This is a genomic window from Methylomonas fluvii, from assembly GCF_014850975.1.
Classification (GTDB): Bacteria; Pseudomonadota; Gammaproteobacteria; order Methylococcales; family Methylomonadaceae; genus Methylomonas; species Methylomonas fluvii.
In genome coordinates, this window is record NZ_JACXST010000001.1 from 1,785,091 (window position 1) to 1,900,433 (window position 115,343).

General features: G+C 53.5%; 84 protein-coding genes and 3 pseudogenes (2 of these 87 only partly in view). 52 read left to right on the forward strand and 35 right to left on the reverse strand.

The features are described 5' to 3' along the window. Nucleotides 1–22, forward strand: the 3' portion of a protein-coding gene (locus tag EBB_RS08505) for a cation:proton antiporter (protein ID WP_229427550.1). Its footprint begins 1,208 nt before the window's first position; only the last 22 of its 1,230 coding nucleotides appear in the window; its start codon lies off the left edge, out of view; it ends in the stop codon at nucleotides 20–22. A gap of 42 nt (nucleotides 23–64) precedes the next feature. On the opposite strand, the gene EBB_RS08510 is transcribed toward EBB_RS08505, so the two are convergent. The 10 genes from EBB_RS08510 to EBB_RS08555 all read right to left on the reverse strand — a co-directional run bounded on the left by EBB_RS08510 (nucleotide 65) and on the right by EBB_RS08555 (nucleotide 17,410). Then, nucleotides 65–1,408, reverse strand: coding sequence for a glycoside hydrolase family 5 protein (locus tag EBB_RS08510; RefSeq protein WP_192393305.1), 1,344 nt, complete (start codon nucleotides 1,406–1,408; stop codon nucleotides 65–67). 166 nt (nucleotides 1,409–1,574) lie between these two features. After that, nucleotides 1,575–3,530 (reverse strand): alpha-amylase family glycosyl hydrolase, encoded by a 1,956-nt coding sequence (locus tag EBB_RS08515; protein WP_192393306.1) that lies wholly within the window; start codon nucleotides 3,528–3,530, stop codon nucleotides 1,575–1,577. A gap of 198 nt (nucleotides 3,531–3,728) precedes the next feature. After that, entirely contained in the window at nucleotides 3,729–4,583 is an 855-nt protein-coding gene (locus EBB_RS08520; RefSeq protein ID WP_192393307.1) for an HAD-IIB family hydrolase, read from the reverse strand. Between the two features lie 15 nt (nucleotides 4,584–4,598). Continuing rightward, nucleotides 4,599–6,737, reverse strand: coding sequence for an HAD family hydrolase (locus tag EBB_RS08525; RefSeq protein ID WP_192393308.1), 2,139 nt, complete (start codon nucleotides 6,735–6,737; stop codon nucleotides 4,599–4,601). Nucleotides 6,738–6,810: 73 nt separating this feature from the next. Further along, nucleotides 6,811–8,013: a cation:proton antiporter gene (locus EBB_RS08530; protein ID WP_192393309.1), complete on the reverse strand. Its 1,203-nt coding sequence runs from the start codon at nucleotides 8,011–8,013 to the stop codon at nucleotides 6,811–6,813. A 14-nt stretch (nucleotides 8,014–8,027) separates the two neighbouring features. After that, nucleotides 8,028–9,443 carry an OpgC family protein gene (locus EBB_RS08535; RefSeq protein ID WP_371741542.1) on the reverse strand — a complete coding sequence of 472 codons (1,416 nt, stop codon included), beginning with the start codon at nucleotides 9,441–9,443 and terminating at the stop codon, nucleotides 8,028–8,030. Nucleotides 9,444–9,684: 241 nt separating this feature from the next. Further along, nucleotides 9,685–10,683: an HD domain-containing phosphohydrolase gene (locus tag EBB_RS08540; protein ID WP_192393310.1), complete on the reverse strand. Its 999-nt coding sequence runs from the start codon at nucleotides 10,681–10,683 to the stop codon at nucleotides 9,685–9,687. A gap of 7 nt (nucleotides 10,684–10,690) precedes the next feature. After that, complete coding sequence (locus EBB_RS08545) at nucleotides 10,691–14,428, reverse strand: response regulator (protein WP_192393311.1); 3,738 nt, start codon at nucleotides 14,426–14,428, stop codon at nucleotides 10,691–10,693. 563 nt (nucleotides 14,429–14,991) lie between these two features. Continuing rightward, nucleotides 14,992–16,209 (reverse strand): MFS transporter, encoded by a 1,218-nt coding sequence (locus tag EBB_RS08550; protein WP_192393312.1) that lies wholly within the window; start codon nucleotides 16,207–16,209, stop codon nucleotides 14,992–14,994. Nucleotides 16,210–16,297: 88 nt separating this feature from the next. Further along, complete coding sequence (locus tag EBB_RS08555) at nucleotides 16,298–17,410, reverse strand: NADH:flavin oxidoreductase/NADH oxidase (protein ID WP_192393313.1); 1,113 nt, start codon at nucleotides 17,408–17,410, stop codon at nucleotides 16,298–16,300. A 226-nt stretch (nucleotides 17,411–17,636) separates the two neighbouring features. Between EBB_RS08555 and EBB_RS08560 the strand changes: the two genes are divergently transcribed. From EBB_RS08560 to EBB_RS08580, 5 genes are all read left to right on the forward strand, one after another. Further along, a complete protein-coding gene (locus EBB_RS08560) occupies nucleotides 17,637–18,875 on the forward strand; it encodes a glutamate-5-semialdehyde dehydrogenase (protein WP_225587364.1) in 1,239 nt (412 codons plus the stop codon). Continuing rightward, nucleotides 18,875–19,516: a nicotinate-nucleotide adenylyltransferase gene (gene nadD, locus EBB_RS08565; protein WP_192393315.1), complete on the forward strand. Its 642-nt coding sequence runs from the start codon at nucleotides 18,875–18,877 to the stop codon at nucleotides 19,514–19,516. The genes EBB_RS08560 and nadD overlap by 1 nt, the downstream gene beginning before the upstream one ends. Beyond that, on the forward strand, nucleotides 19,517–19,858 hold the full coding sequence (gene rsfS, locus EBB_RS08570; protein WP_192373648.1) for a ribosome silencing factor: 342 nt from the start codon (nucleotides 19,517–19,519) through the stop codon (nucleotides 19,856–19,858). A gap of 114 nt (nucleotides 19,859–19,972) precedes the next feature. After that, on the forward strand, nucleotides 19,973–20,665 hold the full coding sequence (locus EBB_RS08575) for a hypothetical protein (RefSeq protein WP_192393316.1): 693 nt from the start codon (nucleotides 19,973–19,975) through the stop codon (nucleotides 20,663–20,665). Further along, entirely contained in the window at nucleotides 20,655–21,836 is a 1,182-nt protein-coding gene (locus EBB_RS08580) for a flagella assembly protein FlgT middle domain-containing protein (protein WP_192393317.1), read from the forward strand. The genes EBB_RS08575 and EBB_RS08580 overlap by 11 nt, the downstream gene beginning before the upstream one ends. Here the strand turns inward: EBB_RS08580 and EBB_RS08585 are convergent. The 3 genes from EBB_RS08585 to EBB_RS08595 form a co-directional block, all read right to left on the reverse strand. After that, nucleotides 21,826–22,332, reverse strand: coding sequence for a glutathione peroxidase (locus EBB_RS08585; protein WP_192393318.1), 507 nt, complete (start codon nucleotides 22,330–22,332; stop codon nucleotides 21,826–21,828). The genes EBB_RS08580 and EBB_RS08585 overlap by 11 nt on opposite strands. A 23-nt stretch (nucleotides 22,333–22,355) precedes the next feature. Next, complete coding sequence (locus tag EBB_RS08590) at nucleotides 22,356–22,520, reverse strand: hypothetical protein (RefSeq protein WP_192393319.1); 165 nt, start codon at nucleotides 22,518–22,520, stop codon at nucleotides 22,356–22,358. Between the two features lie 127 nt (nucleotides 22,521–22,647). Then, nucleotides 22,648–23,343, reverse strand: a complete 696-nt coding sequence (locus tag EBB_RS08595) for a hypothetical protein (protein ID WP_192393320.1) — start codon at nucleotides 23,341–23,343, stop codon at nucleotides 22,648–22,650. Between the two features lie 766 nt (nucleotides 23,344–24,109). Between EBB_RS08595 and EBB_RS08600 the strand changes: the two genes are divergently transcribed. The 3 genes from EBB_RS08600 to EBB_RS08610 all read left to right on the forward strand — a co-directional run bounded on the left by EBB_RS08600 (nucleotide 24,110) and on the right by EBB_RS08610 (nucleotide 28,147). Next, complete coding sequence (locus tag EBB_RS08600; RefSeq protein WP_192393321.1) at nucleotides 24,110–24,817, forward strand: PEP-CTERM sorting domain-containing protein; 708 nt, start codon at nucleotides 24,110–24,112, stop codon at nucleotides 24,815–24,817. A 284-nt stretch (nucleotides 24,818–25,101) separates the two neighbouring features. Continuing rightward, nucleotides 25,102–26,919, forward strand: coding sequence for a S8 family serine peptidase (locus EBB_RS08605; RefSeq protein ID WP_225587283.1), 1,818 nt, complete (start codon nucleotides 25,102–25,104; stop codon nucleotides 26,917–26,919). 460 nt (nucleotides 26,920–27,379) lie between these two features. After that, the gene (locus EBB_RS08610) at nucleotides 27,380–28,147 is read left to right on the forward strand and encodes an HAD family hydrolase (protein WP_192393322.1); all 768 of its coding nucleotides are present in this window, start codon (nucleotides 27,380–27,382) and stop codon (nucleotides 28,145–28,147) included. A 10-nt stretch (nucleotides 28,148–28,157) separates the two neighbouring features. Here EBB_RS08610 and EBB_RS08615 read toward each other — a convergent pair whose 3' ends face one another. The 7 genes from EBB_RS08615 to EBB_RS08645 all read right to left on the reverse strand — a co-directional run bounded on the left by EBB_RS08615 (nucleotide 28,158) and on the right by EBB_RS08645 (nucleotide 43,677). Then, nucleotides 28,158–29,339 carry a molybdenum ABC transporter ATP-binding protein gene (locus EBB_RS08615; protein WP_192393323.1) on the reverse strand — a complete coding sequence of 394 codons (1,182 nt, stop codon included), beginning with the start codon at nucleotides 29,337–29,339 and terminating at the stop codon, nucleotides 28,158–28,160. A 55-nt stretch (nucleotides 29,340–29,394) separates the two neighbouring features. Beyond that, nucleotides 29,395–29,823, reverse strand: coding sequence for a TOBE domain-containing protein (locus EBB_RS08620; protein ID WP_192393324.1), 429 nt, complete (start codon nucleotides 29,821–29,823; stop codon nucleotides 29,395–29,397). 56 nt (nucleotides 29,824–29,879) lie between these two features. Continuing rightward, nucleotides 29,880–30,650 (reverse strand): molybdate ABC transporter substrate-binding protein, encoded by a 771-nt coding sequence (gene modA / locus EBB_RS08625; protein WP_192393325.1) that lies wholly within the window; start codon nucleotides 30,648–30,650, stop codon nucleotides 29,880–29,882. A gap of 26 nt (nucleotides 30,651–30,676) precedes the next feature. Further along, nucleotides 30,677–32,212, reverse strand: a complete 1,536-nt coding sequence (locus EBB_RS08630; protein ID WP_306789994.1) for an alginate export family protein — start codon at nucleotides 32,210–32,212, stop codon at nucleotides 30,677–30,679. Nucleotides 32,213–32,504: 292 nt separating this feature from the next. After that, the gene (locus EBB_RS08635) at nucleotides 32,505–33,299 is read right to left on the reverse strand and encodes a sulfite exporter TauE/SafE family protein (protein WP_225587284.1); all 795 of its coding nucleotides are present in this window, start codon (nucleotides 33,297–33,299) and stop codon (nucleotides 32,505–32,507) included. Between the two features lie 26 nt (nucleotides 33,300–33,325). Further along, nucleotides 33,326–41,164 carry a filamentous hemagglutinin family protein gene (locus EBB_RS08640; protein ID WP_192393327.1) on the reverse strand — a complete coding sequence of 2,613 codons (7,839 nt, stop codon included), beginning with the start codon at nucleotides 41,162–41,164 and terminating at the stop codon, nucleotides 33,326–33,328. Next, entirely contained in the window at nucleotides 41,158–43,677 is a 2,520-nt protein-coding gene (locus tag EBB_RS08645) for a two-partner secretion domain-containing protein (protein WP_192393328.1), read from the reverse strand. Before EBB_RS08645 ends, EBB_RS08640 begins: the two co-directional genes overlap by 7 nt. A gap of 361 nt (nucleotides 43,678–44,038) precedes the next feature. Here EBB_RS08645 and EBB_RS08650 point away from each other — a divergent pair, with 361 nt between their 5' ends. The 15 genes from EBB_RS08650 (at nucleotide 44,039) to EBB_RS08720 (ending at nucleotide 59,083) form a co-directional block, all read left to right on the forward strand. Then, nucleotides 44,039–44,893 (forward strand): hypothetical protein, encoded by an 855-nt coding sequence (locus EBB_RS08650; RefSeq protein WP_192393329.1) that lies wholly within the window; start codon nucleotides 44,039–44,041, stop codon nucleotides 44,891–44,893. A 32-nt stretch (nucleotides 44,894–44,925) separates the two neighbouring features. Then, nucleotides 44,926–46,554: a hypothetical protein gene (locus tag EBB_RS08655; RefSeq protein WP_192393330.1), complete on the forward strand. Its 1,629-nt coding sequence runs from the start codon at nucleotides 44,926–44,928 to the stop codon at nucleotides 46,552–46,554. Nucleotides 46,555–46,793: 239 nt separating this feature from the next. Then, complete coding sequence (locus EBB_RS08660) at nucleotides 46,794–47,846, forward strand: molybdopterin-binding protein (protein ID WP_192393331.1); 1,053 nt, start codon at nucleotides 46,794–46,796, stop codon at nucleotides 47,844–47,846. 21 nt (nucleotides 47,847–47,867) lie between these two features. Further along, the gene (locus EBB_RS08665) at nucleotides 47,868–48,392 is read left to right on the forward strand and encodes an aspartate carbamoyltransferase (protein ID WP_192393332.1); all 525 of its coding nucleotides are present in this window, start codon (nucleotides 47,868–47,870) and stop codon (nucleotides 48,390–48,392) included. A gap of 39 nt (nucleotides 48,393–48,431) precedes the next feature. After that, nucleotides 48,432–50,321 carry a DUF2341 domain-containing protein gene (locus EBB_RS08670; RefSeq protein WP_192393333.1) on the forward strand — a complete coding sequence of 630 codons (1,890 nt, stop codon included), beginning with the start codon at nucleotides 48,432–48,434 and terminating at the stop codon, nucleotides 50,319–50,321. A 3-nt stretch (nucleotides 50,322–50,324) separates the two neighbouring features. Beyond that, nucleotides 50,325–50,729: an ExbD/TolR family protein gene (locus tag EBB_RS08675; protein WP_192393334.1), complete on the forward strand. Its 405-nt coding sequence runs from the start codon at nucleotides 50,325–50,327 to the stop codon at nucleotides 50,727–50,729. A gap of 60 nt (nucleotides 50,730–50,789) precedes the next feature. Next, nucleotides 50,790–51,464, forward strand: a complete 675-nt coding sequence (locus tag EBB_RS08680; RefSeq protein ID WP_192393335.1) for a TonB C-terminal domain-containing protein — start codon at nucleotides 50,790–50,792, stop codon at nucleotides 51,462–51,464. 108 nt (nucleotides 51,465–51,572) lie between these two features. After that, nucleotides 51,573–53,435 (forward strand): putative porin, encoded by a 1,863-nt coding sequence (locus EBB_RS08685; RefSeq protein WP_192393336.1) that lies wholly within the window; start codon nucleotides 51,573–51,575, stop codon nucleotides 53,433–53,435. Between the two features lie 9 nt (nucleotides 53,436–53,444). Next, nucleotides 53,445–54,194 carry a hypothetical protein gene (locus EBB_RS08690; protein ID WP_192393337.1) on the forward strand — a complete coding sequence of 250 codons (750 nt, stop codon included), beginning with the start codon at nucleotides 53,445–53,447 and terminating at the stop codon, nucleotides 54,192–54,194. After that, nucleotides 54,191–55,843: a ShlB/FhaC/HecB family hemolysin secretion/activation protein gene (locus EBB_RS08695; protein WP_192393338.1), complete on the forward strand. Its 1,653-nt coding sequence runs from the start codon at nucleotides 54,191–54,193 to the stop codon at nucleotides 55,841–55,843. Before EBB_RS08690 ends, EBB_RS08695 begins: the two co-directional genes overlap by 4 nt. A 135-nt stretch (nucleotides 55,844–55,978) precedes the next feature. Further along, the gene (locus EBB_RS08700; protein ID WP_225587285.1) at nucleotides 55,979–56,383 is read left to right on the forward strand and encodes a winged helix-turn-helix domain-containing protein; all 405 of its coding nucleotides are present in this window, start codon (nucleotides 55,979–55,981) and stop codon (nucleotides 56,381–56,383) included. Beyond that, complete coding sequence (locus tag EBB_RS08705; RefSeq protein ID WP_192393339.1) at nucleotides 56,376–57,191, forward strand: TOBE domain-containing protein; 816 nt, start codon at nucleotides 56,376–56,378, stop codon at nucleotides 57,189–57,191. Before EBB_RS08700 ends, EBB_RS08705 begins: the two co-directional genes overlap by 8 nt. Before the next feature lie 253 nt (nucleotides 57,192–57,444). After that, nucleotides 57,445–58,020 (forward strand): hypothetical protein, encoded by a 576-nt coding sequence (locus EBB_RS08710; protein ID WP_192393611.1) that lies wholly within the window; start codon nucleotides 57,445–57,447, stop codon nucleotides 58,018–58,020. Nucleotides 58,021–58,056: 36 nt separating this feature from the next. Continuing rightward, nucleotides 58,057–58,365 carry a rhodanese-like domain-containing protein gene (locus EBB_RS08715; protein WP_192393340.1) on the forward strand — a complete coding sequence of 103 codons (309 nt, stop codon included), beginning with the start codon at nucleotides 58,057–58,059 and terminating at the stop codon, nucleotides 58,363–58,365. A gap of 10 nt (nucleotides 58,366–58,375) precedes the next feature. Next, complete coding sequence (locus EBB_RS08720) at nucleotides 58,376–59,083, forward strand: dinitrogenase iron-molybdenum cofactor biosynthesis protein (RefSeq protein WP_192393341.1); 708 nt, start codon at nucleotides 58,376–58,378, stop codon at nucleotides 59,081–59,083. A 102-nt stretch (nucleotides 59,084–59,185) separates the two neighbouring features. On the opposite strand, the gene EBB_RS08725 is transcribed toward EBB_RS08720, so the two are convergent. After that, nucleotides 59,186–59,833, reverse strand: coding sequence for a DUF2959 domain-containing protein (locus EBB_RS08725; RefSeq protein WP_192393342.1), 648 nt, complete (start codon nucleotides 59,831–59,833; stop codon nucleotides 59,186–59,188). A 380-nt stretch (nucleotides 59,834–60,213) separates the two neighbouring features. On the opposite strand from EBB_RS08725, the gene EBB_RS08730 reads away from it, so the two are divergent. Continuing rightward, on the forward strand, nucleotides 60,214–60,375 hold the full coding sequence (locus EBB_RS08730; RefSeq protein ID WP_192393343.1) for a hypothetical protein: 162 nt from the start codon (nucleotides 60,214–60,216) through the stop codon (nucleotides 60,373–60,375). A gap of 228 nt (nucleotides 60,376–60,603) precedes the next feature. Here EBB_RS08730 and EBB_RS08735 read toward each other — a convergent pair whose 3' ends face one another. Next, nucleotides 60,604–61,914 carry a replication-associated recombination protein A gene (locus tag EBB_RS08735; protein WP_192393344.1) on the reverse strand — a complete coding sequence of 437 codons (1,311 nt, stop codon included), beginning with the start codon at nucleotides 61,912–61,914 and terminating at the stop codon, nucleotides 60,604–60,606. Nucleotides 61,915–62,002: 88 nt separating this feature from the next. Between EBB_RS08735 and accA the strand changes: the two genes are divergently transcribed. The 12 genes from accA (at nucleotide 62,003) to EBB_RS08795 (ending at nucleotide 73,043) form a co-directional block, all read left to right on the forward strand. Beyond that, nucleotides 62,003–62,977 carry an acetyl-CoA carboxylase carboxyl transferase subunit alpha gene (gene accA, locus EBB_RS08740; RefSeq protein WP_192393345.1) on the forward strand — a complete coding sequence of 325 codons (975 nt, stop codon included), beginning with the start codon at nucleotides 62,003–62,005 and terminating at the stop codon, nucleotides 62,975–62,977. Nucleotides 62,978–63,043: 66 nt separating this feature from the next. Then, nucleotides 63,044–64,372, forward strand: coding sequence for a tRNA lysidine(34) synthetase TilS (tilS, locus tag EBB_RS08745; RefSeq protein ID WP_192393346.1), 1,329 nt, complete (start codon nucleotides 63,044–63,046; stop codon nucleotides 64,370–64,372). Between the two features lie 31 nt (nucleotides 64,373–64,403). Beyond that, nucleotides 64,404–64,598, forward strand: a complete 195-nt coding sequence (locus EBB_RS08750; protein ID WP_192393347.1) for a hypothetical protein — start codon at nucleotides 64,404–64,406, stop codon at nucleotides 64,596–64,598. A gap of 2 nt (nucleotides 64,599–64,600) precedes the next feature. Beyond that, nucleotides 64,601–64,798 carry a hypothetical protein gene (locus EBB_RS08755; protein ID WP_192393348.1) on the forward strand — a complete coding sequence of 66 codons (198 nt, stop codon included), beginning with the start codon at nucleotides 64,601–64,603 and terminating at the stop codon, nucleotides 64,796–64,798. Between the two features lie 13 nt (nucleotides 64,799–64,811). Continuing rightward, a complete protein-coding gene (locus EBB_RS08760; protein ID WP_192393349.1) occupies nucleotides 64,812–66,284 on the forward strand; it encodes a diguanylate cyclase domain-containing protein in 1,473 nt (490 codons plus the stop codon). A 243-nt stretch (nucleotides 66,285–66,527) separates the two neighbouring features. Next, entirely contained in the window at nucleotides 66,528–68,165 is a 1,638-nt protein-coding gene (pyrG, locus tag EBB_RS08765; protein ID WP_192393350.1) for a CTP synthase, read from the forward strand. 12 nt (nucleotides 68,166–68,177) lie between these two features. Then, entirely contained in the window at nucleotides 68,178–69,011 is an 834-nt protein-coding gene (kdsA, locus tag EBB_RS08770; protein ID WP_192393351.1) for a 3-deoxy-8-phosphooctulonate synthase, read from the forward strand. Nucleotides 69,012–69,020: 9 nt separating this feature from the next. Beyond that, nucleotides 69,021–70,304 carry a phosphopyruvate hydratase gene (gene eno / locus EBB_RS08775; RefSeq protein ID WP_192393352.1) on the forward strand — a complete coding sequence of 428 codons (1,284 nt, stop codon included), beginning with the start codon at nucleotides 69,021–69,023 and terminating at the stop codon, nucleotides 70,302–70,304. A 104-nt stretch (nucleotides 70,305–70,408) separates the two neighbouring features. Continuing rightward, nucleotides 70,409–70,645: a septum formation initiator family protein gene (locus EBB_RS08780; protein ID WP_306789996.1), complete on the forward strand. Its 237-nt coding sequence runs from the start codon at nucleotides 70,409–70,411 to the stop codon at nucleotides 70,643–70,645. Between the two features lie 3 nt (nucleotides 70,646–70,648). Then, nucleotides 70,649–71,344 (forward strand): 2-C-methyl-D-erythritol 4-phosphate cytidylyltransferase, encoded by a 696-nt coding sequence (gene ispD / locus EBB_RS08785; RefSeq protein ID WP_192393353.1) that lies wholly within the window; start codon nucleotides 70,649–70,651, stop codon nucleotides 71,342–71,344. Then, a complete protein-coding gene (ispF, locus tag EBB_RS08790) occupies nucleotides 71,341–71,814 on the forward strand; it encodes a 2-C-methyl-D-erythritol 2,4-cyclodiphosphate synthase (protein WP_192393354.1) in 474 nt (157 codons plus the stop codon). The genes ispD and ispF overlap by 4 nt, the downstream gene beginning before the upstream one ends. A gap of 186 nt (nucleotides 71,815–72,000) precedes the next feature. Next, a protein-coding gene (locus EBB_RS08795) for an IS3 family transposase (RefSeq protein ID WP_192393355.1) occupies nucleotides 72,001–73,043 on the forward strand; the annotation gives its coding sequence in 2 pieces (ribosomal slippage) (nucleotides 72,001–72,262 and nucleotides 72,262–73,043; 1,044 coding nt in all). 27 nt (nucleotides 73,044–73,070) lie between these two features. Here EBB_RS08795 and EBB_RS08800 read toward each other — a convergent pair. Next, a pseudogene (locus tag EBB_RS08800) lies at nucleotides 73,071–74,342 on the reverse strand (IS256 family transposase). Nucleotides 74,343–74,569: 227 nt separating this feature from the next. On the opposite strand from EBB_RS08800, the pseudogene EBB_RS26845 reads away from it, so the two are divergent. After that, nucleotides 74,570–74,800 (forward strand): annotated as a pseudogene (locus tag EBB_RS26845) (phage integrase); the annotation flags it as partial. 161 nt (nucleotides 74,801–74,961) lie between these two features. Further along, a pseudogene (locus tag EBB_RS08805) lies at nucleotides 74,962–75,444 on the forward strand (ATP-binding protein); the annotation flags it as partial. A gap of 123 nt (nucleotides 75,445–75,567) precedes the next feature. Here EBB_RS08805 and EBB_RS08810 read toward each other — a convergent pair. From EBB_RS08810 to EBB_RS08820, 3 genes are all read right to left on the reverse strand, one after another. After that, nucleotides 75,568–78,585, reverse strand: a complete 3,018-nt coding sequence (locus EBB_RS08810; protein ID WP_192393356.1) for an EAL domain-containing protein — start codon at nucleotides 78,583–78,585, stop codon at nucleotides 75,568–75,570. A 61-nt stretch (nucleotides 78,586–78,646) separates the two neighbouring features. After that, complete coding sequence (locus EBB_RS26435; protein ID WP_192393357.1) at nucleotides 78,647–85,576, reverse strand: cadherin-like domain-containing protein; 6,930 nt, start codon at nucleotides 85,574–85,576, stop codon at nucleotides 78,647–78,649. A gap of 87 nt (nucleotides 85,577–85,663) precedes the next feature. After that, nucleotides 85,664–91,489, reverse strand: coding sequence for a DUF4347 domain-containing protein (locus EBB_RS08820; RefSeq protein WP_192393358.1), 5,826 nt, complete (start codon nucleotides 91,487–91,489; stop codon nucleotides 85,664–85,666). 370 nt (nucleotides 91,490–91,859) lie between these two features. On the opposite strand from EBB_RS08820, the gene EBB_RS08825 reads away from it, so the two are divergent. The 7 genes from EBB_RS08825 (at nucleotide 91,860) to EBB_RS08855 (ending at nucleotide 101,026) form a co-directional block, all read left to right on the forward strand. Continuing rightward, nucleotides 91,860–92,726 carry an HDOD domain-containing protein gene (locus EBB_RS08825; RefSeq protein WP_192393359.1) on the forward strand — a complete coding sequence of 289 codons (867 nt, stop codon included), beginning with the start codon at nucleotides 91,860–91,862 and terminating at the stop codon, nucleotides 92,724–92,726. A 6-nt stretch (nucleotides 92,727–92,732) separates the two neighbouring features. Next, a complete protein-coding gene (locus EBB_RS08830; protein WP_192393360.1) occupies nucleotides 92,733–93,623 on the forward strand; it encodes an HDOD domain-containing protein in 891 nt (296 codons plus the stop codon). After that, nucleotides 93,613–95,361 (forward strand): GAF domain-containing protein, encoded by a 1,749-nt coding sequence (locus tag EBB_RS08835; protein ID WP_192393361.1) that lies wholly within the window; start codon nucleotides 93,613–93,615, stop codon nucleotides 95,359–95,361. Before EBB_RS08830 ends, EBB_RS08835 begins: the two co-directional genes overlap by 11 nt. A gap of 21 nt (nucleotides 95,362–95,382) precedes the next feature. Then, the gene (locus EBB_RS08840) at nucleotides 95,383–97,527 is read left to right on the forward strand and encodes a biotin/lipoyl-binding protein (RefSeq protein ID WP_192393362.1); all 2,145 of its coding nucleotides are present in this window, start codon (nucleotides 95,383–95,385) and stop codon (nucleotides 97,525–97,527) included. Beyond that, a complete protein-coding gene (locus EBB_RS08845; RefSeq protein ID WP_192393363.1) occupies nucleotides 97,520–99,517 on the forward strand; it encodes a preprotein translocase subunit SecA in 1,998 nt (665 codons plus the stop codon). Before EBB_RS08840 ends, EBB_RS08845 begins: the two co-directional genes overlap by 8 nt. A gap of 86 nt (nucleotides 99,518–99,603) precedes the next feature. Further along, a complete protein-coding gene (locus EBB_RS08850; RefSeq protein WP_192393364.1) occupies nucleotides 99,604–100,491 on the forward strand; it encodes an efflux RND transporter periplasmic adaptor subunit in 888 nt (295 codons plus the stop codon). A 343-nt stretch (nucleotides 100,492–100,834) separates the two neighbouring features. Continuing rightward, on the forward strand, nucleotides 100,835–101,026 hold the full coding sequence (locus EBB_RS08855) for a hypothetical protein (protein ID WP_192393365.1): 192 nt from the start codon (nucleotides 100,835–100,837) through the stop codon (nucleotides 101,024–101,026). Between the two features lie 124 nt (nucleotides 101,027–101,150). Here the strand turns inward: EBB_RS08855 and EBB_RS08860 are convergent, their stop codons facing one another. The 8 genes from EBB_RS08860 to EBB_RS08895 all read right to left on the reverse strand — a co-directional run bounded on the left by EBB_RS08860 (nucleotide 101,151) and on the right by EBB_RS08895 (nucleotide 108,374). Further along, nucleotides 101,151–103,061, reverse strand: coding sequence for a hypothetical protein (locus EBB_RS08860; RefSeq protein WP_192393366.1), 1,911 nt, complete (start codon nucleotides 103,059–103,061; stop codon nucleotides 101,151–101,153). 41 nt (nucleotides 103,062–103,102) lie between these two features. Continuing rightward, complete coding sequence (locus tag EBB_RS08865) at nucleotides 103,103–103,567, reverse strand: putative lipoprotein (protein ID WP_192393367.1); 465 nt, start codon at nucleotides 103,565–103,567, stop codon at nucleotides 103,103–103,105. A gap of 97 nt (nucleotides 103,568–103,664) precedes the next feature. Continuing rightward, nucleotides 103,665–104,624 carry a lipoyl synthase gene (lipA, locus tag EBB_RS08870; protein WP_192393368.1) on the reverse strand — a complete coding sequence of 320 codons (960 nt, stop codon included), beginning with the start codon at nucleotides 104,622–104,624 and terminating at the stop codon, nucleotides 103,665–103,667. Between the two features lie 81 nt (nucleotides 104,625–104,705). After that, on the reverse strand, nucleotides 104,706–105,326 hold the full coding sequence (lipB, locus tag EBB_RS08875; RefSeq protein WP_192393369.1) for a lipoyl(octanoyl) transferase LipB: 621 nt from the start codon (nucleotides 105,324–105,326) through the stop codon (nucleotides 104,706–104,708). A gap of 9 nt (nucleotides 105,327–105,335) precedes the next feature. Further along, entirely contained in the window at nucleotides 105,336–105,602 is a 267-nt protein-coding gene (locus EBB_RS08880; RefSeq protein WP_192393370.1) for a YbeD family protein, read from the reverse strand. Then, nucleotides 105,599–106,438 (reverse strand): D-amino acid aminotransferase, encoded by an 840-nt coding sequence (locus tag EBB_RS08885; protein WP_192393371.1) that lies wholly within the window; start codon nucleotides 106,436–106,438, stop codon nucleotides 105,599–105,601. Before EBB_RS08885 ends, EBB_RS08880 begins: the two co-directional genes overlap by 4 nt. After that, nucleotides 106,435–107,598 (reverse strand): D-alanyl-D-alanine carboxypeptidase family protein, encoded by a 1,164-nt coding sequence (locus tag EBB_RS08890; protein WP_192393372.1) that lies wholly within the window; start codon nucleotides 107,596–107,598, stop codon nucleotides 106,435–106,437. The genes EBB_RS08885 and EBB_RS08890 overlap by 4 nt, the downstream gene beginning before the upstream one ends. 143 nt (nucleotides 107,599–107,741) lie before the next feature. After that, on the reverse strand, nucleotides 107,742–108,374 hold the full coding sequence (locus EBB_RS08895; RefSeq protein ID WP_192393373.1) for a helix-turn-helix transcriptional regulator: 633 nt from the start codon (nucleotides 108,372–108,374) through the stop codon (nucleotides 107,742–107,744). Between the two features lie 197 nt (nucleotides 108,375–108,571). Between EBB_RS08895 and EBB_RS08900 the strand changes: the two genes are divergently transcribed. Further along, nucleotides 108,572–108,952 (forward strand): group I truncated hemoglobin, encoded by a 381-nt coding sequence (locus tag EBB_RS08900; protein WP_101054714.1) that lies wholly within the window; start codon nucleotides 108,572–108,574, stop codon nucleotides 108,950–108,952. Between the two features lie 16 nt (nucleotides 108,953–108,968). Continuing rightward, nucleotides 108,969–109,955 (forward strand): 2Fe-2S iron-sulfur cluster-binding protein, encoded by a 987-nt coding sequence (locus EBB_RS08905; protein ID WP_192393374.1) that lies wholly within the window; start codon nucleotides 108,969–108,971, stop codon nucleotides 109,953–109,955. On the opposite strand, the gene EBB_RS08910 is transcribed toward EBB_RS08905, so the two are convergent. Further along, on the reverse strand, nucleotides 109,928–110,824 hold the full coding sequence (locus EBB_RS08910; protein ID WP_192393375.1) for a LysR family transcriptional regulator: 897 nt from the start codon (nucleotides 110,822–110,824) through the stop codon (nucleotides 109,928–109,930). The genes EBB_RS08905 and EBB_RS08910 overlap by 28 nt on opposite strands. Nucleotides 110,825–110,951: 127 nt before the next feature. On the opposite strand from EBB_RS08910, the gene EBB_RS08915 reads away from it, so the two are divergent. The 4 genes in view from EBB_RS08915 to EBB_RS08930 are tightly spaced (at most 19 nt apart) and all read left to right on the forward strand, a layout consistent with a single transcriptional unit that may run on beyond the window. Then, complete coding sequence (locus EBB_RS08915; protein ID WP_192393376.1) at nucleotides 110,952–111,812, forward strand: hypothetical protein; 861 nt, start codon at nucleotides 110,952–110,954, stop codon at nucleotides 111,810–111,812. A 19-nt stretch (nucleotides 111,813–111,831) separates the two neighbouring features. Next, nucleotides 111,832–113,412 carry a DHA2 family efflux MFS transporter permease subunit gene (locus tag EBB_RS08920; protein ID WP_192393377.1) on the forward strand — a complete coding sequence of 527 codons (1,581 nt, stop codon included), beginning with the start codon at nucleotides 111,832–111,834 and terminating at the stop codon, nucleotides 113,410–113,412. Further along, on the forward strand, nucleotides 113,412–114,857 hold the full coding sequence (locus EBB_RS08925; RefSeq protein ID WP_192393378.1) for an efflux transporter outer membrane subunit: 1,446 nt from the start codon (nucleotides 113,412–113,414) through the stop codon (nucleotides 114,855–114,857). Before EBB_RS08920 ends, EBB_RS08925 begins: the two co-directional genes overlap by 1 nt. 8 nt (nucleotides 114,858–114,865) lie before the next feature. Continuing rightward, on the forward strand, nucleotides 114,866–115,343 hold the start of the coding sequence (locus EBB_RS08930) for an HlyD family secretion protein (protein ID WP_225587286.1). Its footprint extends 683 nt past the window's final position; the window shows 478 of its 1,161 coding nt (coding positions 1–478); the start codon lies at nucleotides 114,866–114,868; its stop codon lies off the right edge, out of view.

Consider the following 115,343-nt stretch of genomic DNA (forward strand, 5'->3'; position numbering starts at 1 on the left):
AAGAATCAGAGTGCATTCGTAAGGTTATATGCAGACACCATCGATAACCTGAACCGTTTCAAACTCAATCCGTTACCGCTATATTTAAATTAACACCGGAAATAACCTCTTGTTCCGCCTGATTTTCTGATTTAGCGGCAACGGTTTGCGTGGGCCGCTTAACGTTTCGGCCTAAGGTTGCTTTTTGCATGGCGTTGATGACTGTTGGATTGGGTGAAAAATATTCCGGCGTGTTCCACTGACTCCATTTGTACTTGATCGTGTTGAAATCATCCGTAGCAATATTGGCAACATTGCTATTCTGCTCTGCCGTGTTGTACATGCCCCAGTTATTGCGGCCCAACACCTTATAAGACCAGGTTGTCCAATGGCTGCCGGATTCCGTGAATTGCTGAAGCCCGTAATTCCAGGATTCGGCATTGCCGAACAATGTGAACTCCCCTATAAAATGCGGTACGTTATATTCAGCACCCCATTTTTTTGCGTCCTGTATCCACCCGTCCACGGCATTCTTCATCACCATGAAGTCTTCATTGTTTTGCCATTGGTAATAGTGCAGAGAATAGACGACGTTTTCCCAGTTTTTTTCTTGAGGATTCGGCAGGGTATTCCACCACCAGATGGCTTCCATAATGATGATATGGTCCGGATCAATCGCCCGGATAGCGTGATACAGGCGATCATATAGATTGACCACCTCAGCCCCCATCCCGCCGGGAAAGGTTTCCGAGGGTTCATTTAGCAGGTCATAACCGGCTACACCCGCATTGTCTTTAAAACGCATGGCAAGGGTTTCCCAAAATTCTAGCAGTTGATTCTGATAGAGTGGAGTGGAATAAAGCAGCGTGCCGTTTTGCCGGCCAGAATGATGGGCTCCGTTTTGTGAACCCGGCGCGCCATGCAGATCCAGGATGGTGTAAAGCCCGTATTCCCGAGCTTTGTTGACGGTCCATTCAATCCTGGATAAATCAATGGCGCCTGTATCGTCCAGTCGCCAGTTGCCCCCGTCATCCATATGGTTAAGCGCGTATATGGGTAAGCGGATACAGTTGAGACCGGCGGCGGCGATGTTCTTGAAATCGGTTTCGGTGATCCATGAATCCCAGTAAGCGTGGTAGAGCTCCCAGACGGCATCCTTACCAAAACGCTTGTTAAGAATATTCCGCGCATCCCATTCATTTGACGCACCGGCTAATGGCGACATCCACGGTTCATGCCCCCGCCAGCCGCCCAGATTGGTGCCGTAAAGATGAACCTCCTTACCCCTACCATCATTGTCTTTGATAGTCGCGCCATCCACTTTCAGAAAATCTGCAGCGGAACGACCTACAGGCGACCATAGCAGCAGCGTGCAGAGTAAGACAGAAATTTTCGGTAAGAGTGGGAGAAAAACAAGGTTCAGTTTCATAATCATCACTATAGCTTGGTGGGCTCCGTCCCTTGGATTTCAGCATCGAACAAGCGTCCGTTTTTTCTCGAGCTATCGGTAAAAGCGTGGGCAACATAATCCGCAGCATTCGCGATGCCACGCCAGATTTTACAGGCTATTCAGTCAATGCCGGGTGATCTAATGATTATATTTCCGTCAACCAATAGAACTGATAACCTTGCAGCACGATCCGCCTATCATATTGCGCCGGCTTACTGCCGCTGTACACATCGATAAATTGACCAAAAGGATCGATGCCCCGACTCCTGAGCAGATATAAATCGAGGTATTGCGGGTTGGCGTCGAAATTGGCGACGACCAAAACGCGTTCCGATGGCCGGTCGTGATTGAAACGAATGAAACACAGCAAATGAGGGTTATCGACCTCGACCACTTCCCGGTTATTGAAGTCGGCGAACGCCGAGGTTTCCTTGCGGATTGCTATCATTTTTTTCATGGCATTAAACAAGCTATATTCAGTGGTGCTCTGTTTTTTTCGCAGTTCCGCTCTGTCCCAATTGATCTTGGGGCGATGTATCCAACGGTTGTCGTCGCTTTTGCCAGGGTCGTCGCGGTAGCCATAATCGTTGACGACGCCGAGCGCATCGCCGTTGTAAAGTAAGGGAATACCGCCAAAGGACAATATCAGGCTATGCAATAACAGAATCGTTTTGATCGCGGCATCGATCAAGCCCTGGTCATTCATTTCCTGACCCGCCTCCAGTCCCGCCAGGGACGCCAGCGAGCCACTGATACGGGCATCTCCGGTCGTTTCGTTACGCATGAACACCATGCCTCTGGCCGGAGACCCCTCGAACTGGCCGCTGAAATAATTGACCAGAAACTGCCGGTGCGCATAAGGCTCATATCCTGCGGCCCGGATGTCGTTATCGTCAAAGCCAAAACCGATATCGTCGTGGCAGCGCACGTAATTCAGCCAAGTAGCACGTTCCAGCTTCGCCGGCAGATTTTTTACGCCTTGATAGAGTAGTTTGGTATTTTGCGTGGCGATGGCATCCCATAGTAAGGCCATCAAGGTAGCGTTGTAGGCTATTTCGCATTCCTTGGCGATGATTGCGTCCTCGCCGAAATATTTGATGACTTCGAGCGGCGTGACGATGGCTTCGGCGATGAACAGCACGCCCGGCGCGGTGACTTGGCAGCAATCCTTCATCAGTTGCAGGATCAGATGGGCATTGCGTTCGTTCTGACAGGAAGAACCGATTTTCTTCCACAAGAAGGCGACGGCGTCGAGACGCAGGATGTCCACCCCTTGATTCGCCCAGAACAGGATGATATCCAGCATTTCGATGAACACTTCGGGATTGCTGTAATTCAAATCCCACTGGTAATGCTGGAACACCGTCATCACCCATTTTTGCATCCGGGCATTCCAGGTAAAGTTGCCTGGGGCCGATTCCGGGAAGATTTGCGGCATGGTCTGCTCGAACATATCGGGAATTTCCCGATTGTCGAAAACAAAATAGTAATCTTGGTAACGCTTATCGCCCTCGACCGCCTGGGTGGCCCATTCGTGTTCGTCGGAGGTATGATTCATGACGATGTCCAACACCAGCAGGATATCGCGTTTCCTGAATTCCTCGGCCACCCGCCGCAGATCATTCAGATCGCCTAACCTGTCGTCGATTTGCCGAAAATCGCTGACCGCATAGCCACCGTCACTCTTGCCGGTCGGACACATCAGAATCGGCATGATATGCACCAAATTGACGCCAAGTTCCTGAAAGTAGGCGGTCTTGGTGGCCAGATCAGCCAGATTGTCCGCGAAACCATTGGTATACAGCGCCATACCCACCCATTTCTGCGACAGAAACCAGTTGTGATCTTGTTCGCGCGCGATGTCGACACGTTCCAACTCGGCGGATCGATCGATATAGCCCTTGGCCATGGTTTCCACCAGTCGCAGCATTTGCGGCTTGAAGTCCTCGCGGTGACCGTATAAGTTGAAAAACAGCGAATAAATCGCATAAAAATTGGCACCCAGCCGGGTGTAGAAGTGCCGGAGATCCTGGCGCCGAATCTCAGGTTTCAGATCATCCAATATGGCGTTCAACAGCGAGTGAGAAACCTGTTCATACATAAGGTTACCTATGCGTTTGGGTGGACTCGGCAATATCCAGTGATCTTACCGTGAAGGTCATCGTGAGCGCGAAGCCCGTGTCTCGACGAAAGCCTCGCACCCACGATTATGGCTTTCATTTTCCAGGGCGATGCATCGACTTCATGACTGTTAGGACAGAGATCAATCGCCGCTTTGCCGGAAACCAGGGATTGGCGGTCAGTGTTCATAATCTTCTTCCATCCAGCGCCCGGTTTCCGGAAGATAATGAGCGATGCCTTCGAGTATACCCGCACTGTAGTTGCCGTTCATGCCCAAAAAGCCGCCTCGCGCCAGATAAAAAGCCGCTTGGTTGCCCTCTAGCCCAATCAGGGCTTGCGCCTGTTCGACCACGGCACGGTCGGCATTGGCGACCAGCACCGACGGTATCCGGCTGACGATCACCGGCAGATCGTTGCCGCTGTCGCCGGCAAATACCGTATTGCCAATATCGAAGCCCTGATGCCGCATCAAAAACTCCACGGCATGCAATTTGGTGGCCCTGGCCGGCAACACATCCAGCAGACCGGTCTCCGCCGCTTCGTCTACACTGTAAATCAGGCTGGCCGCCAGGTTTTGCGCATCCAGCCGGCTAGCCATTTCCCGGCGCAATGCCTCAGTATCACACTGCATCGACAGATAATAACTAAGTTTGAAACGGTTTTGTTTGGCCTGTTCCTGCAAGCGCAAATCCGGCAAATCGTCAAACAAGGGCCGCAAGTCCTTGGCCATCAGGCCACGCCAGTCGCTGGCGATATTGTCTTCCCAGGCGGTCCAATGCTGCCATTCTGTGGAGCCCGCTCTATAGATCGTGGTGCCGACGTCGCCGATCACCCAATCCGGCGTCGGCAAGTCGTACTCGCGTATGGCTTCCGCGACCAGTTCGCGGTGTCTGCCGCTGACATAGGCCAACGTCACCTCGGGACGCGAAACCAAACGCCGGAAAATATCGCGCGCACCCGGCGATTCCTGCTGGCTGCCGTTGGGTAGCAGAGTGCGGTCCAGGTCGGTGCAAATCAGGATACGCGTCTGCATGACATTGGCGCTTTGTCAGAGATTGAAGAAATCATAATGTTCGATGGCCTCCAGTATGCCCCAGGCATTTGACCGCTCGGCGAAATAGACTTGCTCCACGTCGGCTAAATTCGCCAGTTCCTCGCGATGGCGGTTGGCGACCACCACGCCCAGCGTGTTGCCTGCCACCATGTCGCAATCGCCGCCGGAGCCGCCCGTCGCCAGGATGCGTTCTAGTGGAATATTCCATTGCCGGGCAACATATCGTAATGCCTGCCCTTTGGAGGCTCGCGCCGGAACGATGTCCAGAAACTGCCCAAATGACAGAGTGGGATTCACCGACAATTCCTTTTGGCGCAATAAGGTCAGAATCTCGTCCATCGGCGGCGCACGCTCACTATCGTAATAATAGGAAATCTTGAAGCGGCTTTGTTCTCGCTTGGGTTGCGGTGTCAAACCGGGCAGACCACTGAGAACACGGCGCAGCACCTGTGGCGTCCACAGATGATCGATATGATAGCTCCAGGCTATATCGGCAATCAGTTGTGACGTGAAATAGATTTCGGTACCCAAGCTGGTGATCAAAATATCCGGCTTGGGAATCCGCTTTTGCTTCAAAATCGCCAAAACTGCATCCAATCGGCGTCCGGTGGCGATACCGAACAGACACTTTCGTCGCTTCTCCCTGATCAAGTTGACGAATTGTGCCAATCCCTCGTCATCCCCCAACAGCGTGTTGTCCATCGCCGTAAAAATCGCCTGCCGCCGCAGCCGGCCCACTTTTCCCGCTGGTGGCGTTTTTGGCAGGCGTTCGAAATGCTGCAACAGCGGTTGCAGTTTTTGTAGATAGGCTTGAGTATGAGCCTCCCAGGAATAATAGCGGGCGACATTCCGTAGTCCGTTGGCGGACAGTGTCCGCCAACGCTCGGGATTGTCTAGTATGCTCAGCAAGGCCTCGGCAATCGCGGTTTTGTCCAGCGGGTCCACTAACAACCCGTTATGGCAGTTGCCGATGATGTCGACCGGGCCACCGTTTTCGGTGGCCACCAGCGGCAGTCCACTGGCGGCCGCTTCCAGCAGCGTCAGTCCAAACGGTTCGGTCAGGGCTGGATTGATGAAAATCCCCTTGGCTGCCGCCGCCAGACGATAAATCTCCGCCACCTCGTCCGCGCTGTGGTGCTTGGGTAGCGCAACCCGGCCGTACAGATCATAACAATCCATCACCAGCAACAATTCGATCAACACGCCTTGCGCTCCGTCGTTCATTTCCCGGATGTCGTCACGGTTGCCGGCGACGATCACCAGGTTAGCCATCGCCTGTAAACGCGGCGATTCGCCGTAGGCTTCCAACAAGGTGACAATGTTTTTGCGTTCGTCGGGTCTGGACAAGGCCAAAATCATCGGCTTATCCGCTTCGTACAAGAATTTATTGAGTGATGCGGCAAACGCCGAATCCGCGGTTTTGGCGCTGGGCGGGTGAAATTGCTGGAGGTCCGTACCGGGCGGAATGACCGCCATCTTCTCCGGGGTGTAGTAATCGTAAAGTTCGTATTGGTCTTCGATTTCGTTGCGGGTACTGGTGATGATCAACTCGGCATTGCTCCGCGTATCTTCTTCCGCATCAATGCGCCGGGAAATGTGGTAACGCTGTTCGATCTCCTCCATTGCCAGGCCCAGCGCCAACAACCTACGGCACTTGTCCCGCCCCAAGGAATGGCCGGTATGAATCAACGGCAAACCTGTCAAATGCGCCAGTCGCACGCCAACATAGCCGGCGTCGGCATAATGGCTGTGCAACACATCCGGCCAGCGTGGCTGACGATGCAGCAAACTCAAAAGATTATCCGCGAAGCTGTCCAGATGATCCCAAAGCTCTTCCTTGCGGATATAGCCTTCCGGACCGGCATCGATACGCTGGATCTGCGCGTTTTCCGCCAATGCTTCGACGGCTTCAGCGTAATCGTCGCTGACGTCGCTGTCGACGATGCGCCGGGTAATCAAGTCCACCCGCTCGACCTGTGGCTGTGTTGCCAAGGCTTTGGCTAATTCCACGACATATTTGGTCTGCCCACCGGTATCGGCGTCGCGGCCCAATTCCAAATCATGCCCACGTATCAGGCCGTGGATGCTGATCAAGACGATATGCAGGCGTCCGGTATCTCCGTGTTCTAGCATGGTTCGCTCCGTGGACGACGTTGGTTTGCCCCGTCGACCTAGGTTAATACCGCTAAGAAATAGAGCAATCGACTTATTTCACGTAGCGGTAAAAACCTTTTAATAACATGGGCGCAAACAGGGTGGTCATGGCTATGACAATAATCAGCGCCGCGTAAACTTCGTTGACCATAATACCTGATGTGCGGCCGAGCTCGGCAAAAATCAGGCCGACTTCGCCGCGTGGAACCATGGCAATACCGATAGCTAGGCGCTCAGTCCAAGGTCCGCGCAGCACTAAGGCACCCAGCATTTTACCGAGTATAGCCACAGCCAACAGGCTGGCGGAAAACCACCAAATGAACGGCGAGGCCCAATCGATTTCACGCAGATTCAACGAAAGCCCGACCATCACGAAAAATATCGGCACGAATAATTGGATGATAGGCCGCATCTGAGCTTCGATACGCCCGGTAAAATCCAGATCTTCATGCAACGCCATAGCAAACGGCAGAAAAAAGCGCCGTGAAAGCGCTAGTCCCGCGGCAAACCCGCCCAACAATTCCGGGGCGCCCATTTCGTGGGCTAACCAGGCGAAAAACAGCACAAGAGAGACAATCAGCGTGGGGATGAGTCCGTCGGTCTGGCTGATTTTGGCAAATTGCCGGATCAGCAAGGAAATAGCTTTAGCAAACAACGGCGCCAAAACAAAGAACATGGCGATAAAGCCGATGACTTGCAGGGCATTGGCTGTGTTGATTTGTCCGACCTGCGAAAAATCGTACAGTACGGCCAGCAGCACGACGCCGAGTATGTCGTCAATCACCGCCGCGCCCAATACCACCTGTGCCTCCCAGCTGTGCTGACGTTTTAAATCGGTAAGCACGCGGACAGTAATACCGATACTGGTGGCGGTCAGGGTGCCGCCGATAAATAGCGATTCCAGCAAGTTACGATCAAACAGCCAATGGCTGAGACTGAAACCGAACACGAAGGGCCACAGAAAGCCGCTGACCGCGACGAACAAAGCCTGCCAACCGGATTTTGCTAGTTGGCGTATGTCGGTATCCAGCCCGACTTCAAACAACAGCAAAATGATGCCGATTTCCGCCAATAATTTGATGACCTGACTTGGTTCCATCCAACCTAGCAAACTGGGGCCAAGAAGAACACCGGCCAACAGTTCGCCTACGACTGGTGGGCTTTTAAGCCGCGCGAACGATTCGCCAAACAGCCGAGCGGTCAGCAGAATAACCATTAACTGCAAGAAAAACTGATGAACGGCTTGGGCTTCCATGAGCTTAAAATCGTTTAAAGCTGTTGCCGGCTGTCGATCACTTTATCGGCTTCGGTTTCTGGTGACAGCGTTTCCACTGGTTGTAAAGCCTCCTTATCAGGCTCCCGTAACTGCATGGCAAGGTCTGGCGTGGCCACAATGCCGGACGGTTGTGACTGGGTCAACATCGCTGGCAGCGCCGCTAAACCGATCAAGCAGGGCAGTGCTAAAGCTTGGTTAACCCGGCGATACCGGGGCATAAATGGCTCGAAATAGAAGCTGTTATCGCTTTGGGCCAATCTTTCCGGCTGAGAAATTTTCCAGGGCTTAGTATCCAGCCAGGACATTATTTGGCCGGCCAGCAACATCAGTCCCAAGCCGCTGAGATTGACCAAGGCCGCAGCGGACCATTCGTCGCGCCCAAGGTGGTCCAGCCAGATGCCCCCCGCATACGAGAGCACCATGGAACACAGGTAAATCGGTAAAGATTGTTGACCCATAATGACAAGGGCGCGCGGCACCGGACTGTGTAGCCACTGTGATCGCCAATGGCACAAGCGATACATCAGATAAGCCAGCGCGAGTAAATGCAACCAACGCAACACCCCCAAATGACTTTTGTCCAGCCAGGGCGTCAAGTTAGCGCGAAGCTCGCCCCAGAATTTAATCCGGGTATACGTGGCCTCATGCTCCAAAGGAATTGAAACCAGGACTAGCCCGAGGCAAACCGCTAACAGCCAGCCGTGTTTTACACTGACCTTGGCCCAGCCGGCGCCGAAGGCGTAACCGGTAAAAAACATCAGTTGCCAGTTATAGGGATTGAAATACCATTTTCGTCCACTCACTGGGTCGGCACTCAGTTCCCATCCGTAGTAATAACTGGCCCAATACAGGGTGACCGAACACGCTAAAGCCATACCGACATGCAAACGGGATACTAGCCAGAATATAGGCAGCCAAACGATCACTAGTAGATACAGCGGTAGGATGTCGAAATAATTGGGTACATATGCCAAGGTGAACAAGTCATACAGCGCTTGTTGGGTGGCGTCGAAAAAATAGGCAATGTTCAGGCGTTGAATATCATCCATTTCCGGCACCCAGCGATTACCAACTACGCAAACCAAAGCCAGCAGCACAAAAGAAGCCAGATGTGCGCTGTAAATTTGCACGCATCGGTGCAGGACGCGAACCAGTCCCAGCCAGAGTCCGGCGCGTTCAAAGCAGCGGCCGTAGGCCCGCGCGGAGGCAAAGCCGGATGAAAACACGAACACTTCTGCTGCGTCGCTGAGGCCAAATCGAGAAGGGGTATACCAAAACCAGGGATTATCGGGCATGTGATTGATAAAAATCACTATTAGTGCCAAACCTCTAAAAAAATCCAACGGCAAATTCCTGCTTTGCAGTGAAGGGTCCGGCAATGCCATATAGGTCCTTTTATCCAATAACATCGGTTGTGTGAATGACGCATTTCAGCTAAATCTTCCTGATTATAAGAATATTTCAAGTATGCCGTCATTCCAGAGAATGCTGGAGTCCCAAACCGGGAAGTCAATCCAGACTATTGGGATGTGCCTGACACTGGATTTTTTGAGGCTTTCGGATCTGGACAACCCTTGGCGAGGTGATAATTTTTGCATTTCAATGACAATACCTGCTTGGTCAGTTCGCAGATCGATAAATGCGCAGTTATCACGCCCTGGACGCCGCCTCGCATTCGGACCATTTGGCTTGAATCGCTAAGATCTCGGGTAGAACGGCAATAAAGGCCTCTATCATCGCTGGTTGAAAATGGCTGCCGCTTTCCGCTCGTATGGTGGCTATTGCTTGCTCGTTAGGCCAAGCTTCTTTGTAAGGACGTTTCATCGTCAGCGCGTCGAACACATCGACTAAGGCTGCTATACGCGCCGATTCGGGAATTAACTCGCCAGCCAGTCCATCGGGATAACCACTGCCATCCCAATGCTCATGATGGTGTAAGGCAATCTCCGCTGCCATCTTAAAGACCGGTGCATCGCTTTTGCTAAGGATGTCGTAGCCAATTCTGGGGTGGGTTTTCATGATTACCCAGTCCGCCGTATCCAAGGCGCCGGATTTCTTCAGAATCGCATTCGGGATGCCTATCTTGCCGGTGTCGTGCATCGGGGCCGCCAATTCGATGAGCCGGCATTGTTCTTCTCCCCAGCCTAGGGCATGTGCCAAGGCGCCCGCATAATCCGCCATGCGCCAGATATGCACCCCGGTATCGTTGTCATTGTAATGGCCGGCTTCACCGAGCATGTAGATGGCGTCTCGATGACTTTTTTCCAGATGGATCGCGCGTACCAAGGACAGGTGGGTTTGTACGCGCGCCCTTACTGTCGGTGATGAAACCGGTTTAACGATGTAGTCCACCGCGCCGGCCTCAAAACCAGTGACTTCATCATCGGCATCCGCCAAACTCGTGATAAAGATCACCGGAATACTTTCGGTAAGCGGATCAGCTTTTAACTGCCGACACACCGTATAACCGTCCATGTCCGGCAATTGAATATCCAATAAAATCAGGGCGGGTCGAAATTTACGGGTAGCCGCCAGTGCTTCTTGGCCATTGCGAGCAAACACCAACTTGTATTTGCCAGATAAGATTTGCTCCAGCACCCGCAAATTTTGCGGCTCGTCGTCAACAATTAAGATAGGACCGTTAGGCATGGCATGCTCACAGAGTAATAGAATGTTCAGCTGCAAGTGTCCTGACTTCAGCTTCCGCAGTTCGAAAATCGTAGTTCTCGATGGCCCGATTTAACGGTTCAAGGCTAGTGGGTCCTACCGTCTTATCAAGTTCAAGTAACAGCGGTCTAAATTCCACCATGTCATCGTTTGCCAATATAGTGAGCATCTGCGCAAGGAGTGCTTTCAGTTGTTGCCGGTCTATCGTTTTTGCTTGGGTGTTGTCTACAACGTGGTTGTCGGGGGCATATTCAGCAATCGAATCCAGTGTTTTGTCTAAAGCAGACTTTAAAATTCGCAAGGGTCCAGTCATTTCCGCGCCCCTAACTAGCTGCTGTTCGACTTCTGCCGCTTGTTTGCCAAGTTCTAGTAGGGCCAGGGTGGCCGCAACACCCTTAAGCTTATGTAGAAACGCCAGTGCTTCATCGGTGTCAGCGGATTTGATAATTTTTACGCTGTCGGCGTAATCGCGGGCAAACTTGCGTAGATATTGCCGGTAGGTGCTTGCATCCGCAAAAAGTTTTAGGCCACGTTCTACGTCCAAACTCGGTAGCTGAAGGTCTGAAGTATTGGGTTGTATGGCAAGATGGGGTTTATCCGCTGGGGCAAATTGATGGGTTCCGCCAGTCAATTTGATAATCAAGGCGATGGCGGCATCCACATCAAACGGTTTGGCAATAAAGCTGGTCATGCCGGCGGCTTGCGCCAACTCTTGTTGTTCCATAAACGCGCCGGCGGTCAGCGCCACGACGGGGAGATCGGCTAAGGCCGGTATTCGGCGGATGCGCTGGGTGGCTTCGTAGCCGTTCATAATCGGCATCTGTACATCCATCAGCACAATATCTATGCTGTTCTGATGCGCTTCCAGCCATTCAAGGGCCTGGCGACCGTGATGGGCCAATTCGACATGCGCGCCTTCGCCTTCCAGAATACGTTGTGCCACCTCGCGATTGATGTCGCTGTCATCCACCACCAAGATGCGCAAGGCGGCAAGGCGTTGCTGGACATGTTTAGGTCTGAGCGGCTCGCCGCCTTGGCGCACCCGTAATGCTCGCGCCACCGTGTTATACAGTGCCGAAGCGGTGACCGGCTTGGTCAGTAAAGCATCGACGTGGCGCATGTCAGTGTGGGTTTGCAAGGCGTTACTGGCATGAGCGGTCACCATGATGATAATCGGGTCGTGGTGGTCCTTGAGTTCGTTCCGGATTTTATTCGCGACCGTGAAGCCGTCCATGCCTGGGGTTTTGTAGTCCAGCAGCAGAACTTGATTGGGCTCTCGCGCCAGCAAACGGCTTTGGATATGCTTAAGGGCGGCCGATCCGGATCCAACTACAGTTGCGTTCCAGCCCAGCCCGGCCACAATATCTGCCAACACTTCGCGGGCAATCGGGTTGCCATGTGCGACCAATACCGGGAGATTCGCCATGTCCGGTGCGGCCAGCCAAACATCTTGGCCACGTTCAAACGTCAAGTTAAACCAAAACTCGCTGCCGCTGCCCGGGATGCTGGTGACCTGCAATTCGCCGCCCATTGCCGCGATCAGACGCCGGCAGATACTCAAGCCCAAGCCGGTGCCGCCAAATCGGCGGCTCGTCGAACTGTCGGCTTGAGAAAAAGGCGAAAAAATGTCCTGCTGTATGTCCGCCGGAATGCCGATGCCGGTGTCGCGCACTGCAAATCGCAAGGTTATCTGCTGGTCGTCTTCGGCAATTACTGCGATAGCCAGTTCTACGTGGCCTTGCTCGGTGAATTTAATCGCATTGCTGGTCAGGTTAATCAACACTTGTTCCAACCGCAGTGCGTCACCGTAAAGTTGCTTGATTTTGCTGGGGGGCTGGGCGATGATCAGCTCCAGTTCTTTTTCGCCGGCGTTCGTGGACATAATGGTCGACAAATTATCCAGAACATCCCCCAGGCGAAACGGTGCGTGTTCGATTTCCAGTTTGTCCGATTCAATTTTGGAAAAGTCCAGAATATCGTTGATGATGCCCAACAGCGAACGTCCGGCCATGCGAATCTTGCTGACCAAATGGTTTGCATCGCCCGGCAATTCGCTTTTTTCCAGCAGATATGCCAAGCCCAGTATGGCGTTCATCGGGGTGCGAATCTCGTGGCTCATGTTGGCCAGGAATGCACTTTTGGCGCGGGTGGCGGCCTCGGCCGCGCCGCGAGCGGTTTCCAGTGATTGTTCGGCTAACCGGTGCGGGGTGATATCCGTGTAAGTCAGTAAGGTCCAGCCATTACTGATGGGTTGGCCGCAAATCTCCAGATAAATGCCATTGGCTTGCTGGCGTTCAAAACACACTGTTTCGCGCGCTGCCATCATATCGATGAAGCGGTTTAGGACGTCATCAAAAGTTCGATTCGGATAGTCGCCCCGGTCAAAATTGAAGCGAATGGCATCGGCAAAATACAGAGGTTCTTTTTTGCACAGCTCGGAGGGATAACTTAAAAGTTTGCCAAACAAGCTGTTACGGAAAACGGCTTTATACGACTCGTCGTAGACCACCACACCGAAGGGCAGCACTTCTAATACTTCGTTGAGAAACTTGTTCAGGTCCTGGAGCTTTTGTTCGCGGGCTTTACGTTCGCGGTCATCCACCAAGGTGCTGCTGGAGTATAGTCCGTTACCTTCAGCGTCACAGATTAGGGTAGCGCTCACTAGAAAGGGGCGGATGCTGCCGTCCTTACATATAAAGTCCATCTGAAGATCGCGCAGACTCCCGGAATGGATGAACTCGGTAAAGAATTGCTCAAACCTGTCAATACAGTCGGGGGCCAAGAATTCTTTGATATGGTGTCCGACGAACTCCTCCTTGGCATAACCGAGCAGTGTCAGTTCGGTCTGATTGACGCGCAGGATCGTGCCGTCCATGGCCAGCGAATGGTAGCCGCAAGGTGCTTGGTTGTAGAGATCGAAAAATTCTTTGGTCCTTGCTTCGACTTTATCTTCGAGTTCTTGCGTGAGTTGCTGTAGTGCGTGTTCAGTTTGTTTGCGGTCAGTGATGTCGATCACCACGCCGCGATAAAGCAGGAGTTCGCCGCGCTCGTCCTGCAGCGGTTGACCGCGCGACAGCAAATAGTGGGTGTGGCCGTCCAATTTGGATTGCACTCGCCACTCTAACAGGACGTCGGCTTTTTGCATAAGTGCCTGGTACATAGCGTCGTGTGTTGCCGCTCTATCCTCGACGGCGATGGTACTTAGCCAGTTGTCGTAGGAGGCCTGGCAACTGTTTTGTTTAAGACCGTAGAGTCGCCATAAGCTCTCGCTCCAAAACACTTCGCCGCTGGGGACGTGCCATTCCCAGATACCGGCGTCGGCAACACTGAGCGCTTGATTCAGGCGCTGTGAATAGCTATTGACTTCAAATTTTGACAAGCGTCTGACTTCTTGCAGGGAACGATGCAGTTGCTCGAAGACAATACTGAACAGCATGCCCATCGAGAAAAATATACACATCGAGTAGATGCTGCGAGTTTCTGCGATATAAAAGGTAAAGCTGGGAGCGATAAATAGAAAATCGGCTAATGCGAGTGCGACCAGTGTTGCCAGTGCGCCGCCGACCAGACCACCCACTGCGGCGCTTAAAAATACAGAAGGGTACAGAAAAATCCAGATGGTCGGTTTTAGGATGTCCCACAGATGATATTGGAAGACTGCACCGCAAATCGGAATGGCCATCGACAGCAGAATTCTGAGTGTGCGATGTTGGACGAACGGCGGCATGGGATAGCTCCTTATGCTAATGCAAAAGGGGCATCAGCGGTTTGGCTACGTTTATTGTTATTCCCATTTTAACCAGGCGATTCGAATAATTTCTATACGCAGGATATGGGAAGGGCGGGTGTCCTTTTGGTCGGTCGCAGCTTATGCAGCCGGACTAAATTTTAGTGCATCACTGGAATTTTTGCGCCGGCGCTTAAATACCATTTGTCCTGAGCCCGCCGAGCAAGGTTGCCTTAATTTACGGGGCAGGCCAATAGTGTCAACGGGAGGCTTGGTAGCCAGTCGTGCTAATAAAATTAGACAAGGTTGAATTGCAAGGTAAATTCCTTAGCTTGAGTCAGCTTGTCCGCCTGAGAGCTGGTAATTAAGCAAAAATAGGGGGAGGAATTATGGGTCCGTATTACAGAGGCACGTCGCAAAGCACCGGTGCATTTTTTGACATGTTTTATCAGCATCCGATCTTGATGTTGGTTTTAGTGGTAGCCACGATTGGAGCAGGTTTTTTACTGATGCGCGGAAAAAAGTCTGAATAAAACCGCTGTTTTTGGCAATTGACACGAAGATTACTGGAGCTGATCAAGCTCCAGCCTGCGTAGTTTAGGCGCGCATTTAGCCGTAATCGCTACTACTAACAACGTCATGCCGCCGCCAAACACCACTGACGGCACTAAGCCAAGTAGACGCGCGGCAACCCCGGATTCAAACGCGCCAAGCTCGTTAGACGAGCCGATGAATATGCCATTAATCGCCGCCACTCTGCCGCGCATGGCGTCCGGTGTGGCTAATTGCATGATGGTGGTGCGCATCACCACCGATACCCCGTCGCAAATTCCGGATAACAGCAAGGCCAAGCCTGCTACCCAAAAGTTCGTCGATAGCGCAAAGCCGATCATACACAAGCCAAAGCCAGCCACGGCTATCAGTAACCAGCGTCCGGCGTGCTTGTTAAGTGGATATCTGGCCAGAAACAAGCCGGTCATCACCGCGCCAACGGCCGGTGCAGCGCGTAAAATCCCCAGGCCTTCCGGGCCGTAATGAAATATGTCGTGGATGAACGCCGGCAGCATGGCGACCGCACCGCCAAACAACACCGCAAACATGTCCAGCGACTGCGCGCCGAGGATGATCTGGTTATTGAATACAAAGCGTAAACCTTCGGCGATGCTGGTAAAAATCGGTGCGCTTTCCGCTGCCGGCGGTTCCTTGATGCGTAAGGACAGCAAAGCCAGTGCGGCCAGTACGCATAAACCACCGGAAATGCTGTAAGCCACAGTTTTGCCGGCCCAGCCGACCAGAATCCCTCCCAATGCCGGGCCGGCGACTAAAGCAAACTGAAACACCGAGCTTCCGAGGCCGGCAGCGCGCGCATACTGTTCGCGTTGCAAAACCAGGGCGAACAGTGCGCTATAAGACGGGCCGATAAAGGCCCGCGCCACGCCGGTGACGGCTATGGAGCCGTACATCAATACCAGCGGATTATCGGGAATCCATTGTGCCGCGATGGCGGTCAAAGTCAGGGCGTTTAGGCATAACAGCAAACACGCTGAAATTGCGAACCAGCGCCGTGAGTAATGATCGACGGCGTAACCAGCGAACAGCGCGCTGCAAAAATACGGGATGACTTCGGCCAGGCCTATCAGGCCTAAGGCCAGCGGGTCGTGCGTCAGTTCGTAGATATGCCAACCCACCACAATTGCCACGATTTGATAGGCCAGCACGATCAGTACGCGGAACGTCAACAGTTTTAGAAAAGCGGGGTTTGAAGTGCCTAAAAAACGCATGAATCTCCAATGTTGAAATACAGCCGGCTACAGCTGCACGGTCGAATTTATTTTGTGACTTATTGACTTGGTTAAGCCAGTCAAAGTCTTAGCGCTGCCGAAAGCGAATGTCGCCAAATAAAGCCTTTTGCTCGCGGGGCTGGCAGCGCCAGTATTGCGGCGGCGCTGCGACTTGGGCCCCCAGTTTGGCGGCGGCATGCCAGGGCCAGCGCGGATCGTAGAGTATGCCGCGCGCCAAGCCCACCATATCGGCCTGGCCGTCGGCGACGATGGCTTCTGCGTCTTCCGCTTCCGTGATCAGGCCGACGGCGATGGTAGGCAGGCCGGTTGCTGCGCGGATGCTCGCCGCCAGCGGCACTTGGTAATGGGGGCCGACCGGGATTTTTTGCAAAGGCGACAGGCCGCCGCTGGAGACGTGGACAAATGCGCAGCCGCGTGCTTGCAAGGCTTTAGCAAAGATCACACTTTGCGCTAAGTCCCAGCCGCCGTCCACCCAATCGGTTGCGGAAATCCTTACGCCGATGGGCATTTGCATAGGCACGGCAGCCCGCATCGCGTCGAATACCGCCAACGGGAAACGCATCCGGTTTTCCAGCGAGCCGCCGTATTCGTCGTCACGCTGATTGGATAGAGGCGAGAGGAATTCGTGCAGCAAATAGCCGTGGGCGGCGTGTATCTCGATGGCGTCCAGCCCCACTTTATGCGCGCGCTTGGCCGCCGATACAAACGCCTGCAAGATGCGTTGCAATTCGCTGGCATCGAGCGCGCTTGGCGCGGGGTCGTCCGGCATGAAAGCCAGTGCCGACGGTGCCACGGTGTGCCAGCCGCCCTGTTCGATATTGACCAGGCCGCCGCCGTCCCAGGGCGCGGCGGTGGAAGCCTTGCGGCCGGCGTGCGCCAACTGAATCGCTATCGGGATGTGCGAATATTTTCGCACCGCGCTTAAAACTCGGGCCAAAGCGGCTTCGGTCGCGTCCGACCAGAGGCCGAGATCGGCCGGCGAGATGCGGCCTTCCGGCTCCACGGCCGTGGCTTCGATAATCAACAAGCCGGCGCCGGACATCGCCAAATTGCCCAGGTGCATTAAATGCCAATCGCTGGCCTCGCCGTTGACCGCCGAGTACTGACACATCGGCGCGATGACGATACGGTTGCGCAGCGTAAGCGAGCCGAGGGAATACGGCGAAAAAAGCTGACTCATAACAGGGTACCTTTGAATAAAGTGGGTGTTAATCCAGGTTTGCAGTCTACGAGCTCGGTTCCGGCTTGGCAATGGGAAGGGCTAGCATTTAAGCCTGTCGCACAGGGTCGAATTTATGACAGGAATGGGTGCTGAATTTGCCGCATTCGTTGTAACTTGGCCTGGCTTGCTATAATGCCGGCTTTTCCAATTCATCGGGTCGATAATTGTGGACGTTAAACAGTACATGCAGCAATTGGGGCAACAGGCCAGAGCGGCCGGCCGCGAGATCAGCAAGGCCGAGAGCGGGCGGAAAAATAGCGCTTTATTGAAAATTGCCGAGGCTATCGCCGCCGGTAGTGCCGAGATAGCCAGCGAAAACCGCAAAGACTTGGCCGCCGGCAAGCAGAACGGTATGGATCCGGCGTCGTTGGACCGTCTGGAACTGACGCCAGCCCGCATTCAAGCGATGATAGAAGGTCTGAAGCAGGTTGCCGCGTTGCCCGATCCGGTTGGAGAAATCACCAACCTTAACTATCAGCCCAGCGGGATTCAGGTTGGACAGATGCGGGTGCCCTTGGGCGTAATCGGCATTATTTACGAATCGCGGCCTAACGTCACTGTCGATGCGGCGGCCTTGTGCTTGAAGTCTGGTAATGCTTGTATTTTACGCGGCGGTTCTGAGTCGATTCATTCCAATCGCGCGATTGCGGTGTGCATAGCCAGCGGTTTGGCCGCTGCCGGTTTGCCGCAACAGGCGGTGCAAGTGGTGGAAACCACCGATAGGGCCGCAGTCGGCGAATTGATTACGATGAAAGATTATGTTGACGTGATTGTGCCGCGGGGTGGCAAAAGCCTGATCGAACGCATCAGCGGCGAAGCGACCATCCCAGTCATCAAGCATCTGGACGGCATTTGCCATGTCTATATCGACGGTAAAGCCGACGTGGACAAAGCGGTGGCGATCGCGATGAACGCGAAAACCCATCGTTACGGTGTTTGTAATGCGATGGAAACTTTGTTGGTGGCGGAAGGCATCGCTGCGACGGTGTTGCCGATTTTGGCCGAACAATATGCGGCAAAAAACGTGGAACTGCGCGGTTGCTTGAAAACCTGTTCTCTGATCAAAAACGCCGTACGCGCTACCGAAGAAGACTGGCATACCGAGTACTTGGCGCCGATTTTGTCCATCAAGATCGTCGTCGACATCGACGAGGCTATAGCCCATATCAATACTTACAGCTCCGCTCATACTGAGGCCATTGTCACCGAAGATTACACCTTGGCGCGGCGCTTTTTGCGCGAGGTGGATTCCAGCTCCGTGATGGTCAATGCCTCGACTCGGTTTGCCGACGGTTTTGAGTACGGTTTAGGCGCGGAGATTGGCATCAGTACCGACAAGCTGCACGCGCGCGGTCCGGTTGGCTTGCATGGTTTGACCTCGTTGAAATTTATCGTACTGGGCGACGGGCATATCCGCCAATAATGATCGGGGTTTACGGCGGCACGTTCAATCCGGTCCATTACGGCCATTTACGCACCGCGCTGGAAGTGAAAGAGCTGTTCGAATTGGAGCAGCTGCGTTTAATTCCTTGCCGGGTGCCTGCGCACCGAGATGAACCCGACGTGCCGGCGCACTTGCGTTTGCAAATGCTGGAAGCCGCCGTCGCCGATACTCACGGCTTTAGCGTTGATCGGCGCGAGCTGGATAGGGCGGGGCCGTCGTATATGGTCGATACGCTGCATTCCTTACGCAACGAAATTGGCGATACGCCCTTGCTGTTGTTTATCGGTGCGGATGCCTTTGCCGGTTTGGAGCGCTGGCATCAATGGCAACGCTTATTCGATTATGCGCACATCGTGGTGATGACCCGCCCCGGCTATGCCGGATCGACATTATCGGCGTTTTTGCAGCAGCGAATCGCCGAAGACCGAGCCCAATTAAGCCGGCAAATTGCAGGACTGTTAACCTTCCAGGAAGTCACCGCACTGGCGATTTCCGCTACCGCTATTCGCGAACTGGTGGTAGCTGGACGCGATCCACAATTTTTACTGCCTGACCGGGTTATCGAATTGATTCGGCGGCATCATCTATATCAACCCCTCATTCATCACACAGGAAATTGAATGCAAACAGAAGCATTACTTAAGCTGGTCGAAACCGAGCTCGACGACCGCAAAGGCCTTAACATCAAGACAATTGATGTGCGCGGCAAAACCAGTATTACCGATTATATGGTCATCGCCACCGGCACCTCGTCTCGGCACGCCAAATCGCTGTGCGATTATGTGATGGAAAAGGTCAAGGAGCAGGGGCAGCAGCCGTTGGGTATGGAAGGCGATCAAAGTTCCGATTGGATTTTGTTAGACTTGGGTGATGTGATCGTTCATGTGATGACCGGTCAAGCCCGCGAACTGTATCAGCTAGAAAAACTCTGGTCAGTGGCTGGCGACAAGACCCACAGTTAGTTTCTACCGCGATTTGCTGAAAGCAATTTTAAACGGTTCAAGGGCATAATTTGTCATCCGCCCTCAAGAAAAAGCCCAAGTAGTCGATGACTTAGGCGAGTAGGAGGAGGGATTATGAAAGCGTTTAAGACAATCTGTTTGCTGTTGATAATGTCAGTCGCGACGGGGTGCGCGTCCGTGGGTGGTAAAAGTGCCGAGGCGCCGTCGCCGTCAGCCGGAAAAACCCTGCGCGCTACCGGTTATAGCCGTTTCGACGATAGTGGCAAACTGGCGGTTAATCAACGCTGGTTACAAGCGCAACAAGCGGCCAAACTGGATGCCTATCGCGGCTTGGCGGATTTGCTGTATCAAGAAAAATTAGGCAATCAAACTACCGTCGGCGCCCAGGTGATGCGCGACGAGGTCTACCGGGTTTATCTGGATAGTTACTTACGCGATGCCCGCGCCGCGGACTATCGGACCGTCCGGGATAGTTTAAAAACGACTCTTGAATTACGTCTTAGCCCGCGTTTTTACCAATGTATGTCCGGCGATACCTATGTCGTCGGACAGTGTCTGCAGGAAGATAATAAACTGGCGTTTACCCGGCTGGGTTATAAAGCGGCAACGGTGACTTCGGCCAACCTGGCCTGCGGCGCACGCGATTGTAGCGATCAATATTATGTGTCTGGCTTTTCCAAAAAGCCCAATGTCGTGGACGATACTTTGCTGGAAGCCGGTCTTTACGATGTGGAATGGATAGCCAACACCGGCTTGCGGACGATATTTCAGTATTTGTTGATCAACGGATTTTATAGTGCCTTATAAAAACTTGCTAACAGTGTTGCTGATCGCTTTGCTGGCTGCATGCAGCAGCGGTAATAGTAAGCGTGGCGGCGATGAGAATGGCGTTGCCGGCTCCGGCCAACAGGTTAGTGTGCAAGGCAGTGCGCCAATCGTCGGCGGCGGTATCGAAGCAGCCCGGCGCGCTGCTATCGACGACGCGGTGCGCAACGCGTCCTTGCAATTAAAACGTAATAATAATTCGGCTCTGTTGGTCAGCGACATTAAGGTGGTCGACGAATGGCAGGATGCCGATCTTTATCATGTGCAAGTGCTGGCCGTGTTGTCTGATAAGCAGCGCTGCGGCTCGCCGTATCGGAAAAAAATCGTTGCCACCGGCTTTCCGGTTATGAATGCAGATCAAATCAGCGGCACCGAAAGCCAGGATTTATACAGCGGCATTCCCAGGGAAATTAATAATCAGTTGATGGAAACCGGTGATTTTATCGGCCGCAATCTGACCAATACCTCTTTGTACAGCCGACCCGATATGGCGCCGGAAATTCGCTTTGCCGAGGGCACAGCCGAATCGGTTATCCTGAATATCGCCAAGCAGCACAATGCGCAGTTTGTGTTGTCCGGCGTGATTCGCGATTTTCGGGTGGAGTCCACGGAATATGTGCGCGGCAGCGGCGCGTTGGCGGATTTAAAATCGATGGTCAGGGATTTTGTCGCCCGCCGCAGCGTCGGGATTGACGTATATGTTTATGATGGCTTTAGCGGCGCCTTACTGTTTCAACATCGTTACACCGATTCCATCCTGGGTGACGTCTCGCTGCCGAGCGGCTACACGGTGGGTAGCGACCGCTTCAACTCGACATCGGCTGGTCACGCTATCAGCGAGATCATTCAACAGGCCAGCGAAGATATTCACAAATTATTCGGCTGCTATCCCTTTACCACCCGTGTAATCCAGGCTGGCAATAATCGCATAGTGATTGCCGCCGGCGCCCAGGATAAAATCAGAGTCGGTGATAAGCTGATGATTTATTCGGCGTCTGCTGGCGGTGTAACCGGGGCGGGCTTGGGGGAATCGCAGGGTATTTTGACGATAACCGACATTAGTGCGACGACTGCGGCGGGTACACTTGATTCTACGGCGGTTGCCGGTGCGGTAAGGCCGGGCGACTGGGTGAAAAGTTTTGCTACGCCTTAACGGGGGCGTCGCTCAAACTCAGTAAGCGCTCTATGTCCTTGCTGATGCCTGCCGGCGTGTCTATCGGCGCATAGCGTTTAAAAACCTTACCATCTCGGCTCACCAGAAATTTGCTGAAATTCCACTTAATGGCGTTCAAACCCAGGATACCCGGGGTGGCGGTTTTCAAATACTCGAACAGCGAATGCGCATTTTTGCCGTTAACGTCGATTTTTTCGAACATGGGGAAACTGACGCCATAGTTCAGTTCGCAAAAGCTGGCAATTTCTTGGCTGTTTCCTGGCTCCTGCTGGCCGAATTGATTGCACGGAAACCCTAGTACCACCAAGCCCCGGCTTTTATAGGTCTGGTATAGAGCTTCTAATCCACGGAGTTGCGGCGTAAAACCGCATTGACTGGCGGTGTTGACGATTAGCAGCACTTTTCCGCGGTAATCTTCCAAAGCGACAGTTTCGCCGTTAATGTTAGTGGCCGAGAATTGGTATATGTCATTCATGCTAATGCGGGTCCGTTATGGAATTACTTGCGCTTGCCGTTCATTTTTTTGCCCAATGCCTTGGAATCACTAAAACCAATATTGGGCCATGTATCCCGACCAGGATACATACACAAATAGCCACAGAGGATGCCGGTGTTCATCGGATTGTCAAAAATCCATAGAGTGACGATACCCTTATTCTGCATAAATGGTTATCCGGGGATTCAATATCATTTGGATATGGGGTCTCGGTCCCGCTTTCGCGGGACGACCGGGCCCATAGCTACCTGACTGCATGGGTAGCTGTTGGAACCTTTGGCGATTTCCCAGTGCTTATTCTGCGGATAGCCGTTGTTGAAGTTTGGTTTGCAGTAAGCTGTCATAGTGGCGTTTCAACACCGAATCGGTAGGCGGTGTTGGCAATTCGGCTGCAATTTCGCGGCGTAATTGATCAAGGTCGTGCGTCTGCACTGACGAATCTTCAGGCAGAACCGCTTCTGCATCGCTGGCTGGCTGGGTCGCAGCTTCCGGCTGGGAGGCTTCCGATTCGTCTACCAGTTGTGAATGCTGAGGCGATGCGATTTTGTGCAGCGTTTCGTAGTGACGGCGCAGCACGGAGTCGGTGGGATAGGGATTGCTGAGGGCCTCTTTCTCCGCTTGCAATGCTGCCAGATAATGGCGTTTTAATACGGAATCTTCGGGTATTGTGATTACCGGCGCTGCTTTCGTCAGTGTTCTCGGCTCTTCGGTAACTGCTGTTACGATTGGCGCCTGTGGCGCGGGTTCGGCAATCGGTTCCGGCGCTTGGATGGGAGGCTCTACCGGCGTCTCGATTTCTTGCGTTATTGGAGTGGTTGGCGAGGCGGTATTAGGTTGCGAAGGAGCACTCGCTGCACGGGAAGTTGCTGGTTGAGGTGGTGTTGCCTGTTTGTTTTCCGGTGTCTTGCCGATGGGTTTGAGTTTTAGTTTGCCTTTCCAGACCAGCCAACCGACTACTGCCAGGCCTACGATTATCAGAAGTTCTATCATGATTTGTCCCCCTCAATATTGTTATTAATCCAAAACTAACTAACACCTACAGCGTTACCGATTGGCTTTCTAGGCATAGCTTCCGCCGCTTGTATTCCAAAGCCTGATGGAAGCTCTACGATTAAATCGCAGCGCTTTATACCATAGATAGTTGAAATAGTTGATTTGTCGAGTCGCAAGGCGGGCGCTTGGGCAGCAATAGCCAAGGCGCATTGTCCCTGTTAGCTTTTCTGTATTGAAAAAACAAAGTTTCAATTTTTCGATTGGGTCAATCGATCACGACTTGCAAAACATTCAACAGTGCAAGTGTTGTGTCAGTTTTTTTTACAGACAAAAATGTCGAATTTCCAAATGGAAATTTTGGTTCGGGGTATTGTTAAATTTTTATGACAATGCGTCGGGATTTTTTCCTGAAATTGCTTTGCAAAAGCGCTCTGACATTGGATTCGTAAAAAGCAATCTTATGAGAACAGCTGGAAAAAACTGATTAAGTTGATACCACGACGCAGTTTTTCTTAGTTGATGCTCAGGTAGGTTTGAACTGTAATGCACGTAATGTAAGCAAATGCTGACGTAAAAATTTACAGTTGGTGGTGGTTGAAATTGTTTCGAGATGATGATTTTTATTTAAGAAATTGTTTTATAAATTTAAATTATTTTTTGGCTCGTTATTTGCATGGCATCTATATGATTTCGTGGTATGGCTAACGGAAACTTAACCATACAAAGCATTTATAGATTGTACAGATTTATACTAGGGGGAATTATGGAAACCAAAACGATTAAAAACATACTGTTGGCGGGACTTTTATCGTCAACCGCAATTTTCGGAGGAGGTGCTCAAGCGGCCTCATTTAGCGTAGCGGGTAGCCTAACAGGCGATCCTAGAACCAATAATCCGGATAACCTGTTCATCAACGTCGGCATAAATGTCCTTGACACAGTCGCTACTTGGACCGTGGATATCGCCTCGCCTTTGCATCCAAATGCCAAGCTTGACGAGTTTTATTTCAATCTGGGATCTTCGGTTAATGCTGCAAATGTTCTTTTTGGTGGGTTTTCGCCAGCGGGTTGGGTTATCAACAGTCCAGCATCGACAGTAGGTGGAGGGAACTTCAATCCCACGTTTCTTTTTGAAGCTGTTGATCCGTCAGGTAACGGAAACAACGTCACTAATGCCGTGAATTTGTCGTTTACCGCAACCTTAAACCGCAATTGGACTTTGGATGACTTTTATTCCGCAGCAGCACTACAGAGCTCGGAAGCTACGTTACCTGCCGGTCAATTGGGTGCGCATTTGCAATCACTAAGTACGGCGGGTTGTGCAGGTTGCTCGGATAGTGGCTTCCTGATCGGTAACTATACACGCGACGGCGGTGGTGGTGGTCAAGGCAGCGTGCCCGAGCCAAGCGTTGTGGCTTTGCTGGGTATGGGCTTGTTGGGCATGGGTTTGTCACGTAAAAGCAAAGTCTGATTGTCCGATTTGTTTACACATCTAAAAAACGCCGGTTATCCCGGCGTTTTTTTTTCCAGAAATTATCTGGCAGTTTTAGCAATAAGTGTTACCCCATGGCCGTTATGGTGATTCTGAAAGTAAAGTCACAGTAATGGCAGCCCAGTTTTTTTAGACTTCCTTCCAAGCAGAAAGCTAATTCAGAACATTCAAATTAGCTTACGTTCAGAAAGCCTCAAGGCAAAGAAGCCAAGGATGAGGTGTTTAAGATTTGGATATTCAAAACAAAAACCAGGGGAACAGTCATGAACAAAAAAAATTTATACATCACTTTAGGCGTTGCGCTACTGGCAGTGCCCGCAATCATTTATCTTGATAAATACCTGCTGGATCAGGAAATTTTGCAAATAAACCAGGATATGCAACAGTTGCCAGCGTCAGCTGGTAACGTCGCCAAAACCTGGAAACCGGGGCAAATTTTAGTAAAGCCCAATGCGGGTTTGGCTGATGCGGAATTTGAAAAAATTCTGCGTGGCAATCAAGGTAAAAGTAGCGAAAAAATCGGAAATTTGCCGGTTCATATCGTTAGCGTTCCTGAACAAGCGGAAGAAGCTGTGGTGCGGGCGCTATCAAAAAATCCCCATATCGAGTTCGCTGAACTGGATATGGTTCAGCCAATGAGTACGACTACCCCAAATGATCCGAACTTTGCCGGGGCTTGGCATTTAGCAAAAATACAAATGCCTGGTGCATGGGATGTTTCCAAAGCGGACGGCATTACGATAGCTGTATTGGATAGCGGCGTTGATGGTTCGCATCCGGATTTGGCTAATCATATGATTCCGGGCTGGAATGCCGTGGACGGCGGCTCTGATACCTCTGATATTAATGGTCACGGTACCGCTGTTGCCGGTACAGCAGCGGCTGTCACCGATAACGCTGTGGGGGTTGCCGGCGTGGCCTGGAATGCGAAAGTGATGCCGGTGAGGATTACTAACGATTCTACGGGATATGCTTATTGGAGCGATATAGCTCGGGGTTTGAGTTGGGCAGCAGATAATGGTGCCGATGTCGCGAATATTAGCTATGGAGTGAGTGCTAGCTCGGCTGTGTCATCAGCAGCGCAATATATGAATGCTAAAGGCGGATTGGTGGTTGTCGCAGGTGCCAACGACGGAGTCGATCCTGGTTATACCAATAACCCCTACATGATTTCTGTTTCAGCAACCGATTGGAATGATGCGAAAGCCAGTTGGTCAAACTTTGGCGCCTTTATTGATGTCGCCGCTCCCGGCACTTCTATTGCCACCCTGCTGAGAGGTGGTGGATATGCCAATTGGAACGGAACTTCATTTTCTAGCCCCGTCACTGCGGGTGTGGTCGCGTTGATTCAAGCCGCAAATCCCAATTTGGTGCCTGCGGATGTCGAAAAAGTGCTAAAAGATTCTGCCGATAAAGTATCCGGCGTTAATTTTGATCCGAACTATGGCTATGGACGTATCAATGCTAACGCCGCGGTGCAATTAGCGCTCAATACCGTGGCTAGAGATACTCTCGCGCCGACCGTAGCCATTTCATCTCCAGCCGCTGGCGCTGTGGTAAGTGGTTTGACCTCTGTGGCCGTTAACGCTAACGATAATGTCGCAGTTAGCCAGGTTTCATTTTACGCAGGCGGTAAATTGGTCGGAACAGATGGCACTGCGCCTTACACATTCAGCTGGGATTCCACGACTGTGGTAAACGGCAATATCGATTTAACGGCGGTGGCAACTGACTCTTCCGGAAACCAAGGCTCATCAAGCGCCGTGACCGTGAACGTACAAAATCAAACCACGGTAAGCACCACGGATCAAGCGGCTCCAACCGTGAGCATTTCTAATCCAACAAATGGTGCGAAAGTGAGTGGTAGCGTAGTGAATATCTCTGCTGCTGCCAATGACGACATTGCCGTCGCTAAAGTGCAGCTTTATATCGACAACAAGTTGGTGTCGTCTACCACCAGCAAAACCTTGAGCTATAGCTGGAATGTCAAGAAAGTGGCTGCCGGCAGCCATTCGATCAAAGCGGTTGCCACCGATACCGCCAATAAAACCGGTACCGTCAGTATTCTAGTCAGTAAGTAGCATTCGTATTCGGAAAACTGCCGACAGTTAGTTTTGTTGGCAGTATTGCAAAGGCAATTAAAACAGGGGCATTTCCGCCCCTGTTTTTTTCGCGGGATTCGTAGCGCGTACCCCGGCACAATATATGTCCCAAATGCTGTCCAGAATGGGAGTAATCAAAGGCAAGTGCTGGTAGTTACAATTCAGAATCACGCTCGGGGTTGACTTTAGTTTGATTGACCCGATCCTATTGATCAGGGTTATTCTGTTAGTGCTGAGTCCGTCGAATTCCAGGCGGGTGCACCCTTCCATTAACTCAGTACCCTCAAGGACACAAAGGCAAACGGTATTTAAGAGCCGGGTTAATAATGATTGCGGGTGGCGCGATTACTGGAAAGTTTTGCGATGCAATCCAGATTATCCGCCGATTCATCCGTTACAATAACGCCCATTTACCGTGACTCCGGATACCCCTATTTCAATGAACGATTCGATTATTTATGCACTGGATTTTGATGGTGTTGTCTGCGACAGTGCGGTAGAAACCGCGATCACCGGCTGGAAAGCCGGCACTACTATTTGGAAAGACATGCCAGACGCGGTACCTCGGGCTATCGTTGAGCAGTTTCGCGAAGTGCGGCCGATTATCGAGACGGGTTACGAAGCTATTCTGATCATCCGTCTCATGTATTTGGGCAAGAGTACCGCCGCTATTTACGCCAACTATTCCGCTAAAGTGCAAAGGATGCTGGACGAAATCCATTTAAGCATCGACGATTTGAAAAAATTGTTCGGCGAAACCCGCGACAATTGGATTGCCAGTGATCGTGCCGATTGGATAGCCAAGAATCCTTTGTATCCGGGAGTTGCGGAAAAATTGCGCCGCTTGGGGCAGAGGCATTTATGGTGTGTGATTACCACCAAACAGGAGCGCTTCGTCAAGGAAATCCTCAGAGCCAACAACATTGAATTGGCCGACGAAAGGATTTTCGGGATGGACCGCAAACTCAGCAAACCTGAAGTTCTGAAAGGATTGAAAGCTCAGCATCCAGGCCAGCCGATTTATTTCATAGAGGATCGCCTACCGGCACTCGATGGGGTACAAAAACACCCGGAGTTGGCGGATGTGAAATTATTCCTCGCCCTCTGGGGTTATAACCTTGCCGCAGACCACGCCGTTGCCGCGGGGCAAGCAATCGTGCTGCAACAGTTAGATACTTTTCTCAGCGACAGTTTGGGTGTCGTATAAGCCGCCGAATTCAGTAGCGGTATTCCAAAACGCTGTGGGTGTCGACGCCGGCATTGTTCAAATAATAGTAACCGTCGCCGTGGCTGACAATGCGTTGGTAGGGTAGGGTGTCCAGTTCGGCCAGATAAACGATGGCATGAGTTTTAATCAGGCAATACACCACGTCGCCTTCTCGCAACCCCATGCTCTGACAGGCCCCCGGCGTAATTTCCACCAATAAGGTCCCACCACAATCGACTTGCACGATCAGGCTTTCGCCGCTGGGGATGATCGCGCAGATTCGGCCTTTCAATTGATTCTGAATAGAGATGCCGTCAATGTAGGCCCGCGACAGCGCAATGTCGTTGGCGCGGATCGATACCTGGCTTTGGCTGCCGATCGCAAACTGCGGGCGTAGCGGCAATGCCAGAGGCAGACCGAAACTGTCCGCCATACTGCAACCCGCCTGGTAGTCGTGACTGCGGATACTGATCGGCAAGATGTTGTCGATCTGACGGATTCCCAGATAGCGCAAGATACCTTGTTGTTTGGCTACTTCGCGCAAGGAGCCGCTGCGCAGCACCTGACCGTGTTCCAGCACGATCAACTGGTCGGTCAATTCCAGAATCTCACCTAGCGACTGGCTGGCATACAGTACCGGCAAGCCGAATTCGTCTTGCAGGCGTTTTAAAATCGGTAGCAGTTGCGAGCGGTAACCATGGCCGATGGCGGCGAAGGTTTCGTCCAACAGTAATAGTTTTGGCGATTTCAGCAGGGAACGGGCTAGCGCCACCCGCTGGCGCTCACCAACCGAGAGCCGTTCGATAGGCTGGTCCAGGTTGGCGCCCAGTTCCAATAAATTGATTAGATAGTCCGGTTTGAACAGCCGGCGCTGTTTCAGGGTTCGGTAATAGGCGGCGGTTAAATTGTCGCGCACGGTTTCGCTGGCGTCGGCGCAATCGATTTGCAATACCGCGCCTATCGGCCTTTGTTCGCGCGGCATTACGATGCCTTTGCGGCTGTCGAACAAAATCTTGCCGTCCAGCGCAATATGCCCGCTTTGCGGCTGGATAGTGCCTGCGATCAACCCCAACAATGTGCTTTTGCCGGCACCGGATTGCCCGAACAGGCCGACGCTGATGTCGCCCACCGATAATTGCGTGCTGAGGTCGAAATGACCGCGACGCAGTTTGACATTCATGTCCAGCAGCATGACCACCTCCGGTGGTTAAAGCCAACCCGGCCTGGTGGCCGGGTTGCGCATTCTATTAGCCTTGCACGCCGAGAATCACCGCGCCGGCCTTGAATACTGCCGTGGCGGTTTGGCCTTTACGCAGCCCCAGCGTTTCCGCGCTATCGTTGGTGACAGTAGCCGCGATTTTGTCGCCGCCGGGCAGGGCAATATCCACTTCGGTGTTGACCGCGCCGGGCTTGATGTCAGTTATCGAGCCTTCCAACTGGTTGCGCGCTGAAATCCGGTAACCGCCGAAATCGGTGACGACGATCACTTGCGGTGCTTTGACCAACGCGATGACTTTCTTGCCGGTTTCGATGGCCAAGTTTTCAACGGATTCCTTGGTGATCGAGGCGACGATGGTTTCGCCGCCTTTTAAGCCAACATGTACCTCGGCGTTGACGGCACCGATGATGACTTGATTGACGGTGCCGGAAAATTGGTTACGTGCGCTTGTTTTCATAGTAATTTCTCGTGAAGTGAGGGGGAGTCCGTGTCATAACGGTGTTGGGTGGAAAGTTAATTGACAGCCGGTAAGGCATAGCCGTATTTCTCGATGATCGCCAATGCCGGCGGTGATTTTAGAAACGCCAGCAAAGCTTGCGCAGCCGGATTTTCGGCGCCGGTTTTCAGCAGCACCGCATCTTGCAGAATGGGCGTATGCAGATTTTTCGGGATGATCCAACCGGAGCCCGAACCGATTTTGCCGTTATCTATCACTTGTGATAAAGCTACAAAGCCCAGCTCGGCGTTGCCGGTACTGATGAATTGATGAGTTTGGGCGATGTTTTCGCCTTGCACGAATAAGGGTTGCAGTTTTTCCAATAAACCTTGGTTTTTCAGGACTTCCAGTGCGGCCGCCCCGTAAGGAGCCAGTTTTGGATCAGCCAGAGCCAGATGCGTGAAGTCGCCTTTACTGAGGATTTGGCCTTGCTCGTCCACATAACTAGGGTTGCTGGACCACAGTACCAATTTACCAATGGCATAAGTAAAGCGGGTGCCGGCCACCGCCAAACCTGATTGCTCCAGTTTCAGCGGGCTTTTATCATCCGCAGATAGAAACACCTCAAACGGTGCGCCGTTCTCAAATTGGGCGACGAATTTACCGGACGATCCGAAGGAAAGCTTGGCACTGTGGCCGCTGGCTTTTTCAAACGCCTCGGCGATCTCGGTCATGGGTTTGGTAAAGTTGGCCGCCACCGCAACTAAAGTCGTTTCGGCTTGCGTTATCGTGCTTAACGCTACCAGCGATAGGGTCAGAATAATTCGGTTAAAAGCGATAAACGACATGCTATGTCTCCTTAATGATGAAGCGGCTAAAACCGTAATTGGCTCTGCACGTAAACATAATCGACGTCGTCTTTAACAGTCGGTGCCGACGGTGCTTTTTTGGCGAATTCGCCCTTGAACAGATGTGCCCATCCGGTTTCGAAATTCAGGCTGCTGTTGAAATCCCAACGCGCGGTCAATTCCAATTGTTGACCGACAAAATCACTGCTGCGGCCGCTGCTATCTTGCAAAGCGGCCGCCGTCCAACTGTCTCTGGCCGATGCCAGCCAATAGAAACGGTGACTCAGTCCCAGTTGCACATCGCTGCGCGGAGCCGCAGTAATGCGGTAGCCGGGGGTACTGATATTGCTGCGGGCGAATGCGCCATACATCCCGGTCGGGCCGAACTCGAAGCGCCTTGCACCGTACAAGGTGTCGAAGCGTTGGTCTTGATTGTCGTTTGGGTTTTCGTCACCGCTGGCGTAGTCGTATTCCAATGCAAAACGCGGTGACCAAGGGGCGTCGAAGGTATAGCCGACATCGGCATGTTGGTACCAGGCTGCGTGCTCCAAATCGCGGCCATTGCTGGCGGCAGTACTGGAACGGACGGTGCCCAGCTGGCCGATGGTTTCGGTTTGAAAGTCGAAATTGGCTTTTTTGGGTTTCAGGAAAAATCGCACGCCGGGTGTGAAATAGCGGCGATTACGGGTGGGATTGCGGATGCTGTCGCCTTCGTCGAGATGGTATAGATAAATTTCGCTGTTGACGCCCCAGGCCAGGTTGTACAGTTCCAAAAAGCCGCCGGAAAACCAGGTGTGGGTATCTTCTTCGTCGAATTCGTGGACCTCGTTGAGAATATCAGCTGAGGTGGTAGGGTAACGATTGACCGGCATCGTTACAAAGCCGGTAAATTGCCACTGATCGTAATTCAGCAGCCGCAGTTTTACGCCGGTAAAACTGTTGATGTCGTTGCGCATCGCATTGCGGGCAATTAAGCGGCGACTGCCCAGGTTCAGCGTTTGCCGGCCGGCTACAACTTCAGCGCCGATACCACTGTAAAACAGATTTTGATCTGCCCAAGCCAAATAACCTTGAATAAAGTCCGCTGCATCCGCGTGAGTGTTATTCACGCCGGAACCACTATCGGCACCCAAGGCGCGCGCATCGAGAAATTCTGCACCTATCCTGAATTTAGCGATGTGCGCTTGCAGCCATAGCGCTGTTTGCAAGGCGATTTGCTGATCACCACCCCGGCCGTTGGCCTTAAAGTTGCCGTCCATCGTCTCGTAACGGGTGCGTTGCTCTACAGACGCATCCAGCCATTTCGGCAGATTTAGCGCGTCGTGCAGATTCCAGACCGGCTTTTCGAATTTATCGTTGCCCAGCAGGGCGTCCCGCATCTGACTGGAAAATGCTGCCATGGGCGGCTTGCTGTAGGTTTTAACTTCAGCGGCTTGCATTGGGGCGCCAACTAAGTAAAAACCGGTGGCGGCCATAGCACCGAATGCGCGTTTATTAACCCGGCCCTTAAATAGCGTTCGTCCTGAGCTGGTCGAAGGACGCGCCATATCAGGCTTCGACAAGGCTCTCCTGAGCGCAGCCGAAGGGCTGATCCTGAACGTTGTACCCGTGTTAAATAGGGCCGGTTCAATAACGCCGGTCGATTTTAAGCTGTTTTTTCGCATCGTTATGACCAAATCGTCTCAAGTAATTATCGGATTCCCAGGGCGGCTATTTCCGCAAACGGATGTAGCGATTCATGCAGTTAGGACGTAGTTTAATTCGTTGTGTATAAAAGTAAATAACGAAATCGGCAAAGAGCTTATTACGCTTGCGGAAACAATGTCCGGCGTGATCTGGGATATATCGTTTGCCTCACACGGCATGCCGCCAAATCTTAAAGGCCGAGATCAGTAAAATAGCCGCCAACAGGGGCAATAGCATGGCAACGGAAACATAAGGTAATAGCTGGCTGCCGAGAAAGGCGCCGGCAATCGAGCCCACTGACATCAGCGCGATAAACACCTTTTGCCGCGCCAATACCGAAAAACTTTGATGGCAGCTGTAACGGCCGAAGCCGGCCAGCATGGTCGGCAGACTGATTGCCAACGACAGGCTGCCGGCGATTTTGATGTCCACCCCAAACAGCAGCACGATAGTGGGAATCAGTAATTCGCCGCCGGCCACGCCCAGTAGCGCGGCGACTATGCCGATACCATAACCGGCGATGCAGCCGATAACGGTTTGTTGCCAGCCACTTGACCAAGCTGTGGCCGTTGAAGCATCGTGAGCGCTCAGCAACGCCGCCGCTATGCCAATCAATGCCAGGGCGATGACCCTGTATAAGGATTTGGATTGCAATTGGCTGGCCCAGCTCGCGCCATGCCAGGCACCGATCAGGCTGCCGGATAACAAGGTTACGATCACGTCGGCGTGTGCAGCCAATTCGCGCAACGGCACATCTGCGGTACGGAAAGGCAAAGCACTGGCGACCACGATCAAACTCATGGTCTTATTCAAGATCACCGCTTCCAGCGCACCGAAACCAAACAGGCCGATTAACAAAGGCAAGCGAAATTCCGCGCCGCCCAGGCCTATCAACCCGCCCAGAGTACCTATTGCCGCCCCGCCGGTGACGGCGGAATAGGTTTTAGCTTTTGCGTTCAACATCGTGTGTTCCATTATTATCAATCGGTTTAACCGCCGCATCCTGGTACGCCGTTGCGCACGTCACTGATGCTGCATTTGCCAAAGCCAACCACTTGGCTGTCAATAACCGCTACTTTCGCGGATTTTTTAGAGCGCTTATCGATCGTTTCCTCTTCCTCGTCGGCAAACGATTTACTACTCGCAGATTTCGCCGCAGCCGCAGCGGCGGCATCACCGGCGATCATCGGGTTGCTGACTTGGGCAGCGGCGGCCGGTGCCGGATTGGTGATTTGAATATTGTCTATGCCTCTAACCGGCCCCGGCAAAATGACCTTGCCGCCGCCGATACCCGCCTCGCCGGCATCGACGTATCCGCGCGGTGTCACCAGATAAACGTTGCCAACCCGTTTGCGGTTAAAACCGGATTGCGCGCGAATGCCGCTGCCCGACACCGTGGCCGGAAATATCACGACCAGATTGCCGTTGGCATCCAGACTGATTTTGGGTTTGGGTGTCGAGATAGCCGATTTCGCGCCGCGGCCGGCGTCGATATTTCCCTCCGACGACCAGGCCGTGATGTCGCCGCCATCCAAGGTAAATATCCTTGATTGATTGACTTGTAAGTCGCCGTTAACCAGGATGTTGATGTCGCCCTCGCGTTGCGCCACCACGCCCAGTTGATCCTGGCTTTTCTGCCCGGTAAAGGCCGAAGCCAAACCGACATTGATCATGCCGCCGGGGGCCAGCAGATCGATATCGCCGCCATATAAAGTCTGTATCCGGCTGAAAAACATCCGGATATCGCCGGGTGGGCTGTTGGGAAACATATGGGCTATGGCAGCGTAGCCGCGCTGGTAAGCGGCGGCTTTTTCGTTGTCGGGCAAAGCCGCCGCGGCGACGGCGGTTGCCCGAATTTCCGTGAACAATATATCCAATGCCACAGCCAAACGGCCGGCCGTGCCGGTTTGCCGGTTCAGTTCGGTTATACGATCCCGGTAAGCGCCGTTGACGACATAGGCAGTTAGAAAGTCCTCCAAGGGCCGGGTATCGCGCTGTAAGTTGCTGCCCGCCAGCACCACCACGTCGGCGCCGGATGGCGGCAATGCTGGGTTCAACAGCGGCCCGACTGTGGTTATCCCTTCGGAGCTGCCCAGGTCGACATGGCGTCCCGCCCAAATATTCAGCAAACCCGGACCCGCCAACTGAATACCGCCGGGAGAGCCTTGCACCGCGCCGGTGACGGGGTCGCGCAAGATCGGAAACACCAGGTCGCGGCCAGCGCTGATAGTCGTGACATCGCCGGCATTGATATTCTGGATAGCCAGGCTCAGATTGTACAAATCCTCTCCGGCCCAAATATCGGTAGCCTTGGCTGCGGCTACCAACGCATCGCCGATACCGCTGATGCTGCCGTTAGCGGCAATGATGCGGTTGTGAATGGTATCGTTACTATGGATCGGTTGGGCGGCGTGTACCGTGGACACATCGCCGCCGAAAGGCGTGGTAAATAGGTATTGCGTCGCGCCCGAAGCGGTGGCGGCCGGTTCGGCGGCAGACAGTAGGCGTGCCGGATCGACATCCAGTTGATTGACGCGGGTGCCGCTGCTGTCGTTACCGATGGTAATGTTTTCGGCAGCCGTTAGATCCAGGCTGCTCTCGGCAGCGGGGTATAGCGTCATCGAGTTTACGATGTTTAATCCGCCACTTAGCGCCTGCGCACTAAGATTGCCGGGATACAAAGTCAGCAGCGGATAGTCGCTGCTTTTCAGGATTGCCCGGCCTTTGGGTGATGATGGGTTGAAGATTTTGTAGGCTTGGGCGATGGGTTCTACATCGTTATTCAGCAGCAAGTCGCCGGCCAGGGTTTGCAAGCTGATAGCGCTGGCGGCGCTATAACTGGTGAAGAATGAGCTTTTATCCAGGAATTTGGCCGGTGTCAGCGTAAACGGGTTCAACACCGTGCCAACCTCGATACCGCTGCCGGCTTGCACCTGGAATTGAGCATCGCCCAACGCAAACACCGGGCCGGCGGTATATTGGCTGCCGCCGGTGATTGATCCGTCCGCACGGATATTGGCAGCGCCTTTGTCGACGTAAAACACGCCGCCGGCGATGTCGCCCCCGGCATGTACTGCCAAATTCCCGCCGTTTTGTTGCTGCCAGAGATTTTCAATGATTTGGCCGTTTGCGGTAGTACCGACCGGTTTTGCCGATGTGGGCAGCATCACCGACAAGTCTTGAATATCCGCGCCGGCCTTGATGCTTACATTACCGCCGCCCAAGGCGCCGATGTTCTCCCTAAAGCCGAATTTCAAGTTTTGAATGCGGGCGTTGGCGCTGTTTTGCACGACCAGTCCGTCGAACATGATGCCCCAGGCCGTGGCTCTGTCCTGGCTGGTAATCCCATTGCTGGCATCCCAGTTTCCGGTGCGTTGCAGCCAGTCGGACATGAATTGCGGGCTGGCGGCGCCGATGATGTTGCGGCCGGCATTTAGGCTGATGTCGCCGCCGTCGAACGGATATTCGACAAAAAAAGCCGCGGCGACCAGCGCATTGCTGAAACTGCCCCAGCGTTCGCTGTCGGCGGCGCGGCCGGCGGTGTAAATGGTCGATGTGGCATCACTCAGGGTAATATCGCCGGCGGCGGCAACCTTGATATTGCCGGTGCCGGTGCGAACGCTGGCATTCGCCGCAACGGTTAACGAGCCGGCTTCGGCCGACGTTTGCGTGGCCAACTGATCGGCGCTGCTTAGATCGGCGCCGGCCACCAGGTTGTAATGCCATGATTGGCCGGTTTGCAATACCAGTGTTCGCAGCCAATTGCCGTTCACGCCCAGCATATTGGCCAGCTGGCTGGCGTCGTACAAGGCAAAGCCATCGCTCAGCGTTTGGCCGACGGTCAAATTGCCTGCGGCCCGCAGGCTGATGGTGCCGACGCTGTTGCCGTTATCGAAATGCCAACTTTGGCCTTGCGAATCCGGGAATGCCAAGTCCCAGCCGTTGTGAGAAATCAGGCTGCCGTTGATGTTGCCTGGGTTATAGCGGATGTTGGCTGCGCCCACATTCGGAAATATCCTGACAAACAGGGTGCGGAAGGTGGCGGATTGCGGGTTGGCGTCGAAGTAATAGCTGCCGTCCACGGTCAGCAATTTGCTGGTGGCTTCGGTTAAATTCCGAACCACGCCGTTGCTGCCGATTTGCTGTAAGGCATTGACCACGCCGGCGGCGTCGGCGAGAGAGGTCGTCCATATCGAGCCGGATTGGCGCGTCCAGCTCCTGCCGTTCAGGGATTCGCTCAGATCCAGCGTCAAATCGCTGCTGCTGACTATATCCACACCAGGTTGTAAATTAAAACCGCCCAGGCGTTGTTGCAGATCGGCATTGCCGGCGGCTGCGTTCAGATATTGCTGGGTTTCGCCGCGCCAGGCGCTAATTTGGCTATTGCTTAGCGGTATGTCTCGGTATTGCGCGGTGGCGGAGACTGTCCTGGTATCGGCCCCGATTACGCTGCCGGTGGCTATCGATACCGCCGCATCGTCGTTACCGATCCGGTTGACCACGACCTCGACGCTACCGCCGGCACCATTGGTACCGCCGGAGACATCGATGGTGGCGCCGGCGGCGACCGTCACGCCTTGATCGCCGTCCTTATCAGTATCCAAAGACGTTAAAACCACCGAGCCGCCTGGCTTGCCGGCGGCCGTTGATGCCGCATTAAGCTTGGCGTCGGTCAGGATATTTACGCTGTCGCCGGCCGATAGTCGGATGCTGCCGGCCTGTTGGCCGCCGACATCCAAGATGCCGAACACGTCCAACTTACCGGTATCGACGCTTAGCTTGAGATTGCCGGCTTTAACGTAATCGCCTGCGGCGACAGTCAGATCGCCGCTGCGTTGGCGGATGTTCCAGTCGCCGTTAAAGCCGGCATTCGCCAGATAGCTATTCAACGCGGAGAAATTAGCCGGCGAAATGGTTTTGGCGTCCATGTTGATATTGCCGCCGTGCGCACCTTGATAGCCCGTGCCGCGTATCTCGCCGGCCAGGGTTAAATGGCCCGATGCGGCTGCCAATGACAGGGTGCCGGCATCGCCGCCCGACAGGCTGCCGGAGACATCCAGTAGCGAACCGGTGTTCAAGGTCAACTCGCCGCTGGCCGATTTCAAGAAAATACTGCCGCCGCCGGTGTAGACGTGGTGGCCGGCCAGATCGACGTCGCGGCCGCTGGTATCTATGCTGCCTGAGATTTCCAGATCCTGAGCGGCTTCCAGTTTGACGATACCGGAAGCCAGTTCAATGTGCCCTTGGTGCTTGATCCGGTCGGCCGCGATACTCAATCTGGCACCGAGCGCGTTGTTGCTCGCGGCGTTTCCGGCGGCCAGCGTCGTCAGATCATGGTGGCCCAAGTTTAACGAGGTATTGGCGCCAGCGGTAGCGGTCCAAATGGGGGTGGCGATGCTGACATCGCTGTCGGCAGCGATATGTGCGGTGCCGCTGTTGACGATGGCGTTCAGGCCGGTCAATGCTAGGTTTTGGAAACCGGACCAGACATAGTCGCCGGCGCCCAATGTTAGGGTGTTGGCGGTCAAATTGAGTTGGCCGCTGCCGGTGGCGGCCAATGCCGCCGCGGTGCTACGGCAGTTCTGCAGCGTGATATTGTCTGCATTGATGGCGGCAAGCTGTTGGGGGCCGCCAAAGCCGTAAAGCCCCGAGGCATTTAACACCAAGTCTTTGAATTTCAGATGCAAGCCGCCGGCAATATCGATGGTACTGAAGCTGTTCAGCGTCAGTTTGTCTACGCCCAGCTGGTTTAAGGTGGCAGCCGATAATCGCAGGCCGTCGCTGTCGCCGGTATCGCCCAGGGAGATGTGGCTGGAACTCAGCGTCAATTCGCCTTGGCTCATGGCGATATTGCCGGAAAAGCGGGTGTCCTTGCTGGCATCCAGCAGTATCGAGCCGGCGCTGGACAGCGTTGCCCCGCTGGCTATGTCCAGTGTACCGCTCAACCCGATTAACGCATCTGCGGCGCGCACCACGCTGGCTTGGCTGCCGGCCGAAACCCTTAGCAGGGCGCCATCGCTGCTGCCATTGGTATTGACGACATTTAGATCGGTGTCGATGCGGCCTAGGCTGCCGGCGCTGCTAATTGTTGCGCCGCCGGCAACCGAGACGGTATCGCTTGCGGCCAATAAGATTTCCGGCGCCTGCAAATGGCTGTCGGCCGTTATCGTGACCGTTTGTGCGCCGACCGTTAGCTGGGTTTTTGCGTTGCCGCGGCTGCGCCGGCCGCCCAGTAACAGGCTGTCTACGCCCAGGTGGTTCAATTCATCAGCCAGCAAGAGTACCGTGCCGGGATCGACACTAACGCTTCGGCTGCTGACCACGGCCAATCTATCCGCGCTGATGTCCAGCATGCCGCCCAGTCCGCCGGGCGCGGCGGTGGCGCTGATTTGCGCGGCCATTTGCAAGCTGTTGCCGGCTAATAGGCTGAGATTGCCGGCGTCTTGCGGTAGCGAGTCGTTCGCGAAGAAATTGCTGGCCGTCGTTTCCTGATATTCGGAACGGGTGCGGGCGATGGCGCCGGATTCAACGGCAAAACCCGACCAGCGGCTGTCGACGATATTCGTCCCGGCCGAATATCGGTAGCCGGCGATGATGCTGGCACCGTCGGTACGTAAATTCTTGGTGCCGGTCGCCATATCGGTTGTATTGGCTTGCGGGGTAATCAGGTAGGCGCCGGGCAGCAAGGCATAGTGCGCCGGCAGCAACAGGTAATAGCCGGCCGCCAAACCGGAGTCAGCACTGAGATAAATACTGTCGCCGGGGCTCAGTCCGGATTTGGCGAATTCCAGCGGATCGAAGGCGGCAAAATCGGCTTGATAGCTGGGCAGCACCGCGTAATTTTGTTGGTAGCCCGTCGCTGCGGAATCCAAGGTATCGATGCTGCCACCCGGCCCGGCGATGAACTCGAAAGCCGACAAATCGCCGCCGCCGTTTAAGTTGACGACCGCGCCGCCGGCCAGATTGATGTCCGGTGCGGATAGGGTAATGGCTTTTTGCGGCGTGCCGTTCTGGATGTTGTTGTACGTGCCCAGTGGATAAATCCAATCCAGCCCGCCCTGGGTGCGGCCGAACGGAATCACGACACCATCGTCGTCACTGACCGATGTGACGCTGCCGGCGGCCAGGGTCAACGAATGGTCAGCGTTTAAAGCGATGTTGCCAAACGGTGCCAATAATACGCCACGGCTGAATATATTAGGCGCGCTGATACTTAACTGGCCGGCTGCCGACAACGGCGTATACCAATCGCCGACGCCCGGCAGAATATCGACGAGGCCGTTCGGGTTTAGTGCGGCATCCAGCTTCAAGCTGTATTTGCTGAGCGTGGTGGGATAGATTTGCCGAGCGCTCAAACTAAGATTGCCGCTGAGGTTCAGGCCGCCGATCAGGTCGGCTTCGCTGTTGGGATTAATACCGATCAGGCGGATGTCGCCGCTACTGTTCAGGCTGGTTTGCGCAAAGCCGGCGATTTCGCTGGAACCGTATAAATCGATGAGCTTGGCGTTGACGCTTAGGTCGGCGCTGCCGATTGCGGCGCCCAGATTGCCGTGAGCGGCGCGGTTCCAGCTGGAGCCTAAACTGAAGGTGTTACTGTTTAACACCACCTGGCCGCTGCCGGAGTGGCGGATCAATGGTGCATCCAGTTTCAGGTTTTGCGCCAAATTCAGACTAAGGTCGCCTTCGAAACGGATCTCGCCGCGCTCGGGGCGCGTCGGCGCATCGGCATATTGCTCGGGTTGTATCACCGCTGCGGCCAAACTTAGCGAACCGAAGCCGCCTTCCTGAACTTGCCGGGCGGAAATATAAGCTTGGCCGTTAAACGCCGAAGGGATGCCGTTGGCCGCGAGTTGTGCCGTGTCCGGCAAGCTGGGTAATTCGGCGGAAAAATGAATGACGCGGTCGGTGAAATTGAAGATTTGGTCTTCCGGTTCACCGCGGTGTTGAGCATTCAATTCCAGGTTCAGGGTGCCATCGGCCGCAGCCGAACCGTTGCCGGCGGCTGTGCTGCCCAGGCCGGCCCGGCCCAGCAATTGGCCTTGTAACAGCATGCCTTCGGCAGCGCTCAGATTGATGGTGCCGGCAGCGGATGCCAGCGTTTGCCGGCTTTTACCCTTGGCATTGAGGATGTCTATTGCAGCCTGGGTCCCAGATACGTCCATGCGGCTGCCGGCGGCTGTCAGGATGTAGCCGCGCTCGGCGTTTAAGTCTATCGTGCCGCCGGCCAGCACCTTGCCCAGCGCCAGTTTTTGCGCATTGGTCGTCCAGATTGTGGCGCCGGCGGTATTCAGCAGGGCGTTATGGCCTAAGGCAATCGCCTGATTGGGATTGTAGCCCTTGTCCAACGCGCTGGGCGGACTGCTCAATTGCAAGCTTATGTGTCCCGCCGGCGCCACCAGCGAACCGTCGATGACTATGTTGGCGTCCGATGTCAGCGAGAACTCGGCGCCAGGATCGCCGATGATGGCGGCACCGCTACCGATGCGAATGGCCCGCTCGGCAACGTATCCGCCGGCTATGCCGGCATTGTGGCTCAAGGTTAAACTCAGATCGACGGCATCGCGGCTATCGTCGGGCAGGATAGCCGTTTGCACCAGGCTGCTTAAGTCACTGCCGCTGGCAGACTTGACGGCCTTGGCTTGCAATTGCCAGTTGCTTTGCTGCAAACGAATTTGCGTGCCGTCGGCAATGCTTAAATCGCCGGCATTGGCGGTCAGCCGGTAGCCGCTGAAGCCGCCGCTTTGCAGTAGCGCCGGCGATAGGTTAAGAACATGCGGGTCGCTGCTGGCGCCACCCAGTTGGATAGCGTTGGCGGTAATGCTCAGCACGCCCCCTGTTGCAAGGCATAGGCGGAGAGTGCAGCGTTGAGGCTGAATACACTGGGTTCCAGACCGGCGCTGATCAAGGCGATATTGCCGCCTCGACCATTTTGGGTTTTGGCGGTGGCGCTCAATGCCGCGCCGGCGTTGGCGAGAATGTTAGAGCCGCTATCCAGCAGCAGATCGCCTTGGGCCTGGAGCAGAATACTCCCGCCGTCTATCGTCAAGGGCTTAAGTGTTTGCGCGTTTTTGCTATCGCTAAGGTCGTTGATCCAACTACCGCTGCTGTCGATGACGCTGCCGGCAGCCAGATGTAAACTGCCGCTCAACGCGCGGGTAGGGTCCAGGCCGCGCCGGGTTTTCAGTTCCACGCTGCCCGCCGGCGTGCGGATGGTGCCCTGGATGTCTATTTCGCCGGCCTGTAGCGACAGGCTGCCTGAACTGGCCAAGTTTAAGCTAAGGTGTTGCGGCAAGGTCAATCTGCCGCCGCTGCTGACGGCCAAGTGGTTTACGCCTTGGACGAACAAGGCGCTGCTCAGGTAAATAGGCACAGCGGTATCCAACTCGGCGCCATAGGTGTAGCCGGGATCGTTGATAAACAGCAGATCTTGCTGATGCTGATTGGACCAGGCCGTGTCTATGCTCAATATGCCGCCAGTTGCCCACTTATCGGCGGTGCGCTGGTAAGCGCTGTTGACGGTGTCGGCCAGAATATTCCCGGATATACCCAAATCGCGGGTTTTGATAATCAGGCTACCGGCATCGCCGCCCTGGTAATACGCGTTTTGGTAATAGCTGCTGCTGAGGATTTGTTGGTAGCTTAAGTTAGGATCGGCGGAGGCGATGTCGAAAATACTGCTGTTCGAACGCAGTTTGCTGGTCGTTATCTTGCCTGCTAGATAGTGTATGGAACCGCCCGAAATATCGATGGCCGCGCCCGGCTGAACGATAACGTCGCCTTCCGATTGCAGCTTGACGCTGCCGGCGTCTATGTTGCGTTCTGCGATGCTATGTTGCAGTTTCTCCAGCGCGCCGGAAATATCCGCCAGCTTAGTACCGACGCGGCTATCCACTTGCACGGTTTTGCCGTGCAGAAAACCGGTTTTTTGCAGCGGAGCGTCGCGCAGTTCGTTATTGCGTAGTTCCACGTCCACGATGTTTGCTGACATCGGCAGTTCGACATTTTTCACGCCGGATACATCAATCTTGCTGCCGGCATCCAAAATAATGCGGCTGGCATTGCCGGCTGATGTTGTGTTCAATGGATTGGATGGCGAGGCGCTGGCCGTTAGAGTCACGTCGCCGCCGTGGGCGACAACTTGCGCGCCGGATTTCAGCCGGATTTGCCCGGCTTCCAGGTCGATTTTGGATTTTGGCTGGGCTTGACCATTCACTGCGCCACCGGCGCTGGTATCCAGCGTGACGGTGGTCAAGCTGTCCGCTTCCAATGTCACGCTGGCCTGTGTGCCCAAACCGTCGTCCGTGGCCGAGGCTCTGGAGGTGCTGAGCGGCTTGAGCTGGTAACGATTGTTGCCGGCTTCCAGACGCGCGCCTTCCCGGGCCAGCAGGCGGACGCTGCCGTTTAATGCCACGGCGGTACTGGCGGAAACGACGCCTTGTTGGGTGACGGCAAACCCCATCAGCGTGGTATTGCCGCGCTCGCTGAGAATCTTGCCGACGTTTTTCACGTCGCCGCCGGTTTTTACCTCCACCAGCAGGCCGCGCAGATTGTCGTCGTCGGTTTCCTGCAAATACACCTTGTCGGTAGCGGCCGCCAAAATCACCTGGCCGTCCGCTGCCGAGATCGTGCCTTGATTTTCCACTTGCGGCGCAGCCAAGATCACCCGGCCGCCAGCGTCGGCGCTGATTTGCGCGCCTGGCTCAACCAAAATCCGGATTTTTTCGCGGTTGCCGTTGCCGGTGTTGCGATACACCGTGCCGTCGCCGGCCATTGCCGCAACCGGTTCGGTATCGTTCGGGCCGGCATCGGCATCGACCACTTTGCTGATGCCTTGCGCAAACACCTGGTCGGTGATGGGCAGGCTGGTGGCCACCAAGCTGTTGGTGTTAACCGAGGCACCGTTGCCGAATATGAAGCCGTTGGCATTGACCAAATACACTTGGCCGTTGGCGCTCAGGCTGCCGGAAATCTTGCTGGCATCCAGCTGGTGAATGTTATTTAGCGCTATCGACGCGCTGGTCGGTTGCGCGAATTGCACGCTCTTGCCGGCATCGATATTAAAGCTCTGCCAGTCCAAAACGGCTTTATCGGTCGTCTGGTTGATGGTCAGCTTTTGACCGTCGGCGCTGTAATGGGCTGAGGCCTGGCCGACATTGACTCCGGGGTGCAACGCGGCATTGGTCAGATCGGCGCCGCCGGCATTGATAGCAACGGGTAAGCCGCCGTCGGCCCCGCATCCGCCACTATGGGAGATTGCCAACACGCTACCGGTCAAAATACGCCGAATACTGAGCCTAAGCAGCAGCTCTTTGCCGGGAAATGCGGCGGACGTAGTATTCATGCAGTCATACCGGAGAGACAGAAAAAGTATTTCTATATTTACTTGTTTATATCGCTTACGCAATACCTGAACCGTTTTCAAACGGCCTGCAGCTGAAAAATCAACCACAATTTGCCTATTAAGCTAGCTAAACAGCTATGTTTTTGCTTTTTATTTCCTTAAAAGAAATAATAAATTCGCGAATAATATTTGACCAGCTTCACATAATTGCCTTACGTTATGTCCGTCGGAGAATAACGAATAGCCTTCGTACTTGCCCGACAAGGGTTGTAATCGCTACGGATAGATTGATGCCGGCAAGCCTTTGCACCATGGACACGTAACGGGACTACGGTCTCTTTTAATTGATGAGAGGTAATTTATGAAAATGGTGAAACGGCAGGGGTATCAATGGGCGGCGGCTATTTGTTTGATGGCGGGTATCAATACTGCGCAGGCGGCGATTGACAATGGCGCGCCGTTAATTCAAGCCGGCGGTACCGGTTCGGCTGGCGAGTTGTTTTTGAACGTTTGGGATCAAGCTGCTGCAACCTCTTACAGTATCGATTTAGGTACCACGGTAGGCGATTTTTTGAGCGGTAACTTGTCACCCACATTCGGACATCTGGATCAACGGTTCATAGACTGGGCGGCTACCACTAGCGATCCGCTGATATTCAATGTGGCCAGTAACAATTCCTATGTCGGTTTTCAGGATCCGAACATGGGTGTGCTGTTGAGCCGGAGAACCGGTGCTTCCGATCCGGGCCATATTACCGTGAGTACTCTTTTAACTTGGAACACCCGTGTCAGAGATAGGGCCATAGCACTGAATATCGCTGAAGTCGCGCAAAACCCAGGGGCTACCGCGACCGACTATGCCGCGAACCTCAGCGAAGTCACAACAACCGGTGCATCCTCTTATTTTGGTTATACGTTTTGGACTAAGACTATGGGTATCAGCGGGTGGGACGGCAGCGCCAAGGTCAGAAGCAGCGGTGTGGAAGATGAAACACTGGATTTCTACTTCGTTCATTCCCCAGGTGGCAGCGTCGTCGCTAGCACCAGAGCGGTATTCGATAAGTTGGAAGGTCAATTCAGCCTTGACATAGCTAATGCCAAGCTGGTTTGGACGCCTACGGTCACCGCCGTGCCGTTGCCTGGTGCGGTCTGGTTATTCCTGGGCGGTCTGGTCAGTCTACTTAGGCTGCAAAAACGCGTCGTTGCAGAAGTTTGAGCGTATCTATTATCTATATCTAGGAGTTTAAAATGTTTACATCATTTCCAACCCGATTGCTGGCTGCCGGGCTTATGCTGGCGGCGACGGCCGGGGCCTGGGCTTTGACGCCGGCGGCGGGTGCGCCGGAACTTAGCCTGTACATTCCCGGTTCGCAATCCAACGATCCCGCTTTCGGCTTTTTGGTAGGTAACACCACGGTTGCCAATGCCTTATGCGTCGACAATGCCACTACCACCGGTGCCGGCACGACCACGCATATCTATTTTTATACGCCCTCGACAGCGGACAAAGCCGTCAACGACCAATATTCTGCCATTTACTGTAATACCGACGACACCAAAATTCCCGGGCTGACCGGTGGTAGCGGCGCACACCATACCACCCGGTTGTGGATTTCCCGGCGGCGGCTCGGTGCTTCTTTCGTTGGTCTGGACGCAGTTGCTAACGGCACGCTGTTGACTTATCTAAAAGATCCGACGGCGGCGGTGTGCAGCGCGTTCAACGGTTCATACTCATCCGGCGGCTCGACGTTTCAATGGAATTATTCCTGTACTAAGGCCTCGCCCGGGATTACCGCCACCGCGGCAACCTCCGATGTAACAGCCGATGTATTCCGCGGTGTGGATAACGTGACACCGGGATTTGCCGATATCGATGCCAATTCGCTGAATAATAAGTTTGCGTTGGGCGGCCATATCATCGGTACGCCGGTGACCTTAAAACTGCGTAATGCCTTGCAGTATGCGCAAATTCAGAGCGGTTCTCTACCCGGTACTTGCACGGTTGGCGACGAATCGGCGGTTTGCGTCCCCAGCTTGTCCAAGGAAATCCTGGTCAGCTTATTCAGCGGAACAATCATCGATTGGAGTACGCTGCAAGTGAAAGTGGGTGGTGTCGCCAAGGATTTGACGCAAGTGGTCGCTGATGGCGTTACAGCGGGCGTTAGCGGGTTGTCCAATCCGTTAGATAGTATCGTGCACATTTGCCGCCGCGAAAATGGCGCCGGCCAGCAAGTCGCATTATTAGCCAGCGTGTTGAAATCTCCATGTTTGGGAGGGGATTCGTCGCCCAAATTAGTCGAGCCCGGCGGATTTAACGACGTGCAATACGCCACCAGTCTGGGGGCCGTGGATAACTGCCTGAAAGATTTTAACGATGGTACGAATAGCTGGTTTGGTACCACCAACCCCGCGCCGTTCCCCAATCCGCCGGCTACCAGTACGCCGCATGGCAACCAATGGGCAATCAGTATTCAAACCACCGAACGTAATGCCAGCCGCGGTGCGAACTACCGGTTTATTAAAATCGACGGCGCATTGCCGACCGGTGAGCAAGTCTATCTGGGCCATTATCCTTTGGTGGGCGAGTATGCGCTGTCCTGGAAAAACAATGTCAGTGCCAATCAAAACAAAGCCTTGCTGGCTTTGAAAGACTACAGCAGCTTGCCGTCCACCATCGTTAGCCGCAACGGCACCTTGAGTAACCATAGCTGGGGACAAGCCGGGTATATCGCATTAAGCGCCAACGGCCACACGCCACCGGCCACTTGGAGTGCGGCAAATCCGGTTACGCCCTACACGCGCTCTCTGAACGGCGCGCCCGACGCTTGCGCGATTCCTGTGGTCAATCCGGACTACGCCACCGTAGAGCTGCGGTAACGATATTTCCACGCCACAGCTAACGGGAAGTTGGCTGCGGTACCTCGCCTATCAGTGCGATGGATGGATAAGGTTTACCCCAGCCCGAACACGATAGCGTTAACAAATCAGGATCTTCAAGTTGACTACCAAACGGACTGGTTAGGCTTGGATGGCACACGGATGTGCACCTTCAATCCCGGCGTTGGTTAGCTTAGGCCGCCAGCGGCGTATCAACTATTTTATTCGAGGCTACAGGCATGTTTCACCGCAATAACCTTCTGCGCCGCGGGCTGATTTTTGGCTTGGCGTTCTGCTTTTCCTTGATGACTCAAGCCACTTGGGCGGCTGTCACTTCAAGTCAGTTTAATTTGGGAGGTTTTCTCAATTCGGCCAGTCCGGCCAGTTTTGATCTAACTGCTTTGGTAAGTTACGCCGCTACGCACCCCGGCTCACAAAAAAACGTCACATTGAGTAACGGCGATGTTTATACCGGCGTTTCGCTCAGCGCGTTTCTGGGCAGCTATCTAAAAACCGATCCAACGGTGCCGAAAAACGACATTCTGCGCGACTATGTGGTCGCTACCGGTACGGATGGCTATAAAGCGGTGTTTTCGCTGGCGGAAATGAATGCCTCGTTCGGCAATCACAACGACATCATCGCTTACAAACTCAATGGCGCAAATCTGACCGGCAGCGGTTTTGCCCGCATCGTGGCGCCGGACGATGTCAAAGCCGGTCGCTGGGTGTCAAATCTGGCTAGTTTGCAAGTGGGGCATATCGATTACACTCCTGCGGCGGGTGGCGTGTCCGCGCAATTCAGCGTTAACGGACAAGTGGCCAATGCCCTTACTTACGACCTGACCAGTCTGGCGGCGGCCCTGCCGGCGCACACTGTTACCGTTAATACCCCACCGCTGACCGGGGCGTCGTTTACCGGCGTTTCCTTATGGGACTTGCTGAATCTCTCCGGCATTGTCACCAACCCTGCTATTAAAAACGACATCCTCGGCAAATATGTCGTCGCTACCGGCAGCGATGGCTATCAAGCGATTTTTGCTTTGGGTGAGTTGAGCCCTAACTTCGGCAATATCTCCGTGCTGGTCGCTTACGCCGATGGCGCCGGCAATTCCCTGGGTAACAAAGGTTTTGCCGAATTAGTGGTGCCAGGCGATGAGGTCAAGGGTGGTCGTTATATTGCCAATCTCACCAGCTTGACGGTAATCAGCGCCGTGCCGTTGCCCGGCAGCGTTATGTTCATGATCAGCGGTCTGGCGGCGCTCGGTTTCGGCAGTCGCCGTAAAACAGCTTAATTAGGAGATGGCGATCAGCGTATGACACTAGTCAACGAGGACGTAAAGCTATTGCGCTGTGCGGTGCTGCTTATGCTGGTAATAGGCTTGTTAAGCCGGCCGGTGCATGCCGTTGAGAACAGGCGGCAAATGGAAGTGGCCGCACGCGGCGCGAAAGTCATGCCGTTCTCCTTGGCGCAAACCCAGCATCAATTCAGTAAAACCGACACCGGTGGCATCCAGCGGGTCATTGCCAGGGACGACTTGGATCTGCAACAAGTCTGGTTAATCAGGCAGCATCTTGAGCAGCTGGCGGACAGTTTTAACCAAGGCGATTTTTCCGGGCCGGAGAAGATTCACGGTGCGGATATGCCGGGTCTGGCCGCCATGCGCGCTGCCAAACCCGGTGCTTTGCAAATTCACTATACAGCCGAAGCCGCCGGCGCCAGTTTGACTTTCCATAGTCGCGACCCCGAGTTGATCGCCGCCGTTCACGACTGGTTCGACGCGCAATTGCGCGACCACGGTGGCGATGCCACAGCAATGCATTGTCCTCATCATCAATAAACACTTGAAAACCTTGCACCACTTGCCTGGAAGCACACGATGCCGAATGTTTTGTTAACCCAGCCCTTAAATTCCGTTCGTCCTGAGCAGGTCGAAGGACGGGCCACATTGGGCTTCGACAGGCTCAGCCCGAACGGCGTACCCGTATTAACTCGGGACAGGTTAATAAAACTGGGCTTATGCCTGTTGCTGTTGCCCGCGCTGTGCCAAGCCTGGTGGAACGACGACTGGGATTCGCGCCGGCAAAATGCCGTGGATGCCGCGGCAACCGGTGCCGACATTCGGGAGACTTTAAACGATGTGCCGGTGTTGGTCAGGCTGCACGCCGGCAACTTCGGATTTTTTGCCGAACTGGCCGAGAACGGCCGCGATTTGCGCTTTTTAAAAGACGACAAAACCCCGCTGGTCTATGACATCGAACAAATCGACGTGTTGAGCGAGATCGGTTTGGTCTGGGTGAAGTTGCCACAGGTGCGCGGCGGGGTGAGCAGCGACGACTTCTGGCTGTACTACGGTAACGCCAATGCCCCTGACGCTTCCGATCCACAGAATTTGTACGACGTGGCGCAGGGGTTGGTGTATCACTTCAAAGACGGCGAAGCGCTGCCGCAGGACGCCACTGCCTATGCTTCGCATGCCGCCGATTCCAAAGCTGTTGTGCAAGCGGCCGGCTGGATCGGTGCCGCCGCCCAGTTCAGCGGTGCCGGGCCGATTCTGGTCAATCCTGCGCCGCAACTGGCCATAGCCCCGGATAAAGGTTGGACTTTCTCGGCCTGGCTGAAGATCGATCAGCCGCAGAACGGCGCGAATCTATTGGAAGCCCGCGAAGCCGGCAACGGCATCGAACTGAGCATTCAAGGTAACGCGTTGAGCGCAAAATGGGCGAACGGTGCAAGCACCGCGGCGGTTAATCTGGCGCTGGGCCGCTGGCAACATGTCGCGGTCACCGTCAAAGCCGATCAAATGCTGTTGTATGTCGATGGCGTGCCGGTCGGTAATGCCGCCATCTCGCCAACCGCCGTTAACCCGGCTATCGTCATCGGCCGCAATCTGGTCGGTTTGCTTGACGAAGTGCAAATCGCCGCCACCGCCCGCAGTGCCGATTGGCTGAAGCTGAGCTTTCGCAGCCAAAGCCCGGATTTCTCGGTCTTGAGTTACGGCCAGGATGAAACCAATAGCAGCGGCGACGGGCATTTCATGGTTATCGTGCAGAACGTCACCGTCGACGGCTGGGTAGTGATCGGCTTGACTTTGATGATGCTGATCGTGGCGGTGCTGGTGATGGTCAGCAAAACCTTAGTCATCAACCGCGTCAGTAAAGACAACCGCGCTTTCCTGGAAAAATACCGCCAGCTCGACCCGCGTAAACTCAGCGCGCTTGATCAGGACGAAACCCGCGAGGAACAAGCGCTGGCAGATTCCGATTTATTGACGGCTCTGGTCGGTAAACACGACCACTTTCAAAGCTCGACTTTGTATCACTTGTATCACACGGCAATCCACGAGCTCAGCAAACTGCAAGGTGGCGACGGCCAGGCGGTGACTCGTGAAGCCTGGGACTATCTGCGCGTCAAGCTGGATTCGCAAATCGTCACGGAAAGCCAGCGCCTGAACAGCAACATGGTATTGCTGACCATTGCCATCGCCGGCGGCCCGTTCCTGGGGCTGCTGGGTACCGTGGTGGGGGTGATGATTACCTTTGCCGCCATCGCTGCCAGCGGCGATGTCAACATCAACGCCATTGCGCCCGGCATCGCCGCTGCGCTGTTGGCCACCGTGGCCGGGCTAGCCGTGGCGATTCCGGCTTTGTTTGCCTACAACTACCTGCTGACCCGGATCAAGGACATTACCGCCAGCATGCGGGTATTCAGCGACGAATTTTTAGCCGTGCTGGCTATGCGCGCCGCCCAAAAACAGAGCGGAGCATAAATCATGCGAATCGAAGAAGAAGGCAAAATTTACGACGACATCAACATCACGCCGATGCTGGACGTGGCCTATGTGCTGCTGTTGATTTTCATCATTATGACCACGGCCACTGTGCAGGGCATTACCGTCAATCTGCCCAAGGCCAGCAGCACGCCGTCCTTATCCAAACCCAAAACCAAGGCTATCTCCATCACGCCGGACGGCAGCATTTATTTGGATACTTATCCGGTGTCGATCCAGGAGCTGGAAACGCGCTTGGCGCAATACAAGGCGGCGATACCGGATTTACCGGTCATCGTCAAAGCCGACGCCAGCGTGCAGTATCAAAAAGTGATTGAAGTGTTGGATGTGGTGACGCGCTTGCAGATCAGCCAGTTGGGTTTGGTGACGCAGAAGTTGGTGAAGTAGTGGGCGGGCAGATGTCGAGGCAGCACGGCACTCGACGCCAAATAATTTTGCAGAAGAATTATGACTAACAAATACGTATGGCTACGCCGGTTGCCGGTGTTGCTGGGGATTAGTCTTGGCCTGTTGATAGTGCTGGGCGTTTGCTGGTTAGCGAGCAAGGTCGAGAAGCCGCCGCAAACCAAAAAGCTGGTGCAGCAAATCACCATGATTCAACCGCCGACACCTCAGCCGCCCGAGCAACAGCCGGCCTCCCCCGAGCCGGTGACGGAAGAGGTGGTGGAAGTCTCGGAACCCGCCCCGGAACCGGAACCAGCGCCGGAGCCTGACGAGGCGCCGCCTGCGGAAGAGTTGGGCCTGGATGCCGACGGTGCTGCCGGTAGCGATAGCTTTGGATTGGCCGCGCACAAAGGCGGCCGCTCGATTCTGGGTGGCGGCGGGGGAGGTGGCAATGCCATCCTCTGGTACGGCGGACAAATTCAACGCCAGGTGGAGAACGGCTTGCAAGGTTTGTTGGCCGACACTGTCGCAAGTCGAGCCGATTACAGCGTGATTTTGGAGGTGTGGGTGGGCGCCGATGGCGGGATTAGCCGCAGCGAACTGTCCGCTGCTAGCGGCAAGGCCGAGATTGACGAAGCCATTCGCGCCGCGTTGCCGCGCTTGCATGTCAGCATCGGCAGGTCGCCGCCGGACAATATGCCGCAGCCGATTCGGCTAAAGCTCAATTCCAGGGTCTAGCGGGCTTCCCGGTCGCTTCGGCTCCGGCAACCTGGAAAGCACCGATGGGGAATGAATTAGCCCCGAAAACACTACCGATTTTTAAGACTATTGATTAAGCGACAAGCCATGAATACCGCAACGAAACCCCAGGTCCTGTTGTTGGCCGGCAGTCTGGCCGTGATGACAGGCAGCGTGCAAGGCGCCGAAGAGATGATTCCAGTGAAGAAATCCACCTTGGTCAATCTGGTCGATCTATTGGTGCAGCGCGGTGTCATTAAGCAAGAGGAAGGAAAAGGTCTGGTCAGCGCCGCGGAACAGGAAGCAGATGAAGCGGCCAAGGCCAATGCGGCGCAAGCAAGCAGCGGCAAAATGCCAGGTAATGGCGAACAGCCGGCGGACATTATGCGGGCGGCAGATGTGGCGATGGCCAAAGGCAAGTCCGGCAAAATCAAACATGTTGCTTACGTGCCGGAGTTTGTGAAAAAAGAAATCCGCGACCAAGTCCGTGGCGAACTGAAAGCGGAAGTGTTGCAAGATGTGAAGCAGGACGCGAAAACCGAAGGTTGGGGCATTCCCGGCGCCTTGCCGGAATGGGTGGCGGCGATCCACCCCAGCTTTGATATGCGCATCCGTTTTGCCGACGATTTTTACGGCAAGAATAATGAAGGCGGTATCGATAACGTCGGGATCGATGCCGACGGCAACTTTTTTGGTCCTTATAACTGGCTGTCCATCAATCGGGCCGCGAATACTCCGCAAGGTGGCTTAAATCGGCAGGTGGCATTAAATCCCAACGAAGCGATAATCAACAATCAAAAAGACCGCCTGCGTTTGCGCGAGCGCTTCAGATTGGGATTTGAAGCCAATATTGCCGAGGGCCTGAAAGCTGGGGTTCGCTTTGCCACCAGCAATATCAATAACCCGGTATCGAACGATCAAACCCTGGGTAACACCGGCCAGTCGTATCAGTTCGCTATTGACCGCGCCTATCTGCAATACGATTTTCTGGACGAACGTAAAACCAACTGGTTTAGCCTATATGCCGGCCGCATCATCAATCCCTTTGTCTCCACCGATATCGTCTTCGATTCCGACTTGAGTTTCGAAGGGCTGGCCGGCAGTTTTCGGCTGCCGTTAAACCGTGGCAGCAACAAGCTGGCCGGCTACAAAGCCCCCAATCCGACCGCGCGTTTTGGTATCAATCAGGGCCAGCAAACCCCGGATAGCTTGTTCTTAACGCTGGGCGTGTTTCCGCTACAGGATATCGATGTCTCGGTAAACGATAAATGGCTGTACGCCGGCCAGCTCGGTGCCGACTGGTTGCTGTTCAACGATACACGCATCAATGTCGCGGCTTCGTATTACGAATTCCAGAACGTCAACGCCCGCCGCAATCCCATTGGCAGCCACACTTACGATTGGACCGCGCCGCAGTTTGTGCAGAAGGGCAATTCGATGGTGGCCATCACCGATTTCAATACCTTAAACGGCGTGTGCGACGATACGGTGGGCTGCTTATTTGGCTTGGCGTCAGAGTTCAAGGTATTCAACGCCACGGCGATGTTCGATTATGCCGGCTTCGACCCGGTGCATGTGTTGTTGACCGCCGATTACGCCAAAAATCTGGGTTTTGACAAACAGCAGATTGCCGCCGAGTTTCTGAACGGTATCGTTAACTACACGGATAACAAACCGCATACCACGGCGTATCAACTCCGCGTGGATGTCGGCCGGCCGGAAGTCAGGCGCTGGGGCGATTGGAGCGTTAATCTGGCTTACCGTTATGTGCAGCGCGATGCGGTGTTGGATGCATTTACCGATTCTATATTTCACCTGGGCGGCACCAATGCCAAGGGCTGGGTGGCCGGCATGCAATACGGTTTGGCGCGGAATGCTTGGCTGAATCTACGCTGGTTAAGTTCGGACGCCATTGATGGACCGAAATACAGTATCGACTCATTAAATGTCGATCTGAATGCCAGATTTTAGGCTGGCGCTATGAGCCGACTATTCTCGCTAAAGTCAACCAAAGCCTTGCTGCCGGTATCGGCAATACTGCTCGGTGTGTTGGCCGGTTCGGCTGCGTTGGCCGAACCCAAGCTCGCCGTGCCGGGCGGCGAAGCCATCAAGAAAGCGCAAGGCATGATTCGCCAGCTCAGCCAGGAAAAATATGCGCTGGAAGCCGAGAAAGCTGCGTGGCTTAACGAAAAAGCCACACTGGAGGCCAAGCTGAAAAGCCTGGAAGCGACAGTCGGCCGATTGCAAGCTTTGCCAGCCGAGCTGGAGCGCTATAAAGCGGGACTGGAAGCGGTGCGGGGTAATTTGGAAGCGCAGCTCAGCCAGCAACGGCAGCGCGAGCAGGCTCTGGTGCAAAAGCACAATGAGGTGGTGATTAAGGCCCGCGACATCCGCGATGACAATAATCTGCTGGTGCAGGCGGTAAAAGAGCGTGAACAATGGATAGCCCAATGCACGGACCTTGCTCAGCAGTTGCGTAAGGTCAATCTGGACATATTGAATCAATATAAAGAAAAAGGCTTGCTGCAACAGTTGGCGGAACTGGATCCTTTGACTGGCATAGGCCAGGTAAGAACCGAGGCGGTGGCGGAAGAGTATCGCTATAAATTGCAGCAGTTGAAAATTACCCCGTTCGCAGCCACGGCGCCTGTTGCGCAGACCATCACCCCGCTTAAGGATGGGCCGGAGCCAGTTACGCCAGAGCCTGACACGGCGGAGACCGGGCAATGATGCGTCAGTTCTGGCTGCCTGCGATAAGCCTGATCCTGCACGGCATGACTGCTGGCCAAGCAGCAGAGCTGAACAATCTTGTGGCATCGCCGCAAAACCCAGCAAATTCGGCAGGTTTGCCGGAAGTAGCACCACTAGAATCCGGCGGGCAGCCACCGCATTTCGATGTGCTGGATTACCAGATCGAAGGCAACAGCGTGCTTGATGACGAAACCCTGGAGCGCGCGGTCTATGCACACTTAGGGCCGGATAAAACTGTGGCGGATGTCGAGCAAGCACGGAGCTCATTAGAACAGGCCTATCGTAACGCCGGCTATCCAACCGTGGTGGTGACGATACCGGAACAGGATGTGGAAGGTGGCGCAGTGCGCTTGGGTGTGGTGGAAGGTACGGTCGAGACTCTGTACATCAGCGGTTCGCGATATTACGCGCTGGGCAAAATTCGCGACGGGTTGCCGGCGCTGGCCGAGGGCCAGGTGCCGCACATGCCCAAGGTGCAGGAACAGATGAATACGCTGGCGCAGCAATCAGCTGACCGCAATGTCACGCCGGTATTCCGAGCCGGTTCCACGCCGGGCAAGATGGAAGTGGAATTAAAGGTCAAGGATGCGCTGCCCATGCACGGCAACCTGGAACTGAACACCCGCAACTCGGAACATACCAGCTACACGCGCTTGTTAGGCTCGTTGCGTTACGACAACCTGTGGCAGAAGTTTCATAGCGTGTCCATGCAATATCAGGTGTCGCCGGAAATCAGCGACGAAGTGCAGGTCTGGTCCGGCACCTACGTGCTGCCGACCGGCTGGAGCGATACGCGGCTGGCGCTCTACGGCATTGGTATCAGTTCCAATACGCAGTTGGGTGTCAGCGTGGGCGGGCTGTCGGTAGTCGGCGCCGGCTCCATTTATGGCGCCAGATTGGTTAAGCCGTTGCCGGGTTCATCTGAAAACATTTTGCATAGCCTGAGTTTTGGCTTCGACTACAAAAGCTTTGACCAGCAGGTCGCCAGTCTTACCGAAAATGCGCCGATCAGCTATGCCTCGTTCATGACCGGCTATGACGGCAGTCTGCGTAGCGATAGCAGCGTGACGGCCTTGAGTCTGGCCGCGCATTTCTCGATACGGGGCCTGGGCAACGATGCCAAGCAGTTTGCCAGCAAGCGTCTGGATGCCGAACCGAACTTTCTCTATTTGACCGGAGACTTGAAGCATCAGCAGCGTTTGCCGCTGGATTTTCGCTTGCTGGCCAGGGCAGGGGGTCAGGCCAGTATGTCGGCACTGATCAGTAACGAGCAATTCTCGGCGGGCGGCCCGCTCAGCGTGCGCGGTTATCATCAAACCCAGTTGCTGGGAGATCACGGCGTGAATCTGTCGCTGGAGTTACAAACCCCGCACTTGGCGCCGGCTGCCTGGGACGATAGCCAAAACCTGCGCCTGCTGACCTTCTTTGACTGGGCCAATATCTGGACCGATAACCCCATCGCGCCGACCCCGGCAACCCAGCATTTGGCGTCAACCGGCATCGGTTTACGTACCCTGTGGTTCAGGCATTTACTCGCTGAATTGGATTGGAGTTATCCATTTTACCGGCAAGGCACTATCGATCCTGGTCAGCAGCGCGTTGATTTTAGGGTGGTTTATGAGTTTTAGGTTCTTAGGATTACATCGCTATCGATGGACGTTTACTGAGCATTTCGATTGCATAACAAAAGGATAGGATTTCAATCAAACGCATTTGTCGATGTATCATGCTGATTCTTCGTTGCCACCGTTCGTTGAAAAGGTATGAAATCTACACAGATAGAATCGGACGCCTCGCTTCCGCGCCTAAAAATCACCCTTCGTTTGCTTCACAATGAAGAAATCGCCATGGGGCCGGGCAAGGCCGAGTTGTTGGCGGCGATTGAATCGACCGGTTCGATTGCGGCAGCGGGGAAACGCATGAATATGAGTTACCGGCGAGCTTGGCTGCTGGTGGATGTGATGAATCGTAGCTTCTCCGGCCCTTTAGTGCATGCGGCCAAAGGCGGACGGCATGGCGGCGGGACTACGTTGACGCCGTTGGGGCAACATGTATTGGATCAGTATACAAAGATGTCCGCCGCGGTGAATCATACTGCGCAGGCCTATCTGCCTTTGTTTGAAGGCTTGATGTCCAAGCAGGTGGATGAGAATCCCGTAGATGAGTAAGGTGTTTTCCAGGGACTGGATTGAGGGTGAATTACGTTTGATAGGCGCTTTGGATACCCGGATGATCGGTTTATTGCGAGCAATAGACGAAACGGGATCCATCAATCGGGCGGCTAGGCAGGTGGGTTTGAGTTACAAAGGCGCCTGGCAGATGATAGAGCGCGCAAATAATCTGGCGCCTCGAGCGTTGATCTCCACCGCGATTGGTGGCAGCAAGGGCGGCGGTACTTGTCTGACGGAAGCGGGGCGCGGTTTGTTGGAATTGTTTACCCGCCTGGAAGGACAGCATAGGCAGTTTTTACGGCAACTCAATCAAAGTTTGCTGGACGATCCCGAGGTCGTGTTATTGCTGAGGCGGCAGGTGATCAAAAATACTGCCAGAAACCAGTTATTCGGCAATATTACCGCTATAGAGCGTGGTGCAGTGAATGCCGAAGTGTATGTGACGTTGAAGGGAGGCGAACGTGTGGTGATCAGCGTGACGCTGCCCTCACTCGAGTATCTTGGCGTTAACATCGGCGGCGATGCGGTATTGCTGATCAATCCGTCGGATATTCTCGTGGACGATGGTGGTGAGCGTATTTTGGTGTCGGCCCGTAATCGTCTGGATGGCCATGTTATTCGCGTGCAATTTGACGGCGTGGATTCGGAAGTGATTATCCAGTTGTCGAGTGGCGAAACGATAGCCGCCACCGTTACGCAAACCAGTGCCGAAGTCCTGGACTTAAAACCTGGCTGCAAAGCCAGTGCGGTGTTTAAAAGTAGTGCGGTGATTCTGGCTGTGCTCAACGCGCCGCGTGCTGCTTAGAACGTGCGCTTCAGTCTTTCGTTATAAATCTTACAAAATCCAAATACTTGCCGATCGGCAATTGTCGTGTTTGCGACATTGTCGGGTCGCTTCGCCGCCAAACTGCCGGTTTCCGCGAATTATTCCCATCAGAAAACCAAGCAAAAACCGTCTCAACCATGGGTTTGATATGGTTTTATCGTCCTGGCAAGTGTTTTGCTTGCATGCTGTTAACGACTTTTCATTCATTACCTTTCATTGGGGATTTAAGCAAATGCTACTTGAAAAATACGACAGCCAAGGGCTTTTATGGATCACAACCTTAGTTGGCAAAACCAGCACAGCCGGGCTTTCGGCGTTTCGCGGCGACTTGGTGTTGGTCGAAGGCGAGTTGCGTGAAGGGTCGACCAATATTCGTGACCGGAAAACCCCGGAACTGGTGATCAATCAATCAGCGATATTAGCCGACAGCGACAAGATTCTGTTTATCAACGGCCTGTTTTTTCAATTGGAGGATTTGCCGGTATTCGTTGAAAAGTATAAGGATGCCTTGACTCCTGAAACCGTCACGCTGTTTTACGTGCAAAACATCGCCAAGCCGACGCAAATCGTTTTAGACGGCGTTGTCTTCAATTTATTGCCGCATCAGGAAGGCATGGTTTGGAATTTGATGCTGGAAGAGCTTTATATCGAAAAATCCGATCTGAAAGGCCAATCCGGCGAAGACAAGGTCATCACTGCATATGAGGCGGCCAAGGGCTATAAAATCAAAGCCGAGCCGATCAGTTTGGAGGCGGCTCTGTCGCAAACTATCGAGGTTAAAAAAGATTTAGCCGGTGGTCCGGTTTAGGTTTGGCATCTTTAGTCTTACGAGGGTCTTAGTGCTATGAAAAGTTTTAAAACCATCTCTACGGCCGATTCCGAACAACTGATTGCCGAACAGCAGCCGATGATTCTGGATTGCCGGGATCTGAAGGACTATCGCGCCGGGCATATCGAAAATGCCATGCATGTCCACGAGCAATTGCGCGATTCGCTGTTGAAAAAAGCCGACAAGGCCAAACCTTTGCTGATTTATTGCTATTACGGCCATGCCAGCGAGCATTTGGCGGAGATGTTCGGCGATTTTGGTTTTCAGCACGTCTACAGCTTGGCCGGCGGCTATGCCGACTGGAAAGAACAGCACAAACTTTAAGGGTGACGCTATGGAACAATTATCACGAGAACTAGCTTTGCGTATTGCACTGGCTTCGCGGATTTTGCCTGGAGTAGATGTACCGAAGCTGATCGGTGTGTTGCATGAAAAAGTCGGTTCGCCGTTGGATGACGAGAAGCTGAAATCGATTACCGTCACCAACTTGAAGACCGGCATTGGTAGTCTGGATGGCGAGGAGGACGGTGAAGATATTGGCATCGGTCTGGAAAACATCAAACTGGCAGTCCGGTATTTGTGGGGCGAGGAAGACGAAGATGAAGGTTTACCGGAAATCATGCCTTACAAAGAGGGTGATATTCCGGAATCGATTCGGGTAGCAATTGCGTCCAATAGCGGTCAGCTATTGAATGGCCATTTCGGTTCCTGCATTCGCTTTCTGGTCTATCAATTGTCCCGATCTGACATGCGCTTGATCGATATTCGCTCGACTGTGGAAGCCGACAGTGCCGACGACAGGAACCTGTTCCGGGCCAATATGATTAAGGATTGCCACGTGCTGTTCGTGCAATCGATTGGCGGACCGGCGGCCGCCAAGGTGATTCGTGCCGATATTTATCCAATCAAGGAGCCCGATGTGATCGACGCGGTGGAGAAACTCACCGAGTTTCAGAAAGTGTTTGACGCTGCGCCGCCTTGGATGGCGAAGGCTCTCGGTAAAAGTGCCGAGGAGCGGAAGCGGTTCGCTCATCAGGAATAAGATTCTGAAATTGTGCGTCTCACCCTCTCCGTAGAGAGGGTGAGTTTTTGGGGCGAATATAGTCCCACTTAGCGCCGTTCAAAATAATTCAATAGCGAAGCGCTATTGCTTTTCCATGGTTTTGATAAACGCGTCCGCCTCGTTAATGGATTTTTCCATTTCCACTACCAAAGCCGATACATCGGATTTAACCGAGTCCAGTTGACCTTTTAGCGAAGCAATGGCCTGGGCATTCAGATTGTGTTTCAGATATAGGACCTGATCGCGAAACACGCTGAGCACCGGCTCGATTTTGGTTTCGGCTTTGCGCATTGCCGCTATCAGTTGTTGATAGTGCGCTTTGGTGGCCGTCAACTTTTGCTGGCTATTCCTTTTTAGCGAGGCATTGCTGTATTGGGTTAGTTCGGTTTCCCATTCGCTGAACAATGCGTTGGAGACGTCTTCTATATCAGAGATGCGCTTGTTCACTTCCGCCGCTTTCTTGACACTGGCTTCATATTCCCCGTTCAGTTTGTTGTAGGTGGCTTCCAAATCGCCGCCTTTAAAATTGGTCATCACGGTGAATTGCTCGAGCGCCGACTTAAATTGTTGCTTGGTCTCCTCCTGAGTGTCCCGGGCTTTTTCCACGCGATGCACCATCACTTCGCGTTTGGGTATGCCGATTTTCTCCAGGCCGCTGTAATAGGCACTAGAACAGGCGGCTAAGCCAAATATCAACAAAAACAACATAAATCGTGAACTGAATTTCATAAATGCTCCGTGGGTTGGTGGAGGCATTATAAGCGGGTGTTGGTGTACTTCAACTTTGCATGGTTGTTGAATTCTCATGGAGATAGACCGAGTGCGAGAGTTCGATTGTGAATAAATTCACATATTCGACTTGGAGTTTTAAAACGCAATTAACATTAGTAAGCAAACTCCAGAGTAAATCGGGGTTACAGCGTATATCAATGTTCTTTAAAGTAAAATAATGCGATTGCTATTCAAAATTTATCTATTGCCTGTGGCGGATGATTCAATTTTAGGTTTTACTTAAGCCACGTTTTCGAACAGGGCATTGAATAAATTGTAGGATTTTTTAAAAAATTATTGGTTATTTTAATTATTATTTTTTATATTGGGTGGCGCAAATGAACGAATTAAAAAAAGATATATTTATCGGTTCTGTATCATTTTTAGGTATAGTCGCTTTTGTTTCCGGACAATTTATATTGTCAACAATGATGTTTGGAGTGGCGGCATTATGGAGTACGATTCTATTAAATAATCGTGTGCAAGCCGTTAAGAATTGAAATTTTCTAATATAGTCAGAGGCTTGCAAGCGATGTTTTTCATTGTTCGCTTGTGTTTATACTCCCGTAGCCTTGTTGGTTTACGGGAGTTTTTTTTGTCCGCATGATATTAATAGAAAGAGTTAGCGAATGCCGCTATATATAATGTTAAATTCGTAACCGTTTTTAGCTCTATTTCTCAGTGGTCGTCGTTAGCGACGCCAGTACATTTCTTACGGGTTTGAGTTTCTATATTTTCCGCAAGAAATTCAGTTTCTCTTTTATTTTTATCTCCAAACCACGATCCACCGGAAAATAATACTGCCGGGTTTTTAAGGATTCAGGAAAGTAGTTTTCGCCGGCGGCATACGCATTTTTTTCGTCATGGGCGTAACGATACTCCGCACCGCGTCCCAGTTCCTTCATTAATTTGGTTGGTGCATTGCGCAAGTGGATAGGGACTTCCAGCGAGCCGCTATTGCGGGCGTCCGCCATTGCCGCTTTATAGGCCACGTAAACCGCATTGCTTTTCGGCGCGCAGGCCAGGTAAACGATGGCTTGCGCCAGCGACAGCTCACCTTCCGGGCTGCCTAGTCGTTCGTAAGCGTTTGCGGCGTTCAACGCTAATTCCAGGCCGCGCGGGTCGGCATTGCCTATGTCTTCGGATGCCATCCGAATCACTCGTCGGGCGATATACAAAGGATCGCAACCACCGTCCAGCATTCTGGCAAACCAGTACAGCGCAGCGTCCGGGTCGGTGCCACGTACCGATTTATGTAAGGCCGAAATCTGGTCGTAGAAAATATCCCCACCCTTGTCGAAGCGGTTGGCATGGCCTAGCAACACTTCGTCCAGCACTTCCCGATTCACGGTTTCGAGGCCGTCAATGTTTTCCGCTAGATCCGCAGCGATTTGCAGAATGTTTAAACAGCGGCGGGCATCGCCGTCGGCGGCTTTGGCGATCATGGTCAATATGTCGTCTTCGATCCGTAAATCCCGACTACCCAGGCCGCGCACTTTGTCGGTCAAGGCGTTATGCAACAAGGCTTGCAAATCCTCGGTCTCGATACTGCGCAGTACATAGACCCGTAGTCGGGACAATAAGGCGTTATTCAATTCGAACGAGGGATTTTCCGTGGTCGCGCCGAATAAAATAATCGCCCCGCTCTCGATGGGTGCCAATAATGAATCCTGCTGGCTTTTGGAAAAACGGTGAATCTCGTCGATAAATACCACGGTATTCAGATTGCGGCTGTGTTTGATCTCTTCCGCTTCGGCGACTGCCGCCCGGATTTCTTTCACGCCGGCCATCACCGCCGACAATTCGATGAAATGGCAATGTGCGCTGGCGGCGATGATTTTGGCTAAAGTGGTTTTGCCGACGCCGGGCGGGCCCCAAAACACCAGCGAGTGCGGCACGCCTTGTTCGATAGCCACGCGCAGCGATTTACCCTTGCCCAACAGATGTTGCTGGCCGATGAAATCGTCCAGCGTAGTCGGTCGCATTCGGGCTGCAAGCGGTGCATAGGCGGTATTGTCAAAGGCGGTGGCATTCTTCATTTGCAGGGGCTCGGTAAAACAAATAGGCAATGACGGTATTTTTCTTTAGAATTGCCGGCCATTTTATTGATTCTAATGCCGGATTGACATGGATTTAAAATTCTTAGATTTCGAACAGCCGATTGCCGAACTCCAAGCCAAGATAGAAGAGCTGCGTAAGGTAGAGCTGGACAACAATTTCGACATATCCGAAACCTTGAAGCAGCTTGAGCAGAAATGCGAGAGTTTGACGGAAAGTATTTTCGCGGATTTGTCGGACTGGCAAATCTCGCAATTGTCCAGACATCCGGGCCGGCCTTATACGCTGGACTATATCGATCTGATTTTCACCGAATTTCACGAACTGCACGGTGATCGCTCCTACGCAGACGATCCGGCGATAGTCTGCGGCATGGCGCGCCTGCAAGGTCAGCCGGTGGTGGTGATAGGCCATCAAAAAGGTCGTGATACCAAAGAAAAAATTTATCGCAACTTCGGTATGCCGCGTCCGGAAGGGTATCGAAAAGCATTACGCGTGATGAAGTTGGCCGAGCGCTTCAAGTTGCCTATCATCTGCTTGATCGACACTCCAGGCGCTTATCCGGGCATTGGCGCTGAAGAACGCGGCCAAAGCGAGGCAATTGCCCGAAATTTGTTTGAAATGTCCAAACTGCGGACGCCGATTATTTGCACCGTGATCGGCGAGGGCGGTTCCGGTGGCGCATTGGCCATCGGTGTGGGCGATAGGCTATTGATGCTGGAATACAGCACCTATGCCGTTATCTCGCCGGAAGGTTGCGCTTCGATTTTATGGAAGAGCGCCGATAAAGCCCAATTGGCGGCCGAAGCGATGGGTATTACCTCTGATCGCGTGCGTGAGCAAGGTTTTCTGGATGAAGTGATCCGCGAGCCTGTCGGGGGCGGTCATCGCAATTTCGAAAAAATTGCAGCCAATCTGCAAGAGGCATTGTGCAGACATCTTAACGAACTGAGGCAACAAGCGGACAATATGGACCTGCTGCTTGAAAGGCGCTATCAACGTATTATGCGTTTTGGTTCGTATATCGAAGAGCCGGTCAAATAACACCGTCAGTCAATTTAGTTGTTCGATAAAAGGCCGAGTGAAATCGGCCTTTTTTGTGAGTAAACCATGCCCGATCTCAATTCTCAGGTCATCGCTGCTTTATTGCCTGTTACGTGCCGGAAAGTGTTTGTTGCCTATAGCGGCGGCTTGGACTCGACTGTACTGCTGGATTTATGCGTTGGCTTGCCGTCGCTCACCGGCAAAATTATTGCCGTTTATGTCGATCACGGCTTACAAGCCGAGTCGGTGGGATGGGGTGATCATTGTCGCCGGCAAGCAGAAAGCTTAGGCGTAGACTTTCAATTGTTAACGGTTGATGCGCGGGCCAGTAACGGCGAAAGCCCGGAAGCGGCGGCGCGCGAGGCGCGCTATCGGGCGCTGCGGCAATTATTGGCTGTTGACGACGTTATCCTGCTGGCCCAGCATCGCGAGGATCAGATGGAAACCTTGCTGTTGCAATTGTTCCGAGGTGCCGGGGTATCGGGCTTGGCTGGCATGCCGATTACCAGTGCGTTTGGAAATGGACAACTGCTGCGGCCGCTGTTGGACGTGGCTAAGGTCGATATACAGCGCTATGCGCAAACTCAAGGATTGCAATGGGTGGAAGATCCCAGCAATCAAAGCAGCGATTTTGATCGCAATTACCTGCGTAACGAAATTCTGCCGGTATTGAAGCAGCGCTGGCCGGCGCTGGATAAAACGGTTGCGCGTTCGGCCAAACTCTGCGGCGATGCCGCGCAGATGATAGAGGCTTGGGCGAAGCAGACCTTGCCCACGGTTTTCGATTCGACCGATGGTAGTTTCAATATCGCCGATTTATCAATTCTCACTGCAACGCAAATGAATTGCCTTTTGCGGCACTGGTTGGGCCGCATGGGTTTAAAGCCGCCGAGCCAGGCGGTGTTGCAAACGCTGGTTGAGCAATTAACGACTGGGCGTGCCGATGCGTTGCCGCAAATTAATATTCAAGGCCATTCCATCCGAAAATATCGGCAAAAATTGTATTGCATCCCCGAGCTGAGCCTGCAAAAGGACGCTCAGATAAAGTGTTGGGCGCCAGAACAAGAGCAAATGCGGTTAAGCAATGGCTACGTGTTGCGGAGAAGCGCCGCATCGGCCGGGTTGTCCAAAGATTTATGGCAGAATGCACTAGTGACGGTGGCGCCTCGGCGCGGTGGCGAAAAACTGAAATTGCCAGGTCGGGCGGGTCATCATTGTCTTAAAAAACTCTACCAGGAAGCAGGGGTTCCGCCATGGGAACGAGATATTAGGCCGTTGGTTTATCTGGGTGGATGTCTGGCGGCGGTAGCTGGCTTATGGGTAGCGGAATGGGCTTGGCTCAGAGCGGCGGACGCTTGTTACCAATTGGATTGGCGCGCATCCGAAAGCGTGTAATGATAGGCAACGAAAACTGTTAGGAGGTGTCATGTTGATGTTTCCCGAGATACTTCAGGCCATGATTGTGGGCATGATGGTCGCGATTCCGGCGATCCTGATCTATAAAAAGGCCGGGCTAAACCCAGCGTGGGCGGCGCTAGTGTTTTTGCCGGTCTTTGGATTGTTGATCGTGTTTTTGCAATTGGCCTTCCAGGAGTGGCCGAATTCAAAACAGGAGCGCTAGCCATGGAACTATTTTTTGTGTTGCTACCGGTATTCATGCTGTTTTGCCTGTGGTTGGGCTATCGGATTTTGGAAAAAGCCGGATTCGACGGGCGCTGGACCCTGGTTTTGTTGGTGCCGGTGCTTAACGTCATCATGATTTGGGTATTTGCGTTCAGCACTTGGCCCAAGCTACAAAATGGCGTAGACCAAGGCTTATAAGTGGCCGCCTGACATGATCCAAAAGATCCGAGGCAAGCTTCCGGCGATTTTCATTCCGGTGGTGTTATTCATCGTATTTGATGCGGTGGCGCTGGGGCTTAATTTTTGGATTTCTGAAAAGTTGGAAAAGAGTGCGGTGGCTATTAATTTGTCTGGCCGTCAACGCATGTTGTCGCAGCGCATGACTAAATCTTTGCTGATGTTGCATGTCGCGCAAACCGACGCGGAGAAGAGCAGCGCTTTTAGCGAATTTTCCGATGCCGTCGACTTGTTCGATAAAACCTTAAACGGTTTTTTGCAAGGTGGTATGACCAGTAGCGGTGATGACAAACCGGTTTATCTGGCTGCCGCCGAAGCTCCCAATACGCAAATGATTACCGGCTCGGCCTCCCAGCTTTGGACGCTGATCCACAAACGTTTATTGCCTGTTGAACACTATGGTGCCGGGATTGATGTCGAGGTTTTGCGGCCGGCATTGAATACATTGTTGATGCATAACTCGCAATTGCTGGGTTTGATGAATGAACTCACTACGGCATTGGAGCAGAACGCTACCAAGGAAGTGTTTTACCTGCGTACCTTGCAAGCTGGCCTGTTATTGCTGGCGCTGTTGAATTTTGCTTTGGTCTGCAAACGCTTGCTGGCGCAAATCAAGCAATCGCAGGGCAATGTGCAGGCCTTGCGCAATATCATCGATTCCATCGAGACCGGTATCGTTTTGTATGGCCGTGACGAATGCGTGCTTTCCGTCAATAAGGCCGCCAATCAGTTGTTCGGATATGGCGATCAGGTCTTGATAGGCAAACCTTTAAAGCAATTGATAGTGGCGGACAATACCCGGATGCTGGGGTTGCGGCGCGACAAGTCCACCTTTGTCGCCAAAATCAATACTCAAACCTTGTTCGAGTTTAACGATCAGATTAGTTTGTGCACGATTACCGATGTCAGCGAACAGGAGCGCAAGGAAAAACAATTAATGCATTTGGCGTTTCATGATCAACTTACCGGTTTGCCGAATCGTGGTTTGTTGATCGAGCGTTTGCGGCAAGACTTGTTGCGCGCCAAGCGCGATTCGACATTTTTGGCGGTACTGTTTTTGGATTTGGATGGTTTCAAGGACGTTAACGATGAAATGGGGCACGATGCCGGCGATGAGTTATTGCAAGCAGTGGCTCGGCGTTTTGAGCAATGTTGCCGTGAAGTCGATACCGTTGCACGCTTGGGTGGTGATGAGTTCGTATTCGTTCTGACCTCCTTACACTCGGTGTTGGCGGCTAAGCAAGTCGCGCAAAATGTGCTGAAAGCCGTTAATCAAGCATTTTTAATTCATAATGAGACCGTCAAAATAGGGGCCAGTATCGGCATTGCCATGTATCCCAACGATCATGCAGAACCCGAATTGTTGATCAAGTACGCGGATGAGGCGATGTACATCGCCAAGCAACGCGGCAAAAATCAGCTGGTGTTTGCCAGCGAATGTCGTTGATATTTTTTAGTTATCCAGCCCCCGGCTGAGCTTGCTTTGGCAATTTATTAACCAGGCCCTATTTAACACGGGTACACCATTCGGGCTAAGCCTGTCGAAGCCTGATGTGGAGCGTCTTTTGAACTGCTCAGGACGAATGGTATTTAAGGGCCGGGTTAATAATAAGGCAATTGCGCTATAAAACTGTTAGAATTTGCCGCTTTTCGACCCCCTTGCTATTGCTAAACAGGGCGCCAAACGTTCATGACAAAATTCATATTCATCACCGGCGGAGTGGTTTCATCCTTGGGAAAAGGGATAGCCGCTTCATCGTTGGCAGCCATCTTGGAAGATCGCGGCCTGAAAGTTACTCTCACCAAACTCGATCCTTACATCAACGTCGATCCCGGCACCATGAGCCCGTTTCAACACGGCGAGGTGTTTGTTACGGAGGATGGCGCGGAAACCGATCTGGATTTAGGCCATTACGAGCGGTTTTTAAAAACCACGATGGCCAAGAAAAACAACTTCACCACTGGCCAGGTTTACGAGCAAGTCTTGCGCAACGAGCGCAAGGGTGAGTACCTGGGCGCAACCGTACAGGTGATTCCGCATATCACCGACGAAATCAAACGCCGCGTCTACGCCAGTGCTGAGGGTAAAGATGTGGCACTGATCGAGGTCGGCGGTACAGTTGGTGACATCGAATCTCTGCCGTTTTTGGAATCCATCCGGCAAATGGGTGTGGAATTGGGCCGGGACCGGGCGGTATTTATCCACCTGACTTTAGTGCCTTACATCAAGTCGGCCGGCGAGATTAAAACCAAGCCGACGCAGCATTCCGTAAAAGAGCTGCGCACCATCGGTATTCAGCCGGACATTTTGATTTGTCGTTCCGAGCAGCCGATTCCGGCCAGTGAGCGTAAAAAAATCGCCTTGTTCACCAATGTCAACGAGAAAGCGGTTATTTCAGCTATCGATGCCGATACCATTTATCGCATTCCACTATTACTACGCGAACAAGGCTTGGACGACATTGTGGTAGCGCAGCTGCGCCTCGACGTGCCGCCGGCTGATTTGTCGGCTTGGGAGAAAGTGGTCGACGGCCTGACTCACCCCACCGATGAAGTCAATATTGCCATCGTCGGTAAATACGTCGATCACACCGATGCTTACAAATCCTTGAATGAGGCTTTGATTCACGCAGGTATTCACACTCGTCACAAGGTCCAAATCAGTTATATTGATTCCGAAACCATCGAAGCGGAAGGAACCGCAAAGCTGAAAGATGTCGATGCGATTCTGGTGCCGGGTGGTTTTGGTGAGCGCGGCGTGGAAGGCAAGATTTCCACGGTACGTTTCGCCCGCGAGAACAAAATCCCTTATCTGGGCATTTGTTTGGGCATGCAGTCGGCGGTGATCGAGTTTGCCCGCGATGTGGTCGGGTTGGAAGGCGCGCATAGCACCGAATTTTTGCCGAATAGCCCGCACCCCATCATCGGTTTGATTACCGAATGGATGGATGAAGCCGGGCAGTTAAACGTGCGCGACGAAGATTCCGACATCGGTGGCACCATGCGTTTAGGTGCGCAAAAATGTCGCTTAAAATCTGATTCATTGGCGTTCGAGTTGTACCAAAAAGACGTGATTACCGAGCGCCATCGGCACCGTTACGAATTTAATAATCAATATTTGAAGCAGTTGGAAGCCGCAGGCATGCGTTTCTCCGGTAAATCTTTGGATGGCCGCTTGGTGGAAATTATTGAGCTGCCCGATCATCCTTGGTTCTTGGCCTGCCAATTCCATCCCGAATTCACCTCGACACCGCGTAATGGCCATCCGCTGTTCTCAGGTTTTGTCGAAGCGGCCGCCAAACACAAGAAGCACTCTCTAGGGGCATAAATAAGGTTAAACATGCAATTATGTAATTTCGAAGTCGGCCTGGATAAGCCGTTTTTCCTGATCGCCGGTACTTGTGTGATCGAAAGCGAACAAATGACGATGGACACTGCCGGCAAATTGAAAGAAATAGCCGATGAGTTGGCTATTCCGTTTATCTACAAATCCTCGTTCGACAAGGCCAACCGTTCGTCATTGGGCAGTTTTCGCGGTCCGGGTCTGGAAAAAGGTTTGCAGATCTTGGAAAAAGTGAAACAACAATTAAACGTACCGGTTTTGACCGACGTGCATGAAGACACGCCGCTGGCGGAAGTCGCGGCGGTGGTCGATGTGCTGCAAACCCCGGCATTCCTGTGCCGTCAGACCAATTTCATTCAAAGTGTCGCGGCCTTGGGCAAACCGGTCAATATCAAGAAAGGCCAATTTTTAGCACCTTGGGATATGGCCAACGTCGCCGCTAAAGCCAAAGCCACCGGCAATCAGCAAATCATGGTTTGCGAGCGTGGCGTGTCCTTTGGCTATAATAATTTGGTTTCGGACATGCGCTCCCTGGCTGTGATGCGCGACACCGGTTGTCCGGTGGTATTCGACGCCACTCATTCCGTGCAGTTACCTGGCGGGCAAGGCAATGTGTCCGGCGGCCAGCGCGAGCACGTGCCCGTATTGGCGCGCGCCGCAGTCGCTGTGGGTATCGCCGGGCTGTTCATGGAATCTCATCCCAAGCCAGAAGAAGCGTTGAGCGACGGCCCCAACTCCTGGCCCTTGCACCGCATGAAAGAATTATTGGAAATGTTAGTAACGATAGACCGGGCTGTTAAATCCACCAGCCTGATTGAAACCACACTATAGGGCAAAATAATGGCAAGAATAGTAGACGTAAAGGCAAGAGAAGTTCTGGATTCGCGCGGTAACCCAACCGTAGAAGCGGAAGTGTATTTGGCATCCGGCATCGTCGGTACCGCGATGGTGCCATCCGGCGCATCAACCGGCGAACGCGAAGCGATCGAACTGCGCGATGGCGATAAATCCCGTTATTTGGGTAAGGGCGTGTTGAATGCTGTTAAATTCGTCAACACCGAAATTCGTGAAGCCGTTGTAGGTATGGACGCCAACAACCAAGCGGCACTGGACGAAAAAATGATTGCCCTGGACGGCACCCCAAGCAAAAGCCGCATCGGTGCGAATGCCATTTTGGGTGTTTCCATGGCTGCTGCCCGTGCTGCGGCGCAAGAAGCCGGTGTCCCTTTATATAAATTCCTGAACAAATCCGGCGAATTCATCCTGCCTGTACCAATGATGAACATCATCAATGGCGGTTCGCACGCTGACAATAGCGTGGATTTGCAAGAATTCATGATTCTGCCTGTCGGCGCTCCAACCTTCCGCGAAGCGATCCGTTACGGCGCTGAAGTATTCCATAACCTGGCTAAAGTATTAAAAAGCCGCGGTTTGGCAACCACAGTCGGCGATGAAGGCGGCTTTGCACCCAACTTGTCTTCCAACGAAGAAGCCATCGAAGTCATCCTGGAAGCGATCGAAAAAGCCGGTTACAAAGCGGGTGAAGACATCTACCTGGGTATGGATGCAGCGGCTTCCGAGTACTTCGAAGACGGCAAATATGTGTTGTCTGCGGAAAATCGTAGCTTTAACTCCACCGAAATGGTCGATTTCCTAGCAGCTTGGGTGGATAAATACCCCATTATCTCCATCGAAGACGGTCTGGACGAAAACGACTGGGACGGCTGGAAATATCAAACCGAAAAGTTGGGTGGCAAAATCCAGCTGGTCGGCGACGACTTGTTCGTGACCAATCCTGCCATCCTGAAAGAAGGTATTGAGAAAGGCATCGCCAACTCCATCCTGATCAAAGTCAACCAAATCGGCACCTTGACCGAAACCTTGGCGGCTATCGATATGGCTGCTGCTGCGGGTTACAGCGCGGTGGTTTCCCACCGTTCCGGCGAAACCGAAGATACCACCATCGCCGACTTAGTAGTTGCTACCGGTACAGGTCAAATCAAAACCGGTTCATTGAGCCGTTCCGACCGGGTTGCCAAATACAACCGTCTGATGAAAATCGAAGACGAGTTGGGCGACAAAGCCAAATACGCCGGCCGTAGCGCGTTTAAAATGCTGAAATAAAAAGCGTAGGTTGGGTTAGCCCTAAGCGGTAGCGAAGGGCGTAACCCAACCTACATTGTTGAGAATTCGCTATAAAAACCCTGATCGCCATCATCATCCTATTAATCGTTCACTTCCAGTATCGGTTGTGGCTAGGTGATGCCAGCGTCTCGCAGATTAGCGATTATCGAGAACGCCTGGATACCCTGACCAAGGAAGCTCAGGAGAAAAAGGAACGCAACGACTCCTTATATGCCGAGGTACTGGATTTGCGCCGTGGCTTGGAAACCATCGAAGAACGCGCCCGCTATGAGCTGGGCATGATCAAGGAAAACGAAACTTTCTTTCAAGTGCTTGAGTAGAGCATGAATCAAATTCCTAAGTGCTGGGCGGTAGTCCCGGCAGCCGGCGTTGGCAAACGCATGCAAGCCGACCGTCCCAAACAATATTTGCCGCTGGCCGGCAAGACTGTCATCGAACATACCTTAAACCGCCTGTTGCAATCCGGCGCGTTTCAAGCGGTGGCTGTTGCCATTTCGATTGAAGATCCATATTGGCCTGAATTGGCGATGTCCAAGCATCCGCATGTGATTACCGCGCCGGGCGGCAAGGAACGGGCCGACTCTGTGTTGTCCGCGTTGAAATCCTTGCAAGGCCGGGCCGCCGAAGACGACTGGGTGCTGGTGCATGACGCCGCCCGGCCTTGTCTGACGGCTTCTGATATTCATCTGCAAATTGACACGCTAAAAGACGATGCAGTCGGCGGCATTCTGGCGTTGTCTTCACACGACACGCTGAAGCACGTCGACGGCGACACAATTACCGCAACGATAGATCGCAAACATGTCTGGCGGGCGTTGACGCCGCAAATGTTCAAATACGGCATGTTGCGCGATGCCTTGCAGCAAACCGAAGGCAATCCGGCCATTACTGACGAAGCCAGCGCGCTGGAACTGTTGGGTTTTCAACCGAAGATCGTCGAAGGCCGTCCCGATAACATCAAAATCACTCGGCCGGAAGATCTGGCGCTGGCGCAATTTTACATGGAGCAACAAGCATGATCCGAGTCGGCCAAGGCTACGACGTCCACCGTTTCACCGACGGCGACCACATTATTTTGGGTGGCGTGAAAATCCCTTACGAAAAAGGCCTGGAAGCCCATTCCGACGGCGACGTGGTGCTACATGCGCTGGCTGACGCCATCCTCGGCGCGGCGGCTTTAGGCGACATTGGCAAGCATTTTCCGGACACAGATCCCGAATTCAAAGGCGCCAACAGCCGCGTATTGCTGCGCCACGTGTACAAAATCGTCCAAGAAAAAGGCTACAAATTAGTCAACGCCGATGTGACCATCATCGCCCAAGCCCCGAAAATGCTGCCGCACGTGCCGGACATGCGAGCCAACATCGCCGCCGACTTGGTTGTCGATGTCGATTTCATCAATGTCAAAGCTACCACCACCGAGAAACTGGGCTTCGAAGGTCGCAAGGAAGGTATCGCGGTGCAGGCGGTGGTGTTGATTGAGAAATAGCGTTGCCTGCCTATTACCATCATGATCCGTTTGAATTGTTCCGGCATCAGGTTCGGCTCTCAACTTGACGAAAAACATTTATTTGAGTGGGTCAGTGAAGTTTCCTGCTTTTTACGGGGTAATCCCCCCTGAAAAAAGCAGCGTTTAAAAGTAGAATTTTCTCGTAACAGACGAAGGAAGTTTTACATGAAGACCTCACGATTTAGTGACAGCCAGATTCTGGCGATATTGAAGCAAGCGGAAGCCGGCACGCCCGTACCGGAGATCTGTCGTGAACACGGCGTTAGCTCTGCCACGTTTTACAAATGGCGCTCCAAATATGGCGGCATGGATGCGTCCCTGATGGCTCGCCTAAAAGAGTTGGAAGACGAAAACCGGCGGCTGAAGAAAATGTATGCCGAAGAACGGCTGAAGGCCGACATCATCAAGGAAGCCCTGGAAAAAAAGGCCTAACGCCATCTTGCCTCCGCGAGATGGCGCAACCCCTGATTCAGGCCAAGCGGGCCAGTCTTCGGTTGGTGTGTGCGGCTTTAGGCATCAGCCCGAGCGGTTATCGCTATCGGTCAAAGCGCTCGACTGAAAACGCCGAAATTGCCGACTGGCTGCTACGCCTGACCGCCACGCACCGTACCTGGGGATTTGGATTATGTTTTTTATATTTGCGCAACGTGAAAGGCTTTCGTTGGAATCACAAACGGGTCTATCGGATTTACCGGGACCTGGAACTCAACCTGCGCATCAAGCCCAAGAAGCGCTTGGTACGGGAAACCCCGCAACCCTTGACGGTCCCGGATCACATCAATGCCGTGTGGTCGATGGATTTCATGCATGATCAACTGGCTGACGGGCGGGCTTTCCGTTTGCTCAACGTCATTGATGACTTTAATCGGGAAGGTTTAGGCATTGAAGTGGATTTCTCGTTACCGGCTGTGCGGGTCACCCGCACATTGGATCGCATCATCGAGTGGCGTGGAAAGCCTGACGCCATTCGCTGTGACAATGGACCGGAATATATCAGCGAGATTCTAAAAACCTGGGCCGAGCAACAGGGTATCCAGATTAACTATATCCAACCGGGCAAGCCGCAACAGAATGCCTACGTTGAACGTTACAACCGAACGGTGCGTTACGAATGGCTTGCCCAATACCTATTTGAATCGATCGGGCAGGTTCAAGATTTTGCGGAGCACTGGTTATGGATCTACAATCATGAACGGCTGGAGAAATAGTCAAATCTGGTGTATAGGCAAATTGAATCAGGCGGCGATCTGCTGATTTTCTGCGGCTTTATCCGACTCAGTAATGACAGCAATGCCATCCTGAAATCGAATGCCGTTGATCACATCCGGTAGTTGTTTAAATCCGCGTATCTTGCGCCAACTTTTTTCGGCGGTCAGTGCCAACTGGAACACTAGGCCTAGCAGCGAATGCCGTGACACGCAGTTCTTGGTCCGCGTTGTCCGATGGCGAATGGTCGCAAAGCTCGATTCGATCGGATTGGTGGTGCGGATGTGTACCCAGTGTTCAGCGGGAAAATCGTAAAACGCCAGTAACGATTCACGGTCTTTTTCCAGAATATTGACCGCTTTGGGGTATTTGGCCTCAAAGTCACGCCGGAAGCTGTCAAAGGCTTTGCTGGCATGGTCTTTGGTTTCTGCCAGCCAGATATTTTTCAAGCCAGCCTTGGCTTTAGCCTGAATCGAATCCGGTAATGCAGCCAGCACATTCGCCGTTTTATGCACCCAGCAGCGTTGCGTCCGTGTCTGCGGCCAGGTTTCATTCACCGCCGCCCAGAAACCCAGAGCCCCATCGCCGGTGGCCAGTTTCGGCGCGTCCTGTAAACCGCGAGTCTGCAAATCTTGCAACACGCTCAGCCAGGATGCCTTGGATTCTCGATAGCCATCCGAGAGCGCCAAAAGCCGCTTTTCACCGTGCTCATTGACACCAATGATCACCAACAGACACAAGCGGTCATCTTCGCCGCGCAGGGTCGAATAAATACCGTCGGCCCACACATACACATAGCGCTGATTCGACAAATCCCGCCGATGCTAGGCTTGATAATCCTCGGCCCATTGCGCTTTCAAACGACTGACCACCGCTGGCGACAAGCCTTTCGCCTCTGTGCCCAGCAGGACCGACAAGGCGTCCTGCATGTCACCCGTCGATATACCGCGCAAATACAGCCAGGGCAATGCCGCTTCCACCCGCTTGGCCTTGCGAACATACGGCGGCACTAGCGACGAGTTGAACTTGACCCCGCCGCCAGAACGATCTCGAACCTTGGGGATTTTGACCGTCACGTTACCCACACCCGTCACGATTTCCCGCTCCGGCAAATAGCCATTACGCACCACCGTTTGTCGGCCCCGTAAATCGGTCACCTTGGCATATTCGCCCAGAAACGCTTGTAACTCCGCCTCAACGGCCTGTTGGATCAAGGCCTTAGCGCCCATCTTCAACAAATCTGTCAAAGGGTCGTTGAGCGCACTAGCGCTATCCCACTCTTTTGCATTATCTTTACTCATGGCGTCTCTCATTTTGCTGGTATTCGATCTCGACAATCTCATTTCAGCAGAGGGCGCCACCTTTCTTCAAGTCCGGCTGTACTCCAGATTTAGTTATAACTCATGAACGGCCCAACATGGCTATTGGCGGCATCACTCCAAAATAAAAGTCGGCACTCGCCGCTTAACCTCTACTTTTAGACTCTGCTCAAAATGGGGGGATTACCGTATAATCAACGGGCCAGCTTCTAAACTCCGGCCAAGATAGTTATCAGCGTATGATTCAAGCTAGTGCAAAAATGGGTAATCCTGTGATGACTGTTTTTAAGCTGGTTGTTTTCATCGAATATCGGTCTACTCGCATAACTGAAGGTACAAAGCCAGCAACTCTTAATCGTGAGCTTCAGACGTTCAAAGCTGTTTTTAATGATCTGATTCGTTCTGGTCAATACGATGGGAAAAATCACTTTTCTGCTATTAAGCAAATCCGCTCTTCTGAGCCAAAGACCGTTTTTTTATCTACTGACCAGATAAAAAAGCTCTTCTCATACCTCGAAAAAAGCGATTCAGATGCTTACCTTGTTGCGTTGGTCTGTCTTGCTACGGGTGCTCGGTGGGGTGAGGCTCAGGGCCTGACCTTACGGCTCTCGGTGTCAAAGCCATTACCGACTACGGCAAGCGAGTACGATTTTACTCGACGATTGATTTGGTCACCCAGCTTGAACGAGAAAAAGCGACCGGCAATCAGGGCAAGTTGGCGTACAGACTGATGCAAGTGGACTTAGTCATTCTGGATGAACTGGGCTATCTGCCGTTCTCTCAGGTCGGCGGCGCCTTGTTGTTTCACCTGCTGTCGAAACTGTACGAGCGCACCAGTGTGGTCATTACCACCAATCTAACCTTTGCCGAATGGTCCAGCGTGTTCGGCGATGCCAAGATGACCACGGCGTTGCTGGACAGGTTGACTCACCATTGTCATATCATCGAAACCGGCAATGAGTCCTACCGCTTTCGGCACAGCACCGAGCAAGCCAAGGTAAGAATACAGGCTCGGGAGAACGCTAAGCGCGGCGGTAGTAAAAATCCATCGAATGAGGACATGTCAGCGGAGAATAACGTCTAAATAATCCATGGAAATGGATAATGAAACTTCCTTCCCATTATCCGTTTCCGTTACACTTATCCGCGGCCGGCCACTCAAAAAACCGGCTCCATCCCCTAGTCAAATTTCAACCGGTACGGGTGATCAAATTTCTCCCGGCGCCAACAGTGTTAGGTTTTTTCCTGTTCCTTTGCTAAACATTTTTACTATCTCTTCAGCAGGAACGGGTTTGCTGAGCAAATAACCTTGAATTTCGTCGCAGCCGTATTCAGCCAAAATATGGAATTGGCTTTGGGTTTCTACGCCTTCGGCGATCACTGTCATGTTCATGGAATGGGCGATGTTGATCAACATCTTGACGATTTTTTGATCGTTCTCGTCTTGGCAAATATCGATGATGAACGATCTATCGATCTTTAGGCTGTTTACCGGTAGGTTTTTTAGGTAGCTCAAAGAGGAATAGCCAGTGCCGAAATCATCAATGGATATTGCAATACCCCGGCTGCTAAGCCGTTTTAAGGCCGTCAATGCCGCCTGGAAATTATTCATCAACGTGGTTTCCGTCACTTCTAATTCCAGTTGCCTTGGAGCGATCTGGTATTCCGCGATGATTGCGAGGACTTTTTCAACAAAATCGTCTTGTTTCAATTGCACAGCCGATAAATTCACGGCAATTTTGCGATTCATAAAGCCCATCTCTTCCCACTGTTTGAGTTGCTGGCAGGCCGTTCTGATGACCCATTCACCCATCGCCACAATTAGGCCTCGTTGTTCGGCAAAATCGATAAATTCAAACGGTGCAAGTAGTCCTTTGCTGGGATGTCGCCACCGAATCAAGGCCTCCACTCCCACGACAGCTTGGGTGGCGATGTCCATTTTGGGTTGGTAAAACAATTCCCACTCTTGGTTTTGAATGGCCCTACGCAATTCTTTATCCAAGTGCAGATGTTTGATGGAGAGTTCCTGCATCTGGTTGTCAAAAAACTGGAAGCTGGTTTCAGATGATGTCTTTTTACAGAATGTTTTGGCCGTGATGGCATTGTTGATTAGGTCATCAACCGAATTCGCATCGCCCGGATACACGCTGATGCCGATGTGGCCGGTGATATAGATACTGTTGCCATCAATCTCGGCTGGGACGGCTAAAGCATCCATCAGACGCTCCACCATCCAGGTAACCACGTCCTTATTCGACAATTCCGGAATTAACACTGCAAACACGTCGCCGCCGATTCGGGAAAGCGTCAAACGTGAGATGTCGTCGCTTTTTCTGAAAGTGAGATTCAATCGGTCGGCAATGTCTTTCAAAATCTTGTCGCCGACCGCCCGGCCTAGGGTTGCGTTAATCATGCCGAACATACCGATATCGACCACAAATATCGCAGCCAAATGGCTATATCGATGGCCTCTCTCAATAACCTGATTGACCCGGTCGTAAAATAAAACCTGATTGGGCAAGCCGGTAAGTGGGTCGTAGTGTTTGGAATAATCCAGCTCTGTAGAGATTTGCGAGGCTATTTGTTCAAGTTCATCAACTCTCATCTGCAATTTTGAGACTTTACTGTCGTCCTTAGCCACTTCTGTTTGAGGTGCAGGTAGATTTTTTTCGGTCGGCTGTGGGTCGGGTTTAACTTTTTCCGCAAATTCGTTTTGCAGTTGCCAGCGCACGACGCGGTTCCGCCCCGATTCCTTGGCAACATATAACGCTTCATCGGCAAAGTTATTCAGTTCGCTCGGGTCCTCCGGTTGGTCTAGGATGCTGGCGACCCCCAAACTGGCGGTGACCCAGGGTCCGGTTTCGTAACGGGCGACCGATTCGGATTTGATACGCAAGCGAATACGCTCTGCCACCGTAATGGCTTCGTCTACGCTTAAACCCGGTAGCACGATGCAAAACTCTTCGCCACCGTAGCGGCCAACCAAATCAATTTTGCGGGTGTTGGTGGTTAAGATTTCGGCGAGCAATTTGATGATGACATCACCGGTGGCATGGCCGTAATTATCGTTAACCAGTTTGAAATGGTCGATGTCGACCATAATGCAGGATAGCTCCAAATTGTTTTGCAGGGCATCGGCAAACGCTTTTTCAAACAGTTCGTTAAATGCCCGCCGATTTAAACAGCCAGTCAGAGAATCTCGGGTGGCGAGAAAGTGCAATTCCTTGTTTTGCTCTTTAACCTGCGCTTGGCTTTCTTCCAACTTGCTGACCATGGTTTGCAATTTGGTATTGCGTTCTTCTATTTCGGTGATGTCATCTAGCGTGATCAACACGCCTTGAGGGGTATCGTTGCCGGCAAGAATGGGCGATGCATTGATCACGAATTTAAATGTGTCACTGTCAGGACTAGTCAGTTTTAGATGTGCGCCAATCGAACTTTTGCCGGTTTTTAAAACAGTTTGCCAGGGCAGGTAGGTGGCGGCAGTCGAATCGTCAGCGCTTTTCCATTTTAATTGCGAGGCCTTTTTCCCGAGCAAAGCGGTCATAGGGCTGGCGATTTTTTTCAGAAAGGCATTGTTGGCCAAGACAATTTGCTCGTGCTCATCAATGATGATGACGCCCTCGGCCAGCGTATCGAAAGCTGCGTTGACCCGGTCGGGGATCACTGCACTGGGGTCGAGTGCTTTCAAGGTTCTGAGCATGAACGCCAGGTAAATAAAAAATCCGACGATAAAAAAGAATATCGCCATTTTAAAACTGGGGTGCTCAAAAAAATCCGAGGCGGATTCGCCGGCTATTGGCGCGAATTTAAATTCAATATCCCCCCATTTTTCCGAGTCGCGGAAAATAGGCACCACCAAATGCGTGGACGTGGATTTTTGACTATCGTAATCGGCCCATTCCTTAACGTGATCGTTGACTTGAAAAATTAATTGGTTGTTTTGCAAGCGGATTCCGGCGGAAAGAATGTCCGGGCTTCTCTTGATCAAAGCATTGAGCATTCGCTCAATGCGGCGTGGCTCTTGATCGGGGGCGATGGTGGAAAATTGAATGGCTAGTGCTTCGCTGACTTGTTTGCGCGACTCCAACATAAACTTGGATTTATCCGGCATGAATCCCAACATTTCTGCCGTAAACAGCAGGCAGATATTCAGCAGTACCAAAGCCAGGCTGATGCGCATTGCCGGCAATAAAACTCCAGCCGTCTTTTTTAGGGTGTCCATGATCTTAAATGATGCGATGGCGGAATGATTAACCGAAACTCAAGCAAATAGTTTCTGATAATCACGGGGTGTCTTCAGAGTCGGAGGATACTGAGTCAAACTCATTAGCTTCATTGTCGTTTGCCAGCTTTGATTTTTTGACTGACCTCATTATAGGTAATGGATCAAAGCGTTTCAGTAAGGGCACCGTGGACATAAAGCTGGCCATTAGCGACCCAGCCCGCAAGATCCAGCTGACAAATCCGGCAGTGAGGCCGGCGCTGGTCCCCAGAATGATTTTAATATTTACCGGATTGGCGTCTGCCACGACCGATGGATCGCTCATTTGCTTGCGAATGTTTTCCAATCTATCCCAAAATTCCATTTCTTCTTGTTCGCTTAGAGTAGTCTGGCTATCAATCCTGTATTCATCGACCGATGGAGTTCTGGACTGAAAGTGGTATTTTCGGCTATTTTCGCTGCTGCGTTGTGCTTCGTTTTTATTAGTGTCTATCAGTCCGGATAACCGAGGGCTATTTCCATCATTAATCCATGCGGTGGATTCTAAGATAAATTGATTGCCTGTGGCCTGGTTATCTGGACGTGATTCACGGGCTAACTGATCGGCATGGGGGTTTAAATCAACAATGACCGCAAATTGATCGGTGGAAACGTGGTGACTTGTTGAGATATGCGTTTGAACGTCGCCTCCCTGATTTTTATCATTCAAACCATTTTTTTGGTTATAAATGATGATGTCACTAAAAGTATCCGTAGTATCGGTAGATGCAACATAGTTAATGGTGGCGGCCATTGTGGTGGAGCCCGCTAGTCCGTCGTTGGCGGTGAGGCTAAAACTCGGCGCCGTTTGACTGTTGCCATCGTCGATGAATTGCACTTGGTTGGCTGCTAACTGGGCGCTAGTAAAGCCAGTGACCGGTAATCCTGCACTGGATGCCAATTGAAAATACCCACCCGTTACATCGCCGACCGTGTAATTAAAACTGTCACTATCCGGATCGGTTACCCCAAAATTGGCCGCGCTAAGCGTGACCGTTTTCCCCTCGCTTACCGTCAAGCCCGGATTGTTGATGACCGGTGCATCATTGATAGCCGTGTAGTTGATCGTAGCTGTCACGGTGTTGGACTCCATCGCCCCGTCACTGACCGTGACCTCAAAGCTCGGCGCCACTTCATTGCCGTCATCGACGAACTGCAACTGGCCGGCGGCCAGCTGAGTGCTGTTGAAACTAGTGACGCTGACACCGGGATTGGTGGTGAGTTGGAAATACCCCCCACTTACACTGCTGAGCGCATAGGTGAAGCTGGCGTTGTCGGGGTCCGTGACACCGAAGTTGGCAGCCGAAAGGGTGACGGTCTCGCCTTCATCCAGCATTAGGCTGGCACTGGTCAGGACTGGCACATCGTTAAGCGCGCTGTAGTTGATAGTCGCGGCCAGCGTATTGGAATTAAGCCTGCCATCGCTGGCTGTAGCGTTGAAGCTTGGCGGAGCCTCGTTGGCGTCGTCGACAAATTGCACTTGATTGGCGGCAAGTTGCGCGCCGGTGAAGCTAGTGATAGCAATTCCGGGTGCGGTTATTAATTGAAAGTAACCCCCTGTCAGCGCGCTGATGGTAAAAGTGAAATCGCTACTGTCCGCATCGCTGACCACAAAATCGGCAGTGTTCAATGTCACCGTCTGGCCTTCGCTCAGGGTCAAATTGGGTGTGCTGAGCACAGGGGCGTTGTCATTGAGGTTGGTTATATTGATCGTGAAGCTTTGGCTATTGGTCGAGCCGTCGGAACTGGTCGCCAACACTGTAATGCTGTGGCTGGTAGCGGTTTCGTAATCCAGCAAACTGCCGTCTGCGACCGTGACCACCCCGGTGCTGCTGTCGATGGCAAAGCGGCCACCGGCATCGTCGCTGAGGCTGTAGCTGATGGTAGCCCCGGCATCGGCGTCGGTCACCAGTGTCGTGATGCCGACCACGGTGCCATTGGCGGCGTCCTCGGCAACCGTATTGACCGCACTGTCAGCGTCGGTCGGTCCGACGACCGGGTTGTCGTCGACATTGGTGACCGACAAGGTCACGGCCTGGCTGCTGTTGAAGGTGCCATCGTTGGCTACGACGTTGAAACTGTAATTGGTTTTGCTTTCGTAATCGGCAGCGGCGTTGAGGGTGGCTTTGCCCGTGGTGGGGTCGATGCTAAACAAGGCGGCATCGGTGCCGCTCAGGCTCCAGGTCACACTGTTGCCGTCGGCATCGCTGCTGGTGGCGGTGTAGACCACGCTGCTGATCGGACTGTTCTCATTGACGCTGGCGGTGTTGGCGGAGCTGATCACCGGGGCGTTGTCGTTGACGGGCGAATAATTGATCGTCGCGGCCAACGTGTTGGAATTCAACGCACCGTCATTGACGGTAACATTAAAACTTGGCGCAACTTCGTTGCCATCATCGACAAATTGCACCAGACCGCTATTCAAATCGGCACAAGTGAATTGCGGGATCGAGTTACCCGCTCCGCTGCTCAATTGGAAGTACCCGCCGCTGACGCTGCCGACTGTGTAGGTGAAACTGGTATTGTCGGGATCGCTGACGCCGAAGTTGGCGGCGGAAAGGGTGACGGTTTGGCCCTCGCTCAAGGTCAGGCTAGCGCTGGTCACAACCGGGGCGTCATTGCTGGCGGTGATGCTGAGTGAGCCTGAGACCACATTGCTAGTCCCGCCATCGCCATCAGTCAGATAACCCTGCAAGGTACGCACCAAACTTGAAGGGGCGTCCGAGACATTTTGATAAGTAATGTTACGGCCCAAGGCTTGCACAGCAGCCGCGTTGGCATTGCTGTTGAAGCTGATAACCAAAGGCGTTGTACCGTCGGTACCGCCGGTGAAGCTGCCGATGACGACCCCACCGTAAGTGACAGTGTTACCCGACACGCCGATTTGTCCACTGGTCGTGCCTTGGTTACGGATTGCCAAACGATCTTCCGCTTGGCCGTTGGCGCTAAACGAAACCACCAATTGGCCGCCATCAAAATTTGTTAAGTCGGCATCGGTTACGGTTGCATAAGGTGCCAATATCACGGCGCCGGCGTTTTCCGGATAACTGACGCTACCGGTTGCAAAACTCAGCACCGGCGCATCGTTAACGGCATTGACGGTTACCGCGACTGTCGCGGTCTCGGTGGCGCCGCCGGACGTCACGGTATAACTAAAACTGGTGGCACCATTACTGTTGGCGGTCGGCGTAAAAGTTAACGTGCCGTTGGCATTCAACGTGACGTTGCCGCCGGTGCTGGCGACTGTTTGACCGCTGCTGATGCTGGTACCGTCTATCGCCGAAATAGACCGGCCTGAATTCTCAAAGGAATCGTTAGCCAACGGAGCGAATGTTACCGGCGTATCTTCATTGGTGGTCACGCTGTCGTCGGCGATGTCTGCGACGGCCGAGATCGAACCGCTGATGGTATCGCTATCCGACAAGGCTCCGCCGCTGCCAGAGTTGCCGTTGTCCGTGGTCACCACGGTGAATGAAACCGCGCCGTTATAGTCGGCCGTGGCTGTAAACACTGGCGCGGTAGCCGCGGACGCAAAATAGGCGTTGATTGAGGTGACATCGCCGGTCAATACCAAGGTGTCGGTGCCGCTACCGCTGATCGAGACGCCGTTAGCCGATGCCGCCGAAAGAACCCCTGCTCCTGCGCTGACCGACAAGGTGGTGGTAACGGTTCCCGAACCGCTGTCGGCGTCTGCTATCACCACCGAACCAAGCATTTGGATCACGGAGTCTTCCGGTACGCTGCTACCGTCGCCGTAAACGGTATTGATCGGTGCATCGTTGACCGCAGTAATGCTGATAGTGGCCACGTCAAAGCCGCTCAGCGCAGCGCCCGAGCCAGTGTTGCCCTGGTCGTTAACGGACAGCGTTAAGGTATCGGTGGCGGGCGGCGTATCTGAGTTGATGGTATAGCTCAACGAACCGCTGGAGCTACCGGCCAGCAGAGTGTTGATTTGGCTTACGCTACCCGTCAACGTGATTGAACCGGTGCCGGAGCCGGAAACGGTAACTCCCGTTGTACCCGCACTGGCTGTCAAAGTGCCGGATACTACCGACACTGTCGCTTGCACACTTGAGCTGCCCGTATCGACATCCGCGATACTCAAGCCTGTGCCGTGCAAGGTCAGGCTGGTTTGTTCGGTAGCGCTGTAGCTGGCTGGGGTAATCGTCGCAGTCGGCGCATCGTTGACCGGATTGACTGTAATTACCTGAGTCGCCGTTGCCACCAAATTGCCGCCGGTTCCGGTATTGCCCAAATCATTGAGGGTAAATTGCATACCGCCCGGCCCACTGTAGTTGACGTCTGGCATGTAGTCGATGTTATCCAAAGCGGTGTTAATCGCCGCGAGGGTGCCACGGAACGTCATTGTGGTATCCGCCGAGCCATCACCAACGGAAAATGTCAATCCGACCAACCCTCCTAAAGTGACGGTGCCGTTGATAGCGGAAATCGTCATCTCCAGATTTGAAGAACCGGCATCAACATCAGAGATCGTGATGGCGTTACCAATCCAAGCCGAAAAACGCTTTACTATGTCTTCATCGGTGGTTCTAGCGCTAACGACATTGATGATTGGCGCATCGTTCACGCCGGTGATGTTTACCGTGGTGCTGCCGGTTGTCGTCAGCGCTGCGCCGCTGCCTTGAGCGCCGTTGTTGACATCGCTGAAGGTCCAGTCGATCTGCACGCTGGCGGGCGGGGTTTCGCTCCAGTTCCAGTAGACGGTGTTACGCATCAACGTGTTGACCCGGGCATTGGTGGCGTTGGCGCCAAACGTGATCTCCATTTGCCCGCCGCTGAAGCTATAGGTGCCGACCTGCACGCCGCCAACGTAAACGTTGGGGCCGCTGACGGTGACGGTAATGCCGTCGAAAGCCAAGGCGTCTTCAGAATTGGCGCCGCCGTGACGAGCCAGGGTCAAAGTTGAACCGTTGAAATTGTCGGTGCCGGACAATTCGGCGTCAAAAATTGACACGTCGGCGTCAAGCGCCACCGCCGAACCGTTTTCGATGAAGGTAGGCGAGTCATTCAGGTTGCTGAATACCGGCGCGTCGTTGACGGCCGTGATATTGATGGTCAGCGTATTGGCCGTAGTATCCAAGGTTAGTCCGCCGCCGTAGCTACTGCCGCTATCGATGATACTAAATAAAAAGCTGGTTGCGGCTGTGCCATTGGCAGCCGGTGTGTAGGTGAATTTTCCGGCTTGAATTTCGGCAGCGCTGATCGCATCCATTTCCTGTACGGCAACGCCGTTTAAATACAGGGTGCCAGCGCCGGGCAGCGATTCAATCCAGACTTGGCTGAGATTGTTGCCATCGGCGTCGGTGAATGGGAAATCGGCGGTGCTAAAGGTATAAGTCGTATCCTCGGTAACCGTGATGGTGCGGTCTTGACCGACCGGCGCGCTATCCGGTGTTGCCGTGACAACAGTATTGGAAAATTCCGAGGTTTCGTAAAACGTCGAGTAACTGGCATCGGTGCGGGTCGCAGTGACGGTAATGTACTGGCCAGTCTCCAAGCGGGCATCGGAAAAATTAAATGACATGCTGGCGCTGCCTGAACTGCCGACCGCCATGTTCATCGCATTCAGAAAGGTCCGACCCTCGCCACTGGCCGTGGTATCCGAATACACTTCGATGCGGTAATAGCTGTTAGCCGCGCCGTTATAGCTGCCGCTAAAGGTCAGATTCGTGCCATTCACGACCGCCCGGGTTAACAACATCGTGTTCAACAGACTGTTCGGGCCGCTATCGACATCGCCCGCGTCGTTCGCGGTGGCGCCGGAGACATCCTCGTTACCGCCGACCAGATTGATGCCCAGGGCCGCATTGGAGTGGATCGAGTTGCCCAAGAACAGATTAGCCGTGCTGCTGTTATTTTCCACACGGATTCCGTTTCGCCCATTGAACGCAATCAAGTTGGCTTGCTGGGTCTGTAAGCCACCGACCAGCGTGCCGTTGGCACCATCAAGAATATAGATACCATCGCTGATGTTGCCGCGATCCAGCGTACCAGTGGCGTCGGCACCGATCAGGTTGCCGGCGATACGCGTTCCGCTGACCACGTCATTGAGTAGAGCGATGCCGCGGAAATTGCTAGAGATGACATTGCCCTCGTTGGCATCATTCACGCCGTCGGCGTCAGTACCGATCAAATTGGCGTTGACCGCTGCTGCTGTACCTCCGCCGAACACCAGGACGCCGACACCGGTATTACCGACAACCGTGCTACCGTCGGCACCCAGGCCTATCAGATTGCTCTGCACCCGATTGTCGCTGACCCCATTACCCAGTTGGACACCAGTGGCGTTGCCTGAAATAACGTTACCAGCGCCCGCTAAACCACTGCCGAGCCAGTTGTCCGAGGCACCGTTCCAGAAAGACACCCCACCTTGAGCATTGCCGAGCGCCACCAGACCGGTGGAATCAGTACCGATATAATTGCCCTGCACGACGTTACCGCTTGTGCCGGCTCCGAGGAATTCAACACCGAACCAGTTATTGCCGGAAATGACGTTGCGCTCAGCCACGTCATTTACGCCGTCGGCGTTGGTGCCGATACGATTGTTGCTTGCTCCCGATTGCATCACTACGCCGCTACGCGCACTGTCGGGGACGGAGCCATCAAGATCCTGCGTACCGGTGATGTCGGTACCGATGTAATTGCCGATTACCACGTTGCCGGTTGCGCCGGCACCGGTCAGCAGAATGCCACGGTTCAGATTACCGGAGATTATGTTCCGCGCCTCGATCGTGGTGCCACCGATGGTGTTGTTGGCGCTTTCGATCGCTATGCCGGGACCGGTATTGCCCAGCGCTGCCGTGCCGGCAGCGTTCGTGCCGATGAGGTTACCGGCGATCAGGGTTCCGCTAGCCTGGGTCGATAGAGTGATTCCAGCCCAGTTCGTTGTACCGCTGACAACGTTGCCCTGCCCAGCCGACGTGCCACCCACGATATTGCCGGCGGCATTGATCCAGATGCCTTGCCCCGTATTGCCGATAGCGGCGGAGCCATCGGCATTCGTACCAATGTAATTGCCCTATATCAGGTTACCGGTACTGGTACCATTGTTGGTGGCGATCAAGATACCATCTCCGCTGTTACCCGATATGACGTTGCGGTCGGCGGCCGTGCTACCGCCGATCAGGTTGTTGCTGGAATTCCAGAGATTGATACCCAAGGCGTTACCCGCCGCACCACTGCCGGTGGCGTTAAGACCGATCCAGTTGCCCGCGATGGTATGGCCGTTACTGCCGGCAATATCAATACCATCGCCGGTAAAGTTTTGAATCACCAGGCCGCGGATAGTGCTGCCATCGCTGCCGCCGTAGAGCTGTATGCCATCCTGCACGCTACCGGCGCCGTTCAAGACAATTGCTGGTCTACTGCCGTTGGCGCTGAAGCTGTCGTCGCTGGTCGCATCCAGCACGACTTGACTGGTAATCGTCAAGGGTGCCGTCAGATTGATGCTATGCACCGACGAACCGCTGATACCGAAATAAATATAATCCGTGCCGGCGGTATTGTTGGCGGCGGCAATCGCCTCCCGCAGCGAGATACCGTCGCCACCGTCGCTGGCGATCAATGCGTTGATCGAACTGGTATCAGCCGAGGCGCTGATGGTGTCCGAGGTGTTGGTGACAACGATAGCGCCGACATGCACATCCAGGATGTCGGTATCGGTTAAAGTGCCACCGGAACCGGTATTGCCTTGATCGCTGGTGGTCAGGGTCAATTGCGCCAAGCCACGGTAATTGTTATCGGGCGTAAAGGTCAGGCCATTATTCAGCGCGGTGTTGATAGCCGCCACTGTGCCGGAATAGGTCATGCTGCCGCTGCCATTGGCGCCGCTGACCAAGGTCAGACCCGTGGTACCGGCCAGAGTCAACGTACCGTGGCTGATGCTTAGCGTCACTTGCACACTGCTGGAGGCTGCATCGACATCGGCAATTTGTAGGGCATTGCCATTGCCGCTGGAAAAGGTTTTGTTGGTATTGACGGCGGTATAACTGTTGGCGGGCAGACTGTTGACCGGGGCGTCGTTGAGGGCGGTGACTGTGATGCTCCGAATCCCTACGTTGCTGGCCGTCGTGCCGTCGGTTACGCTGAAGCTCACGGTACGGCTAGCGGTGGACGGCGCATCGCTGGTGTTTTGATAGGTAACCGAACGCAGCGCGGTTTGGTATTGGGAAACGGTGGCCGTACCGGATAAGGTCAGCGTGCCGGTGCTCGCATTCCAACTGCCGGTGATGCCGTTTTGATCGGTGAACGCCAGCACGTCCTGCCCGCTGGTGTAGTTGCCGGTAATCTGCACCGTGGCGCCGGTCAGGTTGGTGTTGTCGAGATCCTCAAGGGTTAATGTTGAGGTGATGGCTGTAGCGGCACCGTTTTCGGTATAGGCCAGTGCAGTAGCTTCGATGGCGGAAACCACCGGCGCATCATTGACAGCCGTGATGTTGACCGTTGTCGTGCCGCTGCCTGTTAAAGCGCCGCCGCTACCTTGGGCACCGGTGTTGGCGTCGTTTAAGGTCCAGTTTAGTTGCACGCTGGCAGGCGGGGCGTCGCTGGTGTTGCGGTAGGTAATTTGCCGGATAGCCGAATTGGCTAGGGTGTTGGTGGCATTGCTGTTGAACGTCAACAATAATGTGCCGTTGCTGTTTGTGGTGACCGTACCGATAATGTTAGTCGCGACAATCAGATTGCCGCCTTCGGTCAGAGGGCCAAGGCTACCAGTCACACCGAAAACATCCTGACTGTTCGCGCCGCCATTTCGAGCAATGGTCAGCGTCAAGCCATTAAAACTACTAGACGATAATTCGCTGTCGAAAATCTGTACATCGCTATCAAGAACCACACCCGTCGCGTTTTCGGTGTAACTGACAGTGCTGCCGAGGGTATTGCTGGTTGGATTAAAGGTGGTATCCAGCGAACCATCGCTGTTATAGCGAGCTATCGCAAGATCATAAGTGCCGCTCTGCGTCGTGCATCCGGCAACTACTATTTTGCCATCACCCTGCAAGAACAGACGATTTCCGCGGTCATCGGTTGTGGCAGTAAAATTGGTAGTGACTTTCCCGGTACCGCCAAAAGTGGTGTCCAAAGTGCCGTCGCTGTTATAGCGGACAACGCTGAAATCATTACTGGAACCGCTGGTGTAGCCGCTGGTGAGTAACTTGCCGTCACCCTGGATTTTGACATCCTGCGCAAAGTCACTGCCGCTACCAATTCCAACTATGACTTTGCCGGTGCCGCCAAAACTGGTATCCAGGCTACCGTTAGCGTTTAAACGTACCAAGGCATTGTCGCTAGTACCGGCTGCATCAGTAAATCCGCTAAGCAGTATTTTTCCGTCCGATTGCAGGGCAACGCTATAGCTCTGATCCGTACTATTGGTACCTAGATCAACCGTGACTTTGCCTGTGCCATTGAAGCTGGTATCCAACGAGCCATCACTGTTGTACCGGGCGACGGCAAAGTCAGCGTATGTGGTGCTGTTAAAGGCTTGACCAGCCACGACAATTTTGCCATCCGACTGTAACACCATGCTGCGCGCAACGTCGTTACCACCGCTAAAATCGGTATTGATCACCCCCGATGAACCAAAGCTGGTATCAATAACGCCATTGCTGTTAAAGCGCATGAGCATAAAATTGTTTGAATAACTGCCGGCTACCAGAATTTTGCCATCGCTTTGCACTGCAAAGCTGTAGCCATCATCCGATCCAGATAAACCGGATACCGCTTTGCCGGTGCCGTTGCCGAAACTGGTATCCAGTGTGCCATCAGCATTGTATTGCACCAGGGCCACATCATAGCCAAAGCCATTTTCGGCATAACCGACCACCAAAATCTTGCCGTTGGCCAGCACTTTTACATCCTGAGCTTCTTCCGCTCCACTGCCAATGGCTGTAATCACGTAACCGTTTCCGCCGCCAAAACTGGTATCAAGCGTGCCGTCGGTGTTATAGCGGGCCACAGCAAAGTCTCGGGTTCCGGCGCCATCGCTCCAACCCACCAAGATGTATTTACCATCGGCTTGCTGGGTGACCGCATTGCCAAATTGCATGCCGCTCATCACGGAGTAATTGCGGCCGGTGCCAACAGAAAAACTGGGGGCGTCGTTTACGGAATCCACCGAGATAGTGCGCGTTACGCTGTTACTATCGACAGCCCCGTCGTTGACAGTAATTGATATTGTGCGCTCTGCTGTACTGGGATTGTCGGCGGTATTGACGTAAGTGACACTGCGCAATGCGGTTTGATAATTGGCAACACTGGCATTGCCGGTCAGTGTCAACACGCCGGTACTGGCGTTCCAACTGCCGGTGATGCCGTTTTGGTTGGTAAAAGCCAACACGTCCTGGCCGAAGGAATAATTAGCGCTGATTTGCACCGTCGCACTGCTCAGATTGGCGCTATCGACATCGGCAAGTACCAAGCTTGAGCTAATCGCTGTCGCAGCACCGTTCTCGGTGTAAGCCAGAGTCGTGGCTTCGATGGCGGAAATGAGCGGCGCATCGTTGACTGCCGTTACCGTGATAGCCACCGTATCGGTGTCTGTTAATGTCAGGTCCCCGGCTAGTGCGGAGACTTCCACCCCAGTCAAAGCGCGGTTATAAATCCGTGCTTCGTCGATCTTGCCATTGAAATCGTAGGTAGTATCACCGTTTCCGTGCTTGCCTATAAAACTGTTGGTTGCCAGGCTGTAAGCAATGGATGTGGTGTAAGCGGTAGAGGCCACGGCAACGCCGTCGATATAAACCGTTTGGGTATGGGCTGCGCTGTCGATGGTGTATGCGACATGGTGCCAGCCGGTCCCTGCCAAGGTCGTGGTCGCCTCGGTAAATCTGTACGTCCCGCTATCGACATAACTGCCTTTGATTTTGCCGCCGGTATCCAGGCGCAGTATCACGTTGTCACCCAGCGAAATGACTTCCGCGCCTCCGGTGTCGGCAGTCGTCAAGTTTACCCAGGCCGCCAGGGTTACACTGGATGGCTGGCCATAAAGCCCGGTAGTTTGAACATAACCGTCGCCAGCCAAACTCAACACATTGCCTCGGGTAGCGTCACTGACTGCCGTACCGTTGACGACCGAGGCCGTATAGCCTGCCGCCTGACTGCTATCGGTACCCAGAGTGCTGGTGTTCTCGAAAGCGTAACGTCCCAAAAGCCCGGTATCGATATCCAAACTCAACAGTACCGAGTCTTTGGTGGCTACTGTCAGGGTTGCGCCGCCGCTGTATTCGGCAGTGGGCGTGAAGTTTAGGCCATTGAGCGCCGTGTTGATGGCGCTGGCCGTGCCACGAAGCGTCATGGTGCTGTCGGCGGTGCCGTCGCCGGCTACAAAGGTCAAGCCGGTGGTGCCAGCCAAGGTCAGCATGCCGTTGGTGATTGTCAGGGTAATTTGGTTGTTTGAGCCGCCGGCATTTGCATCGGCTATCGTTATCGCATTGCCATTGGCCGATGAGAACACTTTGGCGGTGTCCTCATTCGTCGTTTGTGCTGTGGGTACTGTATTCACTGGAGTGCTGTTTATACTTGCTTTGACAGATACCGCACCTATCGACCAATCGGCAGCAAGTAACGCTGAACCGCTCATCGTTACTGAGCTCGCGCCTTCCTCCACGGAAGAGCCTGCCTTTGCCGTAGACAACAGGGAAGAGCTAGTCCATTGCGAAGTTTGCCCGGTACCCGTTGTATCCGCTGAAATAGCTTTCCAATACTGCACGTCGATAACCAAATCGCCAGTCGCACTGGCGACATTCACCGCGCCTGATCCTCCCAACAAACCGGTAGTGCCGGTGTTGCCAGCGTAAGTGCCGTAGGGCGTCGACTGGTTAACACCGTTAAAGGTCGATGCACCCGCAGCGGCTTCTGTATTTCCGGTAAATGATATAACGACGTTATCGGTTCCCTCTGTGGGGTTGAGCAATGCCCAGATTTCGACGGCGTGATTGGCTGCGGTGCGTCCGACGCGGGTGAGATCGGCGGTACCGTATTTAACGCTGTTGACGCCAGCGTTGCCGTCATCAATGGCAATCTCGACGAATAGCACCCGGTCGATGCCGGCATTCACGGTATGCGACCATGTCAGCTGGCTGGTGCTGGTGCTATTCGTAGATGTCACTGTGCCATTGGCAGTAACTGCCATCAAGCCAGTCCATTCGCTTTGACCGGCGGCGCTGACTACAACTTCGGTCTCGACGTCGCCGGTTTGGTATTCAAGTTGCCAGTCCCCTCCCAAATCCGCACTGCCGGTGGTATCTTCCGACGCCGCGACTTCGGTATTGGTGATGCCGGATAAATACTCGACAAAACTCTGGCCGAACTGCGTTTCAGCGACATTGCAGCCGTAAATCAGCATATCGCCGTTGGTGTTGAATGAATCCCCCCAGGCGCTGATGTCGGTCTGGTTTTGAATTAGCGTATCGAAGTTGAGCTGGCTGTTGCCCAAATCCAGGCTGCCGTCGCTGCCGTGGGAAATGATGTGTACCGCATCCAGATTGTCGCGTTCGGCCAGAACCTGTGAGATTTGTTGAATGCCGTCGGTGCTGCTGTCCAGCGTAATGATTTCCAGATTGTGGTCGGAGACGTCGCTGCTTTTGATGTCGTTTAATAGCGATTCATAGCCCTGGACGCTGGTGTCCACAAACACGATTTCATTGCGGGTGGTTTCGCTCGCGCTAGCTTGAGCGGGGGGCTGCTGAGTGTCGGCGGGCGGTGTCGCGTTGACGTAGGTCGCGTTGGGGTCCATGACCTGTTCGGTCAAAAGCCCCTCGATGCCGCCGGAAAACAGCTGTCGAGACTCCAACTCTTCCAGAATCGGTTTCGAGTGGTAGTGCTTGAGATGCGACTTTGAATTCATGGGCGTTGGAATTTGCAGTTTGATCGAAGAGCATGGAACGCTGATGGCACCTCATTCCATTGATGGTGCCAGAGTTTAGCGATTTCGCTCTAATTATTCTGTGACTACAACAAATAATTCGTAATAGAACACAGATAAGCGTGCTCAAAATGTGTAGTGGTTAAGTGTCGGAGGGTGGATGGAAAAAATGGAGGGCTTGTGGCTTTTATTAACCCCGCCCTTAAATACCGATCACCCCTCGAAGAGTAAACCAACTTGGGTTTCGGCGACCTCAGCCCGAACGGAATACCGGTAGTTTCCTTACTAAAGCTCCGGTTTCCGTTCTATACTTCCGCTTGATTTAAACACTGTCTAATTTGGAGGGACGCCCTTGCTTGATCCTGTCAAGATCGATTCGCAAGCAGATTTGATCGAACACACCTTGCAAGAAATCAAAGGTTTGGTTTCTTTACCCGAGGTATATCAAAAAGTTAGAAATTTAATAGACGATCCTAATTCGGACATAGAGCATTTTGTTGAAGTCGTTGCCAGCGATTCCAACTTAAGCGTAGCCGTGTTGAGAGTCGCCAACAGCGCTTTTTTTGGTTTTCCGGGAAAGATCGACAGCTTGAGTCGCGCAGTCAATATGCTGGGCATAGGGCAGTTACATGACTTGGTTTTGGCTACCTCGGCTATCGGCTCCTTGAAATTACCCAATGACATCATGCCGCTGAAAACATTTTGGCGGTTCAGCCTGTTTTCGGCGGTGCTGACCCGGCTGTTGGCAATCCAGCTAAAAATCCCTAAGAGCGAACGCTTGTTTGTGATTGGATTGTTATATGAAATAGGGCATCTGGTGCTGTACGCAAAGCACCCTGATCTGGCGATGCGCGCGATGGAACTGTCCCAGCATAGCCAGGAATTGCTGCATATCGCTGAACAAAAACTGCTGGGTATGCATTATGGCGAGATCGGTGCCAAGCTGATGGCGCAATGGCGTTTACCGGTGCATTTTCAAGATATTGTGCATTATCAGCCCACCCCTGACCTTGCCCCGGAGCAGCGCAAGGAAACCGCACTGCTGCATCTGGTGCGGGCTTGTGCAGAAAAATATATATCCGGGCACATGGACGCAATCGAGGAGAGCGTATCTGCAGACATTTGGGATATTTTGCAACTCAACGCCGATCAGTTGGCAGACACTGTCGAGCAAGCGTTAAAAGCCGCGACTGAGATGGAAAAGCTTATGTTCAATTAAGCCACTATGAGAGCTGAACAACAATTCCTTTGCGATTTGGCCGAAAAAATTTCGATGCCTGAGGTGTATCTGAAAATCAGGTTGTTATTAGAAAAGCCGGATGCCAGAATCCGCGACTATGTTGCTGTGCTGCAAACCGATTCCATGCTGAGCATCCGCATAATCCGCATGGCCAACAGCAGCTTCTTTGGCTTTAACCGCAAAGCCTATGATCTCTATGATGCGATCAGCTTGATCGGTACCATTCAGTTGCATGATTTGCTGTTGAGCAGTCTTTGCATACGCACGTTTTGCAATATTCCCGACGCGGTGATGGACTTGAAAGAGTTCTGGTTGCATGGCATCGAATGCGGTATCGCCTGCCGCACGCTGGCTAAACTTGCCGGACTACCTGCCGGACATCGTTTTTTTGCGCTAGGGCTGTTATTAGAAATCGGCCACGCGGCGATGTTTGTCAAAGCCCCGGAACAGGCGCTGGACGCATTGATGGCAAGCCGGGAGGAGGGTTTGCCGATTGACGAGCAGGAACGGCTGTTGTTTGGTTTTGATTATTGCCAGTTGGGCTCTGAACTGATGCGTTTATGGCATTTGCCCGAGGTGTATTCGCACATCATCGCTCACCAACTGCATCCCGAACTTACCGATCCGCATTACCGCAACGAAACCTATCTGATTTATCTGGCGCAGCAAGTGTTTGCTGAGCCGGAACAATTTAACCAAGCGCTGAGTGGCTTAAAGGATAGCCATCAACAATTTGCCGCCATCCCCGCCAATTTGAAAGACCTGGTTAGCCAGGAAATAGCCACCCATCTCGATGATATATTTTTGATGTTGTGTCCGCAGAGCATTGTTCTCAGTTCTGCCGGTCAGGACGAGGTTTCCCACCATGAGCGTTAGATTTGCCCAGCAGTGGTTGGAGATAGTCTGCCGCATTGTGCCGCAAACTGAGGCTGCGGCACTGATGGTAACTGATGCGGATGGCAAAACACTGAGACTCTTAGCGAAATGGCCGGAGAACCTTGCCGATGCCGCCGAGCTATCGGCTATTTGCAAACTCACACTGGATAAAAATCAACCCAGTTACATTCCTAATGTGGCGAAGCCGGATCAACGGCAATATGACTTTTTCGGTCTGCCGGTATTTGACGGTTCGGTACTATTAGGCGTGATTGCGCTCAAATTGGAGCATTCGGTTGCTGACCGGCGCGCGGCTGTTTTTGCCACGCTGGAGCAGAGCGTGGAGTGGTGGCGTTTGGCGCAAGGCCGTTTGCAGTTGAACGACGATTTTTACAGTTCGGTAGTCGGTTTGCTGGCTGCTTGTTTCGAGCAAAATAGTTACCGCGAGGTTTTGATTAGCCTGGGCACGGAATTGACGCGCGTGCTGGGCTGCGATCGGGTTGCTATCGGCGAATTCAAAGACAACTACAGCACGGTAGTGGCGATTTCCAACAACGCGCAATTTGACCAGCAAGCCAATCTGTTGCAAAAAATCGCCGACGCGATGGACGAAGCCATCGAACAGGATAGCGTGGTGGTGGTTCCGGATGTCAAATCGGTCAGCATCCAGCGCGCCCATCAGGAAATCGTCCGCAAGTATGGTTATGGATCATTGCTGACCGTACCTATGCTGCATGACGGTAAGTTTATCGGCGCGGTTACCCTGCTACGCAGCGAAGAACAGTCGTTTGCTAAGGAAACCGTTCTACTTTGCCAACAAGCCCTGGCACTGATCTCGCCCTATCTGGCTTTAAAAAAACTCGACGAACAAGCGTTGTCGGTAAAAATCGGCATCAAGCTTAAACAACGGCTGGCCTACCTGATGGGCGTCAAACACTTCAAAGTGAAATTGACCGCGCTGGGTGTGGTGTTGTTTTTGTTGATCAGCTCTGTGTGGCGCAGTGATTTTCGGGTGACCGCCAACGCGGTGTTGGAAGGCAAAATTCAGCGGGTGGTCGCTGCGCCCATTTCCGGATTTTTGCAATCGGCGGCATTACGCGCCGGCGACACGGTGCGGCAAGGCGAACTGATGGCTAGCCTGGACGATGCGGAATTACAACTGGAATTGAGCAAGCTGGACGGACAGCTGCAAAAATTCCGTCGCGAATACCGTGAAGCCTTGTCAGGTGGTGATCTCGTGAAAGTCAGGGTCATCAGCGCGCAAATCGACCAGGCCGACGCGGAAATGGAGCTGACCCGCCAGCAGTTGCAGAAAATCAATCTGGCCGCGCCGTTTGATGGGGTGGTGATTGAAGGCGATTTGAGTCAGAAACTTGGTTCACCGGTCGAACGCGGTGAAATCCTGTTCAAGATTGCCCCGTTGGAGGGTTACCGCATCATTCTGAAAGTGGATGAAAGCCTGATTTCCTATGTTCAGGAAGGTCAAAAAGGCTCTTTGGTGCTGGCCAGTATGCCCAGCCGGACCTTTCCGCTGTTGGTGCAAAAGATTACCGCAGTGGCCAAAACCGATAGCGGCAAGAATGTCTTCCGGGTGGAAGCCAGCCTGGAAAAAGCCCCTGACTTATTGCGGCCGGGGATGGAAGGTGTTGGCAAGATCGAAGCTGGACGCGCTAGTTTGTTGTGGATATGGAGCCACGACATGCTGGCTTGGCTGCGCTTGTGGATTTGGTCCTGGTGAATCGGATGCTGAGGTTTGCTCATGGCTAACGAACTGTTCAGCCCGCACTGGTACCGGGTCGCCAAGCTCAAACCCAAATTGCATAGCCATATCGAAATCCATCGCCACGAGTATCGCGGCCTGATCTGGTACATCCTGGAAGACCCCAATACCGCCCGCCATCAGCGCTTTAATAGCCTGGCCTATCAGTTCATCGGGCTGTTGGACGGCAAGTTGAGCGTACAAGAGATTGCGGACATCCTGAATCGGCAGCTGGGCGACTATGCACCCAGCCAACAAGACCTTATTCAACTACTGGGGCAATTGCATCAGGCTGATTTGATTCAAACCGAAGCCTTGGTCAACACCGAAGAATTATTCGAGCGTCAGGCGCGTTTAAGCAGCGCGAAAAGCAATCAGCGATTGTTGAATCCGCTCTCGCTGAAATTGCCGTTGTGCGATCCGGACGAGTTTCTCAGCAAACATGTATCCAAAGTGGCGGGTCTGTTCAGCGTCAAGTTCGGCGTGGTCTGGCTGCTAGTCATTGCAATTGCTTTGCTGCAAGCAGGGGCTAATTGGCCGGAAATCAGCCATCATTTTGAATTGAATGCTTTGGCTCCCTACAATTTTTTGATCATGTTCTTGCTGTACCCCTTGATCAAAATCCTCCATGAATTGGGGCATGGCTTTGCGATGAAGTTGAAAGGCGGCGAAGTGCATGAAATGGGCGTCAATTTTTTATTGTTCATGCCGGTGCCTTACGTCAATGTCTCCGCCGCCAACCATCTGCGTAACAAGCACGACAGGATGTTGATCAGCGCCGCCGGCATTTTGGTGGAAGGATTTCTGGCCGCGCTCGGCCTGTTCTTATTTTTGAGTACCGAGACCGGATTTGTCCAGGATATGGGTTTCGACATCCTGCTGACTGGCGGCGTCTCATCGTTGTTTTTTAACGGGAACCCATTATTGAAGTACGACGGCTATTACATTCTGGCCGATGCTTTGAGCATTCCCAATTTGTATCAGCGTTCAAGCCAAATCTGGGCCTATTTGGCCCAGCGTTATTTGTTTGATTTGAAACAGGCGGTGTCCCCAGCCTCCGCACCAGGCGAAACGGCTTGGTTTGTCATCTATAGTTTGGCATCGCTGACTTACCGCCTGATGATGTTGTGGTTCGTCTGTATTTATCTGACCGAAAAATTTTTCTCACTGGGCATCGCCGTTGCGTTGTTGATGGTGTCATTACAGGTCGTGTTTCCGCTGTATAAAGCCATACGTTTTGTGTTTACCAGTCCCAGTCTGAGTCGGAAAAGAGATAAGGCGCTGCTGACCACGGCAGGCTTGGCCTTGTTTGTGGTTCTGGTTTTTGGTGCTTTGCCGATTCCCAATTACACGCTGGCTGAAGGCGTGGTGTGGCTACCCGACGAAGCGTTGATCAAGGTGGAGCAAGACGGTTTCATCGGCGAATTGCTGGTGAAATCCAATCAGTTTGTGAATCAGGGGGATGTGTTGCTGGTCATGCATGACGATGCATTGGAAGCCAAAGCCAAGATCGCTCGCGCCAAAGTGGCCGAGTTGCAAAGCCAATATCGGGCGGAGAAAGAGTCGGATTTAGTGAAGGCGGAAATTTTGAAAGAATCGCTGCGCGTCGCGGAATCCGAACTGGATCATTTGCACAAAAAAGCCAGTGCGATGATTGTGAGCGCGGCGAAATCCGGCTACATTTTGTTACCGGATGCCGACGATCTGACCGGTAGTTATTTGCGTCAGGGTGAGTTGATTGGTTACATTCTGGATGAACAGCCGCCGACCATCCGCATGGTGGTAACGCAAGACAATATTGGCTTGCTACGGCAAGGCAGCCCGGAAATCAATGTGCGCCTGGTGAGTGATCCGTATCGGGACTACCCGGCCCGGATTATCAGGCTGGCGCCGGAAGCGACCAATACGCTACCCAGCCCGGCCCTGGCGACCACCGGTGGCGGCAAGATCCGCGTGAATACGGAAAACGAACAAGACATGCAAACCCTGCAAAAAATCTTTTTGGTCGATCTGGACTTCTCGCCGCCGAAAAATCTGCCGATAGGTATGCGCGCTTATGTGAGGATCAACCATGGCGGCGAATCGATTATGACTCAGCTGTACCGCCGGGTACGCCAGGTATTTTTGAGGCAGTTCAATGTCTGAGTTGGTGTTGCGTCCAGGGGTGCATTTCGGCAGCTACCCGCAAAAGCCGGAAAGTCGACTAAGCGATTTCGAGCAAGGCGCCGCGGCATTTTTCGACAAACTCCACAAACGCCTGAATCGCCAGCGTTTCAGTCAGGCTTATATCGTCAGTCGAGTTGAAAAAGTTGCCGCCCCGTTAAGCCACTACAACGAGCAACAGTTGACCATTGCCATTCTGGAGCTGCGGGAAAATCTATACCGGCATGGTCTGACCGAAGAGCTGATAATCAGCGCCTTCGCGCTGATTCGCGAAACCGCCGGTCGGACGCTGAATAAACGGCATTTTGACGTGCAATTGTTTGGTGGCTGGTTAATGATCAACGGTATGCTGGCGGAAATGGAAACCGGCGAAGGCAAGACGCTGACCGCGACCTTGCCGGCCTGCACCGCCGCCTTGGCAGGCATACCGGTGCATGTGATTACTGCCAACGATTATCTGGCGGCGCGCGATGAGGAGATTTTGAAACCGCTTTATCTGCGCCTGGGCTTGAAATCCGGCGCGGTGGTTGACGGTATGGACCTTGAACTGCGCCGAAAAATGTATCAACAACCCATCGTCCATACGACGAATAAACAAATTGCCTTTGATTATCTGCGTGACCGCATCGAGATGGGCGAGGATGTGGGCTTGTTAAAATTTCAATTCAAGCAAATTCAACGGCAAATCAAACAGCCGAAAAGCAACGCGCTGATCATGCGTGGCTTATGCTTTGCCATCATTGATGAAGCCGATAGCGTATTGATCGATGAAGCCAAAACGCCGCTGATCATTACCCAGACCCGGCCGAATGAGGAGTCTCCGGAAACCTACGGTGACGCCTTGTATCTGGCCTCATCGTTGTTCATCAACGACGACTTTGTCATGGACCCGAAAACTCGGGATGTCGAACTGACGCCGCAAGGCGAAAATACCATTGCGGATATGATTATCGGCTTGGGACCGAGTTGGAAAAACAAGCGCTGGCGGGAAGCCATGGTCAAACAGGCGTTAATTGCTGAGTATTGTTTCAAGCGCAACAAGCAATACATCCTCAAAGATAACAAGGTACAAATCATCGACGAGTTTACCGGCCGGGTGATGGAAGACCGGTCTTGGGAGCAGGGCTTGCAACAAATGATAGAAGCCAAGGAAGGTTGCTTGATTTCCGAACAACGCGAGCCGCTGGCCCGGATCAGTTACCAGCGCTTTTTCAGCCGCTATCTCAAACTGGCCGGTATTTCGGGCACGGTGCGGGAAGTGGCGACGGAAATGCAGCGCGTTTATGGTTTGCATAGCGTAAAAGTGCCAACCCACAGGGTTTCGAAACGAAAAATACTCAGCGAGAGGGTTTATTCCACGCAAGCGGCCAAGCAACGGGCATTTTTACAACGGGTCGCGGAAATACACGCGCAAGGCCGGCCAATATTGGTAGGCACCGGTTCGGTAGCCGAGTCGCTGGAGGTCAGTGTCTGGCTGGAAGCGGCGGGCTTGGTTCACCGGGTGTTGAATGCGGAACAAGATCAACACGAGGCCGAGATCATTGCGCAAGCAGGGCAGTTGTACGCTATTACTGTAGCTACGAATATGGCGGGCCGTGGTACTGATATTGCTTTGGGATTGGGCGTGGCGGAATTGGGAGGTTTGCACGTGATCGCGTTGAACTGCAACGAATCCCGCCGTATTGACCGGCAATTATACGGGCGCTCTGCCCGGCAAGGCGATCCGGGTAGCTGTGAGGCGATACTTGCTCTGGAAGATACTGTGTTACAAGAATATTATTCCCCGGTTATTCTCAAGAACTTGGCGCGGATGTTGGCCGATGGCGAATCGCTGCCGGCACTCTGGGGACAGCTGGTTTTACGTTTGCCCCAACATTTCAAGGAGCTGCGGCAACGCAAGATCAGAAGGCAATTGATGCAGCAGGATAAGCATTTATCTCGTATTCTGGCTTTTGCCGGCAAGTTTGAATAATTCTTGTGCCTTGAGTTTGCTAAATTTGTTACAAAAACAGGGATTGAAAATCCTGTTAGTCAACCGCTCCGAATTTTTTTATACAGATGCTTAGAACCCAACGTTTTTATCTCACGCTACTCGGGCTGATGGTATGCGGTGACACGCTGTTTGCCGCCAATCTGGATTGCATGGTCAAGCCGGAAATGTACGTCGAGCTGAGTAGCCCGGTGGCGGGTACCGTCGAAGCGCTGTTGGTCGATAAGGGTGATCACGTTGCCAAAGGCCAACCACTTGCCCAATTGGAAGCGTCGGTGGAATTGGCCAAGTTCAACCAGGCCAAGGCCGATGCAGAGAGCAGCAGCGAGGTACGCAATCAGAAAGTGAAACTGGAGTACGCCACGCGCAACCGCACCCGCTATCGTAGCTTGGCCACGAGTAGTGTCATTTCGCAAATCGAGAAAGATAAAGTCGAAACCGAAGTGGTGTTAGCGGGAATCGAGGTGAGAAAGGCGGAGGAACGTAAAAAGTCGGCGATGTTGGCATTTGAAATGGCCAAGGCACAACTGGAGGTTAAAACCATCAAAAGCCCTATAGACGGTATTGTGATAGACCGCTATGCCATGCCCGGTGAGTCCGTCAGTGATCGTGCGATTATGAAGCTGGCGCAAGTCAATCCTTTGCGCGTTGAGCTGATCGCGCCGACTGAATATTTTGGCTTGATTCAGCCTGGTATGGAAGTGGAAGTACGCCCCGAACTGCCGGCCAAAAAAGTCGTGAAAGCCACAGTCACCAAAGTGGACCAATTGATCGATCCGGCCAGCGGCAGCTTTACGGTGCGCATGACCTTGCCTAACCCCAGCGACGAACTGATCGGCGGTGTCAACTGTATCGCCACGTTTGATTTTGCTACGCCAGCCGCAACCACGACGCCGACTCCCCCGCCTTTTGTACCGCAGAATGCGGCGCCAGTGAGCCCGGTCATCAAGCGTTGATCTTACGCTACAGCGCTCAACCCAGCGCATTGACACAGCTTGCACAGAGCCTGTCAAAGTCATGGCTTCAAAAAAAATCAGTCCGAACGCAATGCCAATAACAAATAGGGCGGGTTGATAAGCGGAACACCGACTGGTGTTTTCCCGGTCTGAGACCAATAGGAGAACGGTTTATTGCGGGATTTTGGGCAAATTAGAGCAATTCAGGCATAGCCTCAATGCTGTTATAACACTTATCTCTAAAACTGCGAGGCGACAGGCAACTCATATAAGGGGCTTAGAATAAAATTGGCCGCTCTCGAGTAGAGTTGTAGCCATTAAATCCGTGAACAAGAGGTAGCCAATGTCATACATGTCAATTAATTCAGGCGCGTCGCAAATTTATAGTGCTGCCGGGGCCAATGTTCCAACAGTCAAAAAGGCGCAGTCAAACAGCCCCACGCAAGCGTTTCAGCAAGTCCAACCGGCTGCTAAAGAAGCCGCCGATCAAAATAACGAAGGTGGTAAAGGCAGATTTATTGATGTTCGAGCCTGATGCCCTAGAATTTCACCGCAAATTGCCTAGGGGCTGAGGGTAGTCCGATAAAGCCCTAACAAATTATTCCTCCCACCTCTCTGACCGTTCGATAGTCTAACGCTATAGTCGCAAGGTAGCCTGGTTAAAAAGCTTCACGCCGATATATACCTGTCTCCGGCAGCAATCCAGGAAACGAGCCTTTACGGATGTTAAAAAACAACAGCTCCGGCAGGCTGACGACAATGCCTTTCAAGCCTTTGTGTAGATTGTCCCCGTCATCCCACGGCCAACTGAACAAACCATAAAGGCCCTGGCCGCCGGCTACCGCCAGATTGAAGCCTCCCTGTAATGGCCGAGGCCATAGCTGATCTTGAGTAAAGAATAAAAACGCCGCGTCGTCCCCGTTCCATTGATAAATACTCGAACTCAGGGTATTGGATTCCTGTAAATCCACCTGCCATTGCGGCATCTGCCGGTAACGCTGTTGCCGCTGCCGTTCTCTGTAGGGCTGGCGCTGGAAGCTGGTGCTTAGTCGATATGTACTTCCTATCTGGTCATAGGCGATAAACGGAATCATGTTCAAGCCGCCTTCGTCAACGTAACCGCCCAGCAGTCGCTGCGACGCCTGAATTGTGCTTTCCCCGGCTGTAGCCGAGATGTCAGCAACCGTCTGGTTGATGAGCCGAAAGATTTCGGTGGCGCAATTGCGGCTAAGCAAGTTGTAGCCATACAGAGATTGCAATTGGCTTTGATAGGTTTCGATTTGCTGCGTGACGCTGTTTTGGAAATCTGCCAGTTCGCTGGTAGGCAGCGGTAAACCAAGCAATTCCGCCGCTGCCGGTCGCGATGGTGTGCTTGTCAATGGCAACAGCTGCAAAGATTGCTGCTCATGGCGCGGCTTATGTAATTGCATTAACGCTGTTGCGCTTAGCTCCAGTTCCGAGTAAGCAAGCTCATCCAGCGCTATGGGGCTGTCGAGTTGTTTGGACGCCGCAGCAAACAGCTCTTGGCTGTATTGCAGCGCTGCCGGCAAATTGTCTTCGTCGATAATAGCGGCTTGTGGGTCGTCACTCTCGGGGCGGCTGCGGTCCAGCACGCTCAGATAGCCCGAAGCGACGGCATGGTCCAGCGCATGCAAGCGGGCCATTCCCACCAACAGTGGATAACCCCAGTCGCTGCGCTGGCTGCGCATCAGGGTCATTAAATCGGCAAACAAACGCTGCCGAAAATCTTGCAGCTTGGCGCGTTGCGCGGAGTTGAGTTTGCATGCCGCCTCGGGAATTTCTAACAAACTTTCGCTAAGCGGGGACAACCTGGCGTGCAGCACATCCAGCGCGGCCAGATTCAGCAACTGATTGCGGTAGCGTTCGGCAAACGAACTGTTCGTGGCGGTAAACCGCATGTCTTTGGGTTCGTTAGCACTGGGATTAACTGCTAATTCCGGTTTCAGGGCTTGCAGGGTTTGCCAAGCTTGCTGGCGCTTGGCCGCCAAAAAATCTTCGCCATACTCGTTAACGATGGCTTCGTGCAATTGTTGTAATGCTTGGCTGCTGTTGCTGGGTTTGCCTGCCTCGACAGTGAACGCTTCCGTCGCCCGGTATTGCTTCAAAAAATAACCCAATCCTTTTATGGGTAGAGGCGGCGCAGAGCCAAGACGTTGCAAGCCTGCAACTAGCGCTTGATCGTCGTACAAGGCTTGTAACAGCGACAATTGCTGGTTTTGAATAAACAGGCGGCGACTAAAGGTGTCCCGTAGTGTTTGAAAAAAATCCTCAGACACTTCGATGCGGTGACCGTATATGTTACGGTTTTCCTGAAAGCCGTAGGCAAACTCAAAGGCCGCCGCATCGTTGCGATACAGACGCAGCAAGCCCGGTTCGATGTGTTGAAAATGAAAGACTTGCTGGTCGAATTTAATCGCGGCATGGCCACCGCTGGCACTGCCTTCGTTGGCGTCTATGTACAGGAATTCGAAATGACGACTTTGGTCGGCTTCGGCAACGGTTATCCAAATTAAACTGCCCAGCACCATCGCCCACTTTGCGAATCTCAAGCCAGCAACTGGCATGGCTAAGTGGGCGACTATTGGTGGAATTATTTTTTCAAGCCTTCTTCAATAGCTTGTTTTTTCCACGGTTCGTTATCGCTCAAACTTTCGGTAAACGCGGAAATTTGCGGTTTGCCGAGCTTGGCTTTGGCAAGTCCGCGGCCGATGCCGACGTAAGTATTGCGGTCGGTCTCCCAGTTGGTGATCTCATGGCTTTCGGCCAATTCGCTGAGATGCCGGCGAAAACTATCCAGCGTGCTGCTGCTGGACACCACGAAGGTAGCGGTGTAGTCAGCTACATCGGTTTCGTATTTATCGCGCTTGTTACGCGACGAGTCGGAACTGGAGGTGAAGGGGCTGGATGTGCTTTTGAAGATGCCGCCGGAACTGTCAGACAAGCTGCCTAGGCTGTCGGACGAGCTCTCGGAGCTGGTGGAAAACGAGCAGCCGCTGATTAGCGAAGTTCCCAGAACGACGGTGCTTGCCAATGTGAATGTTCTGAATGGATTCATATGCTTGGATGGCTTTTAAAAAACAAATAGTGTTACCGGTTATGCGCGGAGGCGCAAGGTTTTACGCCTCTCAAGTGTTTAGTCGGCGGCAGCACGGCTATTTGCCAACTCCCGCCGCTTGTAAATCAGCGTGATAAGAAGATCTTACCAAGGGCGCGCTGGCGACCTGTTTGAATCCCAATTCGCGGGCGATGTCAGCATAGCGCTGAAATTGGTCGGGATGAATATATTCCTGTACCGCCAAATGGTCCTTGCTGGGTTGTAAATACTGGCCCAAAGTCAGCATGCTGACGCCGTGGGCCAGCAAGTCTTTCATCACGTCTATCACTTCCGTTTCGGTTTCGCCTATACCCAACATCAAGCCGGATTTGGTCGGAACTTTCGGTAAGCGTTGTCCGTGTTGTTGCAGCAATTGGAGCGAAATATGGTAATCGGCGCCGGGGCGGGCTTGCAGATACAGGCGCGGTACCGTTTCCAGATTGTGGTTGAACACATCGCAGGGCTGTTGTTGCAGAATGTCCAGTGCTGTATCCATCCTGCCGCGAAAATCCGGTACCAATACTTCGATGGTGGTATTGGGCGACTGGCTGCGCACTGCCGCGATACAAGCGGCAAAATGGCTGGCGCCACCGTCGCGTAAGTCGTCGCGGTTCACGGAGGTGATGACCACGTATTTCAAAGCCATCGCGGCAATGGTCACGGCCAGATTGGCCGGTTCTTCCGCATCCAAAGGCTGTGGTTTGCCGTGGGCGACATCGCAGAACGGACAGCGGCGGGTGCACAAATCGCCCATGATCATGAACGTGGCGGTGCCGTGGCTGAAGCATTCGCTCAAGTTGGGGCAGGCGGCTTCTTCGCAGACGGTGTGCAGGCGATTCTCGCGTAACGATTGCTTAATCCGGTTGACTTGGTCGCCGGTCGGCAATTTGATGCGGATCCAATCCGGCTTACGCAAGATTTGTTCGGGTTTTTCCACCTTGACCGGGATTCGCGACAGCTTGTCGGCGTTGCGTTGGTGAGTTTCTGGCGTGGAGCGGGAAGGGGCGTTGAGTGTCATATTGCCACCGGGCATTTGGGTTGGTTTTTGAATCTCCGCAAGCTTGGCTGTTTCCAGCGACGCTTGTCGAGTTTGCTTGTTTCAGATTTCTATTGCTTGCAGTAACTGATGCACAACCGGCACCGCGAGTTCCTGATTAGTGATCTTAACCCCCAAATCGGTCAGTTGCGTGACTTGCAAGCCGGCATAGCCGCAGGGATTGATGTCTGTAAACGGCGCCAAATCCATATCGTTATTGATGCTTAAGCCATGGTAACAGCAACCGCGCTTGATACGCAGGCCTAGCGAAGCAATTTTTTGCTGATTGACATAGACCCCCGGTGCCTTGGGCTCGGCTTGGGCGGCGATGCCGTATTGCCGCAAGGTGTTTATCACTGCGCTTTCCAGGATAGTCACCATTTGTCTGGGACCTTTGTTTAAACGGCGCAAATCGGCTAACAGGTAGATTACCAACTGGCCGGGACCGTGATAGGTCACTTGGCCGCCGCGGTCGCTTTCAACGATTGCGATGTTGTTGGCTTTAAGAAAATGTTCGCGTTTGCCGTTTAAACCCAGGGTATAAACCGGCGGATGCTCGACGATCCAGATTTCATCGTCAGTGTTGTCATCGCGTTCGGCAGTGAATTGCTGCATGGCTTGCCAGACGCCGATATAGTCTTGCGCCCCCAAATCCCGGAGGATTGTCGTCGCCTTACTGGGCATCCGTTCGGCTTACAGCGCCATCAATACATCGGGGCAGGCCGTCAAGCCCAGGTAGATCGCGTCCAGCTGTTCACGGCTATGGGCTTCGATCATGATTGTCACCGCCAAATAATTGCCGCCTTTGCTGGGCAGGGTGGTGACCGCGCCTTCCAGGATGTCCGGGACATGGCGGCGGACGATTTCCACGACGATAGCGTCGAAATTGTCGCTATGTTTGCCCATCACCTTGATAGGAAACTGGCAGGGAAATTCCAGTAAACTTTCGGTTTCGCTCATGATAGTGATTTTTTGTAGGCTTGCAGTAAGTCGTCCATGCGTTTCCAGGCCGGGCCGGGTTTGCCGTCACCGACTTGCTGGCCGTCCAGTTCGATGACCGGCACGATCTCGCGAGTGGAACTGGTGACCCAGATTTCGCTGGCGTTGTGCAGGGCTTCCAGTGCGATGATGTCTTCCTGGTAGGGGATGTTATGCGCGGCCGCCAGTTCCAGAATCACGTCGCGGGTAATGCCGGGCAGGATTTCATGGCTTTTGGGCGGCGTGATCAATTCGCCGTCCAGCACCGCAAACAGATTACTGGCCGCGCCTTCCACAACGTAACCGTTGCGCACCAGTATCGCTTCCGCGCTGCCTTGATCCAGCGCTTCCTGCCTAAGCAGAATATTGCCCAGCAAGGTGATGGCTTTGATGTTGCAGAGCTGCCAACGGGTGTCGTCCAGCGTAATCGCCTTGATGCCGTCGATCCGGCCGGCGAACGGCTTGATGTCCGCGCACATCGCAAATATCGTCGGTACGATTTGTTCGGGAAAGCCGTGATCGCGTTTCGGCGCATAGCCGCGGGTGACTTGCAGGTAAATGTATTGATCCCGGTCATCCGCCAGCAGCGGCCGGAAAATCGCTTCCCAGTCCGCAACGCTATGCGGCAAAGGCAAACGGATACCGCTCAGGCTATTGTTGAGCCGGACAATATGGTCTTCCAGTCTGAACAGCCGGCCGTTATAAGCCGGAATCACTTCGTAGACGCCGTCGCCGAATAAAAAACCGCGATCCAGCACCGACACTTTCGCGTCGGCTAATGGCAGATAAGCGCCGTTCAGATAGACTTGCTCGGTCATTCTTTTTCCAGTAAGCCAATGGCTGCGTCGTAGAGGCGGCGGAAAATGCCGCCCTCGGCGACAGCATCCAAAGCCACCAGCGGTTTGCTGAGGATGGATTCGCCAGCCAACGAAATGTTCAGGTTGCCGACCGTGTCGCCCTTGTTAAGCGGCGCGAATACGCCTTTGTCGATCTGGGTTTCGGCTTTTAACTCGTTAAAGTGTTTGCGTGGGGCGGTGACATACAGGTCTTCCGGCAAGCCAACCGCAACTTTGGACGTCACACCTTTTCTGACCCGGGCTTCGCCCAGCGGTTTATTGCCTTCGTACAGACGATGGGTTTCGAAGAAGCGGAAACCGTAATTCAGCAGCGATTGACTCTCGTTGGAACGCGCGCCGGCGCTGGCGGTACCCATGACCACCGAAATCAAACGCATATCTTCGCGTTTGGCGGAAGCCACCATGCAATAGCCGGCATCGTCGGTAAAACCGGTTTTCAAACCGTCAACGGAAGGATCGCGCCACAGCAGCAGGTTGCGGTTTTGCTGGGTGATGCCGTTGTAAGTAAATTCTTTTTGCTTGTCCCAGCGATAATATTCCGGAAACTCTTTGATAACCGCGCGGGCCAAGGTCGCGAGGTCATGCGCCGAGCTGTAATGGTTGGGGCTGGGCAGACCAGTGGCGTTTTCGAAGTTGCTGTTGGACATCCCCAGGCGGCTGGCTTGTTCGTTCATCATTGTCGCGAAGGTTTGTTCGCTGCCGGCGACGTGTTCAGCCAAGGCTACGCTGGCATCGTTGCCCGATTGAATGATCATGCCTTGCAATAAGTCTTCGACCGCCACTTGTTTGTTTACCTCGACGAACATTTTTGAGCCGCCGGTTTCCCAAGCGTTCTGGCTGATCGTGACTTTCTCGTCTAGCGTCAAATGCCCGGCTTTCAGCTCGCGGAACACCACGTAGGCGGTCATGATTTTGGTTAAGCTGGCAGGCGATACGCGCTTGTCGGCGTCTTTTTCGGCCAATACCCGTCCGCTGTCGAAGTCTAAAAGAAAGAAGCTGGAGGCCGCGACGCTAGGGGCGGCGGGGGTAAAAATCGGGCTGGCGGCTTGCAGCGAGAAGGCGGTTAACAATAACAGCAGCCCGCTAAACAGGCTGGTTGTCGTACGGTAAGGTTGGCTCATGGTCGCAATTCAAAATAGTCATTCTGGAAAGGGCCATTGTAACACCGAGAGCCGCCGCGTAGAAAAACCCGCGTATTGCGCTCAGGCGTTTAAGTCCGCAGCCGGAAATTTTGGCAACTGTTTGGAATAACTGGAAAGTTGGTTCAGGCGCTTGTATTGCAGATTTTGAATTTGCAGGCGCAATCCTGCAAGGCCATGCAAGCGGTTTGCTCGACAGGCCTATTCAATAACGTGGTAATCAGCGCGCGATCAAATTCGCACAGTTCCGGGTGTTGTTGCGCCAGATCGTGATAAACGCAGTTAACGGCTTTAATGGTTGGCTGTGCTTGTTCGGGGTCCATTTCGGCGTGATAACCCAGCGATTGCATCAATTCCACCAGCGCGCTTTGCTTTTGTGCTGGGTCCTTACCGCTAAACTGCGGGGCCAATGACTGCGCCAGGTTAACGCCCATACGCCAGAGCATTTGCCGCAAGGCCGTTTCGCCCAGTTCGGTTTTTAGCTCGCCCAGCAACAAGTTGCAAAACCAGGGATATTGCTTGGGCAGACGGTTGCGGCCTTGTTCGGTCAGCGTGTAACTGCGCGCAGGCCGGCCGCCGGTGCTGTTCAGTGCCGCTTCCTGAACCAACTGGTCTTTTTCCAGGCCGGTGAGATGTTGCTTCACGGCGTTTCTGGAAATCTCCAACTGTGCGGCCAGCTCGTCGATACTCATGCCGGCCGTGGTGGACAGCAGTAATTTTAAGATTTGCTCTTGGCGCGAGCCGGTAAGTTTGACCATGTGCGTGTGGGACGGTCGGAAATAAGTGATGCGGCATTCTACGCCGGATCAGTTATCACGCAAAGCGCTGTAAGCCAATTTTTGACATATAAATAACTTTTATAATAAAAATATTGCAAAAGTAGTTTTTTTCGCTTACTCTGCGCTCGGCTTTAAACAGCCGCATTTTTTTAATTGGCAACGAAAGGCAGACCATCATGAGCGAAACCACAGCGACACTTTACGAACAACTGGGCGGCGAAGCGGCAGTCAATGCAGCGGTCGATATTTTTTACCGCAAAGTGTTGAGCGATCACCGCATCAGCCGCTTTTTCGATAACACTGATATGGACAAGCAGGCCGCCAAACAAAAGTCCTTTTTAACCATGGCTTTTGGCGGTCCGAATAACTACTCCGGAGCCGATATGCGCCAAGCCCATGCGCATCTGGTTAAAAAACTGGGTTTGGATGATTCACATTTTGATGCAGTGGTCGAGAATCTGGCGGCTACCTTGCAAGAACTCAATGTGCCGCAAGAGTTGATCAATCAAGTTGCGGCGATTGCCGAAAGCACCCGTAACGACGTGTTGGACCGCTAGGCGCCGGAGTAGGGGGATGAACGTGCATAAACTCAGCGTGAATGACCGCGAAATTGTTTGCGAGTCTGGCGAAACCGTGCTGGACGCCTGTCTGCGCGAAAACATCGACATCCCCTACGGTTGTCGGCAGGGTGCCTGTCAAAGCTGTATGGTGCGCAGCTTGCAGGGCCCGCCGCCACTGGCGGCGCAAGACGGTTTAAAAGATGTTTTGCGCCATCAACACCATTTCCTGGCCTGCCTGTGTTATCCGCAGCAGGATATGTCTATCAGCATTAGTCCGCCCGCCGATTTTTTTACTGAAGCGACGGTGATCGAAAAAAGTTTGTTGAATGCGGAAACGCTGCAACTCACCTTGCAGTGCCGGGAAACCATAGATTATTACGCCGGCCAGTTCGTGAACCTGAAACGCGCCGACGGTTTGACCCGTAGTTATTCGATTGCCAACAACCGTGTGCACGCCAACAAACTCAGCTTTCATATCCGCCGTTTGGCCGGCGGCCGCTTCAGCGAATGGGCGCATCAGGAGTTGAATGTCGGTGACAAGCTGGAGGTGTCCGATCCGCAGGGGCTGTGTTACTACCTGCCGACTACCCTGGAGACAAACCTGTTGCTGATCGGCACCGGCAGTGGTTTGGCGCCATTGGCGGGCATAGTCAGTGAGGCTTTGCACCACGGCCACAGCGGCGATATTCATCTATTCCATGGTAGCCGCGAGATGGATGGTTTGTATTGGATCGAAGAAATGCAGGCGCTTGCCGACCAATACTCTAATTTCCACTACACGCCCTGTATATCGCGTGGCGACGCACCGGAAAGTGTCGTTAGGGGCCGGGCCAACGATGTGGCGATGGCGAGTTTGCCTAGTCTGAAAGGTTGGCGGCTGTATTTATGCGGCCATCCGGACATGGTGCATCAGACCAAGCGCCAAGCGTTTTTGCAGGGCGCGGCCTTGCAGGACATCCATGCCGATGCATTTCACGTCGCGTCGGCAACCTTGGATTGATCGGGCAACGCATAAACCTTTTGCCGCTCCAGAGCCGCCAAGATGCGGATCTGCTCCAGCACCTGCTGCAAAACCGCCGAATCGTTATCGCGCTGCGACACCATATAAGCCGGTAATTTGAATTGCGGGCTATCGGCGACCGGAAACAGTTTGCCGGCTTGTAGTAGCGGTTCGGCCAGGCGTACCGGCAGGAAGCTGGAGCCGCGGCCTTGCGCCAGAATCAGTTGTACCGCCATCCAGCCGATATTCACCACCTGCGTCGGCCGTTCCAGGTTCGGGTAGCTATTACTGTGCTGAGCATAAAATCCGGGCGCCCAATCGACATAAATGTAATCGTCATTCGGCCAGGGCTGACTGGGGTCGGTGGTCAGCAGCACCAGGGTTTCGTCGAACAAAGGTTCTATTTGCAGGCCGGGGCTGTGTTGGGGGGTGTACATCAAGCCTATGTCCAGCGCGCCCGCCACCAAGCTGCGCATCAAGTCTTCCTCAAAGCCGATGTCGCTGCGAATGGAAATATCGGGCATGGCCCGCCGTATTTCACTAATCCATTCCGGCAACAAAGTTTCGCACAAGGCAATCCGCGCGCCGATACTGATGCTGCCCCGAAACCGGCTGGGCAAACCGATGTCGTGTCGGGCTTGTTCCAGGGTTAATAGCAAGGATTTGGCGTGCGGTAAAAAACGCCGGCCCGGCAAGGTCAGGCTGGCCCCGGAGCGATTGCGAACAAACAGCGTCACGCCCAAATAGGCTTCCAGGCGCTGGATGCGGGTGCTAACCGTCGATTGCGTTACGTACAAACGGTTAGCGGCCTCCAGAAAACTGCCGTTGGCCGCAACGCTTAAAAAGGTTCTGATTTGGTCGATGTCCATGATTTTAATATTGCATTTGTCGATATTAAAGTCCAATAAATATCGCTTGTCTTATATCAATGCGGTTTTTATAGTGCTTAGCCTGTAATGTATCGATTCGATGGCATTGTTGGGTGCGGAGGAAAACATGAAAACTTCAACACGTTGGTTTGCCCAGTTATTTGAAGATCACAAAAAAATTCTGTTTGGCTTGGTGTTGCCAATCTTGCTCGCTGGGTGCGCGGCGCCGAGCATCAGGCCGGCCGCGTCACAAGTCGATCAATTGCACAGCATTTTGATTGTGCCGGTAGAAGCGCCGCCCCTGGAAGTGATACCGGATTTGATCGAACGACGCGACCCGGCTTACCGGCATGCTCAAAACATGGTCTTGGGTTTAGCCCTACCGACCAAGCTGTATCAAACCGCAGGCGGTATTCTCGTTACGGGTATGGTTTACGGTGATCAAACGCAGCATGCGGATGCAATTACTAAAGCCTCGCCGACGAATGCAGGTGGCTTCGCGAAAACCGATTTGCATTGGACGCCAGCCCTTGTCTCCGCCCAAAAGCTGCGCAATCTGCTGGCCGTGGAAAATCGGAAAAGTGAATTGAGCCGAGACTACTACCATTTGCCATGGGCGGAGGGTTCCGCCAGTTTACCGCGTTGGCACGAGGCGATTCAGGCTTGGTATGGACTGGATTGGACGCCGGTCAATTATGTTGAGAGAGGCGATTACGATGCCATTTTGGAAGTAGGGGTAGGCAGGTATCGGATCTTCGAGGGGCAAACGTCCTTGCAGGTAATGATCAAGCTGATCGATCCGGTCTCGCGCCGCGTTATCGCCCGCACCTTGGCGCAAAGCTTTAAGGTCGATGACGAGGCGCTTGCCTCTCTAGATGACGATGGAGCAGCATTTAAAGAACTGATCGGCAATATGGCAGTGCCGCTGTTGCGGCAAACTTTGGGCGATATAGGTTTGCGTATGGCGCCGCAGGCCGACGAGACTTAGTACGCGGACTGGTAATCGGATGAGTGTCGTTTATCACAAACGTCTGCGCGGCTGGCGTTTTAAGCTGTTTAATCTGTGCCTGGGTTTTGGGCATGCGCTGGTGATCTTCAATGCTGGCGCGTACATCGCTATGCTGCCCAGAGTGGCCGGCGGCTTGGGCGTGCCGCCCAGTTTTGCGACCTGGACCCAAACTGATTACATGATCGCGCTGGCGCTGGCGTTCCCGGTGGGCGGCTGGTTGGCGCGGCGCTTCGGCGAATACCGGCCCTTTGTTGCGGCTTTCTTGGTTTTTGCCTTGGCTTCTTTCATTTGCGCCTATTGCACTGCCTTTTATAGCTATCTGGCTGGACGCATTTTGCTGGGATTTGCCGGCGGCTTGACGCTGCCCTTGGGTCAGGCCTTGTTGCTGAAGGAATATCCCGATAGACGCAAATCGCTCGGCATCGGTATCTGGAGCATATTTACGTTGACGCCGTTTACCTTCGGTCCGCCCTTGGGTGGTTGGATAGCCGACAACCTGGGCTGGCGCTGGCTGTTTTGGCTCAACATTCCGGCCGCATTGGCTATTGCCGGTATCGTCGGCGCGCTGCTGTACCGGCGCGGTCACCGGCGATCCTGGCAGCGCTTCGATAGCGTGGGTTTTATGTTGTCAGTGATGCTGGTGTTTGCTTTGCAGACTTTGTTGAACCAGGGCAACGATTGGGACTGGACCCATTCGGCTTATATCAAAGCTTTAATCGCGCTGATAGCTGCGACGCTGATGTGTTGGGTGGTTTGGGAATTGCAAGTGCGCCGGCCATTTCTGGATATTCGCCTGTTCGCCCACCGCAATTTCAGCATTGGCGTATTCATTTTATTCACCGGCTTTCTGTATTTTCAAGGCTTGCTGTCTTTGCTAATCGTGCAGTTACAACTGGCGTTCGGCTATTCGTCTTGGGAAGCCGGTTTGGTATTTCTGCCGATGGCTATCTGCGCCAAACCGATGGCCAGCGTCTTGCACGAGATTGTCAAACGCTGCGATGCCCGGCTGTTGGCGAGCGCGAATTTGCTGGGATTTGCCGCCACCTATTTCTGGCTGAGTCGCTTCGACGATCCTGATTCATTTGCGCAATTGTTCTGGCCAAAATTGCTGGAGGGTGCCTGCCTGGGTAGCTTTTTTGTGCCGATGACCGCTTTGCTGCTACACGGCCTGCCGGCCGAGCGGCAATGGCGGGCGCTGGAGCTGGCGAATCTGTTACGGATAGCGGCCGGGGCAATCGGCATTGCCGTGCAAGGTATCGTGTTGTACCGGCGGGCGCCGCAGCATCTGACCCGCTTCGCCGAAAATCATGGCGCGTTTGAATTGGCCGATCATCCGGCCTTGGCAACGCTAAATTCGCTGGGATTCGCCGAGCCGACGGCGTTGGCCAAATATGCCAAGCTGGCCGGACGCGATGCGGTGTTGCACGCTATGAACGATGCTTACTGGATGGCCGGTTGCGCGTTTGTCGGCATGGCGGCGTTGGTCTGGTTTGCGCACCCGACTCGCACCCCGGTTAAAGTTAGCGTCGAGCAGGAACTGCGCCGGGAAACTCAGGAACTGCTGGCTGAGGAGGCCTAATGTCTGTACGCCAACTCATTGCATTGGGGTTGATGTTGGGTATTTCGTCTAGCTGTGCGCGGTTTGGCGACGAAGAAAGTGCGCGCGCCAGTCTGTTACCCATGCCTGACATGACCAACACCGTCGCCGCGGCGCGCGGCAGTTTCGCAAGCAGCGATGCCTGGCCGGCGCAGGATTGGTGGACCGGCTTCGCCAGCCCGGAATTGCAGCGCCTGATAAGCGCGGCGCTGGCCGATAATCCGGATTTGAAGGCTACCGCAGCCCGATTGCGGCAGTCGCAGGCGATGGTCGATGCGCAGGCCGCCGAGCTTTATCCGACGGTTGATGCCAACGTCAGCTTCTCAGCGCAACGTTTCTCGGCGAATAGCGTACAGGCCAAACTGGCCGGCGAGAACTTTCGGCAAATGCTGATTAACCCTTTGATCTTACGCTACCACCTGGACTTTTGGGGACGCGATGCAGCGGCTTTGCAAGGCGCGGTCGGCCGCTCGCTGGCGGCCGCCGCGGAACTGGCCGATGCGCGCCTGCTATTGTCATCTACCGTGGCCAGGGGTTATTTCGAATTGCTGGCGGTCGCTGCCAAGCAAGGCATCGCCGAGGACATCGTCGCCGAGCGGCAGGCCTTGTTGAAATTCGAACAAACACGTCTGACCACCGGTTTAGCGGCCGATGCACCACTATTGCAGGCTCGTATAGCCCTTGCCAACGCCGAACAAGGTTTGGCTGCGGCGCGCGCCGACGTGGAATTAAGTAAAAACCTGTTGGCGGCGCTGGCCGGCAAGGGGCCTGATTGGGGGGCTGGCATCGTCATCGAACCTGATCGGCTTGAGCAAGCGTTAACCCTGCCGGTGGATTTGCCGCTGCATTTACTGGCGCATCGTCCCGATATTAGCGCGGCGCGGCTGCATGCCGAGGCTGCGTCTGAGGAAATCAAGGTGGCCGAGGCGGCGTTTTACCCAGACGTTAATCTGGTGGCTTTCACCGGTTTGCACAGCGTCAGCTTGAGCGATGTTTTGTTGCAAGGTTCCAGTCTGGCATACGCGGTCGGGCCGTCTATCGAGTTTCCGATTTTCGAAGGCGGCCGGCTGCGCGCCAATCTGGAGTATCAACAGTCTGCTTACGATGCCGCCGTCGAGCGCTATAACCGCAGCTTGGTGCATGCGGTGCAGGAAGTGGCCGATGCGCTGAGCCGCTGGCGCGAGCTGGATGAGCGCTTGGCGGCACAGCGGCAAAGCCTGGCCGACGCATTAGCCGCTGACAAGCTGGCCGGCAGTTTGCGCAGTCATGGCTTGTCTGATCGCGCCGCGCCGAGTCTGGCTAAATTGGAGGTCTACCAGCAACAGTTTCGCTTGGCGGCTCTGGTGGGCGAGCGACATAAAGCCGAGATCAATATCATCAAGGCGCTGGGCGGCGGCTACAGCGACACTAACCCCGCAACGCCATGACCGCAAACATGCCAAAAAAAATTCGTCCTCGGGAAATTCTGCGCCAACGCCGGCGCCGCTTGCAAGGCGTCACCTTGGCCTTACTACTGACCGGTTTGGCTTATCTGGCGTATTGGTGGCTGGAGCATCGCGATTGGGTGACCACCGACGACGCGTTCGTGGCCGGACATTTAATTACGCTGAAAACCCAGACTGACGGTACCGTGGTCGAAGTATTGGCGGAAAACACGCAGTGCGTGGAAAAAGGTCAGGTCTTGGTGCGGCTGGATGGTGTGCATGCCGGTATTGCCTTGCAGCAGACGCAAGCCGAATTGGCGGAAGCGGTGCGGAATATCGTCAGTTTGCAGGCCAAAGCCGAGACGCTGAAGCAGCGGGCCTTGGTGAAACAAGCTTTACTGGCACTGGTCAATCACGACCTGGCGCGCTTCAACGCGGCGGCTAAGGATGGGGCGGTTTCCGATCAGCAACTGCAAAATGCCCAAGATA

What these genes read in the sequence shown, in the direction of transcription:
- EBB_RS08510 (WP_192393305.1), bottom strand. Translation starts at nt 1,408, where the DNA reads ATGAAACTGAACCTTGTTTTTCTCCCACTCTTACCGAAAATTTCTGTC.
- EBB_RS08515 (WP_192393306.1), bottom strand. Translation starts at nt 3,530, where the DNA reads ATGTATGAACAGGTTTCTCACTCGCTGTTGAACGCCATATTGGATGAT.
- EBB_RS08520 (WP_192393307.1), bottom strand. Translation starts at nt 4,583, where the DNA reads ATGCAGACGCGTATCCTGATTTGCACCGACCTGGACCGCACTCTGCTA.
- EBB_RS08525 (WP_192393308.1), bottom strand. Translation starts at nt 6,737, where the DNA reads ATGCTAGAACACGGAGATACCGGACGCCTGCATATCGTCTTGATCAGC.
- EBB_RS08530 (WP_192393309.1), bottom strand. Translation starts at nt 8,013, where the DNA reads ATGGAAGCCCAAGCCGTTCATCAGTTTTTCTTGCAGTTAATGGTTATT.
- EBB_RS08535 (WP_371741542.1), bottom strand. Translation starts at nt 9,443, where the DNA reads ATGTTATTGGATAAAAGGACCTATATGGCATTGCCGGACCCTTCACTG.
- EBB_RS08540 (WP_192393310.1), bottom strand. Translation starts at nt 10,683, where the DNA reads ATGCCTAACGGTCCTATCTTAATTGTTGACGACGAGCCGCAAAATTTG.
- EBB_RS08545 (WP_192393311.1), bottom strand. Translation starts at nt 14,428, where the DNA reads ATGCCGCCGTTCGTCCAACATCGCACACTCAGAATTCTGCTGTCGATG.
- EBB_RS08550 (WP_192393312.1), bottom strand. Translation starts at nt 16,209, where the DNA reads ATGCGTTTTTTAGGCACTTCAAACCCCGCTTTTCTAAAACTGTTGACG.
- EBB_RS08555 (WP_192393313.1), bottom strand. Translation starts at nt 17,410, where the DNA reads ATGAGTCAGCTTTTTTCGCCGTATTCCCTCGGCTCGCTTACGCTGCGC.
- EBB_RS08560 (WP_225587364.1), top strand. Translation starts at nt 17,637, where the DNA reads ATGCAGCAATTGGGGCAACAGGCCAGAGCGGCCGGCCGCGAGATCAGC.
- nadD (WP_192393315.1), top strand. Translation starts at nt 18,875, where the DNA reads ATGATCGGGGTTTACGGCGGCACGTTCAATCCGGTCCATTACGGCCAT.
- rsfS (WP_192373648.1), top strand. Translation starts at nt 19,517, where the DNA reads ATGCAAACAGAAGCATTACTTAAGCTGGTCGAAACCGAGCTCGACGAC.
- EBB_RS08575 (WP_192393316.1), top strand. Translation starts at nt 19,973, where the DNA reads ATGAAAGCGTTTAAGACAATCTGTTTGCTGTTGATAATGTCAGTCGCG.
- EBB_RS08585 (WP_192393318.1), bottom strand. Translation starts at nt 22,332, where the DNA reads ATGAATGACATATACCAATTCTCGGCCACTAACATTAACGGCGAAACT.
- EBB_RS08590 (WP_192393319.1), bottom strand. Translation starts at nt 22,520, where the DNA reads ATGCAGAATAAGGGTATCGTCACTCTATGGATTTTTGACAATCCGATG.
- EBB_RS08595 (WP_192393320.1), bottom strand. Translation starts at nt 23,343, where the DNA reads ATGATAGAACTTCTGATAATCGTAGGCCTGGCAGTAGTCGGTTGGCTG.
- EBB_RS08600 (WP_192393321.1), top strand. Translation starts at nt 24,110, where the DNA reads ATGGAAACCAAAACGATTAAAAACATACTGTTGGCGGGACTTTTATCG.
- EBB_RS08605 (WP_225587283.1), top strand. Translation starts at nt 25,102, where the DNA reads ATGAACAAAAAAAATTTATACATCACTTTAGGCGTTGCGCTACTGGCA.
- EBB_RS08610 (WP_192393322.1), top strand. Translation starts at nt 27,380, where the DNA reads ATGAACGATTCGATTATTTATGCACTGGATTTTGATGGTGTTGTCTGC.
- EBB_RS08615 (WP_192393323.1), bottom strand. Translation starts at nt 29,339, where the DNA reads ATGCTGCTGGACATGAATGTCAAACTGCGTCGCGGTCATTTCGACCTC.
- EBB_RS08620 (WP_192393324.1), bottom strand. Translation starts at nt 29,823, where the DNA reads ATGAAAACAAGCGCACGTAACCAATTTTCCGGCACCGTCAATCAAGTC.
- modA (WP_192393325.1), bottom strand. Translation starts at nt 30,650, where the DNA reads ATGTCGTTTATCGCTTTTAACCGAATTATTCTGACCCTATCGCTGGTA.
- EBB_RS08635 (WP_225587284.1), bottom strand. Translation starts at nt 33,299, where the DNA reads ATGTTGAACGCAAAAGCTAAAACCTATTCCGCCGTCACCGGCGGGGCG.
- EBB_RS08645 (WP_192393328.1), bottom strand. Translation starts at nt 43,677, where the DNA reads ATGAATACTACGTCCGCCGCATTTCCCGGCAAAGAGCTGCTGCTTAGG.
- EBB_RS08650 (WP_192393329.1), top strand. Translation starts at nt 44,039, where the DNA reads ATGAAAATGGTGAAACGGCAGGGGTATCAATGGGCGGCGGCTATTTGT.
- EBB_RS08655 (WP_192393330.1), top strand. Translation starts at nt 44,926, where the DNA reads ATGTTTACATCATTTCCAACCCGATTGCTGGCTGCCGGGCTTATGCTG.
- EBB_RS08660 (WP_192393331.1), top strand. Translation starts at nt 46,794, where the DNA reads ATGTTTCACCGCAATAACCTTCTGCGCCGCGGGCTGATTTTTGGCTTG.
- EBB_RS08665 (WP_192393332.1), top strand. Translation starts at nt 47,868, where the DNA reads ATGACACTAGTCAACGAGGACGTAAAGCTATTGCGCTGTGCGGTGCTG.
- EBB_RS08670 (WP_192393333.1), top strand. Translation starts at nt 48,432, where the DNA reads ATGCCGAATGTTTTGTTAACCCAGCCCTTAAATTCCGTTCGTCCTGAG.
- EBB_RS08675 (WP_192393334.1), top strand. Translation starts at nt 50,325, where the DNA reads ATGCGAATCGAAGAAGAAGGCAAAATTTACGACGACATCAACATCACG.
- EBB_RS08680 (WP_192393335.1), top strand. Translation starts at nt 50,790, where the DNA reads ATGACTAACAAATACGTATGGCTACGCCGGTTGCCGGTGTTGCTGGGG.
- EBB_RS08685 (WP_192393336.1), top strand. Translation starts at nt 51,573, where the DNA reads ATGAATACCGCAACGAAACCCCAGGTCCTGTTGTTGGCCGGCAGTCTG.
- EBB_RS08690 (WP_192393337.1), top strand. Translation starts at nt 53,445, where the DNA reads ATGAGCCGACTATTCTCGCTAAAGTCAACCAAAGCCTTGCTGCCGGTA.
- EBB_RS08695 (WP_192393338.1), top strand. Translation starts at nt 54,191, where the DNA reads ATGATGCGTCAGTTCTGGCTGCCTGCGATAAGCCTGATCCTGCACGGC.
- EBB_RS08700 (WP_225587285.1), top strand. Translation starts at nt 55,979, where the DNA reads ATGAAATCTACACAGATAGAATCGGACGCCTCGCTTCCGCGCCTAAAA.
- EBB_RS08705 (WP_192393339.1), top strand. Translation starts at nt 56,376, where the DNA reads ATGAGTAAGGTGTTTTCCAGGGACTGGATTGAGGGTGAATTACGTTTG.
- EBB_RS08710 (WP_192393611.1), top strand. Translation starts at nt 57,445, where the DNA reads ATGCTACTTGAAAAATACGACAGCCAAGGGCTTTTATGGATCACAACC.
- EBB_RS08715 (WP_192393340.1), top strand. Translation starts at nt 58,057, where the DNA reads ATGAAAAGTTTTAAAACCATCTCTACGGCCGATTCCGAACAACTGATT.
- EBB_RS08720 (WP_192393341.1), top strand. Translation starts at nt 58,376, where the DNA reads ATGGAACAATTATCACGAGAACTAGCTTTGCGTATTGCACTGGCTTCG.
- EBB_RS08725 (WP_192393342.1), bottom strand. Translation starts at nt 59,833, where the DNA reads ATGAAATTCAGTTCACGATTTATGTTGTTTTTGTTGATATTTGGCTTA.
- EBB_RS08730 (WP_192393343.1), top strand. Translation starts at nt 60,214, where the DNA reads ATGAACGAATTAAAAAAAGATATATTTATCGGTTCTGTATCATTTTTA.
- EBB_RS08735 (WP_192393344.1), bottom strand. Translation starts at nt 61,914, where the DNA reads ATGAAGAATGCCACCGCCTTTGACAATACCGCCTATGCACCGCTTGCA.
- accA (WP_192393345.1), top strand. Translation starts at nt 62,003, where the DNA reads ATGGATTTAAAATTCTTAGATTTCGAACAGCCGATTGCCGAACTCCAA.
- tilS (WP_192393346.1), top strand. Translation starts at nt 63,044, where the DNA reads ATGCCCGATCTCAATTCTCAGGTCATCGCTGCTTTATTGCCTGTTACG.
- EBB_RS08750 (WP_192393347.1), top strand. Translation starts at nt 64,404, where the DNA reads ATGTTGATGTTTCCCGAGATACTTCAGGCCATGATTGTGGGCATGATG.
- EBB_RS08755 (WP_192393348.1), top strand. Translation starts at nt 64,601, where the DNA reads ATGGAACTATTTTTTGTGTTGCTACCGGTATTCATGCTGTTTTGCCTG.
- EBB_RS08760 (WP_192393349.1), top strand. Translation starts at nt 64,812, where the DNA reads ATGATCCAAAAGATCCGAGGCAAGCTTCCGGCGATTTTCATTCCGGTG.
- pyrG (WP_192393350.1), top strand. Translation starts at nt 66,528, where the DNA reads ATGACAAAATTCATATTCATCACCGGCGGAGTGGTTTCATCCTTGGGA.
- kdsA (WP_192393351.1), top strand. Translation starts at nt 68,178, where the DNA reads ATGCAATTATGTAATTTCGAAGTCGGCCTGGATAAGCCGTTTTTCCTG.
- eno (WP_192393352.1), top strand. Translation starts at nt 69,021, where the DNA reads ATGGCAAGAATAGTAGACGTAAAGGCAAGAGAAGTTCTGGATTCGCGC.
- ispD (WP_192393353.1), top strand. Translation starts at nt 70,649, where the DNA reads ATGAATCAAATTCCTAAGTGCTGGGCGGTAGTCCCGGCAGCCGGCGTT.
- ispF (WP_192393354.1), top strand. Translation starts at nt 71,341, where the DNA reads ATGATCCGAGTCGGCCAAGGCTACGACGTCCACCGTTTCACCGACGGC.
- EBB_RS08810 (WP_192393356.1), bottom strand. Translation starts at nt 78,585, where the DNA reads ATGGACACCCTAAAAAAGACGGCTGGAGTTTTATTGCCGGCAATGCGC.
- EBB_RS08820 (WP_192393358.1), bottom strand. Translation starts at nt 91,489, where the DNA reads ATGAATTCAAAGTCGCATCTCAAGCACTACCACTCGAAACCGATTCTG.
- EBB_RS08830 (WP_192393360.1), top strand. Translation starts at nt 92,733, where the DNA reads ATGAGAGCTGAACAACAATTCCTTTGCGATTTGGCCGAAAAAATTTCG.
- EBB_RS08835 (WP_192393361.1), top strand. Translation starts at nt 93,613, where the DNA reads ATGAGCGTTAGATTTGCCCAGCAGTGGTTGGAGATAGTCTGCCGCATT.
- EBB_RS08840 (WP_192393362.1), top strand. Translation starts at nt 95,383, where the DNA reads ATGGCTAACGAACTGTTCAGCCCGCACTGGTACCGGGTCGCCAAGCTC.
- EBB_RS08845 (WP_192393363.1), top strand. Translation starts at nt 97,520, where the DNA reads ATGTCTGAGTTGGTGTTGCGTCCAGGGGTGCATTTCGGCAGCTACCCG.
- EBB_RS08850 (WP_192393364.1), top strand. Translation starts at nt 99,604, where the DNA reads ATGCTTAGAACCCAACGTTTTTATCTCACGCTACTCGGGCTGATGGTA.
- EBB_RS08855 (WP_192393365.1), top strand. Translation starts at nt 100,835, where the DNA reads ATGTCATACATGTCAATTAATTCAGGCGCGTCGCAAATTTATAGTGCT.
- EBB_RS08865 (WP_192393367.1), bottom strand. Translation starts at nt 103,567, where the DNA reads ATGAATCCATTCAGAACATTCACATTGGCAAGCACCGTCGTTCTGGGA.
- lipA (WP_192393368.1), bottom strand. Translation starts at nt 104,624, where the DNA reads ATGACACTCAACGCCCCTTCCCGCTCCACGCCAGAAACTCACCAACGC.
- lipB (WP_192393369.1), bottom strand. Translation starts at nt 105,326, where the DNA reads ATGCCCAGTAAGGCGACGACAATCCTCCGGGATTTGGGGGCGCAAGAC.
- EBB_RS08880 (WP_192393370.1), bottom strand. Translation starts at nt 105,602, where the DNA reads ATGAGCGAAACCGAAAGTTTACTGGAATTTCCCTGCCAGTTTCCTATC.
- EBB_RS08885 (WP_192393371.1), bottom strand. Translation starts at nt 106,438, where the DNA reads ATGACCGAGCAAGTCTATCTGAACGGCGCTTATCTGCCATTAGCCGAC.
- EBB_RS08890 (WP_192393372.1), bottom strand. Translation starts at nt 107,598, where the DNA reads ATGAGCCAACCTTACCGTACGACAACCAGCCTGTTTAGCGGGCTGCTG.
- EBB_RS08895 (WP_192393373.1), bottom strand. Translation starts at nt 108,374, where the DNA reads ATGGTCAAACTTACCGGCTCGCGCCAAGAGCAAATCTTAAAATTACTG.
- EBB_RS08900 (WP_101054714.1), top strand. Translation starts at nt 108,572, where the DNA reads ATGAGCGAAACCACAGCGACACTTTACGAACAACTGGGCGGCGAAGCG.
- EBB_RS08905 (WP_192393374.1), top strand. Translation starts at nt 108,969, where the DNA reads ATGAACGTGCATAAACTCAGCGTGAATGACCGCGAAATTGTTTGCGAG.
- EBB_RS08910 (WP_192393375.1), bottom strand. Translation starts at nt 110,824, where the DNA reads ATGGACATCGACCAAATCAGAACCTTTTTAAGCGTTGCGGCCAACGGC.
- EBB_RS08915 (WP_192393376.1), top strand. Translation starts at nt 110,952, where the DNA reads ATGAAAACTTCAACACGTTGGTTTGCCCAGTTATTTGAAGATCACAAA.
- EBB_RS08920 (WP_192393377.1), top strand. Translation starts at nt 111,832, where the DNA reads ATGAGTGTCGTTTATCACAAACGTCTGCGCGGCTGGCGTTTTAAGCTG.
- EBB_RS08925 (WP_192393378.1), top strand. Translation starts at nt 113,412, where the DNA reads ATGTCTGTACGCCAACTCATTGCATTGGGGTTGATGTTGGGTATTTCG.